The sequence below is a fragment of the Cupriavidus sp. CPT47-8839-RL05A genome (genome assembly GCF_058792255.1).
Window position 1 is genome coordinate 1 of the sequence record NZ_JBYTEG010000003.1, and the last position, 112,536, is coordinate 112,536.

Consider the following 112,536-nt stretch of genomic DNA (forward strand, 5'->3'; position numbering starts at 1 on the left):
GGCCTGGCTGTTTCACCAGTCTGCGAATGCCTGGAGCCAGCAGGATGCGCCCAGCTATGTGTTCAAAGGACTGAATCTGCTGGCCATGGACGGGACGATCCTTCGTACCGCCGACAGCCCCGCCAATCGCGGGCACTTCGGGGCCCAGGTCTATCCGAGCGGCAAGCTGGCGAGCTATCCGCAGGTGCGTGCTGTCACGCTGACCGCCATTCCGACCCATCTGATCCGCGATGTCGAGTTTGGCCGCTACGACACCAATGAGATGGTGTATGCCAAGCAACTTGTACCGCGCATCCCTGACGATTCGATTACTGTCTTCGACAAGGGCTTTCTGGCCGCCGAGATCCTGTGTGGACTCACCATCGGCGGCCACAATCGGCACTTCGTGATTCCAGCCAAGACGAACACCCGCTGGGATGTCGTCGAGGGCAAGCCTGACGATGCTACGGTGCGCATGCGCGTGTCACCCCAAGCGCGGGCGAAGTGTCCGGAACTGCCCGAGTTCTGGGAGGCGCGCGCCATCCGAACGATCGACTCGCGCGGGCGCGAGCGCGTTTTGCTGACTTCCCTACGGGATCGCCGACGTTTCAAGCCAGCCGATATTGTCGCGTGCTACACGCGCCGCTGGCAGATCGAGACGAGCTACCGAGAGCTCAAGCAATCCATGCTGGGGATGGAGTTGACCTTGCGCAGCCAGACGGTAGATGGGGTCTATCAGGAAATCTGGGGCGCACTGATTGCCTACAACACGATTCGGCTGGAAATGGCCAAAGCGGCGCTCGAAGCGAAGATCGCCCCGACCGACATCAGCTTCGTGCGTGCCTTCCATACCATTCAGTACGAACTAATGTGGGCTGCCGCAACGCGATCACACGGCAAACTGCCTGCACTGCTACAGCGCTTGCGCGAGCGCCTGAAGGCGCTCCCAAACGAAAAACGACCCGCACGCTCATGCGCACGGATCGTTAAGTCGCGACCTTCTCGCTACACCGTTCGGTACCTGAAGAAGGACCTTAACTGAACGGCATTACCCCGAAGGGGGGCGCTTTTTTCAACCACACAAGCAGCAGGCAAAACCCGGCAATCAGGAAGAGCGGACAAAATTCAGCCCACCCTCGTGCAATCCCGCCGCTGCAGCGGGAGCGCTGCCCTGGCCTACCTTGCCCGGCACGGCCTGGGCCGTGCCGGCGGCATGACCGTTGCCATTGGCGCCCGGAGGCGCCGGCTGGCTGCGGTCAACCCGTTCGCGCAATTCCTTGCCCGCCTTGAAGTGCGGCACCCGTTTCTCGGGAACCAGCACACGCTCGCCGGACTTGGGATTGCGCCCCACGCGAGGCGGACGCTTGTTCAGACCAAAACTGCCGAATCCGCGGATCTCGATGCGGTGGCCATCGGCCAACGCCTCGGACATCGCGTCGAGTATCGTTTTGACCGAGATGTCCGCGTCCCGCAGCAGCAGCTGGGGGAAGCGGGCAGCCAGTTTTTCGACGAGCTCCGACTTGGTCATGGGCATACGCGCAAGCGCGGGGGCCTGCGATTACTGGTTGTCCTGGCCGAGCTTGGCCTTCAGCAGGGCGCCGAGGTTGGTCGTGCCAGCCGTGCCGGTGTCAGCCTGGAACTTCTGCATCGCTTCTTGCTGCTCTGCGCTGTCCTTGGCCTTGATCGACAGGTTGATGTTGCGCGACTTGCGGTCGACGTTCACCACCAGGGCGGTGATCTGCTCGCCTTCCTTCAGCACGTTGCGGGCGTCTTCCACACGGTCAGCGGAGATTTCCGAAGCACGCAGGTAGCCTTCCACATCGTCAGCCAGCTGGACCACGGCGCCCTTGGCGTCAACCGCCTTGATGGTGCCCTGAACCAGCGAACCCTTGTCGTTGGCCGAGATGAAGTTGTTGAACGGATCGCCCGACAGCTGCTTGATGCCCAGCGAGATGCGTTCCTTGTCGACGTCGATGCCCAGGACCACGGCTTCGACTTCGTCGCCCTTCTTGTACTTGCGAACGGCTTCTTCGCCAGTCTCTTGCCACGACAGGTCCGACAGGTGCACCAGGCCGTCGATGCCGCCCGGCAGGCCGATGAACACGCCGAAGTCGGTGATCGACTTGATCTGGCCGGCCAGCTTGTCGCCCTTCTTGTGGTTACGCGAGAAATCGTCCCACGGATTGGCCTTGCACTGCTTCATGCCCAGGCTGATACGACGCTTGTCTTCATCGATATCCAGCACCATGACTTCGACTTCGTCGCCCAGCTGGACAACCTTGGACGGGGCAACGTTCTTGTTGGTCCAGTCCATTTCCGACACGTGCACCAGGCCTTCGATGCCGGCTTCGATCTCGACGAACGCGCCGTAGTCGGTCAGGTTGGTCACCTTGCCGAACAGGCGGGTGCCTTGCGGGTAGCGGCGCGAGATGCCGACCCACGGATCTTCGCCCAGCTGCTTCACGCCCAGCGAGACGCGGTTCTTTTCCTGGTCGAACTTGAGGATCTTGGCGGTGATTTCCTGGCCAACCGACAGCACTTCGCTCGGGTGGCGGACACGGCGCCAGGCCAGGTCGGTGATGTGCAGCAGGCCGTCAATGCCACCCAGATCCACGAATGCGCCGTAGTCGGTGATGTTCTTGACGATACCGTTGACGATGGCGCCTTCCTTCAGGGTTTCCATCAGCTTCTGGCGCTCTTCGCCCAGGGTCGCTTCGACCACGGCGCGGCGCGACAGCACCACGTTGTTGCGCTTGCGATCCAGCTTGATGACCTTGAATTCCAGGGTCTTGCCTTCGTACGGGGTGGTGTCCTTGATCGGGCGCACGTCAACCAGCGAACCCGGCAGGAACGCGCGGATGCCGTTGACCATCACCGTCAGGCCGCCCTTGACCTTGCCGGTCACGGTACCCGAGATGATCTCGCCGTCTTCCAGCGCCTTCTCGAGGTTCAGCCACGATGCCAGGCGCTTGGCCTTGTCGCGGGAGAGGATGGTGTCGCCATAGCCGTTCTCGAGCGCATCGATGGCCACGGAGACGTAGTCGCCGGCCTGCACTTCGAGTTCGCCCTGGTCGTTCAGGAACTCCTCCACCGGCACGAATGCCTCGGACTTGAGGCCGGCATTGACGACCACGAAATTGTGGTCGATGCGCACGACTTCAGCGGAGATCACTTCGCCAGCCTTCATATTGGAGCGGGCGACGGATTCCTCGAACAGTGCGGCAAAGGATTCGTTAGTTTGCAGGTCGGACATAAACGTAAGGTGAAATCCGCAATACGCTGGCCGGCGCGACTATCGCGCTCAGTCTGCCAGTGCAGCGGGGTCAGGTTTGACACAAGCCAGCCACAAGCCTTGCCCGGGCTGGCGCCATCTGGTGCCGTCGGGGTACGCCGCTTCTACTGATGCGCCCGCATGCATCTCATGCATCGGGCCGCACAGCGGCAAACCACTCCAGCACCTGCGCCACTGCCTGGTCCACCGTCATATCGGAGGTATCCAGCAGCTTTGCATCCTCGGCGGGACGAAGCGGCGCGGCGGTGCGGGTGCGATCCCGTACATCGCGCGCTTCAAGGTCACGCAAAAGGTCTTCGATATTAGCAGAAATTCCCTTATCAATCAATTGTTTATAGCGCCTGCGAGCGCGCGCCTCAACACTTGCGGTCAGGAACACCTTGAGCGGCGCATCCGGGAAGATCACAGTGCCCATGTCGCGGCCGTCGGCGACCAGCCCCGGCAGCTTGCGGAAGCTGCGCTGCAGCTGGGTCAGCGCGTCGCGCACCGGCTGGTGCACGGCGATGGCCGAGGCCCGGTTGCCGATCGCCTCGGCACGGATTGCCAGGCTGACTTCCTCGCCTTGCATCCAGACGCGGTCAGGGCCGAACTTCACATCGAGGCGGGAAGCGATCTTTGCAAGCGCGTCCACGTCCGCCAAGTCAATCCCGGCGCGGTCGCTGGCCAGCGCCACGAGCCGGTACAGGGCGCCGCTGTCGAGCAGGTGAAAGCCCACGGCGTCCGCGACCTTGTGCGCGACAGTGCCCTTGCCCGAGGCAGTCGGCCCGTCAATGGCGATGACGTTGACGATAGTCATTGTTTATAAAACCAAGAGAAACGATTGATTGTGAATTCAATTGAGAATAATTATCATTTGATTCATGGCACTTCGCCGCAGCCGCGGCACCGTGCCCTTTCCGTCCAGTCGCGAGGCAATCTACCATGGCAAAAACCCTGACTTTCGGCATCATGCACCTCGGCATCGCTTTCAGCGTGACGTATGCGCTGACCGGCAGCCTCGCCATCAGCGGTGCCATCACCTTCATCGAGCCGGCCGTCAATACCGTGGCCCACTACTTCTTCGACCGCTACTGGGAGAAGCGCGAGCGCCGCCAGGCCGGAACTGCCCGCGACCGCGCCCCGGCGCAGCGCGACCACGCCAACCTGGCCAGCGCTTAGACGGTCACGCCCGCAAACACGCTGAAGTAATCCGGGAACGTCTTCGCCACACAGCCCGGATCATTGATCCGCACCGGCAGCGGCCCAAAGGCTGCCAGCGAGAAGCACATCGCCATGCGATGGTCATCATAGGTGCCAATGCCGTCGGCCGGAGTCTGCCACGGTTGCGGCGGCGTCACACGCAGATAGTCGGCCCCTTCTTCCACGACTGCGCCGAGCTTGCGCAGTTCCGTCGCCATCGCCGCGATACGGTCCGTTTCCTTGACGCGCCAGCTGGCGATATTGGTCAGCGTGGTCGTGCCTTCGGCAAACAGTGCCGCCACCGCCAGTGTCATCGCCGCATCGGGGATATGGTTGCAGTCCAGCTCGATGCCGTGCAGGCGCCCGTCGTCGCGTTCCGTGCCGCGCACTTCGATCCAGTTGTCACCTGCCATCACATTGGCGCCCATGCGGTTGAGCGCCTCGGCGAAGCGCACATCGCCCTGCATGCTGGCCATGCCCACGCCTTCCACCCGGACCGGGCCACCGCCGATCGCACCGGCCGCCAGGAAGTAGGAAGCGGACGACGCATCGCCCTCAACAAAGATCTCGCCTGGCGAGCGGTAAGCCGCGCCGGCCGGCAGCACGAAGCGCTCCCAGCCCTGGCGCTCGACCTCGATGCCGAAGCGCGCCAGCAGGTTCAGCGTGATCTCGATATACGGCTTGGAGATCAGCTCGCCTACTACTTCGATCTCGATGCGGCCGCTGTCGGATTGCGCCATCGGCAGGCTCATCAGCAGCGCGGTCAGGAACTGGCTCGACACATCGCCGCGCACGCGGATCGGCGCGTCGATGCGAATGCCGGCCGGCTGGATATGCAGCGGCGGAAAGCCTTCATTGCCAAGGTAGTCGATCACGGCGCCCACCTGGCGCAGGCCGTCGACCAGGTCGCCGATCGGCCGCTCATGCATGCGCGGCACGCCCGACAGCTTGTAGCTGCCGCCCTGCAGCGCAAGCGCGGCAGTCAGCGGGCGGATCGCGGTGCCGGCATTGCCCATGAACAGTTCGGCCGACTTGTTCGGAAAATTGCCCCCGGCGCCGGTGACGATGTAGTCGTCGCCTTCCTGCCGCCACGCCACGCCGAGCGTGCGCAACGCTTGCAGCATCACGCGGGTGTCGTCGGAATCGAGCAGGTCGCGCACGCGGGTTTCGCCCGTGGCCAGTGCGGCCAGCAGCAGCACGCGGTTGGAGATGCTCTTCGAGCCCGGCAGCCGGACGGTGCCGTTGGCGCGGGTCAGGGGGCCTAGCGTCAGGTGTTCCATGGTTTTCGTGGGCGCCGGGGCGCCGCGGTCAGGCTATTGGTTCAGGGTTCGGTATGGTTGCCCGCGGCACGCTCTGCGCCCCAGGCCAGCCGGGTCTTGCTGGCGCGCGCGAAGATGCGTTCGAGCGCGTCGCCGTCGCCCTTCTCGATCTGCGCCTTCAGGTGCGCCAGCACCGACTGGTAGGTATTCAGCTCACGCAGCAGCGCGTCGCGGTTGGCCACGCAGATGTCGCGCCACATCTCAGGCGACGAGGCCGCGATGCGCGTGAAATCGCGGAAGCCGCCGCCGGCGAAGCCCAGCTTCAGCGCGGCATCTTCCGCATTGGCGACCTGCGCCACCAGCGCGTACGACAGCACGTGCGGCAGGTGGCTGACCGCGGCAAACACCGCGTCGTGCTGCACTGCCGACATCACATGGCATTCTGCGCCGGCGCTTTCCCACATGGCGCGCACCGCGGCGACATCGGCGCGCGAGTTTTCCTGCAGCGGGCACAGCACGGTCTTCTTGCCGAGGTACAGGTCCGGCAGCGCCGCCTCCACGCCGTTGAGCTCGCGCCCGGCGATCGGGTGTGCCGGCACGAACTGCGCGACCTTGTCGCCGAGCGCCGTCTTGGCCGCCATGATCACGTCTGACTTGGTGCTGCCGGCATCGGTGACGATGGTGCCCGGCTGCAGGTGCGGCTCCAGCGCGTGCAGCAGCGCAAAGTTCTGCGCCACCGGCGCGCACAGCACGATCACGCTGGCGCCGCGCGCGGCATCCGCCAGCGTCGCGGCCTCGTCGATCACGCCAAGATCCAGCGCCTTCTGCAGCGACGCCGGCGAGCGCCCCACCCCGACCACCGTGCCCACCACGCCGGCGCGCTTGAGCGCCAGCGCGAGCGAGCCGCCGATCAGGCCGACACCGACAATGACAACACGGGAAAAATGCAATGCACTCACAATCTCAGGCCGCTAGGGGCAGTGGCTCGGACCAGGCCGAGGTAAATCGATGATTGGCAACGAGGCAGGCAAGCAGCCTGCAGCGAAACGCCGCGATTGTAGCCGCGCTCACGCCAGCGCCCGCTCCAGCGCCGCGATGAAGGCCGCGTTCTCCTCGGCCAGGCCGATGGTCACGCGCAGCCAGCGCGGCAGGTTGTAGTTGCCCACCGGCCGCACGATCACGCCCTGCTTCAGCAAGGCCAGGTTGACGCGCGCGCCGGCGCCGTCGTCATCGCCCACGCGCACCATCACGAAGTTGCCGGACGACGGCACGTATTCCAGCCCGAGCCGGTCGAAGGCATCGGTCAGCTGGCGCTTGCCGGCACGGTTCAGCTCGGCGCTGCGGCGCAGGAACCCGGCATCGCCCAGCGCCGCGATGGCCGCGGCCTGCGCCACGCTGTTGACGTTGAACGGCTGGCGGATGCGGTTCAGCAGGTCCGACAGCTCCGGTTGCGCCACCGCGTAGCCGATGCGCAGGCCCGCCAGGCCATAGGCCTTGGAGAACGTGCGCGACACCATCAGGTTCGGGTAGCGGCGCACCCAGGCGAGCGAATCATATTGCTGGTCGGCATCCAGGTATTCGTTGTACGCCTCGTCCAGCACAACCACCACATTGGCCGGCACCCGCTGCAGGAAGGCTTCGATCTGCGCGGCCGGCACGAACGTGCCGGTCGGGTTGTTCGGGTTGGCGATAAAGACCAGGCGCGTATCCGGCGCGATCGCCGCGGCCATCGCCTCCAGGTCATGGCCGTAGTCGCGCGCGGGCACTTCGATGGCGCGTGCGCCGATCTCCTGCGTGGCCAGCGCGTAGACCGCGAACGAGTACTGGGCATAGACGATCGACTGACCCGGCTCCACCAGCGCATGCGCGGCCAGCTCCAGGATGTCGTTGCTGCCGTTGCCCAGCGTCAGCCAGTCGGCGGGCACGCCGAAGCGCGCCGACAGCGCGCCCTTCAGCGCAAAGCCGTTGGAATCCGGGTAGCGGCCGAGTTCAGCCACCGCATCGGCGACCGCGCGGCGGGCCGACTCGGGCATGCCGAGCGGATTTTCATTAGAGGCGAGCTTGACGATGCCGGCCTCGTCCAGGCCGAACTCGCGCGCGACTTCCGAAATCGGCTTGCCGGCAACGTACGGCGAAATCGCCCGCACATAGCCGGGTCCGAACACCGTGCCGCCTTGCTTACCCTGCTCTGCCATCTCGTCTCCTTGTTCTTGCCTGGCTGCCTTACTTGCTCGACGGATACGAGCCCAGCACCTTCAGGTAAGCCGCGTTGCGGCGCAGCTCTTCGATGGCGCGCGCCACTGCCGGCTCATGCTGGTGCCCTTCCACGTCGACGTAGAAGTAGTACTCCCACGCGCCGCTGCGCGCCGGGCGCGACTCGAAGCGGCACATTGAAACACCGTTCTCCGCCAGCGGCGCCAGCAGCTGGTACACCGCGCCGGCCTTGTTGGGCACCGACAGGATCATCGAGGTCTGGTCGCTGCCCGACGGTTCGGTCTCATAGCGGCCGATCACGGCAAAGCGCGTGCGGTTGTGGGGATCGTCCTGGATATGCGTGCGCACGATATGCAGGTGATAGCGGTTGGCGGCGGACTCGCCGGCAATCGCGGCCACGGTCGGGTCTTCGCTGGCCATGCGCGCGGCCTCGGCATTGCTCGACACCGCCTGGCGCTCCAGGTGCGGATAGTTGGCGGTCAGCCAGTGCTGGCACTGCGCCAGTGCCTGCGCATGCGCGCGCACCACCGTGACGCCCTGCATGTCGGGCGTAGATGCCATCAGGTTGTGGTGCACCTTGAGCGCGATCTCGCCGCTGATCTTCAGCGAGGTCTGCAGGAACAGGTCGAGCGTGCGCGACACCGCGCCCTCGGTGGAGTTCTCGACCGGCACCACGCCGTACTCGACCGTGCCCGCCTCGACGGCACGGAACACCTCGTCGATGCTCGGGCAAGGCACGCCCGACACCTCATGGCCGAAGTGCGCATACAGCGCCTGCTCGGAGAACGTGCCGGCCGGGCCGAGGAAAGCCACTTCCAGCGGCTTTTCCAGCCCGCGGCATGCGGACATCACCTCGCGCCAGATCGCCGCAACGCTTTCGCCCAGCAGCGGGCCGGGGTTGGCGCCCTGCACCTTGCGGATCACCTGCAGCTCGCGCTCCGGGCGGAACACCGGCGCGCCGTACTTCTTCTTGACCTCGCCGACCTCGAGTGCCAGCTTGGCGCGGCGGTTCAGCATCGCCAGCAGTTCGCGGTCAACGGTGTCGATCTGCTCGCGCAGCGGGCCCAGCTCGACCGACAGCTTGCGCTCGGCTTCGCTCAGGTGGCTATCGTTCTGCTGCTCGTTGGGCGGCGTCTCCTCGCGCGCGGGGGTGCGGTCTTGGCTTGTCATTTTGTATGAATCCGGTGGGCCGCCGGGGCGCGGCGGCCGGAGAAAAACTGACCTCTGCCTGCCGGCGCACTGTGCCTGACGTGCGCGGGCAGCCAGCGGGAATGCGCGTCAGGCGGATGTACGCTCGAACTCGCGCATGAAATCGACCAGCGCCATCACGCCTTCCAGCGGCATCGCGTTATAGATGCTGGCGCGCATGCCACCCACGGTCTTGTGTCCCTTGAGCTGCACCAGGCCGTTGGCCCGCGCCTGCTGCAGGAACGCTTCATTGCGCGATTCGTCGCCCAGGAAGAACGGCACGTTCATGCGCGAGCGGCAGCTCGGATGGATCTCGTTGCGATAGAAATCGCTCTGGTCCAGGTAGTTGTACAGCGCCGACGCCTTGGCGATATTGCGCTGCTCGATCGCGGGCACGCCGCCCTGGCGCTTGAGCCACTTGAAGACCAGGCCGGCGATATAGATCGCATAGGTCGGCGGCGTGTTGTACATCGAGTTGTGCTCGGCCACCAGGCGCCAGTTGAATGCCGACGGGCACAGCGGGTGGGCATGACCGAGCAGGTCGTCGCGCACGATCACGATGGTGACGCCGGCCGGGCCGATATTCTTCTGCGCGCCGCCGTAGACCACCTGCACGCGCGACCAGTCGATCGGGCGCGACAGGATATGGCTGGAAGCGTCCGCCACCACCACGCGGTCGCCCTTGACCTGGCCGATATCGGGAATGTCCTGGAACTCCACGCCGACGATGGTCTCGTTGGTGCACAGGTGCACGTAGCCGGCATCGTCCGACAGTTTCCAGTCCGCAACGTCGGGGATGCGGTGGAATTTCTGCGCCTCGCTGGTGGCAGCGATATTGACCGCGCCATAGCGGCGGGCTTCCTGCTCGGTCTTGACCGACCAGGTGCCGGTGACGACGAAATCGGCCTTGGGCTGCTCGGCGCTGCGCAGCCGCATCAGGTTCAGCGGCACGATGGCGTTTTCGCCGATGGCGCCGCCTTGCAGGAACAGCACCTTGAAATTGGCGGGGATGTGCAGCAACTCGCGCAGGTCAGCGATCGCTTCGTTATGGATGCTTTCGAATTCGCGGCTGCGGTGGCTCATCTCCATCACCGAAACCCCGGTCCCGTGCCAGGACAGCATCTCCTCGGCAGCCTGTTGCAGCACTTCGGCGGGCAGCGCCGCCGGGCCAGGGGAGAAGTTGTAGACACGTTCGGCCAATGCACGCTGCATCATGCCGGCAAGAGCGGGATTCTGGGGATCGTTCATGAGACGGGGAATGGAAAAATGGCTGCCGGTGTTACCCAAGCAGCCATTATCCCTCAAACCCGCGCCCCGTTGGGCACCCGGGGCCAGGCCCCGGGGCCGCACTTGCCTGCAAGGCTGCAGGCGGGCGGCGGTCTGATTCAGTCGCGGATCACGCCAGCATCACTTCGAAGCGGCGGTGATTTCCTTCTCTGCGGCGTCGCGCATCGACTTGCCGACCTGCGTGCCGTACTTCTGCATCATCGAACCCCAGATCTCCTGGGTCGCCTTGCCCTGGTTGGCCATGAACTTCTGGCCGGTCGGCGACTTCAGGAAGGTGGTCAGGTCCTTGAGTTCCGCCGTCGAGTAGTACTTGCCGAAGGCATCGTAGTGCGCCTGGATCGCGTCCTTGCGGAAGCCATCGGTGCTGAACGCCGAGCCGGCGCCGTCAACCATGCGCTGCACCGCGCCGTTCTTCTTCAGCTTTTCGACAGCGGCCTGCTTCTGCTTGTCGTTCAGGGTCTTGTTCTCGACCAGCACTTGTTCCAGCACCAGCGGAGCTTCCTGCTTGGCGCCTTGCTGCCAGTTTTCGGCCTGGCCCTTGACGGCCTGGTCAGCCTGCATGACGGAAAGCAGTTCCTTGATGGCTGCTGTCTTTTCCGCATCCTGCGCATGGGCGTGCTGCGCCATCATGAAGGTCGGAACGAAAGCGGCCAGAACTGCGATACGTCGATAGGTTTTGAGCATTGTGACTCCCTGGTAAATACGTCCGTTTTAGTCCGGACAGCCGCGAGGCGAGTTCCGGCTGGCGTCCTATTGTTGCAACAATTTACGATTTGTCTTACGGATTAGCGTCCAAGTCGGCCCCGGCAGCACCTTCTGCACCGTCGGCGTCTTCAGCCTCGTCGCCACCGGCACCGTTGTCGGCATCGCTTTCGACGATGCGCTGCAGCCCGGACAACTTGGTGCCTTCGTCAACGTTGATCAGCGTGACACCCTGCGTGGCGCGGCCCATTTCGCGGATTTCAGCCACGCGGGTACGGATCAGCACGCCGCCGGTGGTGATCAGCATGATCTCATCCTCGGGCGAAACCAGTGCTGCCGCCACCACACGGCCATTGCGCTCGCTCGTCTGGATCGCAATCATGCCCTTGGTGCCGCGGCCGTGTCGAGTGTACTCAGCAATGGGGGTGCGCTTGCCGTAGCCGTTCTCGGTCGCGGTCAGCACGCTGCCGCGCATGCCCGCCTCAGCCTCTTCGGCGGTCTCGGCCGGCGCCACCAGCATGGCGATTACGGTCTGGCCGTCTTCAAGGTTCATGCCGCGCACGCCGCGCGCCTGGCGGCCCATCGGACGCACGTCGTTCTCGTCGAAGCGCACGGCCTTGCCGGCATCGGAGAACAGCATCACATCGTGCTGGCCGTCGGTCACGGCCGCGCCGATCAGGTAGTCGCCCTCGTCCAGGTCGACCGCAATGATGCCGGCCTTGCGCGGATTGGAGAACTCGGTCAGGGCGGTCTTCTTGACCGTGCCGCGGGCGGTGGCCATGAAGATGAAGTGCTCGGCGTCAAACTGCTTGACCGGCAGGATCACATTGATCTTCTCGCCTTCGGACAGCGGGAACATGTTGACGATCGGGCGCCCGCGCGAGTTGCGGGAGCCCTGCGGCACCTCGTACACCTTCAGCCAGTAGAGCCGGCCGCGGTTGGAGAAGCACAGGATGTAGTCGTGGGTATTGGCCACGAACAGCGTGTCGATCCAGTCGTCTTCCTTGGTCGCTGCCGCCTGCTTGCCGCGTCCGCCACGCTTTTGCGCGCGGTACTCGGAAATCGGCTGGCTCTTCATATAGCCGCTGTGCGACAGCGTGACCACCATGTCCTGCGGCGTGATCAGGTCTTCGGTGTCCAGCTCGGTCGCGTTCAGCTCGATCTGCGAACGGCGCTCGTCGCCGAATTCGGCGCGGATAGCGGTGAGTTCGTCGATGATGATGGCAGTAATACGCTCCGGCCGCGCCAGGATATCCAGCAGGTCGGTGATTACCGCCATGATGTCGCGATATTCCTGGACGATCTTGTCCTGTTCGAGCCCGGTGAGGCGTTGCAGGCGCATTTGCAGGATTTCCTGCGCCTGGCCATCCGACAGGCGGTACAGGCCGTCTGCCTGCATGCCGAACACCGGCGGCAGCCCGTCCGGACGATAGGAGGCGCGGCCGCCCGGGGTCTCGCCTTCGGCGCGCGCAAGCATTTCGCGGACCAGGGCCGAATCCCATGCCTTCGCCATCAGTTCCTGCTTGGCGATCGGCGGCGTCGGTGCGGCCTTGATGATGGCGATGAATTCGTCGATATTGGCCAGCGCCACGGCCAGGCCTTCCAGCACGTGGCCGCGCTCGCGCGCCTTGCGCAGCTCGAACACCGTGCGGCGGGTGACGACTTCGCGCCGGTGCGCCAGGAAGTACTCCAGCATCTGGCGCAGGTTCAGCAGGCGCGGCTGGCGGTCGACCAGCGCCACCATGTTCATGCCGAAGGTGTCCTGCAGCTGGGTGTTCTTATATAGGTTGTTGAGAACAACCTCAGGCACCTCATTGCGCTTGAGCTCGATCACCACGCGCATGCCAGACTTGTCCGACTCGTCGCGGATGTCGGAAATGCCCTCGATCTTCTTTTCAGTGACCAGTTCGGCGATGCGCTCGAGCAAGGTGCGCTTGTTGACCTGGTAGGGCAGCTCATCGACGATGATCGCCTGGCGCTGGCCGCGGTCGATGTCCTCGAAGTGCGTCTTGGCCCGCATCACCACGCGGCCGCGGCCGGTGCGATAGCCTTCGCGAACGCCCTGGATGCCATAGATAATCCCGGCGGTCGGAAAATCAGGCGCCGGAATCAATTCAATCAGCTCATCCACCGTCGCCTGCGGGTTGCGCAGCAGGTGCAGACAGCCATCGACGATTTCATTCAGGTTATGTGGTGGGATATTGGTGGCCATGCCCACCGCAATACCGGACGAACCGTTGATTAGCAGATTGGGAATACGCGCCGGCAGAATCGAAGGCTCTTTTTCAGAGCCGTCGTAGTTGCTGTCGAAATCGACGGTTTCCTTGTCGATGTCGAACAGCATCTCGTGGGCGATTTTCGCCAGGCGGATTTCGGTATAACGCATGGCCGCGGCGTTATCGCCGTCGACCGAACCGAAATTACCCTGGCCGTCGACCAGCATGTAGCGCAGCGAGAAGTCCTGCGCCATGCGGACGATGGTGTCGTAGACTGCGGTATCGCCGTGCGGGTGATACTTACCGATCACATCACCGACGATACGGGCCGACTTCTTGTAGGGTCGGTTCCAGTCGTTGTTGAGCTCGTGCATCGCAAACAGCACGCGCCGGTGCACCGGTTTCAGGCCGTCCCGCACATCAGGAAGCGCCCGGCCCACGATCACGCTCATGGCGTAATCGAGATAGGAGCGGCGCATTTCCTCTTCGAGGGAGACCGGAAGGGTTTCTTTTGCGAATGGATCCATTGCGGCGTGGTTTATGCGGCAGGTTTAAGCGAATGACAGGCCCTTTAGCGCGCGGCACGGTGGGCGCCTGACGGCTGGGCAACGTGCCATTCTAACATGCCGCCACCCCCCGCCTGCCGCTCTCCGGACAGCCCTTGCGCACACCTCCCGAGGCCCTGACTGAAACCCGGAATCCCTGATGCCACAAGGCTTTGCGGGCGATACAAGACCCATGTTGCACAAACACCACAGGCCCAAAACCCATGCGGCGAATCGAATATATTTACTTCTTAGGAAACGACCCTTGTGGCACAATTCCCCAGCGAAGAGCCAGACATTGTTCGAAGTGGAGCATCCACCACATCGAGAATGTTATACTCCGAAGAATGTATGACTTGTTTTCGTCCATTTGCTCGCAGTAACCCTGCGGTGATCTCATCCTGAGAGGAGAAATATGAAAAAATTTGCCAAGCTCGCGCTCGTTGCAGCTACCGCAGTAATGGCTGCATCCGCTCAAGCTCAGTCCGTCCCTTATGAAAAGAAGGCAGTGAACGACAACTGGGGCAACGGTACGAGCGAGTACGTGTGGAAGAATGGCACGAACGAGCTCTGCTGGCGCGACAGCTCCTGGACCCCGGCCACCGCCAACGCGCTGTGCGACGGCGCCCTGGCCCCGGCCGCACCGGCACCGGCACCGGCTCCGGTGGCTCCTCCGGTCGTCTCGAGCGAGAAGGTCACTTTCGCTGCTGACACCCTGTTCGACTTCGACAAGGCTGTCCTGAAGCCGGAAGGCAAGGCCAAGCTGGACGACCTGGTCTCGAAGCTGCAAGGCATCACCCTGGAAGTCATCATCGCCGTTGGCCACACCGACTCGTTCGGTTCGGACAAGTACAACGATCGCCTGTCGATCCGTCGTGCTGAATCGGTCAAGGCTTACCTGGTGAGCAAGGGCGTTGAAGCCAACCGCGTCTACACCGAAGGCAAGGGCAAGCGCCAGCTGAAGGTCGATCCGAAGTCGTGCAAGGGCAACCGCAAGTCCCAGATCGCCTGCCAGCAGCCGAACCGCCGCGTGGAAGTCGAAGTGGTCGGCACCCGCAGCGCACGTTAATCGGATTCTTTCCGACGACGAAAAGCCCAGCGCAAGCTGGGCTTTTTTTTTGGTACAGTTGCCCGGACTGTCCCTCTCTTCCCTTCACACCGCCGGCGCGGCTAGTGCCGCCGGCCCCGCATACGATGACGTTGCAATCGCAAACCCTTTCCGCAGCCGGTGCCGCCAATCAGGACCTGCCGCGCCGCAATGCCGATCCGAAGGAAATCGACAAGTTCAGCGAACTGGCCCACCGCTGGTGGGACCCGGAAAGCGAGTTCAAGCCGCTGCATGAGCTGAACCCGCTGCGCCTGGGCTGGATCGACGGCATCGCCGGCCTGGCCGGCAAGCGCGTGGTCGACGTGGGTTGCGGCGGCGGCATCCTGTCCGAAAGCATGGCACGCCTGGGTGCCACGGTGCGCGGTATCGATCTCTCGACCAAGGCATTGAAGGTAGCGGACCTGCACAGCCTGGAGACCGGCGTTGCCGTCACCTACGAAGAGATCGCCGCAGAAGCGCTGGCCGCACGTGAACCGGCGAGCGTCGATGTGGTGACTTGCATGGAGATGCTGGAGCATGTGCCCGATCCGGCGTCGATCGTGCAAGCCTGTGCCACGCTGGTCAAGCCCGGCGGCTATGTGTTCTTCTCGACCATCAACCGCAACCTGAAGGCCTACCTGCTGGCCATCGTCGGCGCGGAATACGTGCTCAATATGCTGCCGCGCGGCACGCACGACTACGACAAGTTCATCACGCCGTCCGAGCTCGCGCGCTTTGCCCGCCAGGCCAGGCTGGACCTGTTGGAAATGCGCGGCATGACCTACAACCCGCTGTCGCAGGTGTATGCGCTGGGCCGCGACACCGATGTGAACTACATGATGGCGTTCCGCCGGGTGGCAGCATGAGGGCCGGCATTGCAGGGGTCTTCTTCGACCTGGACGGCACGCTGGCAGATACCGCGCCGGACCTGGCGGCGGCCGCCAACCGGCTGGTCGTCGAACGCGGCCAGGCGCCGGTGGCCTATGAAAAACTGCGTCCCGTCGCCTCGCACGGCGCGCGCGGACTGCTGGGTGCAGCCTTCGGCCTGCGTCCGGAGGATGCAGAGTTCCCGGCGCTGCGCGATGTCTTCCTGGACTACTACGAGGCCGACATCGCGGTGCACACGCGCCTGTTCGACGGCATGCCGCAAGTGCTGGCCGCGCTCGAGGCAGCGGGCATCCCGTGGGGCATCGTCACCAACAAGATCGCCCGCTTCACCGTGCCGCTGGTCGCCGCGATCGGCCTGGCCCCGCGCGCCAGCGCGGTCGTCAGCGGCGACACCACGGCCCACGCCAAGCCGCACCCCGCCCCGCTGCTGCATGCCGCGGCAAGCGCCGGCGTCGACCCGCGCCAGTGCGTCTACGTGGGCGATGACCTGCGCGACATCCAGGCCGGCAAGGCCGCCGGCATGATCACCGTCACCGCCGCCTATGGCTATTGCGGCGACGCCGAACCGCCCGAGACCTGGGGCGCCGACCACCTGATCCGCCACCCGGCCGAGCTGATCCCGCTGCTGTTGCCCGCCGCGGTCGCCTGATTGTGTCGCAGGGTTATCCTGGCCGAGCCAGGAACTCCCCGCGACAGCTTGCGTCCAACCGGGTACAATCCAGCTTCCTCACTGGGGCCGACCTGGTTTCGACGTGGGTTACAAAGCAGTGGAGGGCATACCGAGGACCCGTCACCTCGTTAATCAATGGGAATGCAATAACTGCTAACGACGAACGTTACGCACTGGCCGCTTAATTGCGGCCGTCCTCGCACTGGCTCGCTGACGGGCTAGGGTCGCAAGACCACGCGAGGTCATTTACGTCAGATAAGCTCCGGAAGGGTCACGAAGCCGGGGACGAAAATCTAGTGACTCGCCGTTGCAGAGCGTGTTCGTCCGCGATGCACCGGTTAAATCAAATGACAGAACTAAGTATGTAGAACTCTCTGTGGAGGGCTTACGGACGCGGGTTCGATTCCCGCCGGCTCCACCAGTATTCAGTCCGATGCAATACCAGCAGGTCTAGAAACCCGCGCAAGCCCAAGGCTTCGCGGGTTTTTTCTTTGGCGGCCGGATCCCCCGCCATCTGCCTTCCAGGACGGCATCCGTATCGCACCGCCGCGTTTGCAGTTGTTTGCAGTCATTACCCCAGCGCTGGCCTACGCTGGAATTGCTGCAGGCCGGGCAACGCACGGCATCAGCAACACAGTGCTCCACAGGCGGGCTGGCCTGGCACCGGCTCCCGTTGCCAGGCCCTTTCTCCACGCCCGCGCGAACGCACATCGTCCACATGAAACGGAGTTGGCGATGCCAATCAAGTCCATCGAGGTCATGCTCACGCGAGACGCGCAGTGGGCCCTGGAATACGACCGCGATAACCCCGGACCGGTCTACCCGTCCCGCGATGCCGCGATTGCCGCAGGCCTGCAGCTGGCGATGACCCACGATGCTGTCCTGACGATTCATGGCATCAATGACAAATCGGACGCGTTCGATTTCAGGGAATTGCACGCTCCTTTGCTCCATTGATGGTTGGTGCTATCAGCGCGCAATTGAAAGCAACATCCCCAGAATTGGGGATGCCCGGATCGCGTAGCGGCACCATCATGGCATGCGGGCGTACTGCGACTCGCCCGCTACCACTTGTGGCCCTCGTCCTCCCTGGCCGAGGGCTTTTTCTTGGGTGACGCACCAGCACCGCGCAGCGTCAGCGGGAAGCGCGGCAGGCGCTGGTGCGCCGGTTTATACCCCCAGCGCCCGGCCATCGCTGCGCGGGTCGTGCGCGCCGGCAAGCTGGCCGCCGGCATCGATCCGGATCGCACCCGGATGGCCGGCCAGCTGGCTTTGCGCAGGGATCGGGCTCAGTTGATGGCCGCGCGCGGCAAGCTCGCTGAACACCGGCAGGCCGGCATCCTGTTCCAGCTTGAGGCTGTCGCGGCTGTCCGAGAAGGTCTTGCCCAGCAGGAAGCGCGGGCGGCGCAGAGCCGTCAGCGGATCCATGCCGTAGTCGATCATCCGTGTCAGCACCGCGGCCAGTGTCTGCGGCTGGCCGTCGGCGCCTTGCGTGCCGTACAGCAGGTGCGGCCGGCCCTGCTTCAGGTAGATGCCGGGATTGAGGGTATGGAATGGCCGCTTGCCGCCGCGCAGCACGTTGGGGCTGGCGGGATCGAGGCTGAACGATGCGCCGCGGTTGTGCCAGAGCACCCCCGTGTCGCCGACGACCAGGCCGCTGCCCCAGTCGAAATAGACGGTCTGCAGCATGCTCACGCAGCGGCCCTCGCGGTCGGCGGCGCCGATGTAGACCGTGTCGCCGGGCTTGAACACATGCGGCCACGCCATGGCGCGGTCCATGCGGATGCGGCGCGCGTGGGCATCGAGATTGGACCTGGACAACAGCCGGTCCAGCGGCACGTCGACAAAATCGGGATCGGCGACATAGCGGTTGCGGTCCAGGAACGCCAGCTTCACCGCCTCGACCAGCAGGTGGTAATAGTCTGCGCTGCCTTCCGGGATACCGGACAGATCGAACCGGTCGAGGATGCCCATGATCTCCAGCGTGGTCACGCCTTGCGTGGGCGGACGCAGGCCGAGCAGTTCGCCGTCGCGGTAAGCCACGCGCAGCGGCACTTCTTCGCGCGCCTGGCAGCGCGCCAGGTCCTGTTCGCGCAACGGCGAGCCGGCCTTGGCCAGCCCGGCGGCAAGGCGACCGGCGAGGTCGCCCTCGTAGAATTCGCGCCCGCCTTGTGTCGCCACCCGGTCCAGGGTGCGGGCCAGCTCGGGCTGGCGGAACATTTGGCCCGGCCTGGGCATGCGCCCGTCTGGCATGAAGACCTGTCCGAAGCCATCCCAGCCTGACAGATCCGCCGAGCGGAACTCCTGCCAGAAGCACTGTGACGGCGTGACCGGGAATCCGTTGGCGGCGTACTCGGTGGCCCGCGCCAGCAGCGCCGACCACGACTGCGTGCCGCCCCACTGGTCCCGGCTGAAGGCAAAGGCGCGGTCCCAGATCGCAACGGTGGCGGCGGCAGTGAGGGCCGCTGCCGGGCCCCTCAGCGGAATGGTGCCGGCATAACCCGAGGTCTCGGACGCGGCCTGGCCGATGCCGGAGAACGTGCGCACATTGCCGCCGCGGTCGCTGACCACCAGGAAGGCGTCGCCCCCCAGGCCGGTAAAGTGAGGATATGTCACGCTCAGCACTGCACCGATGGCAATCGCCGCCTCGATGGCGTTGCCCCCGGCCTTCAGTACCTCAAGCCCCGCCTGGCTGGCCAGTCCATGCGGGCTCGTGACCATGCCCGTGGACGAATGCGCCAGCCCCGCGCGCCCGGATTGCGCCGGCTCCTGCGCCAGTTCCTGCCCGACAGCAGGCAATACTGTGCTGCCCGCCAGCGCGGCCGAGCCGGCCAGGAATGCCCGACGCGACGTGCCGGTGCCGCAAGGATCCACTTCACCCAGAAATTCCATACTCACTTCCCCCGGATACGCGGCGACCGTCCGACGCTGACATTCCCTACGCGCCGGCCGCCGCGATAACGATTCGATGATGGCGCCGGGTCAAGCCGCGCCTTGCACGCAGACCCGGCAGGACACGTCGGCTCAGGTCTCGGTCTTCCAGCCCTGCCATGGGCGTTCGGCAACGGATTCCGGCGCGGCATAGTGATGCTTGATCCAGGCATAGGCCGGCCCGAGCGCATTCATGGCGATCACCGCCCCGAGCGCGACAACGGGATCGCCCGGCACCGGGCCGAAGCCGCCGAACAGCGTTGCAAAATACGAGGCAAAGCCAAAGAACATGCCGGGGATGAAGCGCAGCCTGACGAACACGCGTGCGAGGTACATCATCGAAGCGTTGAGCGTGAACAGGATCACCATCTCCGCCACGATCAGCGCAGGGCCGGAGAACTGCTCGGCTGCCTGGCGGAAGCAAAGCACGATGACAAAGGCAAAGAGCGAGCCCACCGGCAGCGTCGGCCAGATCTTCTTCAGGTTCTCCGGCGTGGGACCGCCCATGGCAAAGGTCGCGGCCCAGCTGATGAAGATGGCCCATGGCGGCAGGTGCGAGGCATGCGCGGCGATGGGAACAGTGGTGATGGCAAGCAGTGAGGCCACGACTTCGGCAGGCAGCTTTCTCATGATCGACTCCTTGATGGGCGGGGAACGGGCATTGCTGTCAGTGCGGGCAGCACCGGTGCCGATGGATCTCGCAGCGATGCTGCGTGACCACGGTGATCTTGCCGCGCTTCACCACCCAGAGCCGCGGCGGGATGTCGATCAGCGCATCGGCCACCTGGAAGGTATCGAGCACGACCAGGTCCGCCTGGCGCCCGACCTTGAGGCCATAGGTGTCGTGCAGGCCGATCGCGCGCGCGGCGTTGTGCGTGCCCATGTCGAGCACCGCGAGCTGGTGCTCGGGCACGCCGAACTGGGCCACGTGCGCCAGCATGTTGCCGATCTGCAGCATGTCGGCCTTGCCGAACGGGGTGAAGGCATTGCGGATATTGTTCGAGGAATACGCCACGTTGACCCCGCCGCTGTGCAGGGCCTTCACCGGCGTCAGCCCGCGGCGCTGGTTCTGGACGTCCTTGCGGCCGCCGAGATAGAGATCGGTGGCGGGCAGCGTGACGATGCTGATGCCGGCCTCGCGGATCTGCTCGATCAGCGGCTGCAGCTGCGCCGCGTCAAGCGCGCCCAGGCTCGTGACATGGCCCAGCGACACGCGCCCCTGGTAGCCGGCTTCGATGGTCTTCTGCGCGATATATGACACTGCGGCAAAGCGCTGGTCGCCGGTGTCGTCGGCAAAATCGGCATGCATATCCACCGGCGCGTCATAGCGTTGTGCCAGTTCGAAGACCATGTCGATATGGCGCATGGTGTCGGCCCAGCTCAGCTCGTTGTACGGACAGCCGCCGACCACATCGGCGCCCATGTCCATGGCCTCTGTCAGCAGCTCGCGGGTGCCCTGCGATTTCAGGATGCCCTCTTGCGGGAAGGCCACGATCTGCAGGTCGAGCAGATCGTGGTACTCCGATTTCAGCTCAAGCAGCGTCTCCACCCCGATCAGCCCCTGGATCAGGTCGACATCGGGATGCGCGCGGATCGCCACCGTGCCGTTCCTGACCGCCATGTCCAGCACCTGGCGCGAGCGGTCCAGCACATCCTGGCGCTGCTGCTTGCTTTTCAGGATACCGGTGACGCGGATGGCTTCGTCCAGCGTGCCGAAGCGCGCCGGCAGGCGGCGGTGCAGCAGAGCCTTGTCCAGGTGCAGGTGCGCTTCGACCAGCCCCGGGATGACGGCGCGGCCGCCGGCCTCGATCACTTCATGCGCCGGCACGTCGATGCCGGGCTCGATGGCGGCGATGCGGCCGTCGCGGATGGCGATATCGGTCAGGGGCGCGTCGTCGCGAACGCAGGCGTCCCGGATCAGCAGATCCAGCTGCATGGCTTGTCTCCTCAGGTCTTGTTATGCAGGCGAAGTCAGGGCTTCGCTACCTGAAGCGTAGGTGCCGGGCCGGCATCGCTACATCAGGATTGGCTGAATTCGACCTAAGGATTTTCCTAGACGCACCGCAGCAGACTAGGCCGCGTCCCCGGCTTCGGCGAGCAGGCCGTGGCGGATGGCGTAGTGCACCAGCCCGGCCGTCGATGCGATGTCCATCTTGCCGAGGATGTTGGCCTTGTGGGTGCTTACCGTCTTGGCGCTGAGCAACAGCGCCGCGGCGACCTCGTTGATGCCCAGCCCCTCGGCCAGCATCTGGAACACCTGCAGTTCACGCGCCGTCAGCCGTGCATGCGGCAGCATGGCATCGGGCTGCCGGGCCTGGCTGAGGAGCTTGTCGGCAATCGCCGGCGAGACCGCGGTACCGCCGCGCGCCACCTTGCGGATGGCACCGAGCAGCTGGTCGGACTCGACATTCTTGGTCAGGTAGCCAGCCGCGCCCGCGCGGATAGCCTGCACCGCGTATTGCGACTCGCGGTACATGCTCAGCACCAGGACCGGCAGCGCCGGATAGCCGGCCCGTATCTGCTGGATCAGCAGGATGCCGCTGCGCCCCGGCATCGACATGTCCAGCAACAGCACGTCCGGCGCCTGCGCGCGCAGCAGCGCCAACACTTCGCAGCCGTCGGCGGCTTCGGCCACCACCTGCATGTCGGGCACGGTGGAGAAGATCTTCTTGAGCCCGTCGCGGATGATAGTGTGGTCGTCGGCAAGCATCAGGCGGATCATCTTGCCCCTCCGTTGCCGGCAGCGCCGGCATTGGGAATCTGCGCCTCGACCCGGGTGCCGCCGCCCTTCTCGCCGGTTACCGCCAGCTTGCCGCCCAGCATCAGCGCACGCTCGCGCATCCCCAGCAAACCCAGGCTGCGGCGATGCCCGGCCCTGGACGCATCGATGCCGCGGCCGTTGTCGGCAACCACCAGCCGCAAGGTTCCGCCGGCCTCGCTCAGTTCCACCCGCACGCGATCGGCGCGGCCATGACGGCAGGCATTGGTCAGCGCTTCCTGCGCGATGCGAAAGACCGCGGTGCTGAGTTCGGCGCCGAGCTCGCCAACGGGCTGCAGCGCCAGCTCGCAGGCGATGCCGCCGCGCTCGGAAAAGGACTCGGCCAGCCACTCGATCGCAGCGGTCAGCCCCAGCTCATCCAGCAGCGGCGGGCGCAGGTCTGCCGCGATGCGCTGCACCGCGTCCACCGTCGAATCCGCGATCTGCTTGAGCATCTGCAAATGCTTGCGGCACGCGTCGCCAGCATCGGGGCCCTGCTGCGCTTCGATAAAGCTCAGACCCAGGCGCAATGCCGTCAGGGACTGGCCAAGCTCATCGTGCAGCTCGCGTGAGATCCGGGTGCGCTCCGCCTCGCGCACGGACTGCAGGTAGGCGGACAACTCACGCAGCTGCGCGCGCGAGTCCAGCAGTTCCTGCTCGGAGCGCTTGCGGTCGGTAATGTCGCGCGAGATGCCGACCGTGCCGACGACCGCGCCGTCCTGGCCCCGAATCGGCATCTTGATCGTATCGAACCAGTGCAGGCTGCCGTCCTGGCCGTGACGGCATTCCTCATAGCGCCGGCGGATGCCGCTGGCCACCACGGCCTTGTCGGTGCCCAGGTAGACCTGTCCCCATTCCTCCGACCACACCTTGTCCGGCGTGCTGCCCAGGATCTCGGCCTCGGACCGCCCGCATGCGGCCATGAAGGCGTCATTGACCAGGACGTAGCGGGAGCCGACGTCCTTCAGCCAGGCCTGGTCGGGTATGTTGTTCAGGATGGCCCGCTGCAGGTCGACATACGTATCCATGACTTCTCCTTGCCGGGCCCTTGCCTTGCCGGCAGGCGCCCGATTCATGACAGACAAGTATCGATTCATGCATTGCATTCATCAAACTGCATGGCCTGTCTGCATCCCCTCGCAGACTATAGCCAGCAACCGGCGGCCATGCGCTTGTCGTTTTCCTCAATGGCTGGACGAAAGCGAACGTCCGGATCACAGAGCCTTGCGGCATGGTGTGGATCAAGGAGCTGTTTGGCAGTTCTTCCGTTCCGGTGGCGTGAAATCTCTGACCCGGGTTTAAGGCAAGCCTTATTGCCGCCGGACTGCGCCAAACCTATCGTAGTAGCGCAACTTCAACCGGCATGCCGGAAAGCCGGAGGGCCGGCCCGCAACCTGGCCGTTTGTGCACGCCGCGCATGCCATCACGGCGAGCCCTGCTATGAACGGAAAACAACTAATCAGCACCCTGCGCCACTGGCTGGTGGTACTTGCATGCTTTGCGGTCCCGCATTTCGCTCATGCGACCTGCAGTGCCACGCCGGCAATGCCATATCTGCAGGCACTAAGCAACATTGCCGTCGCCGCCAACCTTGCCGTTGGCAGCACCATTCCCGGAACGGTGCACTACTATTCATTCAGCGGCACCTGTGCCTACGTGCCGCCGTACGTGGTGGCCGGCGCTCCCATCATCTCCTGCTACTACGGCAGCGGCACTGAAGTCATGCCCGGCGTCTACTCCACCGGCGTCGCCGGCATCGGCATCCGGCTGCGCAATGCCTCTGGCCAGCCCATGACGAATGCCGCTGGTGTCTGGTGCGATACCCGCGGCGCTAACCTGGGAAACCTGGACGCAAACCTGAACTATGCCGTGTCGGTATCGGTGGAATTTGTCAAGACCGGCCCGATCACCTCAGGCAATCTCGATCCAAGCCAGACCGAGTTCGGCTTCGGTGTCTACAACGGCAGCTTGGCCGGCGCGCTAGGCGGCTCTGGCAACAACTACATCGGCTTCTCCGGCAATGTGACCCCCCGGGAAATTGCCTGCAATCTCAACTACCCAACGGTGGTCAACTTGCCGACGATCAGCGCCAGCACGCTCGCGAGCGGGCGCGCGGGTGGCAGCACACCATTCGCCATCCAGTTGACCTGCAGCGGCGCGGCCATAGTCGGCATGACACTCGACGGCGCCGCAGGCACACCCGTGGTCTCGGCCGCAACCGGCATACTCGGCATCAGCGGTGGCGGGACGGGCGGCATGGCCAGTGGCGCTGGCGTGCAGATCGTCAATGCGAGCGGCACCGCGCCCGTTCCGCTGCAGGTGCGCAATGCGATGGGCAACATCACGGCCAACGTTCCCGCCACATACCGCTTCGGCGCGCGCTACATCGGACTGGGCGGCACGCCCTCCCCGGGGACGGTGTCGAGCGCGATGGTCTTTACCATGGATTATCAATAGCCGGCATGGAAGCGGCGCGCCGAAGGACTACAATAGCCGGCTGCAGTCCTTGAAGGCTTTCGCCATGTCTGACCATCCCCGCTTCACCATCAACCGTTCCATGGTCGCCCTGGTCCCGGAACAGCCGTTCCTGGACTGGATCCAGGCGGTCGATCCCCAGCCGGTGGCCGGCCTCACGCTAGAGCAGGTGCGCGAGGATCAGAGCGTGTTCCTGCTGCCGGAAGAACTGGCCGATACGCACGACAACGCCGTGCGCTGGGTCGAGAAGCGCTGGCAGGAATTCTTCGAATTCATGCTGGGCGAGTGGTTCGACGACTCGATGTGGCCCGAGGAACTGTCGCTGCAGATGTTCCGCGAGTGGTTCAGCGTGCGCTACCACTCGATGGTGTTCGACATGGCGCCTGACGTGCCGGTCATGCACGATGACTGGGACGACGCGGACGACGCGTCCGAGATGCTGCACTAGGGCCCGGATCGGGAACCCGGCCGGCAGAACTCCGGCTCGGGGTCAGCGTCGCCAGGGACGCCTCAGAGGAAGCGGTCGAGGATCTTGCGGCTGTGCTTGTCCAGCGCCATCAGGTCGCGGATCAGGTAGTGGATGCCGTGCGTGTCCGATATCAGCAGCGTGCTGCCGGCCAGGCGCCGGATCGCCTCTTCGCCGCGCAGCACCAGTTCGGTCTGGCCGCGATCGGTCTGCACCGTCCACACGCTGGGCGTGGCATAGGTCGACACGCTGACGATACGCTGGATCTCCGGCATGAACTCGCGCGAGGCGAGTTCCGCTTCGATCATGCTGCGCTCTGCCAGCGGCAAATCCTCCAGCCGCGGAATCCACACCACTTCATGCCCGTCGGTGCTCATCAGGCCGATGCCGCCCTGCGGTGCGGAAATCGGGAAGGCGCGCACCGGCACCACGCCTTCGTGGACGGTGCCGTCCTCGGCGATCAGGACCAGGCGGCCAAAACGATTGCGATCTAGCGTAAACATGGGCGTCGGCATGGTGGCGGGGATGTCATTGGGCATTGGCGGCCTCCGGCGTTTCGATCGCTTCGTCTTCGCCGTCCTCGGTGTCGACATTGCGCGCCTGCGCCTGGTACAGCTTGTAGTACGCACCTTCGCGCAACAGCAGCTCATCATGGCTGCCGACCTCGACGATCTGGCCGCGGTCCATCACCACCAGCCGGTCGGCCTTGCGCAGCGTCGACAGGCGGTGCGCGATGGCGATGGTGGTGCGGCCCTGCACCAGGTTGTCGAGCGCCTTCTGGATTTCCTTCTCGGTGGCGGTGTCGACCGACGAGGTGGCCTCGTCCATGATCAGGATGCGCGGGTTGATCAGCAGTGCGCGCGCGATCGAGATGCGCTGGCGCTCGCCGCCTGACAGCGCCTGGCCACGCTCACCGACCAGCGAGTCATAGCCGTGCGGCAGACGCAGGATGAACTCGTGCGCATGCGCGGCGCGCGCGGCGGCGATGATCTCTTCGCGCGTGGCGTCGGGCTTGCCGTAGGCAATGTTGTCGGCAATCGTGCCGAAGAACAGGAACGGCTCCTGCAGCACCAGGCCGATATGGCGGCGGTACTCCGACACCGGCAGCGAGCGGATATCGACGCCGTCGACGCGGATCGCGCCCTCGGAAACATCGTAGAAACGGCAGATCAGGTTGACCAGCGTGCTCTTGCCCGAGCCGCTGTGCCCCACCAGGCCAATCATCTCGCCCGGCTCGATCGACAGGTTCAGCCCGCGGATCACCGCGCGGTTACCGTAGCGGAAGCCCAGGTCGCTCATGTCGATGGCGCCTTCGACCTTGTCCAGCTTCGCCGGGCGCACCGGCTCCGGCACGCTCGACACATGGTCGAGGATGTCGAAGATGCGCTTGGCGCCGGCAGCGGCCTTCTGCGTCACCGAGACAATCCGGCTCATCGAATCCAGCCGGGTATAGAAGCGGCTGATATAGGTCAGGAACGCCACCAGCACACCCACCGTGATGGCGCTGTGCGACACCTGCCAGATGCCGAACACCCACACGATCAGCAGGCCGATCTCGGTCAGCAGGGTCACCGTCGGCGTGAACAGCGACCATACCGCGTTGACGCGGTCATTGATCGCCAGGTTGTGCTTGTTGGCCTCGCGGAAGCGCGACACCTCACGCTTTTCCTGGGCAAAGGCCTTGACCACGCGGATGCCGGGGATGGTATCGGCCAGCACATTGGTGATCTCGGACCAGATCCGGTCGATCTTCTCGAAGCCGTGGCGCAGGCGGTCCCGCACCAGGTGGATCATCCAGGCAATGAACGGCAGCGGCACCAGCGTGACCAATGCCAGCCACGGGTTGATCGATACCAGGATCACCGCCGTCATGAGGATCATCAGCACGTCGGTGGCAAAGTCCAGCAGGTGCAGCGACAGGAAGACGCAGATGCGGTCGCTTTCCGAGCCGATGCGCGCCATCAGGTCGCCGGTGCGCTTGCCCCCGAAGTATTCCAGCGACAGCTTTAGCAGATGTTCGTACGTGGTAGTGCGCAGATCGGCGCCGATACGCTCCGATACGCGCGCGAGCAGGTAAGTGCGCGCCCACCCCAGCGACCAGGCCACCAGCGCCGCCCCCAGCAATCCCGCCAGGTACAGACGCACCAGCCCGTAGTCGATTGGCACCCCGTTCTGGAACGGGATCAGCACCTTGTCCATCAGCGGCATGGTCAGGTACGGCGGCACCAGCGTGGCCGCGGTGGACAGCAGCGTCAGCAGGAAGCCCGCCAGCAGCTGCCACTGGTACGGCCGGGCAAAGCGCCACAGGCGCAGCAGCGCCCAGGTCGACGGCGGGGTTTCCAGCTCCCGGCTGCATTGGGGGCACTGTTCCTCGTCCGGCGGCAGCGGCGCCTTGCAGGTCGGGCACAGCACTTCGCCCGCCTCGCCGGCCGGGCGCGCGCCGGCGGCATCGCGCTGGAATTCGAACTGGTCGGCCAGCCGCAGCGCGGCCGGATTGTAACCAAGCGTGTATCGCCAGCTGGCCAGCCGGCCCTCTGGACCGCTCAGTTCCAGCGCGCCCACGCCCGCGTGGTCGGTGTGCGAGAGGCGCAGGGAGGTCCCGATGTTCCATTCCCGCACATTTTTTTCACCGGGAGCCCGGGCAACGATGCGCTGGTCGGTCACAACCAGCCACCCTTGGGTAAAATGCAGCTTCGCGTCGAGGTCCAGAACCAGTCCGGCCAGGACGGTCTCGCCGGGTCGGAGCCACGATCCGGATTCGGTCCGCCAGGGCTCGTCGGCAGCAGGGGCGGTAGGGACAGGCAGGGAGGACTGGGTCATGGATGGCGCGGCGTGCGTCCAGGGGGTACGGACATAACTTGAAACAAATTTAGGCCGGGCACGCTCTGGCGGCCCGCGAATTCGCCCGCAGTATACATAACGACGAACGCGCGGGTACTCCTGATGCACTGCACAATCACTTTTACACGAAGAAAGTCAACCCGCTCTGTGCTGTAACGTTACTGAAAGGTTAGGCTTCCATTTCTCGGGCGGTTCCGCCCACTGCCTCAAGCTAATTCAATGAAAAAGAAGGACATTGAGATTTTCGATGTCATGTCGCTGCGCGGCCCGAATATGTGGACATATCGGCCCGTACTGGAGGCATGGGTCGATATCGGGGAACTGGAGGACTTTCCCTCCAACACGATTCCGGGGTTCTACGAGCGCCTGTCGGCCTGGCTGCCGTCGCTGATCGAGCATCGCTGCAGTATCGGCGAGCGCGGCGGCTTCCTGCAGCGCGTGAAGGACGGCACCTGGCCCGGCCATATCCTGGAACACGTGACGCTTGAGCTGCAGAACCTGGCAGGCATGCCCGGCGGCTTCGGCAAGGCGCGCGAGACCCCGGTGCGCGGCGTCTACAAGGTGATCGTGCGCGCCTGGCACGAGCAAGTCACCCGCGTCGCCCTGTTCACCGCCCGCGACCTGGTCATGGCCGCGATCGAGGACCGTCCCTTCGACGTCCCCGCCGCCGTGGACAACCTGCGCCGCCTGGTGGACGAGCATTGCCTGGGCCCCAGCACCGCCTGCATCGTCGATGCCGCGGACGACCGCGACATCCCGGCGATCCGCCTGTCGGACGGCAACCTGGTGCAGCTGGGCTACGGCGCGCGCCAGCGCCGCATCTGGACCGCCGAGACCGACCGTACCAGCGCCATCGGCGAAAGCATCTCGCGCGACAAGGACCTGACCAAGAGCCTGCTTGAGTCCTGCGGCGTGCCGGTCCCCGAGGGCCGCATGGTCGATTCCCCGGCAGACGCCTGGGACGCCGCCGAGGACATCGGCGTGCCGGTGGTGGTCAAGCCCTATGACGGCAACCACGGCCGCGGCGTGTTCACCAACCTGATGACCCGCGAGGAAGTCGAGACCGCCTACGGCGTGGCCATCGACGAAGGCAACGGCGTCATCGTCGAACGCTTCATCCCCGGCAACGAGCACCGCCTGCTGGTGGTGGGCGGCCGCCTGGTGGCCGCCGCCATGGGCGAGACCGCGAGCGTGGTCGGCGACGGCAAGTCCACCATCGACGAGCTGATCGAGCTGCAGATCAATTCCGATCCGCGCCGCGGCACCACCGAGGATCATCCGCTGAACCGTGTGCGGCTGGACTCGGCCGCGCGCCTGGAACTGAAGCGCCAGGGCATGGACGCCAGCTCGGTACCGCCCGAAGGCCGCACCGTGCTGATCCAGCGCAACGGCAATGTCGCCTTCGACGTCACCGACCGCGTGCACCCGAGCGTCGCAGCGCATGCGGCGCTGGCCGCGCGCGTGGTCGGGCTGGACATCGCCGGCGTGGACCTGGTGGCCGAGGACATCTCGCGCCCGCTGGCCGAGCAGCGCGGCGCCATCGTCGAGGTCAACGCCGGCCCCGGCCTGCTGATGCATATCAAGCCGGCCGAAGGCACGCCGCGTCCGGTCGGCCGCGCCATCGTCAACCACCTGTTCCCTGAGTCCGATGACGACCAGGGCCGCATCCCGGTGGTGGGCGTGACCGGCACCAACGGCAAGACCGTGGTCGCGCGCCTGGTGGCGCGCCTGCTGCAGCTGTCGGGCAAGCATACCGGCCTGGCCTGCAGCGACGGGCTGTTCCTGGACCGCCGCCAGGTGGAAAGCGGCGACCGCGCCAACTGGGAATCGGGCCATCGCATCCTGATGAACCGCGCGGTCGAGGCCGCCGTGTTCGAGAACGACAGCGGCAGCATCCTCTCCGAAGGCCTGGCCTACGACCGCTGCCAGGTCGGCGTGGTCACCAATTTCGACCAGCCCGACCACCTCGGCGACTACTACGTCGAGGACGAGGACCGCATGTACAACGTGCTGCGCACGCAGGTCGACGTGGTGCTTGAGACCGGCGCGGCCGTGCTCAACGCGCGCGACGAACGCCTGGTGGAGATGGCCGGGCTGTGCGACGGCGACGTGATCTTCTTCGGCCTGACGCCGGAGCTGCCCGCGATCGTGTCGCACCGTGCCGCCGGCAAGCGCGCGGTGTACCTGCGCGAAGGCAAGATCGTGCTGGCCACCGGCAGCAGCGAAACCGCGCTGGTGGACGTGGCCGCGGTGCCGCTGACCTATGCCGGGCGCGTCGCGTTCCAGGTCGAGAACGTGCTGGCGGCCGTGGCCGCGGGCTGGGCGCTGGGCATTTCCAACGACCTGATCCGCGCCGGCGTGGTGACCTTCGATGTCGGCCAGGTCGACGTGCCGGGCCGCTTCACGCTGTTCGAGCGCAACGGCGCCACCGTGGTGGTCGACGACGCCCACAACGCGCCCGCGCTGGAAGCCCTGGCGACCGCGCTGGAGCGCTTCCCGGCCGAGCGCCGCATGGTGGTCTACGGCGCCGGCATGCAACGCCGCGACGAAGACCTGGTGCGCCAGGGCATGGCGCTGGGCCAGCATTTCGACCGCGTCTTCCTGTGCGAGGACCGCAGCGTCAAGCGCGCCCTGCCCGATGCCGAGGCGCGCGCGCTGCTCAAGCAGGGCCTGTACGAAGGCCGGCGCGTCACCAAGATCATCGACGAAGGCACGCGTGCCAGCGCCATTGAAACCGCCCTGAACCAGCTGGTGCCGGGCGATCTGCTGGTACTGCAGTGCGACGAGGCCGCCACCGGCGCCACCGTCGACCTGGTGCACCACTGGATGGGCCAGCCTGCGCGCCGCGCCTGACGCGGCCCCAAGCTCAACCGCGCTTAGAAGACACGGAAACCGTTCTATGGAAGTCTCACGTATCCGGGCCCTGCGGGGCCCGAACCTGTGGTGCCGCCACACCGCCATCGAGGCGATCGTGGCCTGCCAGGATGCCACCAACATGCTGTCGGCGCTGCCCGGTTTTGAAGACCGGCTGCGCGCCCGTTTCCCCGAGATCGGGCCGCTGCGCCCGGACGAGGAGTCGGGCGAGCTGTCGCTGGCCCACGTGCTGGAAGTGACCGCGCTGCGCCTGCAGGCCGCTGCCGGCTGCCCGGTCACCTTCAGCCGCACCGCGCAGACGGTCGAGCCCGGCACCTACCAGGTGATCGTGCAATACAGCGAGGAAGAAGTCGGCCGGCTTGCGTTCGAGCTGGCCGAGGCCCTGTGCCGCGCCGCGCGCAACGACACCCCGTTCGACCTGGCCGACGCGCTGCACCGCCTGCGCGAGCTGGACGAGGACGTGCGCCTGGGGCCCAGCACCGGCTCCATCGTCTACGCCGCCGTGGCGCGCGGCATCCCCTACCGGCGCCTGACGCAGGGCTCGATGGTGCAGTTCGGCTGGGGCAGCAAGCAGCGCCGCATCCAGGCCGCCGAGACCGACCGCACCAGCGCCGTGGCCGAATCGATCGCGCAGGACAAGGACCTGACCAAGACCCTGCTGCACGCCGCCGGCGTGCCGGTGCCGCTGGGCCGCTCGGTGCGCAGCGCCGAAGAGGCCTGGGCCGCAGCGCAGGAAATCGACGCCCCGGTGGTGGTCAAGCCGCGCGACGGCAACCAGGGCAAGGGCGTGGCGGTGCGCATCCGCACCCGCGAGGAAGTGATGACGGCCTACGAGGTCGCCTCGGACATCAGCTCGGATGTGATCGTCGAGCGCTATATCCCGGGCCATGACTTCCGCCTGCTGGTGGTCGGCAAGCAGCTGGTGGCGGCCGCGCGCCGCGATCCGCCGCAGGTCATCGGCGACGGCGTGCATACGGTGCGCCAGCTGGTCGAGGAAGTGAACCGCGACCCGCGCCGCGGCGAAGGCCATGCGACCTCGCTGACCAAGATCCGCTTTGACGACATCGCGCTGGCCACGCTGGCCAAGCAGAACCTGACCGCCGATTCCGTGCCGGCCAACGGCACGCGCGTGGTATTGCGCAACAACGCCAACCTGTCCACCGGCGGCAGCGCCACCGACGTGACCGACGACGTCCACCCGGACATCGCCGCGCGTGCCGTGGCGGCGGCGCAGATGGTGGGCCTGGACATCGCCGGCGTCGACGCCGTGTGCGAGACCATGCTCAAGCCGTTCGAGGAACAGGCCGGCGGCATCGTCGAGGTAAACGCCGCGCCGGGCCTGCGCATGCACCTGCAGCCGTCTTACGGCAAGGGCCGCGCGGTCGGCGAAGCCATTGTCTCGACCATGTTCTCCGATGGCGACGATGGCCGCATCCCGGTGGTGGCCGTGTCCGGCACCAACGGCAAGACCACCACGGTCCGGCTGATCACCCACATCATGGCCACCAGCGGCCTGCGCATGGGCATGACCGGCACCGATGGCGTGTATATCCAGGGCGAGCGCATCGACACCGGCGACTGCAGCGGCCCGCGCAGCGCGCGCAACGTGCTGCTGCACCCGGACGTGGACGCCGCCGTGTTTGAAACCGCGCGCGGCGGCCTGCTGCGCGAAGGCCTGGCATTCGACCGCTGCGACGTGGCGGTGGTGACCAACGTGGGCGAAGGCGACCACCTGGGCCTGTCCTACATCAACTCGGTGGAAGACCTGGCGGTGCTCAAGAGCGTGATCGTGCAGAACGTCGCGCCGCACGGCATGGCGGTCCTGAACGCAGCCGACCCGATGGTGGTGCGCATGGCCGACGCCTGCCCCGGCAGCGTCACCTTCTTCGCCCACGATCCCAACCAGCCGGCCATGGCCACGCACCGCGCGCAGGGCAAGCGCGTGGTGTTCGTGGACGGCGCCGACATCGTCGCGTCCGAAGTCGATACCGAAGTGCGCATCGCTCTGGCCGAGATCCCGCTGACGCGCAACGGCACCATCGGCTTCCAGGTCGATAACGCGATGTCGTCGATCGCGGCCGCGTGGGCGCTGGGCATCGACTGGTCGATCATCCGCCGTGGCCTGGCCACCTTCGTCAACGACGCGCAGACCGCCCCGGGACGCTTCAACGTGTTCGACTACCGCGGCGCCACGCTGATCGCCGACTACGGCCACAACCCGGATGCCATCCTGGCGCTGTGCAACGCTGTCGAGACCATCCCGGCCAAGCGGCGCATGGTGGTGATCAGCGGCGCGGGCGACCGCCGCGACGACGACATCCGCCGCCAGACCCAGATCCTGGGCGGCGTGTTCGATGAAGTCATCCTGTACCAGGACCAGTGCCAGCGCGGCCGCGCCGACGGCGAGGTGCTGGCGCTGCTGCGCGAAGGCCTGCAGGGCGCGCAACGCGCCGGCCAGGTCGAGGAGATCCGTGGCGAGTTCCTCGCCATCGATACCGCGCTGTCGCACCTGCAGCCGGGCGACCTGTGCCTGGTCCTGGTGGACCAGGTGGAAGAGGCGCTGGGGCATATCGCCAGCCGCATCGCGCAGGGCTGACCGGCCCGGCGATAAAAAAAAGGCCAGCTCCGCGGAGCTGGCCTTTTTCTTTGCGCGCCGATCAGTGGCGCCCGGGCAGCGACAAGCGCCGCTCCAGCATATGCTGCACGCCCGACAGCCCGGTGCTCAGCACCCAGTAGATCGCCGCTACCGCCAGGTACAGAGGCAGCGGCTGGTAGGTGGCCGCGATCACCTCCTGCGCAGTGCGCAGCAGCTCGGTCACGGTGATGACCGATACCAGCGAGGTGTCCTTGATCAGGCTGATCAGGCTGTTGGACAGGCTTGGCACCGCCAGCCGCAGCGCCTGCGGGCCGATCACGTAGCGCAGTGCCTGCACCGGCGTCAGGCCCAGGCTGTAGGCTGCCAGCCATTGGCCGCGCGACACGCCCAGGATGGCCCCGCGCATGCTCTCGGACAGGTAGGCGCCGACGTTCAGGCTCAGCGTCAGCACGCCCGCGGGGGTGGGCTCCAGCGCGATGCCGATGCCCGGCAGCCCGTAGTAGACGACAAAGATCTGCACCAGCAGCGGCGTGCCGCGCATGATGCTGACGTAGGTGCGCGCCACCGCCTTGAGCACGCGGCTATGGCTGATGCCCATCAGCGCCACCACCGTGCCCAGCATCAGCCCGAACACCATCGACCACAACGCGAACTTGATGGTCAGCAGCGCGCCCTGCAGCAGCACGGGCATGGAGTCGATGACGAGTTGGAGAGCTGGCATAAGGAAGGCTGAGGCGTGAACAATGAACGCGTGGCGCAAATGGCAAACGGCGCGGCAGCCCTCTGGCCGCCGCGCCGCGACATGATACCGCCCGGCTTACTTCACAGGCTTACTTCACCGGCTTGGTCACATCGGTGCCGAACCACTTCACCGACAGCTTGTTGAGTGTGCCGTCCTTGCGCAGGTCATCCAGCGCATGGTTGATGGCCTGCGCAAACTTGGGATTGTCCTTGCGGAACGGGATGGCGACTTCCGAACCCGCACCCAGCACCACCGCGCCCGGGCGCAGCGGCAGGTTGGCCGTCTTGATCAGGTAGCCCACCATCAGCCGGTCATTGAGCGCGGCATCCACGCGCTGCGCCGCCAGGTCGCGCAGGTATTCGGGCGCGCCGGGGTAGGTCTTGACGTCGATGCCCGCCACGGACTTGGCCAGGTCGTTGTAGTTGCTGCCCAGGCTGACGCCGAGCTTGTGGCCCTTGAGCGCTTCCAGCGACTTGAACTCGCGCTTGTCATCCTTGCGCTGGATCAGCTGCGCTTCGGAGTAGACATAGGGCGTGGAGAAATCCAGCACCTGCTTGCGCTGCGCCGTGGCGGCAACCTGGTTGACGATGACATCGAACTTGCCGGCCTGCAGGCCGGCAATGATGCCGCTCCACTCGGTGGTGACGAACTCCGGCTTCACGCCCAGCTTGCCCGCCACCGCACGCGCCACGTCCACGTCAAAGCCTTCCAGCTCGTTCTTCGCGCCGCGGAAGCCGAACGGCGGATAGGTGCCCTCCAGGCCGATCCTGAGCACGCCGGCCTGCCTGACGGTATCGAGCAGGTCGGCGGCCTGCGCCGCGGTGGACGCCAGCCCGGCGCCGGCAAGCAGCGAGGCAGCCAGCAGGGATTTGAGCCAGCCAGTACGAATCGATCGCATATGTTCTCCAGTGGATGCGGATAAGCAGTGTGGGGGGCAGACAGCGCCGGAGGCCGCTTGTGAGGGCCGCCGGCCAGTTGTGCTGCTATGAGCCTATATCGGCCTCAACACTACCGCAAACACTATCGAGCGCTAAATATTGATTCATTATGGCTAAATAACCGCCGGACCTGATACGCCCCGGCGGTGGCGCCCTGCCCTTACTGGTAGGCCTTGTCGTTGGGCGCCGCGAACAGCGCCTTCATGTCGGCCGAGAGCGGGTAGTTCATGTTGATGCCGCGCGGCGGGATCGGCGACATGAACCACTTGTTGTACAGCTTCTCGGCACGGCCGCTGGTCTGCAGGTCTGCGATCACGCCATCGGCCAGCTTCTTGAACGAGGGATCGTCCTTGCGGAACATGCAGGCGTAGTTCTCGGTCTGCAGCGGCGCGCCGACCACCACCCAGTCGGCTGCGCTCTTGGCCTTGGTGCGCTCGCCGTACAGCAGCGGCTCGTCCATGACGAAGGCAGCGGCACGGCCGGTCTCCAGGATCAGGAAGGACTGGCCGTGGTCCTTGGTGCTGATCAGGTTCATGTTCATGGCCTTCTCGCCGTTCATCTTGACCAGCAGGCGCTCGCCGGTGGTGCCGGCGGTGGTGACCACATTGCGGTCCTTCAGGTCAGTGAACTCCTTCACGCCCGAATCCTTCCTGGTCAGCATCTTGATGCCGTAGACAAACATGCTGTTGGAGAACGCCACCTGCTTCTGGCGCTCCAGGTTGTTGGTGGTGCTGCCGCATTCGATGTCGATGGTGCCGTTCAGCACCAGCGGGATGCGGTTCTGCGAGGTGATCGGGGTCAGGCGCACCTGCAGGCCGGGCATCTTCAGTTCGCCCTTCACCTTGTCGACAATCTGCAGCAGGATCTCGTGCGAATAGCCCATGACCTCCTTGCCATCGGTGTATGAGAACGGGATCGACGATTCGCGATAGCCAAGCGAGATCACGCCGCTGTCCTTGATCTTCTTCAGCGTGTCGCCATCGGCGGCATGGGCGGCGCCGGCGGCCAGCAGCAGCGTGGCGGCCGCAAGCGCGCGGCGGGTCGCGGATCGGTGGGTGTGCAGTGATTGCATGTGGCGCTCCTTGTAGTGGGGCTTGGTCATTGAGGCATGTTTCGCGGACGGCGTCGTGGCTTGCGGACGCACGGGTACGGCATGAACCAACACTTGCCTGCGGCGCTAGCGGGACAGGACACTAGGCGCACACAGCATCAAAATCCTCTGCTTCGATGGCCGGACGGCGCCCTGCCAGCCGGTCGGCCAGCAGGCCGGCGCTGCCCATCGCCAGCGTAAAACCGAGTGCGCCGTGGCCCAGGTTCAGCCATAGCCCGGACACGCGCGACGGCCCCACCAGCGGCAGGCCGTCCGGCGTGGCCGGGCGCAGCCCGGCCCACGGCTGCAGCTGCGCCAGCGGCAGCTCGGGCACGATGCCCTCGAACAACGCGCGTGTCTGTGCCACCAGCGTGCCGACCCGCTCCGGATCGATGCGGGTGCCGCCGCGCACCAGGTCGGCCATGCCCGCCACCCGCAGTGTATTGCCGATGCGCGCGTAGACGATCTTGTTGGCAAAGTCCGTCACGCTGATATGCGGCGCGCGCGTGCCGCTGGCCAGCGGCACCGTGATGCTGTAGCCCTTGAGCGGCCACAGCATCGGCCGCACGCCCAGCGGGCGCAGCAGCGGCACGCTGCCGATGCCGCTGGCCACGATCACCACGTCGGCCGGCACCACGCCGCTGGCGGTCCGCACGCCGGTCACGCGCCCGCCCTGCTGCACCAGCTCTTGCACCACGGTGCCGAAGCGCATCGACACCCCGGCGTGTGCCCCGTCTTGCAGCAACCGTGCCAGCGACAGGCAGAAGCGGTGGCAGTCGCCCACTTCCTCGCTCGGCGTGTAGATGGCGCCGGCAATCTCGTTGCGGATGCCGGCCAGCGCGGGCTCCAGCGCCACGCAGGCATCGCGGTCCAGCGCCTGCTGCTCGCAACCCAGGCTGGCCTGGTAGTCCAGCAGCCGGCAGGCCGCGTCGAACGCCGCCGCATCGCGGTGCACAACCAGTTTGCCGCGCCGCGCAAAATCGAAACCGGCGCCAACATCGTCATGCTGGTGCCGGGCCACGAAGGCCTGCATCAGGTCGCGTGAATAGAACCCCAGCCGCAGCAGCTTGCGCGTGGTGGCTTCACTGGTGGCGGCATTGCAGGCGCCCATGAAGGCTGCCAGCCAGCGCCACTGCGCCGGGTCGGCCGCGGGCCGGAAGCGCATCGGCGAATCGCGCCGCAGCAGCCAGCCCGGCACCTTGGCCATCACGCCCGGCCCGGCCAGCGGCGCCACATAGCTGTAACTGAGCTGCCCGCCATTGGCAAAGCTGGTCTCCTCGGCCGGCCCGTCGTGGCGCTCCAGCACCGTCACCTGGTGGCCGTCCTCGGCCAGGCGCCACGCCGTCGTCATGCCGACCACGCCGGCGCCCACGATCACTACCTGCATTGCCATCCCTTGATTGCTTTTTCCCGATCCGGCAAAGCGTAGTGCAGGCGGCGCGGATTGCCCAATGCGAATACGTGCCAGAATATGTCATCAGGCTATGGATGCCTGCCCGCTTCCCGGATTGCCATGCGCTTGCGCCAGATCGAAGTCTTCCGCGCCGTGATGCTGACCGGCACCGTCAGCGAGGCCGCGCGCCTGTTGCACGTGTCCCAGCCGGTGGTCACGCGCGTGCTGCAGCACGCCGAGGCCTCGCTCGGCTTTCGCCTGTTCGAGCGGGTGCGCGGCCGGCTGCAGGCCACGCCCGAGGCCAATGCGCTCTATGGCGATGTCGAAAGGCTATATGGCGAGATCGAGCGCGTGCGCCGGGTCTCGGAAAGCCTGCGCCACAAGGGCGCCGGGCGGCTGCGCGTGGCCGCCACCCCCAGCCTGGCCAACCCGCTGCTGGTGCCGGCGGTGCGGCGCTTCTGCGCGCGCCACCCGGACACGCAGGTGCAGGTGCTGACCCACCATACCGACGAGATCGTCGGGGCGCTGCTGGCCAACCAGATCGACCTGGGCTTTGCCTTTGCGCCGCCGGGCCACGAGGCCATTTCCAGCGAGCCGGTGGCCAGCGGCCGCATGCTGCTGGCGGTGCCGCGCGGCCAGCCGCTGCCCGCCGGCGGGCGCCGCCAGGTTGTGCCGATGCAGCGGCTGATGGAGCGCGCCTTCATCGGCTATGACGACAACAGCTCGCTCGGGCTGCTGGTGCGCCAGACCCTGGCCCGGCACGCGCTGGAGCCGCGCTCGACGCTGGAGGTGCAGACCTATTCGCTGGCGCTGGCCCTGGTCGATGCCGGGCTGGGCGTGACCCTGCTGGACCAGTACACCGCGCTCAGCGCCAGCCCGGAGCGCGTCGCGCTGCACGACGTGGCGCCGGCGCTGCCGTTCGAGATCCAGATGCTGCGCGCCAGCCACCGCGCCGGCTCCAGCCTCGCCGACGACCTGCGCGCGCAGTTTGCGCTGGCCGCCGCGGAACTGGCCGCAACGCTGCCGCAGCGGCTGGAAGCGCCAGCCGCCAGCTTTGACGCCACGCCCCGGAGCCGCGATCGGGGTCCGCCTGATGTCTGATTGATGTCCGATTGACAGCCGCGCGCGGCGTGCACCATCATCAAGCCGCCTGCAGGCACAACCTGCGTGCGCCAAACCGCCTATGTTCGTCCTGACCCTGATCGCCCTTGTCCTTGTCAGCGCCTTTTTCTCGGTCTCCGAGATCGCGCTGACCGCCGCGCGCCGCACCAAGCTGCAAGTCTTGTCGGAGCGCGGCGATGGCCGCGCCACGCGCGTGCTGCGGCTCAAGGAAGAGCCCGGGAATTTCTTCACGATCGTGCAGATCGGCGTCAACAGCGTGGCCATCCTGGCCGGTATCCTCGGCGAGAAGCATGTGTCGGACCTGCTGCTGGAAACGCTGTCGCCCTATATGCAGGTGATCCACGCCCAGCGCGTGGCCAATATCGGCTCGTTCCTGATCGTGACGCTGCTGTTTATCCAGTTCGCCGACCTGATCCCCAAGCGCATCGCCATGACCTTCCCCGAGCGCTGCGCGGTGGCGGTGATCGACCCGATGCTGACGCTGCTGCGCGTGCTCAAGCCGCTGGTCTGGATCTTCAACGCCGCCGCCGATGCCACGCTGCGGCTGCTGCGCCTGCCGACCAAGCCGGTCGACCAAATCACCACCGAGGACATCGCCGCGATGGTCGATGCCGGCGCCGAAGCCGGCGTGCTGCACAAGCATGAACTCCACCTGATCGAGAACGTGTTCGAGCTCGAGTTCAAGAGCATTACCGCGATCATGACGCCGCGCGACGACGTGGTCTACCTGAGTCTCGACGAACCCGCCGACAGCGTGCGCCGCAAGCTGGTCAACCAGCCGCACGCGCAATACCCGGTGTGCGGGCACGACCTCGACGACGTGCAGGGCTATATCGATTCCAAGGACATCCTGCAGCTGCTGCTGGCCGACGAGAGCGCCACCGTGATCAACAATATCGGCCGCCACCACGACAAGAACGTGCTGGTGATCCCCGACACGCTGACCCTGTCCGAGGCGCTCACGCGCTTCCGCGAGATGCACCAGAACTTTGCCGTGGTGATGAACGAATACGGGCTGGTGGTGGGCGTCGTCACGCTGGACGATATCGTCGGCGCGCTGATGGGAGACATCCTGTATTCCAGCGAGGACGAGCAGATCGTGCGGCGCGACGACAGCTCCTGGCTGGTCGACGGCCTCACCCCGCTGGTGGACCTGAAGAAGGCGCTGGATCTGGACACCCTGCCCGGCGAGGACTATGTCGACACCGCGGCCGGGCTGGTGATCTATTCGCTCAAGCGCATCCCGAAGAAATCCGAGTCGATCACCGTGGCGGGCTATCGCTTCGAAGTGCTGGACATCGACCATCACAAGATCGACCAGCTGCTGGTGTCGCGCCTGCCGCAGGCGCCGGAAGCCGAAGCGCCAGCACGGCTGGCGTAGGCGCGACGGCCTGCCGGTAGCGCTCCAGCGTATCCGGCAGCCGGAACCACGCCACATAGCTGAACGCCACCACCACCGCTGCCGCCGCCACCGCGCCCAGCCGCCATGGCGCCACCGATTCCTTCGGCGCCGGCACGTGCAGCGTGCGGTAAGCCGTGCCGAGCAGCGCGATCCATGCCAGCCCCAGCGCATAACCTGCAGCGACGTCCGACAGCCAGTGCATGCCCAGGTACAGCCGCGATACCCCGATCGCCGCCACCGCCACCACGGTCAGTGCCAGCACCGGGATGCGCACGCGCCACGGCTGGCGCAGGCACATCAGGAAGGCCAGGAAGCCATAGGTGACCATGCTGCTGGTGGCGTGTCCGCTGGGGAAGGAATACGATTCCAGGCCGCTGTAGATGCTGGCCGGGCGCACGCGCGCCATGCCCAGCTTGAGCGCCATCACGCAGGCGCGCGCACCCAGCAACGCGGCGGCCCAGTACAGCGCCACGGTCCAGGCGCGCCGCCAGCACAGCCACGCGAACACCGCCACGCCCACCGCCAGGGAAATGCGCGCGCCGCCCAGTTCGGTCACGGCAACCATCGCGATGTCGAGCCAGTCGGTGCGCAGGGCACGCAGCCATGCAAACACGATCTGGTCGATGCGCACCACGCCCCCCCTTTCGGCGACCTCGCCGGCCAGCCAGAACAGGGCGCTGCCGCAGGCCAGCAGCACGGCACCGGCCAGCAGCACCACCAGCAGCTCGGCCATGTCGCGTTCGAGCACGCGCAGCGTGAGCGTGCTCAGCCGGCGCGGCTGTGCGGCCACGCGCGCGGACAGCGCGCCGGCCCCCCACACGCGCCACCGGTCCAGCCAGCGCACCACCGGCCGCAAGAGCGCCACCAGCAGCGGCACCAGGCTCAGCAGCAGCACCGTCACCAGCGTGAACAGCGCCAGCAGCCCGAGCGCCGTGCCCGGCGTGAGCCAGGCCTCGGCGAAGGCGCTCGCGCGTGCCGGCACGTCAATCACGGGACGCGCCCGCGGCGCCGACGATGCGGGCGATATTGGCGCGAGCCGGCGCCTCGCAGCCGGCAAAGGCGTCGGTCAGGAAGAGTCGCGGGCGCTGCGCCAGCTTGCCCAGGAACGCCGCGCGGCGGCGCATGAATTCAGTCTCCAGCGCCTCCCCCTTGAGACCGGTGCGCGCGGCCAGCAAGGCGCGGTTCTCGGCGAACACGTCCTGGCTATGGGCATCGAACATTTCCGGCGCCGCGGCCAGCCTGAGCAGGTCGAGATCGAGCACGGTGTCGGCGCCGGCAATGCTCGGGCCATGGCCGCGCGTATCGAGCACGATCTGCGCGGCACGGTCCAGCACCGCGCGGTCCTCGCCGGGCGCCACCGTTTCGATCAGCGCGGCTGAGGCGGCTTCGTTGTGCTCGCATCCCGCCACATAGACCGCGTCGTGGCACAGCACCGCCAGCGCCTGCGCGCGGTCCAGCGCAATGCCGCGCACGTGGGCGGTCTCGAACATCTCCAGGATATGGCGGCGGTCGTGGTAGTGCCGGTACGGCGTGTCGTGCAGCGCCAGCACATCGAGCACCGCCTGGCGCGGCAGGAAGTCCAGGCAGGCCAGCGCCGCGGGCCAGGCGGGCGCAAAGCGCGGCACCTCGCCCTGCGGCGTGGCCACCGGTTCGCTGAACACATCGGAGCGGCGCACCCACAGCAATGAGGGATCGCGCATCGCGCGATAGACCACCACCGGCGCGAGATCGGCCTCGAAGCGGCCGATGCCGACTGCCGTGTAGGCGCCGCCCTTGTAGTGCCGGTACGGCATGCCGGCGACCAGGTTGGGGTCGGCCGGCAGTTCGGCCGGATCGCCGTGGAAGACCGGTGCTGGGGGTTGGCTGGCGGGTGGCTGTGTCATGGTGCGGCATCCTGCGTTGCGGATCGCCATGATAGTGCACCTGGCAGTGCGTCCGGTATGGAGGCCAGTGCGGCGGCCCATGCCCGCCGCATGAAAACCGGCCGCGGAAAAAACAAAACCGACGCGCACTGTCGTGGGCGTCGGCCTGAGTTTTACTACACTGTTGTTGCCTGCCGGTGGTCGATTCCGACAGCTTCTTGTTTTGGCGGAGAGGGTCGTTTTTGAACCCCTCTTGAGACTGCTTAACGCAGCATCAGCGAGCCAAGCTGACACCTCCGTTCATGGCGCTAAGCAGCCTGCGGAAACCCTTGAGCAGCGCCTCCCGGGCCGGATCGTAGGCAAGCTCAATCATCCGAATTGCTTCAAAGGGGTGCACGCCTGCGGCGCTGCCGAGGGCGATTTCTTCGCTGGCAGTTAGTTGCGAACCGCGCTGGATGGCGTGTTCAAGGCGGCGAGGGCTGATACCCGCGGCCTTCGCCAATAGTGGATCGCTGTTGAATCCACCTTTCTGTTTAAGAAAATCAATGACCTCTCTCATACCCATTTTGTGTATCTCCGGCTATGCTTCCGATGTACCCAATCTGGGTATGTACTCAGATTGGGTGCTGCACGAAGTGTAGGCGGTAAACAACACCGCGTAAACCAAACCTAGCCCGCCAGCGGCGGCTAAACGTAACGAGGGGTTACATCATGAAATTCAAGACCCAGCTGTTCGCTATCAACTCCCGCGAATGGGAAATGGAAGGCCGCAAGGGCATTTCCTACAACGCGCAAATGCTGATCGTGTCGGCGCGCGAAGAGGACGGAAAGATGGTCGAAGAGACCTTCGTGGCTCGTTGCAAGCTGCCCGCTCACCTCAAGGACACGGCTCCTGGTGAATACCTGACTGAACTGCGCCCGTTCGCCGATAGCAAGGGCAATCTCGACTTCCAAGTGGCCGGCCTCGTTCCGCTAAATCGTCCGGCGGCAAACGGTAAGACCTCAGCGGCGGCGGCCTAAGAAAACCCCTCGTTTCTCGCAGCGATGACTTGCGAGTGACAGGCCGGAAAGACGGCCAATTTTTCGTAAACGAGGGGTCGTTATGGACAAGGCACTGAATGCACGGTTCTTGGTGCAGATCTTGGCGGAGCGTCAAGCCTGTAATGAGCAAAAGTTGTATTGGATGGTGGTCCTCTGCGAGGAATCGATTCGGTTGCGGCTGGATCGCTTGGGCGGCTTGATGGGGGAATGGTGATGGACTACCCCTCGTTGTTGTCGGCGCTGCATCCGTATTTCGAATTGATCGTCATGAAGGGGGTAGTTTGGCTGCTGGTTGGGCTAGGAACCTTTGCTGACGTGGTGCTGATCGTGTGGGGTGTTGCGTTGCTGCTGATCGTCGTCGGTGGCGTGGTGTGGGGCTGCGGTGTGGTCTGGCGCTGGGTTCGGGCGGCGTTTCGGGAGGTTCAGATATGGATGCTGGAGCGGTGGCCAGTCTCACGGCGCTAATGGTCGGGGGCATTGTGGGCGGGTTCGTGTTGGGCTTCTGGTTTGCGGCGCAGATCGCATCCGGGATCGTGGATGGGAAAAGGGGTCAATGATGTACGGGCTGACAAACGCTGAGCTGGCTTTCTACTGCGTGCTGTGCTTGATGTTCGCGTTGGGGCATGTCTGTGGACGCCTTCGCTAGCCTCTGGCAAATCGCGTGGCCGATCTTGCTGGTAGCGGCGGCATATCGGATCGGGCTGGCGCTGGCGGTGAAGCTCTGGAACGACATACGGGGGTCGTTGTGAGTAGCGTGATTCTGTACTGCATGTGTGCCTGGGGGATTGGGTATGCCTCGGGCTTCTGGATCAAGCTGGCAACTCGGGCATTCGAAGTGCTGGATTGACGCTGTAGCGCTGGTGGACGCTCTCCACCGTTTCTTTGTACGGGAGTGCATATGCACAAGGTGAAGCATCTGGCCATCGCGGCCAAACAGAAGTCGGCGCAAATCGGTGCCGGTGTGGCTGCTCTGGCGCTGTCGAGCGCTGCCATGGCGCAGGCCACTGGTGACGCTGGTCTGGACGCCATCAACGGCCTGAGCGCCAAGGTGACGTCCTACACCGGCGCCGCGCTGACCGTTGCGGTTCTGGCGGCCGGCGCATGGTGGGGTATCGCCATGATGAAAAAGGCGTTCGGCAAGGCCAAGTAAGCCATGCGCCGCGCCTACCGTGTCGCACTGCTCGCGGGCCTCCTGCTCTGCCTGTCGGCGTGCGGCGCGTTTCTTGACCTCTCGGGCGGCAATTCCTGTCGTGACGGCTACTGGTGCGTCGATGGCGGGAAACGGCTCCCGGACCTCTCTGTAGGCGGGGGTTGGGGTTGAGGTTTCGGGGTCTATCTCTCCTAGCTCGTCGGGGCTTGTGGATCTGTGGGCAGGCCGCGTGCCTGTGGGCAACCGGGGGATAACGGCAGTATCGTTATCCCCCGGTTGTCCATAGGCCGAAGAGCGGCGAACCCGTAGGGCTGTCCACATATCCATAAGCTCAGGGCGCGTGCAGTACCTACGGGGTGCGCCTACCAGTGGGCAGTCAATTGGGACAATTGACTGTTCACTGGCAGGCGGGGGTTAGCGGTTCTCCTGCTGTGGTGCCCGCCAGCGTATGAAAGGGGGAATCGTTTGGTACAAACGATTTCCTCTTTCATATGCGACCACTCCCCTCCTCTCTCTTGCTCGCCATGCTCCGGCGAGTTTCTTTTTCCGGTGCGCTCGCCTGCGTGCTGTCCCTCCCCCGCATCCTGTTTGACATGCTGCTGGCGCCGGTCGTGGTCGCGCTGTCGGTGCTGGCGTCTCTGCTGCTGCCGTTGCAAGCCAATGCGCAAACGGCGCCGCCGCCTGTGGACTATCAATTTCAGAAGGCGCTATCCAAGATCGTGGCGGGTTCCGGCTCCGGCCTTGTCGTCAAACAGCCAGGCACAATGAATATCGTCAACGCGGGCAAGGTTGTCGGCTCGTTCGCGCTCAACGAAAAGCGGCTGATTGATCTGGCTACGCTTGCCAAGTACGCGCGGGCATCTACGGTGCCTGCAGTGCTGGCGCTGGGGGCAACTGAATTGATCAACTATGGTCTGCAGAAGTGCGCGGATGGCACATGGTGCAAGCCGCAGGTGGAGCAAGGTGATCCGTCGAACGGCACGAGGTACTGGTACAACAATTATCAAGGGGCGTGCTGGGGTTCGCAGGCGACGCTGTGTGGCTGGCAGCAGAATCTAGACACGTTGTGGACGGCGTTTGCTGCGAACAATCCGAATTCGACGTTTATCAGTTGGGCGGTGATGTCTGGCGCGACGTCCACTAGTGCAGTCGTCACGTTGACATTCAGGCAGTCAGGCACTACGTACACGCAGAATTTTTCCATGACGGGCTACGGTACGCGTCCGGCTTCTGGTGCCACGGTGCCTGCCACCGATGCGGACGTGGAAACGGCGTGGAAAGGCGCTTTCCAGGCGAATCCGTTCATCCAAGAGAAATACTGGGGCTTCGAAGATCAGACACAGAACCTCAAGGCGTGGGAAGCGGCGCTGGCGCAAACGGCTGAAGTGATCAATGGCACGGTGACGGAAGTGCGTCCAGCGGAAAGTACGACAAAGCCTAAGGTCGGCGGCGGCACGGAAACCACTACCAAGCAAACGACATGCACCTACACGGCTACTGGCAACACCGATGCGGCCACGATGAAAGAGAACCCGCTCAAGGTCACTGAGCGTTGCACGACTACGACCACGGCACCGGATGGTACGCAAACGCAGGAAGTCACGGAAAAGGCGGCCGCGCCGCAAGGCTCGCCCAAGATCGGGGAAAAGGTGGAGTTGGAAACGTGCGGCCTGCCCGGCAAGCCTGCGTGCAAGATCGATGAAACCGGCACTAAGGCGCAAACCGATGTGGACGCGGCGCTGACCCAGCAGTCGGCGGAACTGGATTCCCGGCTCTCAGTGGTTGAGCAGGCGGCAAACGATTCGCTGTCCAGCGTCGAGCAAAAGCACGGCTCGGTGCACATCCTAGACTTCTTCAACATCTTCCCGACGTTTGCCACTGAGCAATGCGAAAACCCCAGGGTGCCGGGTGTCGGCGGCGGTGATTTGCCGGTGGACGTCTGCACCTACTACTACATGCTCAAGGACGTGGTGTCGTTCGGCGTCTCGATTCTGGTCATCATCGATTCCATTCAACTGGTTCGTGAAGCTGTGAAGGTGTAACCATGCCGCTCCTGTCTGGTCTGCTCTTGATGCTCTTTGACTTCCTCGTCAAAGTGTTCCTGAAGTTCTTCGACATCAAAAAGGCGTGGGTGCTGGCGCTGGTGGTGATCACGGTGGGGCTGTTGTATTCCACCTATGCGCTTGTGGTGACATGCATCCAGTCATGCGTGCCGCATATCCCGCTGGCATCGGGGCTGCAACAGTACTTCCAAATGGGCCTCGGGCTGATTTTCAACGGCGTGACCACGGTGGCCATCTCTTGCTGGATCGCTGTGGCGACAGGCGCGTCGCTGTACGTCTGGAAAAAGAAGATTCTTGACCAGTTGATCAAAATGGTCTGAGGGGCATGTCATGCACAAGACGGCGATTCACCTTGCGATAGGCGCTCTGCTCTGCGTGTGGCTGGCTGACATGCTGCTCAAGGCTGCGCGTGCGTGCTCCACCATGGGCGGGCTGTACATGATCGATCAGGCGTCCGGGGCGTCTTGGTGCGTGCCGTATCAAGTGCTCGGTGGCGGGCTGTTGCTGTTGGCGCTGCTGCTCGTGGCGGTGGGCGTGGCGCTGACGTTTTCCAAGGGGGAATGACGATGGATTTCCTTGTGGGGCTTCTGCTCGGGTTGGCCGTGGGTGATGCGAAACCTTCCCCTCCCCTTGCTCCGGGTGAGCAATTGTTTTTGGCGGGGCTGGTTGTTGCGGTGGCGGCAATGGGCGCGGTTGTGATGTTTCGTGCGATGCGGAGGGCAATGCTGTGAGTGACTACGCGCTGACCGTCTGCCGGAATTTCCGTGATGTGTAACGCAAATTGCGAGGGGTGATGATGCGTGATGCTGCTGACAACAAGGCTGGTGAGTTGGATGTAGGCGGAGTGCGCCGCCGTGGTCGTCCTTCAACGGGTAAGGCCATGACTGGCGCCGAACGGCAAGCTGCCTTCCGTGCCCGTCATGGGCTGGTGCCGATGACAGTGCTGCTACCTGCTGAGTTGGTCGCGGCGGTCATTGAGTACATGCGGTTCAAGGACACGACAAAGACGCAGGTCTTTGAAAAGCTGATTCGCTCGCAGTTGCTGCGCAAGCGCTGAGGGCAAACTTTTGCAGGACCTGAGCGCTGGATCTCGACGAGCTGGGCCGAATTTCCGCAGGACCTGCGCACTGGATCTCGACGAGCTGGCGCGAATTTCCGCAGGACCTGTGCGCTGGATCTCGACGAGCTGAGCCAAGGATTGATTGGAGTAGGTATGAGTGACTACGCGCTGACAGGCAAGAAAGGCACCGGCAAAAGTTCAGGCGCGGTGCGACAGATACAGGCGCGCTTGCGTGCAGGTATGCGTGTCGGAACCAACCTGAATATCCACATCGAACACTTGATGCCCGCTCACTCGCGGGCATCGGTCATTCGGCTGCGGGACAAGCCAAGCGCGCATGATCTGTTCTCGCTCGGCTCGGGCAACCCGAAAATCAAGTTCGAGCCGATCATTGACCGCGACCCCAAGAGCAAGACTTATGGCCTATGCATCGGCACGACCGATCCGGTGCTGCTCGATGGCTTTGACGAAAACGAAAACGGGTTGCTGGCGCTGGACGAGATGGGGACGTGGCTGAATTCGCGCTCGTTTCAAGATCCCACGCGGCAGCCGGTGCTGGACTGGCTCGCACATGCGCGTAAGTTCGGCTGGGACGTGTTCTATCTTATGCAACACATCAACCAGGTGGACAAGCAACTGCGCGAGTCCTTCATTGAATACTGCGTGCGCTTCCATCGCCTGGACAAGATCAAGATTCCGGGCGTGTCTGCGGCCACGCGCCTGATTACCGCGGGTCAGTTCAAGGGGCAATTCCCGCGCTTCCATATTGGCGTGATGCGCCTTGGCTGCGATCCCTCCGGCATGGTCGCGGATCGTTGGGTGTTCCGGGGTGGCAACATCCACAAGGCGTATGACACCACGCAGGTTTTCCAAGAGTCCTACCCGCATGGCACGTTCTGCTATCTCTCGCATTGGCACCTTGAGGGTTACAAACATCCTGAGGTGGTGCCGATCGGCTGGCGCGTGGTGCGGTGGGCGCAAAAGTTCGTGCGTCCCTCGGTTGGGTCTTGGTCGATCAAGGATCGGCGGTTAGTTGCACTGGTCTACGCGCGCGAAGGCAACGCTCAGAAGCGTCAAATGCTGTTTGAGGCGCTGGCACGTCAGCAGGGCAAGAAAGACGGCGTGGCGGGCCGTTTGGTGCGTTCTCCGGGCATTCCTAGTGCCTCCACCCTTCCCTCTCTCTCCGATCAAATCTCAATCGTGCGGCGGAGCCTCAAGCGTGGGGCGGCGTGACCGGTGCCGGCCGCAGGCCGGCACCGGGCGCGGCGGCGCGCGCTTACTTGTTTTTAAGAACACATAACGGAACACACACTAGCGCGGCTCTGGCTAGGCAAAGAAAAACCCGGCAACAGCGGCAACTGTCCCGGGCGCGGTCCACAACTCAACTTTGATAGGCAAAGACTATGGACAAAGACATTGTAGGCGATGGCGCCAGATATTGTGCGTATGAAGAGGGCATCACCGTTCGTACGCGTACCTTTGCGGATGGGCAAATTGAGGTTTCAGGGTTCAACACTACCCATTGGAAGACCCAAGACCCGGCGCGCAAGTTCTATGGCATCGATGACCCGCGCGCGCATGCGATGCCTCGGGCAAAGGCCAAGCGGGGCGAGTCGGAAAACCGGGAGGCTTCGGAAGAGGCTTCCGTGCGCCGCGCTCGCCAGAACATCCGTATGAAGTGCAAGCAGATCAGTGCTGACCGGATGCTGACTTTCACCACGCGTAAGAACATCCTGGACAAGAGCGAATTCGCGGCCATCTGGGACACGTTCAGGCGTCTGATGCGCAAGCACAAGGCGTTTTCTTACGTGGCGGTGCCGGAGCCACATCCGGGTCGTGGCGGCTGGCATCTGCATGTGGCGGTGCATGGCCGCGTTGCACAGTGGTTCGCAATTCGTTGCTGGCACAAGGCTGTCGGCGGCAAGATGAATGGCTATGTCCATTTTCCTCGCACGAAAGGCGGTCACTTCGGCAAGGCATGGGATGCGCACTCGCTTGCGGCTTACATTAGCAAGTATCTCGGCAAGGATGTGGAGCGGCGCGAGCTAAACGAAAAGCGGTACTGGGCGTCCAAGGGGATCGCGTTGCCAGAAAAGCAGTACTGGGGTACGTCTATGGCCTACAGTTCGATGTATGACGCGCTCAAGCCTGTGCTGGCGTGGCTGCAAGAGGTTGCTGGCATCGATGATCTGACAGCCCGCATAAATGCGCGTACGGGCTGTTTTTGGCTCGCTACTGGACCTAGATTCTGTGGTCCAGTAATGCCCTTGCCACTGTCAGAATGACAGCGAAGATAAAAAGCCATATCAGGATGGTGGCAACGGGGGAAGGCTTTAGCTGGTAGCCGGTTGGCCGTGGTGGTGGAGTCGGCTTGCCAACTGGCGGCTCGTGTGGAGTTGTTGGTTGGCGCCAGTCAGCATCTCTATGTTCGTTCCATGCTGTGCGCTTGTTATATCGTTCGCGCCACCAGTCTCGATCATAGATTCCCACGGTAACCCCTCCCTCGCTCTTATGCCGCTTCTAGTAGGTCTGGCTGTAAGTGTTCATGGTAACGCTTAATGGCTCGCTTGATGCTGCTGATGTGCGTCCCGTATCGGTAGGCCAGCGCCGTCTTGGTGTAGTTTCCTGTCAGCCAGAAATCGATGCATTCCCGCTCTTGCTTCGGTGTCATCGCTCGATGCCTGCCTAGTTTGACGCCGCGGCTAATGGCTGCCTTCATGCCTGCTCGGGTGCGTTCGCGGATCAGCTCTCGCTCAAACTCTGCGAAGGCGCCGATGATCTGGAAGATCATCTTTCCTGCAGGGGATCGGGTGTCTAGGTGTTCCGTCAGGCTACGGAATTCTGCACCTGCTGCCTCGATGCGCTCGATGATGATAAGCAGGTCCTTGAGGGACCGCGCGATGCGGTCGAGCTTATACACCACTACGGTGTCGCCTGGACGAAGGCGTGACAGCATGAGCTCGAGCTCGGGGCGCTTGTTGGTACTACCCCCTGATTTCTTTTCGGAAAATAAAAAATCGACGCCCGCTGTTCGCAGTGCGTCGATCTGAGAGTGAAACTCTTGTTCTTGGGTGCTAACCCGTGCGTACCCTACCAGCATGACCCTGCGCTTTGTTGTTATGGCGCATCAGTGTAGCTCGCGAGGTACTGAGTTAAGCAGTCTCTTATAAATGGCGGAGAGGGTGGGATTCGAACCCACGGTACCGTCGCCGGTACGCCTGATTTCGAGTCAGGTACATTCGACCACTCTGCCACCTCTCCGGTAACTTGTTGCCGTGTGGCGAAACCAAGATTATAGCCATGTCCGGCCAGCCGATGCAATAGGCTGGCAGCGGATTTTTTCGGTTCGCTTTACAGCTCCGGTTCCAGGCGGGTGATGCCGCCCATGTACGGCTGCAGCGCGGCCGGCACCGTGACCGAGCCGTCTGCGTTCTGGTAGTTCTCAAGGATCGCCACCAGCGTGCGGCCCACGGCCAGCCCGGAGCCGTTGAGGGTGTGCACCAGCTCCGGCTTGCCCTGCCCCGCGCGCATGCGCGCCTGCATGCGGCGCGCCTGGAAGTCGCCCATGTTCGAGCACGAGCTGATCTCGCGGTAGGTGTTCTGCGCGGGGATCCACACTTCGAGGTCGTAGGTCTTGGTGCTGCCGAAGCCCATGTCGCCGGTGCACAGCACGATGGTGCGGAACGGCAGCCCCAGCTTCTTCAGGATTGCCTCGGCGTGGCCGGTCAGTTGTTCCAGCGCCTCGAACGACTGCGCGGCCGGCACCACCTGCACCAGCTCGACCTTGTCGAACTGGTGCTGGCGGATCATGCCGCGCGTGTCCTTGCCGTACGAGCCGGCCTCCGAGCGGAAGCACGGCGTATGCGCGACAAAGCGCAGCGGCAGCTTCTCGCCGGCGACGATGGCGTCGCGCACGATATTGGTCAGCGGCACCTCGGCGGTCGGGATCAGGTAGAAGTTCTCGATGCGCTCGCCGTCTTCGCTGCCGACCTTGCGCGGCACCTTGAACAGGTCTTCCTCGAACTTGGGCAGCTGGCCGGTGCCGCGCATCGAGGCGGCGTTGACCATGTACGGCACGTACATCTCGGTGTAGCCGTGTTCCTGCGTATGAATGTCGAGCATCAGCTGGACCAGCGCGCGGTTCATGCGCGCCAGGCCGCCACGCAGCATCGAGAAGCGCGAACCGGTGACCTTGACCGCGGTGTCGAAGTCCAGGCCCAGCTTCTCGCCCACGTCGACGTGGTCGCGCACGGCGAAATCGAACTGGCGCGGCTCGCCCACGCGGCGCACTTCGACGTTCTGGGTTTCGTCATTGCCCACCGGCACGCTTTCATGCGGCAGGTTGGGGATGGCCAGCATCAGCTCGGCCAGGTGCGCCTGGATCTCGTCCAGCCGCGCGGCCGAGGCCTTGAGCGTGTCGCCGATGCCGCCCACTTCCGCCATCACGGCCGAGGCGTCCTCGCCCTTGCCCTTGAGCATGCCGATCTGCTTGGACAGGCTGTTGCGGCGGGCCTGCAGTTCCTCGGTCTGGGTCTGCAGTTGCTTGCGTTCGGCCTCAAGTGCCTGGAACGCCGCAACGTCGAGTTGGTAGCCGCGCGTGGCAAGGCGTTGCGCCACGGCGTCGATGTCTTTGCGGAACAGCTGGATGTCGAGCATGTTGCTTTGGTGAAGTGCAGGGCCAGCGACATGCCGGCGGACCCGCCATTTTACTGCACCGGCCCCGTCCGGCGCGAACCGGGCGATGCCAGGCCAGAGGGCCGTGTCGCCGGCTCACGCCACCGCTCACTCCCCGCCCTTGCCGCCGTCCTTTGCCTTGGCCACGCGCTGCTCGCGATGCCAGGCGGCATCCAGCTCGCGCAGGTGGCGCAGCTTCTCGGCAATCTTGCCCTCCAGCCCGCGCGGCACCGGCTGGTACCAGTCCTGGGCCTTGAGGTCGTCCGGGAAGTAGTGCTCGCCGGCGGCGTAGGCCTCGGGCTCGTCGTGCGCGTAGCGGTAGGCGTGGCCGTGGCCAAGCTCCTTCATCAGCTTGGTCGGCGCGTTGCGCAGGTGCACCGGCACCGCGCGCGACTTGTCCTTGCCGACGAAGGCGCGAGCCGCGTTGTAGGCGTTGTAGCCGGCGTTGGACTTGGGCGCCACGGCCAGGTAGATCAGGGCCTGGCCCAGCGCCAGCTCGCCCTCGGGCGAGCCAAGGCGCTCATAGGTCTCGGCCGCGTCCAGCGTGATGCGGGCGGCACGGGGATCGGCCAGGCCGATATCCTCCCACGCCATGCGCACGATGCGCCGCGCCAGGTAGCGCGGGTCGGCGCCGCCGTCGATCATGCGGCAGAACCAGTACAGCGCCGCGTCCGGGTCCGAGCCGCGCACGGACTTGTGCAGCGCGCTGATCTGGTCGTAGAAGGCGTCGCCGCCCTTGTCGAAGCGGCGCAGGTTTTCCGACAGCGCGCTGCCCAGCAGCGCGGTATCGATCTGCGCGGCGCGGGCGGTGCGCGCGGCGCGCGCCACGATCTCGATATTGTTCAGCAGCTTGCGCCCGTCGCCATCGGCCGAGGCCACGATCAGCTGCAGCGCTTCATCCTGCCAGCTCAGGTCGCCCGCCTGTGCGCCAAGTTCTTCGCTGGCGCGCAGCGCCAGCTGGGTCAGCTCGGCATCGTCCAGGCTCTTGAGCACATAGACCGCCGCGCGCGACAGCAAGGCGCCGTTGACTTCGAACGAGGGGTTCTCGGTGGTGGCGCCGATAAAGGTGAAGAGCCCGCTTTCCACATGCGGCAGGAAGGCATCCTGCTGGCTCTTGTTGAAGCGATGGACCTCGTCGACGAATACCAGCGTGCGCCGCCCGTGCGCGCGGAACTGCTCGGCGCGCTCGACCGCCTCGCGGATGTCCTTGACCCCCGACAGCACCGCCGACAGCGCGATGAACTCGGCGTCGAAGGCACTGGCCATCAGCCGCGCCAGCGTGGTCTTGCCCACGCCCGGGGGGCCCCACAGGATCATCGAATGCGGCTCGCCGGACTCGAACGCCACGCGCAGCGGCTTGCCCGCACCGAGCAGGTGCTGTTGCCCGATCACCTCGTCGATGGTGCGCGGGCGCAGGCGCTCGGCCAGCGGTTGCCGGGAACGGTCGGGAGTATCGGAAAACAGCGTGTCCGCCACGGTATTCAAGCCTTGTGAATGCAGAACGCCACAGTGTAGACCATCGGCGCCCTGCCCCTGCGTGGCAGGCTAGGCGGCAAATGCCACCACGTCCTCGATCTCGACACGGATGCCGATGCGCTCGCCCACGGCATGGTTGTGGTGGGACGGCACCAGCGCCAGCACGCGGCCGCCGCTGGCCAGGCGCAGCGTGTACAGGATCTCGGCGCCGCGGAAGGCCTTGTGGACCACCTCGGCGCGCATCGGGCTGGCGTCGTCGTGGACGATGTCATCGGGGCGCACCAGCACGTCGACGGCGGCGCCGGCGGGCAGCGCCAGCGGCGCCGCGGGGCGCAGCAGGCCCAGTTCCAGTTCAATCTCCGCGGTCCCGCGCAACCGCCCCGCCATCAGCACGCCCTGCCCGATAAAGCCCGCGACAAAGCGCGATGTCGGCCGGTGGTAGAGGTCGTGCGCGCTGCCCCACTGCTCGATCACCCCGTCGTGCATGACGCCGATCTCGTCGGCCATGGCAAAGGCCTCGTGCTGGTCGTGGGTGACCAGGATCGCGGTGGTGCCCTGCGCCTTCAGGATCGCGCGCACCTCCAGGCTCAGGCGTTCGCGCAGGTCGACGTCGAGGTTGGAGAACGGCTCGTCGAGCAGCAGCAGCTCCGGGCGCGGTGCCAGCGCGCGCGCCAGCGCCACGCGCTGCTGCTGGCCGCCGGACAGCTCATGCGGATACTTGCGGCCCGCGCCGGCCAGTCCGACCAGCTGCAGCACCTCGTCCACGCGCGCCGCGCGCCCGGCGCGGCTGGCCCGCACCAGGCCGAAACCCACGTTGGCCGCCACGTCCAGGTGCGGGAACAGCGCATAGTCCTGGAACACCATGCCGATGCGGCGCTGCTCCGGCGCCAGCATCGCCCCGGACGACGACACGACCTGCCCGTCCAGCACGATGCGGCCATCCTGCAGCGGCTCGAAACCGGCGATGGCGCGCAGCACCGTGGTCTTGCCGCAGCCGCTGGGCCCCAGCAGGCAGGCGATATTGCCGCGCGCCACCGAGAACGACAGCCCCTTGACCACCACATGGCGGCCAAAAGCGTGACGGATCTGGTCGACCTCGATGACAGCGGCGCCAGCGCCAGTGACGTCAGCAACGCCTGCGCGGGTCGCCGGCCGGCTGCGGGCCTGGGCGCCGGGCAAGCGTGAATAGGAATCGGTTCGCATGTGCGCATTATAGGGACGCGGCCGGGGCCGGGAGCGCCTTTCGGGGCAAATGCGTGCCCCACATTGCTAGAATGCGGCAGCCCGCACGCTGTGCGCGGCACTTCCGCCCACTTTCCGACGCATGCTCCTGTCCAGCCGCCGCCGCTTCCATCCCCTGACCCTGGCCACCCTGGTGATGGCGCTGCTGATCGCCGTGCCGGTGCTGGTGATCGCCTCGGCAGTGCTGCTGCCTGCCGGCGACACCTGGCGCCACCTGATCGACACGGTGCTGGCGGAATACGTGCTCAACACCGTCTGGCTGCTGTGCGGCGTCGCCGTGGGCGTATTGCTGCTGGGGGTGACCACCGCCTGGCTGGTATCGACCTACCGTTTCCCGGGCCACGCCGTGATGGAATGGGCGCTGGTCTTGCCGATGGCGATGCCCGCCTACGTGATCGCCTATGCCTACACCGACGCGCTGCAGTTTGCCGGGCCGGTGCAGGGCTGGCTGCGCGAGCTGACCGGCTGGAAGGCGCGCGAGTACTGGTTCCCGGATATCCGCTCGCTGGGCGGCGCCATCGCCCTGTTCTCGCTGGTGCTGTACCCCTACGTCTACCTGACCGCGCGCGCCGCCTTCCTGCAGCAGACCCAGAACACGCTGGAAGCCGCGCGCCTGCTCGGCCACGGCACCTGGAGCCGGCTCTGGCGCGTGGTGCTGCCGCTGGCGCGTCCCGGCATCGTTGCCGGCACCGCGCTGGCGATGATGGAAACGCTGGCCGACTTCGGCACCGTCGCCTACTTTGCCATCCCGACTTTCTCCACCGGCATCTACCGCGCCTGGTTTTCGCTTGGCGACAAGAACGCCGCGGCGCAGCTGTCGGCATGCATGCTGCTGTTCGTCGCCGCCATCCTGCTGATGGAGCGCGCCAGCCGCGGCCGCGCGCAGGTCTACGGCAACCAGCGCCGCGCCGTGGCCTGGACGCTGGACGGCGCGCGCGGCTGGCTGGCGCTGGCTGTATGCATGGTGCCGGTGCTGCTGGGCTTCCTGATTCCCGCGCTGATGCTGTGCCGCATGGCCTTCACCGACGGCGATGCGCAGTTCGGCGCGCGCTTTGTCGGGCTGGTGCGCAACAGCTTCCTGCTGGCCAGCGCCACCGCGCTGGCCGCGGTGACGGTCGCGCTGGCAGTGGGCTACGCCGCGCGCGCGGCCAACGGCAAGCGCAGCTGGCTGATGCGCGGCCTGACGCGGCTGTGCGGCATGGGTTATGCGCTGCCGGGCTCGGTCATTGCCGTGGGCGTGCTGGTGCCGGTGGCGCGGCTAGACAACGCGCTGTCGGCCTGGCTGCAGCAGCAGTTCGGGCTCTCGGTGGGGCTGCTGCTGACCGGCGGCATCGCCGCGCTGGTCTATGCGCTGCTGGTGCGCTTCCTGGGCGTGGCGCTGCAGACCGTCAATGCCGGGCTGGGCAAGATCACGCCCAGCATGGATGCGGCCGCGCGCAGCCTCGGCCACGGCCCCGGCGCCACGCTGCGGCGCGTGCATTTCCCGATGCTGCGCGGCAGCCTGCTGACCGCGGCACTGATCGTCTTTGTCGACGTGATGAAGGAGTTGCCGGCCACCTTCGTGATGCGCCCGTTCAACTTCGACACGCTGGCCGTGCAGGCCTACAACCTCGCTGCCGACGAGCGCCTGACCGAGGCCGCCACCGCCTCGCTGGTGATCGTAGCCGTGGGCCTGCTGCCGGTGATCGTGCTCTCGCGCACGATCCGGCGCGAAGCGCAGCGCTGAGCCTCCCGCGCTTCTTGCCCTAAAGTCGCGCCGCAACGCGCCGATAGCCTTTTATGGCCCGGCGTCCGCCCGGGAGCGAACAGCGGCATGCCTGCCGCGCAAGAACCTATGCTGCGATATCACATCCTGCTGTTCAAGTTGAACCGGCTCAGCCGCAACAAGCTGAGCGGCGTGGAAGAAGTCTCGCTGGCCGGCCAGTTGGCGGAGATGGTCAATTCGGCCGACACGGCCGCGCGCGTCATCGCCGACCTGTTCGATCACGCCAACCCGCAGGTGCGCCGCATCGCGCTCAACGCGATCCGCCGCGCGCGGCAGTTCTCGTCGCCCGAACTGCAGCCCGCGCTGATGCGCCGCATGGCCGATGCCGAAGCGGTGCTGCGCCATGACGCCGTCTGGATCGTGCAGGAAACCCGGATGGATGGCGCCGAACTGCGCGCCGCGCTGCGCCGCCTTGCCGGCAAGGTGCAGCTGCCTTGGGACGCCGAGCGTGCCCGCGCCAATCCCGGCGACATCGCGCTGGCGGCGCAGGTGCGCGCACGCATGGCATTGGACAAGCTGCTGGAAAAGAGTGCGGCGCAGCGCAACCAGGCGCTGGCCGCGATGGCGCTGGGCGGGACGCCAGACCAGCCTTATGCGGAAGGCACGGTCGGACACAAGGGCCTGCTGCACCGGGCGCTGGTACGGCGCCAGGCGGGGCGGCGGCTCAACAGCAGCGTGAAGCTGACGTTCCGCAAGGTCGAGCCGACCGAGGTGACGGGGAACAAGCGGTTCCTGCTGTAGCAAGAACCGCTACTGCAAAGGCCGTGGCGGCTTACTTGAAGCCGGCGCGGTCCACCAGCTTCTGTGCCTGCGGCTGGTACTTGCCCAGTTCGGCCACGTTGATGGTGTCGGACTTGAACGTGCCCAGCGCTTCCAGCGCCGGGTTGCTGACCTTCACGCCCTGCACCACCGGCCACTCGTTGTTGCCGTCGGCAAAGTAGCGCTGAGCCTCGTCGCTGGCCAGGTACTCCAGGAACTTGACCGCCGCTTCCTTGTTGGGCGCATGCTTGAGCATGCCGCCGCCCGAGACGTTCATGTGCACGCCCTGGCTCGACTGGTTCGGCCACAGCACGCCCAGCTTGTCGGCCACGGCTTTGTCTTCCGGCTTGGTCGACTTCAGCAGGCGCGCGATGTAGTAGGTGTTGGCGATGGCCACGTCGCACTCGCCGGCGGCAACCGCCTTGAGCTGGTCGGTGTCGCCGCCCTTGGGCACGCGCGCCAGGTTGGCGGCCACGCCGCGCGCCCACTGCTCGGTGCGTGCCTCGCCATCATGGGCGATCAGGCTGGAGACCAGCGACAGGTTGTAGACATGGCCGCTGGAACGCGTGCAGACCTTGCCCTTCCACTTGGGATCGGCCAAGTCTTCATAGCTGGCGATATCGCCGGCCTTGACCGCGGTCTTGTTGTAGGCGATCACGCGGCCGCGCGCCGAGAAGCCGAACCATTCGCCATTGGGGTCGCGATAGTTGGCCGGGATGCGCGATTCCAGCGCCTTCGACTTTACCGGCGCAAACACGCCAGCCTGCTGGGCGCGCCACAGGCGGCCGATATCCACCGTGATGAACACGTCCGCCGGGCTGTTGGCACCTTCATTGCGGATGCGCTCCAGCAGCGGGTCTTCCTGGCCTTCGATGCGGTTGATCTTGATGCCGGTCTGCTTGGTGAAGTTGGCGTACAGCGCTTCGTCCGTCTGGTAGTGACGCGCGGTGTAGAGGTTGAGCACCTTTTCCTGCGCCGCCGCGGCGAGCGGCAGGGTCAGCAGGGCCAGCGCCGCAGCGCGCGGCAGCAAGGTTCGGATAGTGGTCTTCACGCGGTTGGCTCCCCAGCATGGTTTGGGCAGCCGCCGGGGACCCGAGGCCGCCCGGTTATTGGATTCCGGTCAGCGGGGAACAATATTGATTCTTGTTCAGGCGGTCAAATTACATTTCTGTCATGTTGACGCCCGTTGACCGCTCAATATCAGGGAGATGCCCGCACTAACCTAATCGCCCCTTGTGCGAAGGCGAACCGGCAAGGCGGGCGCCGGATCTCAGCCGCGGCGTACCCAGACCACCTTGCCAGCCTTGACGCCGAGCGCGCGGCGTTGCGGGTTGTAGTCCATGGTGCCGGGGAACTGCTGGCCGTCGCGCTCGCCCAGGCGCCACGCGCAGGCCTGCAGCAGGCCAATGGCCTCGGCCTCGGGCTTGCCGACCAGGGCATCGTCGGCCAGCTTGTCGGCGGCACAGCCCTGCGGCGTGCCACGCGCGCCTTGCGGGCCGGTCGGCGCGGGCGCCGCGCAAGCCGCCAGCAGGGCCCCGCCCGCCGCCAGCATGGCGGACTGGCGCAGCCAACGGCGGATGGTTCGCTTCGCAATCATGTCGTTCTCCTGATGGGTATGGCGAGTATGTGGATGCTGGGACACGCGGCACACCGCGGCGTTCAGCTTCTTTGCACACCGATGTGAAACCTTTGCCAGATTGCCATGTATTGTGCACATTTTCTGTATGGCCTCGGCTTGATCTGGATAAACCGACCTATAACCCAGGCGTGCTATCAGTGAGGAAGCGGGCCGGCAACGTCCCGCACCACTCCACCCACCGCGCGTCCCCCTGCGCCTTCCCTGGGAGCAACGCATGACCGCAATGATGAAAGCCGCCGTTTTTGTCGAGCCTGGCCGGATCGAACTGGCAGACAAGCCAATCCCGGATATCGGCCCCAACGATGCCCTGGTGCGTATCACCACCACCACCATCTGCGGCACCGACGTGCACATCCTCAAGGGTGAGTACCCGGTGGCGAAGGGCCTGACCGTGGGCCATGAGCCCGTCGGCATCATCGAAAAGCTCGGCAGCGCGGTGACGGGATACCGAGAAGGCCAGCGCGTGATCGCCGGCGCAATCTGCCCCAACTTCAACTCCTACGCGGCGCAGGACGGCGTGGCCTCGCAGGATGGCAGCTACCTGATGGCCAGCGGCCAGTGCGGCTGCCACGGCTACAAGGCGACCGCGGGCTGGCGCTTCGGCAACATGATCGACGGTACCCAGGCGGAATACGTGCTGGTGCCCGACGCCCAGGCCAACCTGGCGCCAATCCCCGATGGCCTCACCGACGAGCAGGTGCTGATGTGCCCCGACATCATGTCCACCGGCTTCAAGGGCGCGGAAAACGCCAATATCCGCATCGGCGACACCGTGGCCGTGTTCGCGCAGGGTCCGATCGGGCTATGCGCGACCGCCGGCGCGCGGCTGTGCGGCGCCACCACCATCATCGCCGTCGACGGCAACGACCACCGGCTGGAGATCGCGCGCAAGATGGGCGCGGACGTGGTCCTGAACTTCCGCAACTGCGACGTGGTGGACGAGGTCATGAAGCTGACCGGCGGGCGCGGCGTGGATGCCTCGATCGAGGCACTGGGCACGCAGGCAACCTTCGAGCAGTCGCTGCGCGTGCTCAAGCCCGGCGGCACGCTGTCCAGCCTGGGGGTCTATTCAAGCGACCTGACCATTCCGCTGTCGGCCTTAGCCGCGGGGTTGGGCGACCACAAGATCAATACCGCGCTGTGCCCCGGCGGCAAGGAACGCATGCGGCGGCTGATCAATGTGATCGAGTCGGGGCGGGTCGACCTGGGCGCGCTGGTGACGCACCAGTACAAGCTGGACGACATCGTCGCGGCCTACGACCTGTTCGCCAACCAGCGCGACGGCGTGCTGAAGATCGCCATCAAGCCGCACTGACGGCGGCGCCTCGGGTTCAGCCCTTGGCCCGGGCGGCCAGCGCCTGCATGGCGTCGGCCGGCAGCGGCCCATGGCAGGTGCGCTCGCCGCCGGACTCGCCGACCACCAGCCATACCTGGTCCGGCTGGCCCTTCGGATGCAACAGCCAGGCCGGGCCGCGCGCATTGCTGCTGGGCGGCAGGTCTTCCAGCACGCCGGTGCTGGCCGACTGCAGCATCACCGCGCACTCGGTGGCGGGCACGCGCGTGGCCTTGAGGAAGCCCGGATTGCCCAGCACTTCGGGCAATCCCGAGTCCGGTGCGCGCAGGAAGGAATCGACATCGAACTTGCTGGCGCCGCCGCCGCTGCTGGCACATGCCGCCGTCAGCAGCGCGCCGGCACTGGCCAGCAACACGGCGCGCTGGCCGCGCCGGGAACGGATGGTGACTGCGGGACCTTCCTGCGGATCGTTCATGGCGGGCCTCACTGCTTCATCACATCGGCGCCCTTGGGCACCGTGAACCGGAATGCATCGGCCGCCAGCGGCGGGTTCTTCTGCATGCCCGTGAAGGTCAGCAGGGTGGTGTTGCCGAACGCGTCGCGCAGTTCCATGGCTTCAAGATTGCCGGCCTTGAAGCCGATGCCGATGCGCTCGAACTGCGTGTCCTTGGCCTTGGGCGTCAGCTCCAGCCACTCTACGCCGTCGCGGGTCGGGCCGTTCTTGACCATGAAGTTCTTTTCCAGGTCGTTGCTGCCGAACAGGATCGCCGCCGGGCTGGAGCCGAGTGCACCGTCGAGCTTGCGCTCGGTGACCTGGTTCAGGTCCTTGTCGTAGATGTACAGGGTCTGGCCGTCGGCCTGCAGCAGCTGGTCGTAGGGCTTGGTATAGCGCCAGGTGAACTTGCCCGGGCGCGAGAACACAAAGGTGCCGCTGGAGGTGCCGGTCACCTTGCCGTTGGCGCCCTGCCCCTTGACCTGGCGCTGCGTGAACTCGCCGCGCGCGCTCTTCACGCCGGTGACAAAGCTCTGCAACTGGTCAGTGGCTGCGGCATGGGCCGGCGCCTGGATGGCAAACATCGCCAGCGCGGCGCAGGCCGACACGATGATGCGGTTGCGCATGGTTCGGGTCCTGGTAGTTGTAGGGTGCGTTGCCTGCGCCGCGTCGGGCGCTGGCAACCTGTCCTTTTAGAGCCGCCGGCAGCCCGGGGATTCCGCGCGCCGCAAGCCGGCGGGTAACCGGATATTACGAAGGCTGCGCGAGCGGCGCTCAGTCATCTTCGCGGGCGGCACCGCCACCCTGCACCAGGATGTCGCGGTTGCCATTGCCCGACATGGCCGAGACCATGCCGGCCTTTTCCATGTCCTCCAGCAGCCGCGCGGCACGGTTGTAGCCGATGCGCAGGTGGCGCTGCACCAGCGAGATCGACGCGCGCCGGTTCTTCAGCACCACCTCGACCGCCTGGTCGTACAGCGGATCGGCCTCGCCGCCGCCACCGCCAATGCCGGCACCGCCGCCAAACCCGTCGCCACCGCCGGCGTCATCGGTCAGGCCGCCCTCGAGGATGCCCTCGATGTAGTTGGCTTCGCCGGATTCCTTGAGCTTTTCCACCACGCGGTGGACTTCCTCGTCCGAGACAAAGGCGCCGTGCACGCGCACCGGCAGGCCGGTGCCCGGCGCCAGGTAGAGCATGTCGCCCATGCCCAGCAGCGCTTCGGCGCCCTGCTGGTCGAGGATGGTGCGCGAGTCGATCTTGCTGCTGACCTGGAACGCGATCCGGGTCGGCACGTTGGCCTTGATCAGGCCGGTGATCACGTCCACCGACGGGCGCTGCGTGGCCAGCACCAGGTGCAGGCCGGCCGCGCGCGCCTTCTGCGCGATGCGGGCGATCAGCTCTTCCACCTTCTTGCCGACCACCATCATCAGGTCGGCCAGCTCGTCGATGACGATGACGATGGTGGGCAGCCGGTCCAGCGGCTCCGGGGCGTCCGGGGTCAGGCTGAACGGGTTGGGGATCTTTTCTTCGCGGGCCGCGGCCTCGTCGATCTTCTTGTTGTAGCCGGCCAGGTTGCGCACGCCCAGCTTGCTCATCAGCTTGTAGCGGCGCTCCATCTCGCCGACCGCCCAGTTCAGGGCATTGCCGGCCTGGCGCATGTCGGTCACCACCGGGCACAGCAGGTGCGGGATGCCCTCGTAGACGCTCATTTCGAGCATCTTCGGGTCGATCAGGATCAGGCGTACGCTTTCCGCCTTGGCCTTGTACAGCAGCGACAGGATCATCGCGTTGATGCCGACCGACTTGCCCGAGCCGGTGGTGCCGGCCACCATGCAGTGCGGCATGCGGGCCAGGTCGGCCACCATCGGCTTGCCGGCGATGTCCTTGCCCAGCGCCATGGTCAGGCTGGACGAACTCTCGTTGTAGACCTGCGAGCCGAGGATTTCCGACAGGCGCACGGTCTGGCGCTTCGGGTTGGGCAGCTCCAGCCCCATGTAGTTCTTGCCCGGGATGGTCTCGACCACGCGGATCGACACCAGCGACAGCGAGCGCGCCAGGTCGCGCGCCAGGTTCACCACCTGGCTGCCCTTGACGCCGGTGGCCGGCTCGATCTCATACCGCGTGATAACCGGGCCCGGGTAGGCCGCCACCACCTTGACCTCGACGCCGAAGTCCTTGAGCTTTTTCTCGATCAGGCGCGAGGTGAACTCCAGGGTCTCGGCGCTGACAGTTTCCTGGTGCGGCGGGATCGGGTCCAGCAGCGACAGCGGCGGCAGGTCCGAGTCCTGGATATCGGCAAACAGCGGCTGCTGCTTCTCGCGCTCGACGCGCTCATGCTTGGGCACCGCCTGCGGGCGCACGATCTGCACCGGCGCCGCCTCTTCGATGCGCACGCGCTGCACCTCGACGGTTTCCTTGCGCTCGGTCTTGGCGGCCTCGCCGATGATGCGGTCCTGCTTGCTCTCGCGGCGGGCCTTGAAGCCCAGGAACAGGGTCTCGACAAAGCCGCCGACGTGCTCGGCCACGGTCAGCCAGGAGAAATGGAAGAACAGCGACAGCCCGATCGCCAGCAGCAGCAACAGCAGCAGGGTCGCGCCGGTGAAGCCCAGCGCCACCTGCAGCCAGCCGCCCAGCAGGTCGCCCAGCACCCCGCCCGGCGCGCGCGGCAGCGCGGCGCGCAGCGGGTACATGCGGATCGCCTCCAGGCCCATGCTGGAGAACAGGGTCAGCCCGAAGCCGATCCAGCTGACGGTCACGCCCTGGCGGTGCAGGCCGGGATCCGCGCGCTCGGGCAGCTCGGCAGTCAGCGTGCGCCAGCCGCGCCAGCAGCGGCGCACCAGCAGCACCGCCAGCCAGTAGGCGGAAAAGCCGAAGATGAAGAACAGCACGTCGGCCACCCAGGCGCCGACGCGCCCGCCCAGGTTGTGGATATCGGCCACCTGGTTGGCATGCGACCAGCCGGGATCGGTCTTGCTGTAGCTGGCCAGCACGCACAGGAAACCCAGCGTGACGGCAAGCAGCAGGAACCAGCGGACCTCTCCCAGCAGTTTGCCGATGCGGGATGGCAAGGCTGAGGGATCGGTGCGGGTGGTCGTGGTAGCTCGGGCCATGCCTGGTTAAGACTCGCGTGTAAGGTGATTCCGGACGTGTTTCGGGCCGATGCCGGCAGCGGTCAGTGGTCGCTCACCAGGTGACTGACGGTCATCGTGGCGGCCATTTTAACGTGGCCCGAGACTATCGCACTCATTGGAATTTGCAACAGTGAGCAAATGCGGCTCCTCTTATAATGTCGCTTTCGAGCAATGCCGGTGGGCAGCATGCCGCACCGGCCACAGGAACGCATCATGGCAAAACACGCAAAAGTGCTGATTCTCGGTTCTGGTCCCGCCGGCTATACCGCCGCGGTCTACGCGGCCCGCGCCAACCTGGAACCGGTGCTGATCACCGGCCTGGCACAGGGCGGTCAGCTGATGACCACCACGGACGTCGAGAACTGGCCGGGCGATGCCAAGGGCGTCCAGGGTCCTGAACTGATGCAGCGCCTGCTGGCGCACGCCGAGGAATTCAAGACCGAAATCATCTTCGATCACATCCACACCGCCAAGCTGGTGGACGACAACGGCCAGCCGGCCCGCCCCTTCCGCCTGATCGGCGACGCCGGTGAATATACGTGCGACGCGCTGATCATCGCCACCGGCGCCTCGGCGCAGTACCTGGGCCTGCCGTCCGAAGAGTCCTTCATGGGCCGCGGCGTGTCGGCCTGCGCCACCTGCGACGGCTTCTTCTACAAGAACCAGGAAGTGGCCGTGGTCGGCGGCGGCAACACCGCCGTGGAAGAGGCGCTGTACCTGTCGCATATCGCCAGCAAGGTCACCGTGATCCACCGCCGCGACAGCTTCCGCGCCGAGCCGATCCTGGTCGACCGCCTGCTGCAGCGTGAAAAGGAAGGCCGCGTGGTGATCCGCTACGACAGCGTGCTGGACGAGGTGCTGGGCGACGAATCCGGCGTGACCGGCATCCGCGTGCGCGGCACCAAGACCGGCCAGGCCGAGGACCTGAAGCTGGCGGGCGTGTTCATCGCCATCGGCCACAAGCCCAACACCGACCTGTTCGAAGGCCAGCTGGCCATGGAAAACGGCTACCTGGTGACCAAGTCGGGCCTGCAGGGCGACGCCACCGCCACCAGCGTGCCGGGCGTGTTTGCCGCCGGCGACGTGCAGGACCATGTCTACCGCCAGGCTATCACCAGCGCCGGCACCGGCTGCATGGCCGCGCTGGATGCCCAGCGCTTTGTCGAAGCCCTGAAGTAAGCACCGCCCCCTCCGCCGGCCGGGCCGCCACGGCCCGCCGGCGCGTCCCCCTGCGGCATCTCCTGCCGCCCCGCCAGTCGATATAATCTGCGCCGAGCCCCCGGAGATTTTTCAATGACGCACGGCGCCCGCAAACCCGACCGACCGCCCCAACGTTTCGGCCTGAACGACCTTGCCAGGCTGCGCGACACCCTCAAGGCCGATACCGAGCGCCGCGAAGCCGAGCGCGTGGCCGCCGAGCAGGCCGCCCGGCGCGCCCGTGAAGAGGCCGACGTCTTCCGCACCAGCGTGGGCCAGGTCAGCCAGCTGCGCGACCGCAACCGCGCCCCCGTGCCCGCCAGCAAGCCCGCCCCGGTGCCGGTGCAGTCGCGCCGCAACGACGAAGCCGTGCTGGCGGCCTCGCTGTCCGATGATTTCGACGTGGAAAGCCTGCTGGAAACCGACGAGACCCTGTCGTTCCGACGGCCCGGCATCGGCATGGACGTGATCCGCAAGCTGCGCCGCGGCGAATGGGTGCCGCAGGACAAGGTCGACCTGCACGGCCTGCGCAGCGACGAGGCGCGCGAGGCGCTGGCCGAGTTCCTGCGCCGCTCGGTGCGCAACGGCGTGCGCTGCGTGCGCGTGATCCACGGCAAGGGCCTGGGCTCGCCCGACAAGCTGCCGGTGCTCAAGGGCAAGGTGCGCAGCTGGCTGGTGCAGAAGGAGGAAGTGCTCGCCTTCGTGCAGGCGCGCGAGGCCGAAGGCGGCGCCGGCGCGCTGATGGTGCTGCTGCGCCAGCCGCGCACCTGACGCATCGCCACGGATGCACGTTCCGCTTGAATTGCTGATGGGGCGGCTGCCCCTGATCCTCCACATCATGGAGGTGATCGGCGTGCTCGCCTTCGCGGTCTCGGGCGTGGTCGACGCACGCAAGCAGCGCCTGGACGTGGTCGGCACCTTCGTGGTGGCCTTTGCCACCGCCTTTGGCGGCGGCACCGTGCGCGACGTGCTGCTGGACCGGCGCCCGTTCTACTGGGTCGACCACGAAGGCTACGTGCTGCTGATCTTCGTGATGTCGTTCGGCGCCTCGTTCGTGCTGCGCGTGGTCAGCCGCGTGGCCTCGGACCGGGCCATGATCGTGGCCGACGCGATCGGGCTGGGGCTGTTCTCGGTGACCGGCGCTTCGCTGGCGCTGGTGGCGCAGATGACGCCCACCGTGGCGGTGATGATGGGCATCATCTCGGCCGTGTTCGGCGGCGTGGTGCGCGACGTGCTGTGCAATGAGGTGCCGATGATCCTGCGCGACCGCTCGCCCTACGCCACCTGCTCCTTTGTCGGCTGCTGGATCTATGTCGGCATGACCTGGCTGGCGGTGCAGCAGGAAGCGGCGCTGCTGACCGGGGCGGTGGCGATCATCGCCATGCGGCTGGTGTCGGTGCGCTACGGGTGGAAGCTGCCCAGCTGAACCGCACGCACCAATGAAAACGCCGCCCTGCAAGGCGGCGTTTCGCTATCCTGGCCCGAGGCTCAGACCGCGGCTTCGTCCTGCTCGCCGGTGCGGATGCGGATCACGCGCTCGATCTCGGTGACGAAGATCTTGCCGTCGCCGATCTTGCCGGTGTGGGCGGCCTTGACGATGGCGTCCAGCACGGTGTCCAGCTGATTCTCGGCCACCACCACTTCGATCTTGATCTTGGGCAGGAAGTCGACTACGTACTCCGCGCCACGGTAGAGCTCGGTATGCCCTTTCTGGCGGCCAAATCCCTTCACTTCGGTCACCGTCAGCCCGGTCACGCCGACGTCGGCCAGGGCTTCACGCACCTCGTCGAGCTTGAACGGTTTGATGATGGCGGTAATCTGCTTCATGACTGGCCCCTGTTTATCGTTTGTTCACGCGCCTGGCGGCGCATCGCCGCGGTCGCGGCGCTCTCCGGGTGGCATTTTACCAGCCCTTGGCCGCTTGCAATTCCGCCTGCCCCACAGCCGGCGCGGCCGCAGCGTTGGCTAGCGCGCATCCGGGCACGCCCCGGCCCTGTGGATAAACCTGTGGACAGCCACTGGAGAAGCTGTGCACAAGCCGCCACCCAAGAGGCGGGGCTACCGGCGCTGCGCTCAATCCGGCACCTTCTCCAGGTCCGCCAGCCACACCACCGACTCTGAATCGCTCGGCGCGCGCCAGTCACCGCGCGGCGACAGCGATCCGCCCGAGCCCACCTTGGGCGCGTTCGGGATGCATGAGCGCTTGAACTGGCTGGTGCGGAAGAAGCGGTCCAGGAAGATCGCCAGGTTGCGCTTGATCTCCGGCAGCCCGTACTGGTTGCGCACCACATGCGGGCCATTGGGCCAGACGCCGCGCTCGCGGTCACCCCAGGCATGCAGCGCCAGGAAGGCGATCTTGGACGGCGTGAAGCCGAAGCGCAGCGTGTGGTAGAGGTTGAAGTCCTGCAGCTCATACGGGCCGATGGTGCTCTCGGTCTTCTGCTCGGGGCCGTGGTTGCTGTCGCCCGGGACCAGCTCGGGGCTGATGTCGGTGTCGAGCACGTCCAGCAGCACGTCGGAACCGCCCTCGCCCACCTGCCCGCTCTCGGCCACCCAGCGCACCAGGTGCGAGATCAGCGTCTTGGGCACGCTGGCGTTGACGTTGTAGTGCGACATATGGTCGCCCACGCCATAGGTGCACCAGCCCAGCGCCAGTTCGCTCAGGTCGCCGGTGCCGATCACGATGGCGTGGTGGAAATTGGCCAGACGGAACAGGTGGTTGGTGCGCTCGCCTGCTTGCACGTTCTCGAAGGTCACGTCGTAGACCTTCTCGCCGGCGGCGTACGGGTGGCCCAGGTCCTTCAGCATGGCCAGGCACGACGGGCGGATATCGATCTCGGTCGCGGTGCAGCCCACCACCTGCATCAGCTGGCGCGCCTGCAGCAGGGTGCGGTCGCTGGTGGCAAAACCCGGCATGGTGTAGGCCAGGATATTGGCGCGCGGCAGGCCCAGGCGGTCCATCGCCTTGGCGCAGACCAGCAGCGCATGGGTGGAATCCAGCCCGCCGGACACGCCGATCACCACCTTGCTGATCTTGCTGGCCGACAGGCGCTGCACCAGCGCCTGCACCTGGATGTTGTAGACCTCCATGCAGCGTTCGTCGCGCTGGCGCGGATCGGCCGGCACGTACGGGAAGCGCGCCACGCTGCGCGCCAGCGGCAGCGACTTCTCCAGCGTCAGGTCGAGCGGGAAGCGCACCACGCGGAACTTGTCCACTTCTGCCTTGTGCCGGCGCACCGAGTGGCCGAAGGTGACCTGGTGCATGCGCTCGCGCGACAGCCGTTCGACGTCGATATCGGCGCAGAGCAGGTGCGAGGTATCGGCAAAGCGCTCGGATTCGGCCAGCAGCTCGCCGTTCTCGCAGATCAGCGCCTGGCCGTCCCAGGCCAGGTCGGTGGAGGACTCGCCCTTGCCGGCCGAGGTGTACAGGTAGGCCGCCAGGCATCGCGCCGACTGCTGCGAGACCAGCTGGTGCCGGTAGCCGGCCTTGCCGACCACGATATTCGAGGCCGACAGGTTGACCAGCACCGTGGCCCCGGCCAGCGCCGCGAACGACGACGGCGGGATCGGCACCCAGACGTCTTCGCAGATTTCTGCGTGGAAGCGGAAGTCGGGGATGTCTTCGACATCGAACAGCAGCCCGGCGCCGAACGGCACGTCCTGGCCCAGCAGCCGGATCGTCTCGACCGCGGCGTTGTCGGCGGCGCTGAACTGGCGCGCCTCGTAGAACTCCCAGTAGTTCGGCAGGTAGGACTTGGGCACCACGCCCTGGACATGCCCACGCGCCACCACCACGGCGCAGTTGAACAACTGGTGCTCGACCCGCAGCGGCATGCCGACGATCAGCGCCGCCGGCAGCTTGCGCGAGGCCTCGACGATGGTGGCCAGCGCCGCCTCGCAGGCGTCCAGCAGCGCGCGCTGGTGGAACAGGTCGTCGCAGGTGTAGGCGGAGATGCCCAGCTCCGGGAACGCCACCAGCACGGCGCCCTGCTGCGCCGCCTGCGCCGCCAGGGCAATGGTCTCGGCGGCGTTGAAGGCCGGGTCGGCCACCCGGCAGACGGGCACGCCCACCGCGACACGCGCAAAGCCGTGGGAATACAGGTTGAAAAACGGGTTCTTCATATCGGGCCTTGGTTATCGAACCATGCGGACCATGCCGCCGCCTGAGGCATCCCGGGATGCCTCGGCAAGCACTGGTGACGAGGATGCTCCATTTTACGACGCCCGCCCCGCGCCTGCCGTGCGGCGCAGCAACGGCGCATCGTTTCCGGTAGACTCGATCGATCCACAGACGGGAACTGGTGCAATGCAGTCTGAATCATGCGTGCCCGGCGAGGGCAAGGACCAGCGCCAGCCGGCACAGCACAAGCGCAAGTCGGCAGGCGACCCTGCGCAGGAATACCGTACCGAAATCATCTCCGACCTGGGCGAGATCGATGCCGCCGCCTGGGACGCCCTGGTGGCGCACCACGCCGACGCCACGCCGTTCCTGAAGCATGCCTTCCTGCACGCCCTGCACACCAGCGGCAGCGCCTGCGCCGAGACCGGGTGGAACCCGCGCTACCTGACGTTGTGGGCGCCGGCCAAGGACGGCCGCCCGGAACGGCTGGCCGCGGCCATGCCGCTCTACGCCAAGGGGCATTCCTATGGCGAATATGTCTTCGACTGGGCCTGGGCCGACGCCTATGCCCGCAACGGGCTCGAGTACTACCCCAAATGGCTGGCGGCAATTCCCTTCACGCCGGTGCGCGGCGCGCGGCTGCTGGCCGAAGACGCCCATGCGCGCCGCCTGCTGCTGCGGATGGCGCTGGCGCTGGCCGCCGAAAGCCAGATGTCGTCGCTGCACATCCTGTTCCCCGACGAGGCGGAAGCCGCCCTGATGCAGCAGGCCGGCATGCTGATGCGGCACGGCGTGCAGTTCCACTGGACCAATGACGGCTACGGCAGCTTCGACGACTTCCTGGCCACGCTGTCGCAGAAAAAGCGCAAGAACATCCGCGCCGAGCGCCGGCAGGTGGCGCAGGCCGGCATCAGCTTTCGGCGCCTGCGTGGCGCGCAGATCGACGACGACGCGTGGAAGTTCTTCAACCGGTGCTATCGCCAGACTTACCGCGAGCACCATTCCACGCCCTACCTGAACCTGGATTTCTTCCGGCGCATCGGCGCCGCCATGCCGCAGCACCTGCTGCTGGTGATCGCCGAGCGCGACGGCCAGCCCATCGCCAGTTCGCTGCTGGTCTATGACGATACGCCGGAAGTCAGCACGCTCTACGGGCGCTACTGGGGCGCGCTGGAGCACTACGCCTGCCTGCACTTCGAAACCGCGTACTACCAGCCGCTGGAATTCTGCATCGAGCAAGGCATACGCACCTTCGAAGGCGGCGCCCAGGGCGAGCACAAGATGGCGCGCGGCTTCCTGCCGGTGGCCACGCGCTCGGCCCACTGGCTGGCGCATCCCGCCTTTGCCGATGCCGTCGAGCGCTTCCTTGAGCGCGAGCGCCAGGGCATCGACGCCTACCTGGACGAACTGGGCGAACGCAACCCGTTCGCCCGCGCCTGAACACGCAAGCCGGCGCTCAGCGCCACATCCGCCGCAGCGTGTTGTCGCCCAGCATGTAGTGGTGGAACAGCGACGCCATCGCGTGCAGGCCGATCACCAGGTAGAAGGCGGTGCCCAGGGTCTCGTGGACCTCCTTGACGGTGTCCTTCAGTGCCGGGTCGGCCGCCACCAGCGCCGGCACTTCCAGCCCCAGCGAAGGCAACGCCAGCAGGTGGCCGCCAGCGTTCATCGCCAGCAGCCCCAGCAGCGGCTGGGCCAGGATATACAGGTAAAGCACCCAGTGCATGGCCTCGCCGGCCAACTGCATCCAGCGCGCGCCCGGCTCCGGCGCGGGCGCGCCGCGCACCAGGCGCCACAGCAGGCGCGGCACCGCCAGCAGCAGCACCAGCGCCCCCGCCCATTCATGGACTGTCATGGCCAGCGCGCGCGGCGGCGTGCCCTTGGCAAAACTGCCCTTCAGCTCGATCGCGGCATAGGCCAGCGCCACCAGCAGGAATACCGCCCAGTGGAAGCACACCGCCAGCCGGTCATAGCGACGCAGCGGCGACAAGGCCTGCGGCAATGCCTGGATTTCGGTGATGGGATTCATGAGGACTCCTCTTGTCAGCACCCGCATAGCGTAGCGCAAGGCGCTTGCCCGGATGCTGCCGTGCATCAAGCGCGCGGCAACAAAAAACCCCGCCGGAGCGGGGCTTCTTCAGCGGCGGTTCAGCTTACTTCTTGTAGTTGGCCACGCCGTCGGTGATTTCCTTGTGGGCTTCCTCGATGCCAGCCCAGCCTTCGACCTTGACCCACTTGCCGGCTTCCAGTGCCTTGTAGTGCTCAAAGAAGTGCTTGATCTGGTCCAGCTGGTTCTGCGGCACGTCCGACAGGCCCTTCATGTAGGCCGTGGCCGGCGACAGCTTGTCCACCGGAACAGCCACCAGCTTGGCATCCACGCCTGCCTCATCGGTCATCTTCAGCATGCCGAGTGCACGGCAGCGCACCACGGCACCGGCCAGGATCGGGAACGGCGACAGCACCAGCACGTCCACCGGGTCGCCGTCGCCCGACAGCGTCTGCGGGATGTAGCCATAGTTGGCCGGATAGCGCATGCCGGTGCCGATAAAGCGGTCGACGAACAGCAGGCCGGTTTCCTTGTCTGCCTCGTACTTCACCGGATCGCTCTGGGCCGAGATCTCGATGATGACGTTGAAATCGTTGGGGATGTCCTTGCCCGGGGACACGAGATTGAAGCTCATGCGGTTCTCCAGATGCCTGCGGTGTGTTGTTGGATGGCGGGCATTATAGCGGCTCATGCCTGACCGCAGGCTGACACGCGGGCCAGGCATGGCGCATTGCACGCTGGCCGCTGTCGGCGATAATGGCACATTCTTCAGCCGTCACTGAATAGCGCAGCCCCCGTGCTGCCCCCATGCCGCCCCGGAGCCACCCATGCACGCCCAGCACTTCGTCGCCAACCGCCTGATCGCGCCCGACAACGGCCTGCGCATCAAGGTCTTCGATCCGTCCAACGGCGAGCCGTTCGCCGAGATCGCACGCGGCAACGCCACCGATATCAACGTCGCCGTCCATGCGGCGCGCCAGGCCGCCGAAGGCGCCTGGGGCCAGATGGCGCCGGCCGAGCGGGTGCGCCTGCTCAACCGCGTCGCCGTGGCGCTGATCGCGCACGAGGACGAACTGGCCGCGCTCGAGGCCCGCGACACCGGCAAGCCGCTGCGCCAGGCGCGCGCCGATGCCCGCGCCGTGGCCCGCTATTTCGAGTTCTACGCCGGCGCGGTCGATAAGCTGCACGGCCAGACCATCCCCTACAACCCCGGCTACACCGTGCTGACCGTGCGCGAGCCGCATGGCGTGACCGGCCACATCATCCCGTGGAACTACCCGCTGCAGATCTTCGGGCGCAGCGTGGGCGCGGCGCTGGCCACCGGCAACGCCTGCGTGGTCAAGCCGGCCGAGGACGCCTGCCTGTCGCTGCTGCGCGTGGCCGAGATCGCCGCCGAGGCCGGCCTGCCCGAAGGCGCGCTCAATATCATCACCGGCTACGGCCATGAAGCCGGCGCCGCGCTGGCGCGCCACCCGGGCATCAACCATATCTCGTTCACCGGCTCGCCCCAGACCGGCAAGCAGGTGGCCCAGCTGGCCGCCGAGAACCACGTGCCGGTCACGCTGGAACTGGGCGGCAAGTCGCCGCAGATCGTCTTTGCCGATGCCGACCTGGATACGCTGGTGCCGGTGGTGGTCAACGGCATCGTGCAGAATGCCGGCCAGACCTGCTCGGCCGGCAGCCGCCTGCTGGTGGAGCGGCCGGTCTATGACGCGCTGCTCGACCGGCTGGCGTCGGTGTTCGAGTCGCTGCGCGTGGGCCCGTCCGAGCTCGACCTGGAATGCGGGCCGCTGATCAGCCGCAAGCAGCAGCAGCGCGTGTGGGACTTTGTCTCGGATGCGCAGCACGCCGGCGTGGCCGTGATGGCGCAAGGCCAGATCGTGGCCGAGGCGCCCGAGGCCGGCTACTACCAGGTGCCGATGCTGTTCCGCGACGTGCCACCCGCACACCGGCTGGCGCAGGAAGAAGTGTTCGGCCCGCTGCTGGCGGCGATGCCGTTCGACACCGAGGCCGAGGCCATCGCACTGGCCAACGGCACGCCCTACGGGCTCGTGGCCGGCGTCTGGACCCGCGACGGCGGGCGCCAGCTGCGCCTGGCGCACAAGCTGCGCGCGGGCCAGGTCTTTATCAACAACTACGGTGCCGGCGGCGGCGTTGAACTGCCATTCGGCGGCACCGGCCAGTCCGGCTACGGCCGCGAGAAGGGCTTCGAGGCCCTGTACGGATTCACCACCCTGAAAACCATCGCCATCCAACATGGGTAACATCAATTTCCTGTCCGTCGCCTTTGCCATCTTCTTTTTCTGGATGGCATGGCATGTCCGGAACAAGCGCGCCACCAATCCTTCCGGCATGCCGCGGCTGCAGGTCTTCAAGCGCAAGTGGGGCGACGTCGTCGGCGACCGCGTGCACTGGTGCCTGTATGTGGCACTGCCCTTCCTGCTGGCACTGATGATGGTTGCCAATGCCCTGCGCGGGCGGGGGCCGTTCTCGCACTAGGCATTGAGTACCCCGCAGCACGGATCACCAGAACATAACCACAACACCAGGAGACAAGCCATGAGACTGGCCAACAAGGTAGCGATCGTCACCGGCGGCGGTTCCGGGTTCGGCGAAGGCATTGCCCACACCTTTGCGCGCGAAGGCGCCAACGTGGTGGTCGCCGACCTGCGCGAGGAAGCCGCCGAACGCGTCGCCGCCGCGATCCGCGACGCCGGCGGCCGGGCCCGCGCGGTGCGCGCCGACGTTTCGCGCGAAGCCGGCACCGAGGCCATGCGCGAAGCCGCGCTGGCCACCTTCGGCGACGTCCATATCGTGGTCAACAACGCCGGCACGACCCATCGCAACAAGCCCATCCTCGAAGTCACCGAGGAGGAGTTCGACCGCGTCTACGCCGTCAACGTCAAGAGCATCTACTGGTCGGCGCGCACCTTTATCCCGCATTTCCGCCAGCGCGGCGGCGGCGTGTTCGTCAATATCGCCTCCACCGCCGGCATCCGGCCGCGCCCGGGCCTGGTCTGGTACAACGGCAGCAAGGGCGCGGTGATCACCGCCAGCAAGGCCATGGCCGCGGAACTCGGCAAGGACAACATTCGCGTCAACTGCGTCAACCCGGTGATCGGCGCCACCGCCCTGCTCGAAGAATTCATGGGCATGCCCGATACGCCCGAGAACCGCGCCAGATTCCTTGCCACCATCCCGATGGGCCGCATGTCGACCCCGCAGGACGTGGCCAACGCCTGCCTGTACCTGGCCTCGGACGAGGCTGCCTTTATCACCGGCACCTGCATCGAAGTGGACGGCGGCCGCTGCGTCTGAGCCGGTGCCGGCCACCTGCCTTCCCCTTTAGTCGTAGCTGTAAACGCGTCACACAGAAGCGCCATATCCTCAGGAGACAGCATGACAACAACCGCAGTAAACCCCGGCATCAGCGACGCCGCCTTTGAAGACGCCACCTACCGCAAGGTCAGCTGGCGCCTGGTGCCCTTCCTCTTGCTGTGCTACGTGGTGGCCTACCTGGACCGCGTCAACGTGGGCTTTGCCAAGCTGCAGATGCTCAACGACCTCCAGTTCAGCGAGACCATCTATGGCTTGGGCGCCGGCATCTTCTTTATCGGCTACTTCCTGTTCGAAGTGCCCAGCAACGTGATCCTGCACAAGGTGGGCGCGCGCATCTGGATCGCGCGCATCATGATCACCTGGGGCGCGATCTCGGCGGCGATGATGTTCGTCACCACGCCGACCATGTTCTACGTGCTGCGCTTCCTGCTGGGCATTGCCGAGGCCGGCTTCTTCCCCGGCATCATCCTGTACCTGACCTACTGGTACCCGGCCAACCGGCGCGGGCGCACCACCACCTACTTCATGACTGCGGTCGCGCTGGCAGGCGTGATCGGCGGGCCGCTGTCGGGCTGGATCATGCAGTCCTTCCACGGCCACAACGGCTGGTCCGGCTGGCAGTGGATGTTCCTGCTCGAGGGCATTCCGTCGATCCTGGTGGGGCTGTGGGTGCTGGCCTACCTGGACGACCGCATCGCCCACGCCAAGTGGCTGTCGCCGGAAGAGAAGGCGCTGCTGGAGCGCAATATCGCCAGCGAGGATGCGCACAAGGAAGACCCGCCGATCCGCACCGTGATGTCCAGCCCGCGCGTCTGGCTGATGAGCGCGATCTACTTCTGCTTCGTGATGGGCCTGTACGGCGTCAGCTTCTGGCTGCCGACCATCATCAAGCAGACCGGCGTCAAGGGCGCGCTCGATATCGGCCTGCTGACCGCCATTCCCTATGGCTGCGCAGTGGTCGGCATGGTGCTGGTGGCCTACAGCGCAGACCGCAGCGGCGAGCGCCGCTGGCATATCGCGCTGCCCGCGCTGGCCGGTTCGCTGGGCCTGCTGCTGTCGGTGCAATGGCATAGCGACACCACGCTGGCAATGGTGGCGCTGACGCTGGCCACCATCGGCATCCTGACCACGCTGCCGCTGTTCTGGAGCCTGCCGACTTCCTTCCTGGCCGGCACTGGCGCGGCCGCGGGCATCGCGCTGATCAACTCGCTGGGCAACCTTGCGGGCTTCCTCAGCCCCTATGCGGTGGGCTGGCTCAAGGACCTGACCCACAGCACCGATTCGGGCATGTACCTGCTGGCCGCCTGCCTGGTGGTGGGCGCGGCGCTGACGCTGTCGGTTCCCAAGCGGCTGGTGAGCCGGAAGTAGCCAACTGCCAGCACCACAAGCGAGCGCCGGCCCTTTTTCACGCGGAAAAGGGCCGGTTTTGCTTGCGGCACATGCAAAGTCCCTCGCACGCCGCTTGCGGGCCACAATGCGCCGTCGGCTGACGCGGATGTAGGACCAAGCCCGGCAGTGTTGCCCATCCGTGGGCCCTAGGATGGAAAGGAGACACCCGGAGTGATCCCACGGGGTCCTCCGGGGCATCTGATTCCGAAGCTCGCCCAAGGAGGCCACGATGCCGCAACTGCCCCCGTTTGCCCCTACCCGTTCGCTGGAACTTGTCGAAGCGCGCCTGGCACGGCGCTCGCGCGTCAAGCGCCTGGTGATCGCGCTCAGCGCCGGCGTGGTCGCGCTGCTGGCCCTGGTGCCGGCGGCCAGCCATGCGCAGGCGCCGGTGGTGGACGCCAACCCTGCGCCTGCCACACCGGCACCCGCTGCCCCGGCGCCCGCTGCCCCGGGCAGCACCATGGCGCCGACCCCGGGTGTCACGATGCCGGCCGCGCCGCCGGCAGAAACCATGCCCCCTGCCACACAGCCCGCACCGGGCATAGCGGCGCCTGCCACGGCAGCACCGCCGCCGACGGCGTCCCCGGCACCCGCGCCCACCGTCCCGCCGCCGGCCGCACCGGCGCCACCGCCGATGGCAGCGCCCGCGCAGCCACGTCCGCCGCTGACCACGCCGCCCCCGCCGCCGCCGCGTGATGCGATGGTGCAGCGTACGGCCGGCTCGGTCGCCTATATCTGCGGCGGTGTCGCCGAAGACGAGCAGGTCGCGCTGCAATCGGAAGCGCGCAAGTACAACATGAGCCTGCTGTTCACGCAGGGCGCGCGCGGCGAGTACCTGTCCGACGTTGACGTCAAGCTGATGCGCGGCGGCAAGGAAGTCGCCAGCTTTGTCGCCGACGGTCCGCGCTGCCTGCTGAAGGCGCCGTCTGGCACGTACAGCGTGCGGGCGACTTACCAGGGCCGGACCAAGAGCGCGACGGTAAGCACCGGCGGCAAGAACGCGCAGATGCGCTGGTAGTCAGTTGGGAGGGCGCGCCGGGTGGCGCGCCCGTGGAGGAGGGAGGAAAAAAGGCCCTTGAGTAAGCCGCTGTCCGTTGCATGCCAACCGCAGGCTCCCCTCTCCCGCTTGCGGGAGAGGGGAGCAAACCGTCAGCCCGCCTAGCCGTCCCCCAGCATCTGCCCCACCGACCCCGCCGTACCGGCCGCCCGCTCACCCAGCAACCGATGCAGCGTGCCCAGCAGCTCATCCTCGTTGTAAGGCTTGCCCAGGTACACGTTGACGCCGATCTCCTCGGCATAGCGGCGGTGCTTGTCGGCCGTGCGCGAGGTGATCATCACCAGCGGCATATGCGCGGTGCGCGCGTCGGAGCGCACGTTGCGGGTCAGGTCGAAGCCGTCCATGTGCGGCATCTCGATGTCGACCAGCATCGCGTCCGGCATGACATCCTGCAGTTGCTTGAGCGCATCCACACCGTCGCGCGCCAGCACCACCTGGTAGCCGGCGCGGCCCAGCAGGCGCTGGGTGGCCTTGCGCACGGTCAGCGAGTCATCCACCACCATCACGGTCGGCTGCACCGCCAGGCCGCGCACCGGCTCGGTGGTGCCGTCGCCCGCCAGTTCCGCGACCGCGCCCATCCGCGCCTGCACGGCAGGCGTCTGCGGCAAGGCCTGCGGCACCGGCTGGCCGCGTTCGCGCACCAAGCGCTGCGCCAGCACCACCGGGTTGTAGATCAGCACGATCTCGCCATCGCCCAGCGTGGTCGCGCCGGCAATGCCTTCCAGGCGTGCCAGGTGCGGGCCGATATGCTTGACCACCACTTCGCGGTTGCCGACCACATCGTCCACATGCACCGCCACGCGCTCGGCGCCGCTGCGCACCAGCACCACCGGCGAATACTTGCGCCCGGCCGCGACCGCGTTGCCTTCCTCCAGCAGCGCGCCGAAGTAGAAGAACGGCACCTCGGCGCCGGCCACAGTGAGGCGGCCCTGGTTGTAAGCGTCCAGCAGTGCCGGGGCGCGCAGCTGCTGGACCTGGTCGATCATGCCGCTGGGCACGGCATAGCGCCGCGCGCCCAGCGAGATCACCAGCACCTGCGTGATCGCCGTGGTCAGCGGCAGGTGCACGGTGAAGGTGGTGCCCTGCCCGGGCTTAGACTCCAGCGTGATGCGTCCGCCCAGCGCCACGGTCTCGGCGCGCACCACGTCCATGCCCACGCCGCGGCCGGCCAGCTCCGACACCGCGTCGGCGGTGGAGAAGCCCGGCGCAAAGATCAGCTCGGTCAGGCGCGCTTCGCTGGCGTCGTCGTCCGGCGCCAGCAGGCGGCGCTCGACCGCGCGCGCGCGGATGCGCGCCAGGTCCAGCCCGCCGCCGTCATCGACGAAATGCAGCACCACCTCGTTGCCTTCCTGCTGCACCTCCAGCGTCAGCGCGCCGGTGGCGGCCTTGCCCGCGGCGCGGCGCTGCGCGGTTGCCTCGATGCCATGCACCACCGCGTTGCGGATCAGGTGCTCGATCGGGCCGGCCATGCGGTCCAGCACCGAGCGGTCGATTTCCACGGTGCCGCCCTTGATCAGCAGGCGCACTTCCTTGCCGGTCTCGGCCGCGGCCTGGCGCGCCACGCGATAGAGGCGCTCGGCCAGCGCGTCGAACTGCACCATGCGCGCCTGCATCAGCCCGCGCTGCAAGCCGCGCGTCAGGCGCGCCTGCGCCGCCAGGTCGCCCGCGGCGCGGTCAAAGCCGCGCTGCAGGTTCTGCTCGACGGTGGCCACGTCGTTGACCGACTCGGCCATCATCCGCGTCAGCTCCTGGAAGCGCGTGAAGCGGTCGAACTCGAGCGGGTCGAATTCCTGCTTGTGCTGCGCGTCGGCAATGCGCGACGCCATCTGCGATTCGGCCTGGATCTCGATTTCACGCAACTGCCCGCGCAGGCGCGCGACGTTGTCGTTCAGTTCGCCCAGGTAGGCGCGCATCGCCTCCAGTTCGCTGTCCAGGCGCGCGCGCGTGGCGCCGACTTCGCCGGCTTCGTTGATCAGCGTGTCGAGCGCGCGCGCCTGCACGCGCACCAGCGCGCGTTGCGGCTCGGCGGGCACGGCCGGCGGCATCGCCACCATCACGTCTGCCGGCCCCGGCATGGCGGGCAGGCTGGCGGCGGGCACCGCCTCGACGACGGTATCCGCCTGCGGCAGCGGCGCATCGGCCTGCGCTTGCTCGGGCACCTCGGCCAGGCCGTTGACCACGTCCGGATCGTCCGCGGGCAGCAGGCGGCCAGTCGGCAGCGCCTCGACATGCGCCAGGATGCGGTCGTACCAGGCATAGAGCCGCTCGAACAGCTTTGGCCCGACGGCCTGCTGCCCCTGCCCGCGCAGGCTGGCGTCGAGCAGCGTCTCCATTTCATGCGCGGCCTGGCCCAGCGCCATGGCACCCGCCATGCGCGCACTGCCCTTGAGCGTATGCAGCGCGCGCAGCACCAGGCCGCCGTGGCGCGAGTCTTCCGGGGCGGCTTCCCAGCCGCGCAGCAGCTTGCCCAGCTCGGGCAGCGTGCCTTGTGCCTCTTCCAGGAAGATCTGGACCAGCGCGGGATCCGGCGCGGCGCCCTCGTCCGCTACCGGCGCAGCGGGCGCCCGGTGCGGGGTCGGCAGCGCGATAACCACCGCGTCATGCGGCACGACCGGCGGCTGTGCGGCCTCCGGCCCGGGCAATGCCGGCGGCTCCGGCTGGTCTTCCTGCGCGGGCGGCAACTGGCCCAGCAGCTGCGCCACCGAACCATCCGGCTCGGCCGGCGCCTGCGGCGCGGGCACCGCCACGCGCGGACGCAGCAGCGCGCGCTCGCCAAACTCAACCAGGCTGCGGCGCAGGCCGGCATCGGCATCCGGCCAGACGCCCGCGGCAAACTGGTGCAGCATGCCGCGCAGGCGCTCGACCGCCTGCTCCAGCAGGCGGAAGTCGCCCGGGTGCATCGCCACCGGGTGCGAGCCCAGCTGCAGCAGCAGGGCCTCGAGCGCCTCGGCGATCTCACGCACGGGTTCCAGGCCGACGGTGGATGCACTGCCCTGCAGCGTGTGGGCAACGCGCAGCCCCAGCTCGCTCGGGCACGGATGGCCTTCATGCCGCCATTCCGAGATGTCGGTGGCGAACTGGCGCAGCAGGTCGTCGGCCTCCTGCAGGTAGACGTTGTAGAGCGCCAGGCCGATGCGCACCGGCCCGATCACCTTGTAGTGGTCGTCCTCGTCCGACAGCCCCCCGGACAGGCGGAACGGGATCACATTGTCTTCGCCGTGCCCGACGGCATCGACGCCGGTGTGACCGGCGGCCTGGGCGGCCGGCCCGGGTGGCGCTTCCGCAGCCGCGCCGGGCAGTACTGGCAGTTCATCCGCGGCCTGCGCGGCGCCCGGGTCGCGCACCGCGCAGGCGGCTGCCACCAGCGGCGCGATGTCGTGCCAGGTCGCCGCGTCGCGATGCAGCTGTGCCACCCACGCCGACAGTTCGGCATGCGCGCGGCGCAGCAGCGACAGCAGCGCGGGCACCGGCTCGCGCGCTTCGGCAATCCACAGGTTCATGACCTGCTCGACCGCCCAGGCCGCTTCGCCATAGCGATGCAGGCCGACCATGCGGCTGGAGCCCTTGAGCGTATGGAAGGCGCGCCGCACGCGGCTGAGGGTATCGGCATCGTGCAGCGCCTCAACGCCCGAGCCGAGGTCGCCGGCGATACCGCCCAGCACCTCGTCGGCTTCGTTCAGGAAGATGCCGAGCAGTTCGGCGTCCAGCGCCGCCTTGTCGCCGTCAGCCGGCAGGCCTTGCGCCGCGGGCGGCGCGGCTGCGGGTGCGGCAGCCCGTGCCGGCTCGGCCAGTGCCAGTGCCAGCCTGTCGGCCGCATCATCGCTGCCGGCCAACCAGGCATTGCATTGCATGGTGGCTTCGGCGGCCTGGCGGCGCAGCGCGGCATCGTCGTCGATGGTGGCCTGGTCGGCCAGCGCCTGCAGCGCGGCACGCAGGCGCTGCACTGGCGGCGCATCGGGAACGGGGCCAGCCTGGATCGCCTCGGCCGCGGCGGCGCGCGCGGCGGCCAGCGGATGCTGCGCAGCGCGCGGCGCATCGGGCTCGCCGGCCTCGGCAAGCGTATCGGCCCGCCGCACGCGGCCGAATTCCAGCGCATCGGCAAAGGCATGGACCGCGCCCAGCTCGGCTGCGACCTCGCCCAGCAGCGCGGCGCGCGCACTGGCATCGGCGAGTTCGCCCGAAACGGCCAGCCGCGCATTGACGGACTGCACCGCGGCGGCGGCCTGCGCGGCATCGTCCACCAGCGCTGCAGGCAGCGCGGCGGACGACTGCAATTGCGCCAGCGTGGCGCCAAGCGCGGCGAAGGCCTGGCACGCATCGCGCAGGTGGCCGGCGCCTTCGGCGCGGGCCGCGTTGCGGTCGAAGCTGTCCAGCCACGATTCGCCGCTGTCCAGCTGCGCCCGCAGCTGCGTCACGGCCTCGCTGCGCAGCGCCTGGGCGCGCGCCTCGTCGACCATGCCCGCAAGCCACGCGGGCGCGCTCGCGGCGGGATCGGCCAGGCATGTCGCCAGCGCCTCGCACTGCGCGGCAAAACGCGCCGCCGCCGGATGGGCGGATTGCCCGTGCACGCGCCACGGCAGCGCCAGCGCGCGCGCCAGGAACAACGCGATGCCGGCGGCGCCCAGCGCGTCGCCGCGGTGATGCTGCCCGCCGTGCATGGCCACCTGCGCCAGGCAGCGCTGCAGCGCCGGCTGCCCGAGCGGCTGCGCGGCTTCGGCCAGCGCGGCCAGCGCGGTTTCCCAGCCGGCCGGTTCGCCCGCGGCGGCGTGCTCGAGCCCGGCGGCGGCCTGCTGCAGGTTGCGCGTGTCGATCGGGTCAAGCCAGCCGTAATAGCGCTGGCGGAAGTCCGCATTGGCAAGCGCGTGCGCGGGATCGAGGCGGAACGCCGCGAGCGTGCGCGCAATATCGGCACGCAATGCGGCACGCGGCTCAGCCACGCCATCGTCGTCCTGGTCGCCGCCCAGGCCGGTGCAGACCAGCAGGAACACTGCATCGTTGAGCAGCGCCTGCGGCACGCGCACATGGCCCTGCAGATACTGGCGCAGCAGCAGGTTGGCGCGGCCCGCAAAGCGCTTGGCCAGCAGGTCCGAAGGCAACAGGCCAAGGCCCAGCGCGCGGAACACCAGCGCCAGCACATGCCAGACCCCGCGGTCCGGATGATCCGCCGCGCGGCGCGCCTCCTGCTCGTTGGCGCGCACCTCGTCCAGCGCCGCGCACAGCGGCAGCCAGGCTTCGCGCAGCAGCGCCGCGTCGGTGCACGACGCAGGCAGGCGCAATGCCTTGAGCAAGGCCGATTCAAACTGCTGGCGCGCACGCATGACCGGCGCCGGGCCCTTTGCCGGCAGCAGCATGCCGGGCAGCATCTGCAGCTCATCGAGCCACAGGTCGGCCGGATGCACGCGCTCTTCGCCCAGGTGCGCCAGCACGCCCGCATAGGGCTGGAACAGGCGCAGCGGCGTCTCATCGTCGCCGGCCATCAGGTCGTCGACATACTCGGCCAATGCCTGCACGCCGGCGCGGAATACCGCCAGCGCCTCCGGGCCGGCGGCAACGGTGCCGGCGTCGATGGCTTCGAGCAAGCGGCGCAGGGCCTGGCAATACGGATCGGTGCCGCGCAGCCCGACGATATGCACCGCGCCGGCGGCCTGGTGCAGGTGCTGGCCGGCCAGCCGCAGCGAGGTGGTGTCGCGCGCGCCCAGCGCTTCGGGCGCCTGGCGGACCTCGTCGACATAGTGGCCAAGCTCGGCGGCGGCGTCTTCGAGCGCGCTGCGCAGGCTCGGCGCAAGCCACGCCAGGCCGGACAGGTCGCGCGCGGGGGCGCCTGGATCGGAAACAGCTGGCGCGCTGGCGGACGGCGGCGCCGGAGCCGGCTCGGGCACGGCGCTGGCTTCAGCCGGTGCGCCGGCTGCGGCGCCATCGCGCGGGACAGGGAAATTCAGGGACATGACGGCTTCCAGTGCGGCGCCCGGAGGGCGGCCGCGGGCAACCTGCCGCAACAGGCGGCAGGCGCGGAGTTGGCATGGAGCGCGTGGCCGCTAAGCCCGGTAAGGCCGCGGTGCGCGGAAGCGGTCGCAGGCGTCATCCGGCCACTCAGGCGATCTTGAATCGCGACACGGAGTTGCGCAGCTCTTCGGTCAGCAGCGTCAGCTGGCGCACCGACTGCGCGGTCTGCCGCGTGCCGGTGGTGGTCTGCTCGGTGACCTGCAGGATGCGCTCGATATGGCGGGCCACGGTGGTGGCCAGGTCGGCCTCGTGCGAGGTGGACTGCGAGATCTGCTCGATCAGCTCGGCCAGCTGGCGCGACACGCGCCCGATCTCGACCAGCGCGGCGCCGGCATTGTCGGACAGCCGCGCCCCTTCCACCACGCCCTGGGTGCTGCGCTCCATGGCGTGCACCGCGTCCTGGGTATCGGTCTGGATGGTGCGGATCAGCGCGCCGATCTGCTTGGTGGCCTCGCCGGAACGCTCGGCCAGCCGCTGCACTTCTTCGGCCACCACCGAGAAGCCGCGCCCGGCCTCGCCCGCGGACGCGGCCTGGATGGCGGCGTTCAGTGCCAGCACGTTGGTCTGCTCGGTAATGTCCGAGATCAGCTCGACGATTTCACCGATCTCCTGCGACGACTCGCCCAGGCGCTTGATGCGCTTGGAGGTTTCCTGGATCTGCTCGCGGATGTCGTTCATGCCGGTGATGGCGTTCTGCACCGCCTGCTGGCCCTGCTCCGCGGCAGACAGCGAGGCACGCGCCACGTTGGCGGACTCGGCCGCGCCGCGCGACACCTGCGTGATGCGGTCGGCCATCTCCACCACCGATTCGCCGGTCTGGCGGATCTGGCGCGACTGCTCTTCGGTGGTCGACACCAGCTGGGTCGAGGTGGACTGCACCTGCCCCGAGGCCTGCGTCACCTCGCCGGCGGTCTGCTGCACCCGGCCGACCAGCTCGCGCAGTTCTTCCACGGTGTAGTTGACCGAGTCGGCGATGGCGCCGGTGATGTCCTCGGTCACCGTGGCCTGGCGCGTCAGGTCGCCGTCGGCGATGTCCTGCAGCTCGTTCATCAGCTGCAGAATCGCCTTCTGGGTGTTGTCGTTGTTGCGCTTTTCGTCCAGGCGGCGGGACTCGGCCTCGCGCTCGCGCGCCTCGGCTTCCAGCGCGCGCATGCGTGAATCGCGCAGGTACAGCGCCGCCAGGCCTACCAGGCACAGCAGCGTCATGGCCGCGGACACCACGGTCGCGCCCAGCGTCACCGGGCGCACGCGCGCCGACTGCGCGTAGGCGCGCTGCAGCGCCGAGAGCTCGCCGCGCAGCGCCTCGTTGTCGTTGAAGATCTGCTGCTGCGCGCGCTTGGCGGCAATCAGGCCGGGCAGGTTCTGCAGGATGGTCTGCGTGGTTTTCTGCACCGCCTCAAAACGCTGCGACAACTGCTGCAGGTAGCCGCGCGTCTCTTCATCGGCGGCCGCCGACAGGCGCAGCGCCTCGCTGCCGTTGAGCAGGCCGTCCAGCGATTCGCGGAAGGTGTTGGTGTCCTTGCCCAGCAGGAATGCGGTTTCAGGGTTGACGCCTTCGCCGGCCAGGAACTCGTTCAGGTTCTTGCCCAGGCGCTGCGTCAGCATCACCAGCTGCGCGGACGCCGCCACCTCGCGCGCGTTGGCGCCGGACTGCAGCTTGATTGCCGCGACCTGTTCGGCGGATTCCAGCAGCTCGGGGTTGGAAGCGTTGAAGATCTGCAGCGTCTGGCCGATGGTGGTCAGCACGGGCTGCTGCGCCAGCACGTCGGCGGCGCTTTTCTCGGAGCGCTTCCACGATTGCATCGCGGTCTCGAGCAGCGGTTCGGCCGCGCCGGTGGTGGCGCGCACGCGCTTCTCGTCGCTGCCTTGCTGCAGCGCCTTCAGGTCGCCCGCCAGCGCGTCTTTCGACTGGCGCAGCTGGGTGAAGGCCTGCGCATTGCCCAGCAGCGCCACCGGCACCGCCTTGCCCAGGCGCTGCGAGTGCATCAGCATGTCGCCGGCGATCTCGATCTGCGCGGCGGCGTTGTTGGCGATGCGGTTGTCCAGGTACACCGAGCCAAGCAGCGCCACCAGCGACACCACCACGCCCACCGTCAGCAGCCGCTGCTGCGACGAGAACGGCATGCGTCCAAGCCAGCGCGTGACATGCTCCATTGGCGTGGCGCCCAGGCCGTCGGCGGATGGGGGGGCCGGTGCGGGTTCCGGGCCGCCGGCATAGGCCATGCCGGCGGCTGCTTCGGCTGCCGGCGTGCGCCGGCCCAGGCTGAATTTCTTGAAACCCATGGCACCCTCTTCCATTTAATCGTTGTCATGCCCGGCGGCTCGTGCCGGGTGCGGCAGGCCCTGGCCTGCGCGTCATTCTTGTTTCTTGTTATTGGCGCGGCGGCCGGCCCCAGGCCTCAGGCCGCAACCCGTCCCACCTGCAGGAAGGCCGGCGCGTCCAGCAGCGCGCGCACGTCCAGCACCTGCCAGTCACGCCCGTCGCGGTCGGCAAAGCGTTGCCCTTCCCATGCCGGCGTGCCGGCCGGTGGCGGCGCCGCATCGCCGTGCGGCAGGCTCAGGTCGGCGGCATGGCGCAAACCCGCCACGCGCGTGGCCAGGATCGCGCAGGCGCGCTCCACCTGGCGCGACAGCACCACGATCTTGCTGCCGGGCTGCAGCGGCGTTGGCGCGCCACCGCAGAACAGGCTGAAATCGATCACGCCCAGCAGGCTGCCGCGCGCATTGACCAGGCCGCTGTACCACGGCTGCGTCAGCGGCACCGGGCTGGGCGGGCGCATGTCGAGCACTTCGCCGGTATCGGCCAGCGGCAGCAGCCAGTTGCGCGCGCCCACCTGCAGCGCCAGGTAGCTGTCGGCCGCGGGCAGGCTGCGCGCCTCGCGCAGGCGCCGGGCCAGCATGGCCTGGTAGTCCTGCAGGCGGGTCTGGCGGGCACGGAGGTCTTGGCGTGGCGCGTTCATCTGGCGGTCCCCGGAACAGGTGGCAGTGGCTTCCCGTACGGCCTGCGCTGGCAGCTCAGTGCGCCAGCGCGGCGATCTTGCCCAGCAGCTCTTCGCCGTCGACGGGCTTGACGATGTAGTCCGACGCGCCCTGGCGCATGCCCCAGATGCGGTCGGTGTCCAGGCCCTTGCTGGTGCACATGATCACCGGGATGTCCTTGAAGCGGTCGTCACGCTTGATCGCGCGGGTGGCCTGGTAGCCGTTCTGGCCGGGCATCACCACGTCCATCAGGATCAGGTCGAAGCTCTCGGCCTGCAGGCGCGCGAAGGCCTGGTCGCTGTTGCTGGCAACCGAGACCTTGAAGCCGCGCTTGCCGAGCAGGTCGGACATGAACAGGGCTTCGGTGGGGGAGTCGTCGACGATCAGGATCTTGTTGATGGCAGTCATGAGGTATTCCTTCGATTCGTACATGGCGTCGCGTGCATGCGCTTCAGGCAGGCAGCACGTGGCCCGCGGCCTGGCATGGCAGGCAGGCCTGCACGGCGTGCAGCAGCGCTTCGCGGGTAAAAGGCTTGGCAAGATGGTCGTGCGCGCCGACCAGGCGGCCGCGCGAGCGGTCGAACACGCCGTCGCGCGAGGACAGCATGATCACGGGGATGGCGTGAAAGCGCGGACTCTTCTTGATCAGGGAGCAGGTCTGGTACCCGTCCAGGCGGGGCATCAGGATGTCGCAGAAGACCAGGTCCGGGTGCAGCTCGCCCACCTTGGCGAGCGCCTCGAAGCCGTCTTCGGCCAGCACCACCTGGTATCCCGCCTGCGACAGGAAGATCTCCGCGGTGCGGCGGATGGTGCTGGAATCATCGATGACCAGCACCTTGCGGCGCGGCTGCGCCGTGGTGTCCGGAATGGAAACGCCAGGCGCCAGACCCTGGGCGCCGGCGGTATTGACCCGCTGGTATTCTTCTGTTTGAGCGACCCGCATTGTTGTTCCCGCGACCAGCTGCCCCTTGCGGAGCGCCGGCAAGCACTAGAGAACACCCGTGCGGAGCAGCGCGACCCATGCGCACTCCGACGGACCCCCGACAATTCTTGTTTCCCTTCCAAGGCCGGGCTGTGCCCGGCAGTGGCGGTGCGTGGAACCCGCACCTGCCTACCGTCCTCCCCACCAGCGGCAGAGGGACGGGCAGTCATTTTGCAACAGAGTGTGACAAGACGCCGGGGGGCCGTCAATCGGGGCCGGCCGCGGCCGGCCGGCGTTCTGTCGCATCGGCGCGACGCGCGCCCGGTTATTGTTCTTCTGGGGACGGCGCCTCAGATGGCGACCATCTCGAAATCTTCCTTGCGCGCACCGCATTCCGGGCAGGTCCAGTTGATCGGCACGTCTTCCCACCGGGTTCCGGGGGCGATGCCGTCTTCCGGCGCGCCTGCGGCTTCATCGTAGATCCAGCCGCAGATCAGGCACATCCAAGTCTTGTATTCCATAACAGGCTCTGGCCACTCTCCATTAAAATCCAGCGCAGATGGTACCGAAACCGTGCCGCCGGCGCCAGCCGGCGGCCGCCAGAATCGTGCCAGATCCGCCGTGTTCGCGCATGTTAGCGCCCTGTTAGCGCCTGATTGGCCGGCAATTGCAGCGAATTTCCGCTGTTTTTGCCGCATGTCAACGATAAGTCCCGGGGCCGCCGCACACGATCCCTGCAGTCCTTGTCCTCACCTCAACGCCATGTCCCGTAATCAGCAGCTCTTCGACCGCGCCCAGCAGACCATTCCCGGGGGCGTCAATTCGCCCGTGCGCGCCTTCCGCTCGGTGGGCGGCACGCCGCGCTTCATCACGCGTGCCGAAGGCGCCTATATGTGGGACGCCGACGGGCAGCGCTATATCGACTACATCGGATCCTGGGGCCCGATGATCGTGGGCCACGCCCACCCCGAAGTGGTGCGTGCGGTACAGGAAACCGCCGCGCACAGCTTCTCGTTCGGCGCCCCGACCGAGGCCGAGATCACCATGGCCGAGGAAATCTGCAAGCTGGTGCCGTCGATCGAGCAGGTGCGGCTGGTCTCCTCCGGCACCGAAGCCACCATGAGCGCACTGCGGCTGGCGCGCGGCTTCACCGGGCGCGACCTGATCATCAAGTTCGAAGGCTGCTACCACGGCCACGCCGACAGCCTGCTGGTCAAGGCCGGCTCCGGCCTGCTGACCTTTGCCGACACCACCCAGAACGCGCCGTCGTCTGCGGGCGTACCGGCCGACGTGACGCGCCACACCATGGTGCTGGAGTACAACAACGTCGAGCAGCTGGAACAGGCCTTCGCCAGGCACGCCGGCGAGATCGCCGCGGTGATCGTCGAGCCGGTGGCCGGCAACATGAACCTGGTGCGCGCCAGCGATGCCTTCCTGAAGGCCATGCGCGAGCTTTGCACCCGCGACGGCGCAGTGCTGATCCTGGACGAGGTCATGACCGGCTTCCGCGTGGCGCTGGGCGGCGCGCAGGCGCACTACGGCATCCGGCCCGACCTGACCTGCCTGGGCAAGGTGATCGGCGGCGGCATGCCGGCGGCGGCCTTCGGCGGGCGCCGCGACATCATGGCCAAGCTGGCGCCGCTGGGCGGCGTCTACCAGGCCGGCACGCTGTCGGGCAACCCGCTGGCGGTGGCCGCGGGCCTGGCCACGCTCAAGCTGATCCAGGCACCCGGCTTCTATGACCGCCTGGCCAGCCAGACCCGCAAGCTGGCCGACGGCCTGGCCGAGGCCGCCAAGGCCGCGGGCGTGCCGTTCGCGGCGGACGCTATCGGCGGCATGTTCGGGATCTACTTCCGCGAGGGCGTGCCGGGCAGCTTCGCCGAAGTGACCAGGAGCGACACCGCGCGCTTCAACCGCTTCTTCCACGCCATGCTGGATCACGGCGTCTACCTGGCGCCGTCGGCCTTCGAGGCCGGCTTTGTCTCGGCGCAGCACGACGACGCCATCCTGGCGGCCACGCTCGAGGCCGCGCGCAAGGCGTTCGCGGCGGGCTGAGGCCTTGCCAGGCAGGCGGCGCACCAGTGCGCAGCCTGCACCTCTGGCGACAAGGGCGGTGCGCTACACTTGGGTTTTCGTCCAACCCGCGGAGTCTCCGATGCGCGCTTCTTCGTCCCCCTCCTTGCCCGGCAGCTCGCCGATGCCGGTCTTGCGCTGGCTGCTGCTGGCGCTCATGGCCAGCCTGCTGTCCGCCTGCGGCTACAACGACTTCCAGGCCAAGGACGAGGCGGTCAAGGCCGCCTGGGGCGAAGTCATCAACCAGTACCAGCGCCGCGCCGACCTGATCCCCAACCTGGTCAACACGGTCAAGGGCTATGCCTCGCACGAGCGTGAAACCCTCGAGGCCGTGACCAAGGCGCGCGCCGCCGCCACCAGCATCCAGGTCTCGCCCGAGACCCTGAACGACCCCGAAGCCTTCAAGCGCTTCCAGCAGGCCCAGGGCGAGCTGTCCGGCGCGCTGTCGCGCCTGCTGGCGGTTTCCGAGAACTACCCGCAACTGAAGGCCGACGCCTCGTTCCGCGACCTGCAGTCGCAGCTCGAGGGCACCGAGAACCGCATCACCGTGGCCCGCCAGCGCTATATCGCCGCCGTGCAGCAGTACAACGTGCTGGCGCGCAGCTTCCCGACCAACCTGACGGCGATGATCTTCAAGTACCCGGTCAAGCCGTCGTTCACGGTGGACAACGAGAAAGCCATCTCCACGCCGCCCGCAGTCAAGTTCTGAGGCGCGCCACACCATGGGCCAAACCCCGCGCTCGCCCTGGCGGCACGCCTGGCTGGCGGCCGCCCTGCTCTGGCTGGCGGCCTTGCTGGCCGGCCCGGCGCTGGCGGCAGACGGCTTCGTCGCGGTGCCGCCGCTGACCCAGCGCGTCACCGACCTGACCGGCACGCTGACGCCACAGCAGCGCGGCGCGCTCGAGAACGTACTGGCGGAATACGAGCAGCAACGCGGCAGCCAGATCTTCGTGCTGATGGTGCCCACCACCGATCCCGAGCCGATCGACGCCTACAGCATCCGCGTGGCCGACGCCTGGCGCGCCGGGCGCAAGGGCATCGACGACGGCGTGATCGTGCTGATCGCCAAGGACAACCCGCCCGGGCTGCGCAAGATGCGGCTGGAGGTCGGGCGCGGCGTGCAAGGGTCTCTGACCGATGCCATGTCCAAGCGCATCCTGCAGGACGTGATGGCCCCGCACTTCCGCCAGAACGACTTCTACGGCGGGCTGGCGGCGGGGATCTCGGCGATCCAGGCCACCATCGACAAGGAAGGCCTGGCGGCACCGCAGCGCAAGGCGCAGCAATCGTCCGCGCTGGCCGAGTGGCTGCCGGCACTGCTGCCGCTGGCGATCATCGTGTTCTTCTTCCTGAGTGCCATCCTGCGCCGGCGCGGCCCGCAGATCGTCACCTCCCGGCGCGGGCGCGACGTGATCGCCGGCGGCCTCGGCGGACTGGGCGGCTACACCATGGGGCAGGACTGGGGCCGCCGCGGCGGCTGGGGTGGTGGCGGAGGATTTGGCGGGGGCGGTGACAGCGGCGGCGGTTTTGGTGGCGGGGGCGGCGGCGGCTTCGACGGCGGCGGCGCCTCGGGCAACTGGTGACAGCACAAGGAACGAAGACAATGCCGAATCTCCGACGTGCCCTGCACCATATCGCCACCACGGCCAGCGCAGCCCGCAAGCACTTTCCGGCCGAAGCCCAGCAGCAGCTGCATGCAGCCGTGCATGCCGGCGAAGCCAGCCACCGCGGCGAGATCCGCGTGGTGATCGAAGCCAGCCTGCCGGTGGGCGATGCCTGGGCCGGCGTGACGCCGCGCGAGCGCGCCCGCTTCCTGTTTGGCGCGCTCGAGGTCTGGAACACCGCGGACCATACCGGCGTGCTGCTCTATATCAACCTGGCCGACCATGCGGTCGAGCTGCTCGCCGACCGCGGCATCGACGCCTGCGTGGGGCCCGCCACCTGGCGCGAGCTGTGCGACGAACTGGTGCTGGGGCTCAGGCAGGACCTGTCGGTACGGCCGGTGCTGGCCACGGTGGCGAGCATCCATGCACTGCTGGCCACGCACTTCCCCTCCGACGGCGGGCACAACCCGAACGAGCTGGACGACCGTCCGGTTTTTCTCTAGGGGCTGTTCATATCGCCAGGTTTGGCCCAATCGCAATGGCGAACGATGTGACGGCCAGATAGCGATCCGCAAGCTCGTTGTCGATTTCCATCTGGCCTTCCCCTTGGCCTGCGCCATCGACCAGGCAATGAGCGGTTTTCATTGGCGAAACATACTTTTGCCCGATATGACGTCTGGCGTTCACAGGCTACGCTTGGCCAACAGCTGCACGACAGCCAGTGAGGCGGAGCGCCAAGACTCCACCAAAACAAGGGGAAGCCATGCCAGAATGCCCAGCGGACAAGGCCCAAGGGGGCCTTGCGCCCAGAACAGAACTTCGAGAATTCCTCTTGGAGGCTAGTCTCAGAAGTACCACCGCCATCATGTTTGCAGCGTTCGCGTACGCGGCAATCCGGCACTGGCTCGCGGACCCGACGCGAATCACCTTGCTGCTGCTCGTGTTGGCAAACTGCCTGACCCTTGGCCTGTCCCTGTTTGTCCGGATTCCGAAGCGACGAGACTGGAATCCGGTCACCGTCATCTGCTCGCTAGGCGCCACATACTATTTCCTCGCAATTCAGCTGGCGCCAGGGCAGCACCTGGTACCGGAATTACTTGGCGCTGGCCTCCAGGCCATAGGAATCACCTGGCAAATCTACGCAAAGATCTCGCTCCGGTTCTCGTTCGGAATACTGCCTGCCAATCGCGGAATCGTGTCGAGCGGGGCTTATCGATTCGTGCGACATCCGATCTACCTTGGCTACCTCATCGCCGACGTCGGCTTCTTGCTCACAAACTTCGGGCTGCAGAACTTGCTTGTCTATGCCGGGCTGTACGCGCTGCAGGCTGTACGGATAAATCGCGAGGAAAAGCTACTGTCCGACGACCCCGAATACTGTCGGTATCGCGAAAAAGTACGATTCCGCGCGTTGCCAGGCGTTTACTGAGCGTGCCGAACCCTTCCATGGGATTGGGATAAGCCGCCAACCGGGGGACGATCACGCGAAGGGGATTAAGGTCGGGAGCGGGGGCGGCGCGCACCCATCAGGTACCACACGGCCGCAAATATTTGCAGCGCCACCAGTCCGCCCCACGCCGTCAGGTGTGCAGCCTTAGGATAGTGCCCGGCCGTGGAGGGCCACAGATCCAACACCAGCCCCACACCCATCTGGCAGGCAAAGGTGGACAGGAACACAGTCAGCGTCAGCGCCGTGGTAGCCCTTCCGATCAGCGCATCCGGAAAGCTGCGCGCCAGCACCGCATAGGTCAGGATGCCGCTGGAGCCGAACACGCCATAAGCCACCCACAGCAGCACCGGCGGCAGCGGGACCTGCGCCATCAGCAGCAGCTGGACCACGATAAAGGCCGTCATGCCAGTGCCGCCAAAGGCATACAGGCTCACGCCGATACGCTCCAGGTGGCGCGCGGCCCAGCCCGCGCCGACGCAGCCGGCCATCATCGCGAAGCCGATCACCGAGACCAGTTGTGCGCTGCTGGCCGGATCGAAGCCGGGCACGTCGCGCAGGAACGCACCCACCCATAGCGTCTGCACCGCCATGAACACGCCCTGGTTGAGCAGTGTCAGCGGCACCACGCGCCAGAAACGTTCGCTGGACAGGATCTGGCGCGTGCCGCGCAGTTGTTCGCGCAGGCTTTCCTTGCCGGCGCGCGGTTTGTCGGGCACGCCGAACCACAGCAGCACCGCCATCGCCAGCGATATGCAGGTCAGCCCCATGCTGACCGTGCGCCAGTCAGTCAGTGACAGCAGCCACGACAGCGGCGCGCCGACCAGCACCGCGCCCAGGCCGCCGATGGCCATCACCACGCCGTTGAGCAAGGGCATGCGTGACAGCGGGAACCACATCGACAGCGCCTGGATGGTGGCGCCCAGGCACACCGACACGCCCACCCCGATCAGCAGCCGGCCGGCGGCCAGCCCGGCCATGCCGGGCGCCAGCGCGAACACCATCGAACCGGCCACCGCCACCAGCAGCATCACGGCCTCGGTGCGGCGCGGGCCGTAGCGGTCCAGCAGGATGCCCGCCGGCAACTGGGCGCAGGCAAAGCCAAGGAAGTAGAAGCTGGTGAGCAGGCCCAGGTCGCCGGCATTGAGCCCGAGCTCGCGCGTCAGGTGCGGCGCAAAGCCCAGGTTGACGCCGCGGAACAGATAGGACACCAGGAAGCCCAGCGAGAATACCGCCAGCACGCGCCAGCGGGCGCCGGCAGCAGCACCAGGGGCAAATCGCGCTTGCGAGGGCGCGGAGGACAAGTTTGAAGTCGTAGTCGTCATGATGGCCCGAATTGTCGTTCCTCCGGCAAACCAAAGCCAACGAAAGATACCCGCGGCAATTGTGAGTAGAATTTGACGGCCATGGCCAAATCCCCCGCCAAACCCGCCCAACGCCCCGTCCACCTGCCGCCGCTGCAAGCGCTGCGTGCGCTCGAGGCTGCCACGCGCCACCGCAGCTTCTCGCGCGCGGCCGAGGAACTGGCCCTGACGCACAGCGCCATCAGCCACCATATCCGCGCGCTCGAGACCAGCCTGGGCACCAAGCTGTTCCAGCGCACCGGCAGCCAGATGACCCCCACCAGCGTGGGCGCGCGGCTGGCGGAACAGGTGCGCGGCGCGCTCGACAGCATCGAAAGCGCGCTGCGCGAGGCCGGCAACAGCGCCGCGCCGCCGGTAACACGGCTGCAGGTCAGCGTGATGGCCGACCTGGCCAATGCCTGGCTGATCCGGCGCCTGCCCAGCCTGCACGCCCAGGTGCCGTCGCTGGACCTGCACCTGCGGCTGCATGCGGAGATCACGCCGCCCGACCCGTACAGCGTCGATGTCGGCATCTGGCACCAGCGCATCGACCTGCCCGGTTTTGAATGCCACAACCTGATCGAGGACCATGTGATCGCGGTGGCCAGCCCGGCGCTGCTGGCGCGCTACCCCGGCTTCACGCTGGCCGACGTGCCGCGCATGCCGATGCTGCGCTTTGCGCTGCGCCCCTGGCGCGACTGGCTCGAAGCCGCCGGCCTGCCAGGCGACGAGCCCGAACGCGGCCCGATCTTCCAGGATGCCGGCCTGATGCTGCAATCCGCCGTCGCCGGGCTCGGCGTAGCCACTGCGCGCGCCCAGCTGGCGCACGATTACCTGGCCAGCGGCGAACTGGTGCAGATCGGGCCCACCCGCATCCCGTCCAGCCTCCATTACTGGGTCACCTGGCGCGAAGGCAATCCGCGCGAGAAGGCCATCCAGCAGTTCCATGCCTGGCTGGAGGAACAGGTCCGGCAGGAAGCCGGCCACGTCCACCCTGGCGCCGACGGCAACACGCCCGCCAAGCGGTTTCATGCATGAAATTGTTTGAGGCGCAGATGTTGGCAATACGAATCATTTTCGTCTAGACCAGTGAAATCAAGGGCTTGGCGGATGCCGCAAGCCTTCCGATGGCCTGCCGTACGCGCGTGCCGCGCCCTTGCCAGAGCCGTCCGGGTTTCACGAATGCAACCAGTTGGCACACCGTGCCAGCGTCCGTGAAAAATCTACCCGCCCCATCCAAAGAGATGAGATACGGCCGGGCCAGCCCGGCGCCGCATCGTGCAAACGCTTGTCAACGCGTCGATTCCGTCCACCCAACCGCGCCCGCAACCGCGTGCGCGGCGCCAAAAGGCTGAAGACAACCGCGGCACGCCGGGGTGGCTACCGAGGTACAGAGTTCAAAACGTTGTAACGGAAATGAAACTACCTGGCAGCTTCATTCGCGTGCTGCATGCGAGCCCTGACGCCTGTCCGTTTGAAATTTTGCTCTCCCTCCTTCGGATGGGCATTGCCGGTGAAAAGTAGGTTTTCCGGCACCCATTTGCCCGGCACTGTGATCCCTGTGTCTCATCGCCCGCCCACCAAATGCTGCGCCGCAATATAAAAATCCCGCCGGATGTATCAAAAGCGGAACGTTATTGATCGCCAGCAGCGGCTCAAAGCCAGCCGAAAATTTCTTTTTCCTTTTGTTATCAAAGAATTAGCCATATCTGGCACGTTCGTCGCACATATGTCCGCGCGAACAGAAGCCCGGAACAGGGGGATGTCTGAAACCGAAGCGGCAACACACTGGCACGCGTTCGCCGAAGATCAGTTTCAGGACGACCCCGCATCCCAGGGCGGATTCGGACTGGCGCTGTAAGCGTGGGCCACGCGGCAGGAACTGGCCCGCATCGGCTGGCCAGGTTGCAGGGGTCGTCGACAAGATTAGCGGAGGTCGTTCAGGAACACGGGCCGCAAGCGGACGAAAAGCGGCCCGTGGTACCTGGACTATGCGGCATGCCACGGATAAACGGGGCAGCACGCAGACAACAAGCGGACGCATCGGCCGAGCCGGCGTATCCGGACAAGAAACGGGGTGAAGCAACAGCCTGCCATGCAGGCGATGCGAAGCGGCAGCCGCCGCGACCGATACCAGGGAGGTGAGGTCGCGGCGGCGGCGAAAACGGGCCCACCGGCCCGCGCAGCGCAGCGCCGCCGGCAGCAACTTTTAGGGAGAGCGCCAGGCCGCGGCATTGACATGTTGTGGCAGGCGCGAGCCTTAGAGCCAACGAAGCCAGTGACCCGCGACAGCAGGCCGCCGGCTTTGTAAAAACAAAGATCCGGGGAAATTCTATGAGCGCGTACACCAACCGCCCGCTGCTGTACCTGTCGCAGCACCACGACGCCATGCTCTGCAGGATGCTCGCACAGCGTGGCTGGAAGATCAGTTTCGCCTCCAACCTGCAAGATCTCCACGCGCTGCCCCCGGGCAACCAGCCGCTTGCGGCGATGCTCGACCTGCAAGGCGGCTTCAGCGATGCCGACCTGGAATCGTTCGAGCCCTGGCTCTCGCTGCCGCATATCGGCTGGATCGGCATCATCGCCGGCCAAGAGTCCCTGACCGAATCCGCGCGCCGGCTGCTGGGCCTGTACTTCGTCGACTATTACACCGCACCGGTCGAGCACTCCCGCCTGGCGGAATCGCTCGGCCACGCGCTCGGCATGGCGCAACTGCGCCCGGGCGCCCAGCATGCCCGCCCCGGCACCGCACGCCCGGACGGCATGATCGGCAGCTGCCCGGCCATGCAATCGCTCTTCCGCGGTATCGAGAAGGTGTCGCGCTGGGACACGCCCGTGCTGATCTCCGGCGAGTCCGGCACCGGCAAGGAACTGGCCGCTCATGCCATCCACCGCGCCTCGGAGCGGGCCTCGCGCCCCTTCGTCGCGGTCAACTGCGCGGCGATCCCGCCCACGCTGCTGATGTCAGAGCTGTTCGGCTATGAGCGCGGCGCCTTCACCGGCGCGACCAAGCGCAAGCCCGGCCGCATCGAGATGGCACAGGGCGGCACCCTGTTCCTGGATGAAATCGGCGACATGCCGATCGAAAGCCAGACCAGCCTGCTGCGCTTCCTGGAAACCGGCCGCATCGAGCGGCTGGGCGGCACCGAATCGGTGGAGGTCGATGTGCGCATCATCTCGGCCACCCACGTCGACCTGGAAGCCGCGATCGCCGCCGAACGCTTCCGCGGCGACCTCTACCACCGGCTGTGCGTGCTGCGCGTGCGCCAGCCACCGCTGCGCGAACGCGGCAGCGACATCCTGCTGATTGCCGAACACGTGCTGGACAACGTGCGCAAGCAGTCGCCGGCACGCATCCGCGGCTTCTCGCCGCTGGCGCTGCGCGCGATCCAGCAGCACAACTGGCCCGGCAACGTGCGCGAGCTGATCAACCGCATCCGCCACGCCGCCGCCATGTGCGAAGACGGCGTGATCCAGCCCGACGACCTGGAGCTGGCCACCCCAGCCGACGACCGCCCGCTCACGCTCGCGGCCATCCGCGAAGCGGCCGAGCAGACCGCGATCGTCGAGGCGCTGCAGCGGCATCATGAACGGCTGATCGACGTGGCGGCAGAGCTGGGGATTTCGCGGGTGACGCTGTTCAGGTTGATGCGGGATTACAAGCTGCAGGTGAAGAAGGGGGATCTGGGGTTGATCTGCGTGCAGGGCTAGCCGATCCATCGCGGAGAAACCGACCGATGTCACCTGATGCCTACCTTGAAATGGCCGAGACCGAAGCCTGCCACTGGTGGTTCCGGGGGCGGCGCGAAATCGTCGGCACGATCCTTTCCAGCCTGGCGTTGCCGCGCGACGCGTCGATCCTGGAGATCGGCGCGGGCACCGGCGGAAACCTTGAGATGCTGTCACGGTTCGGCAACGTCAGCGCCGTGGAAATGGATGGCACCGCCCTGCGGCTGGCGCGGGAGAAGACCCTGGGCGCCTACGACATCCGCAGTGGCAGGTGCCCCGACGCCATGCCGTTCCCGGAACACAGCTTCGACCTGGTCTGCCTGCTCGATTGCCTGGAACACATCGCCGACGATGCCGGCGCACTGGACTGCACCGCAAGGATGCTGAAAGCCGGCGGCGCAGCACTCATCACCGTGCCCGCCTACCAATGGCTATGGAGTTCCCACGACGTCTTCTTGCATCACCAGCGCCGCTATGGCAAGCGGTCGCTGCATGCCCTTGCTACGCGATGCGGCATGCGCGTGGAACGGATGTCCTATTTCAACACGCTGCTGTTCCCGCTTGCGGTGGCGGCCCGCATCGGCGACCGGCTGAGCGGCAGCCGGAAGGCAACGGGAGCGGGGCTCCCGCCCCCATCCGTCAACCAGGCATTGCACCGCCTGTTCAGAGCGGAACGCCATTGGCTGGCACGCGGATCGCTGCCGTTTGGCATTTCGCTGATGGCTGTCGTGCGCGCATCGTGAGCGCCAGCAACACCGCGCCCGAACTTCGCCGGGTCACGCGCTTCCTGGTATCGGGCGCCACCTCGACGGGCGTGCATGTCGCCATCACCGCGACGCTGGTCACCACGCTGGCGGCCTCACCGGTCGCGGCGAACTGCGTGGCCTTCGTGTGCGCGACCGCCTGCTCCTATCTTCTCAACACCTTGTGGAGCTTCTCGTCGCGGCTGCGCAACCGGACCCTGGGCCGCTTTGCCGGCGTATCGCTGCTTGGGCTGGGCCTGACCATGGCCATTTCCTGGACGGCGCAATATCTGGGGGCCAGCTATTGGGCTGGTTTGGCCGGCGTGGTCCTGACGGTGCCGGCCTTCACCTACCTTGCGCACCGGGCCTGGACTTATCGGGACTAGGCATCGTCCCGCGGCCAGGCCGGGCACGCATCAGCGGCCACTGCTCACATGCCCGCGGTCGATCCGGATCACACGCCTTCCCGAGGCGATGAGCCTGTCCTGGCCGGCTTCCTGATAACGGCGCCGCACCAGATAGATCGGCCGTCCCTTGGCTTCATCATAGATGCGGCCGACGTATTCGCCGACCACGCCCAACCCGATCAGCTGGATACCTCCCAGGAACAGCAGTACCGAAAGCAGCGACGCATAGCCAGGGACATCAATACCGAGGATCAGGGTACGTGCCACGATGAAGGTGCCATAGCAGAACGCGCCAAGCGCAATCAGGACTCCGATGTATGTCCAGCTGCGCAGCGGGATGGTGCTGAAGCTGGTAATGCCTTCAAGCGCGAGGTTCCACAGACGCCAGCCCGAAAACTTGGAACGCCCGGCGCTGCGCGACTCGCGCTCATAGGGCACGATCACGGTCCGGTAGCCCACCCAGGCAAACAGTCCCTTCATGAAGCGCCGCCGTTCCGGCATCTGCTTGAGCGCGTTGATCACGACCCGGTCCATCAGGCGGAAGTCCCCGACGTTCACGGGCAGCTTCTGCTCGGACAGCTTGTTATGGATGCGGTAGTAGGCGCCCGCGGTCACGCGCTTGAGCCAGGAGTCGCACACGCGGCGGCTGCGCTGGGCAAGCACCACCTCTGCCCCTTCCCGCCAGCGCATGACCAGCTCAGGGATCAGTGAGGGCGGGTCCTGCAAATCAGCGTCCATGGGAATCACCGCGTCGCCAAGGGCTTCGTCGAGTCCCGCAGTCAAGGCAGCTTCCTTGCCAAAATTCCGCGTCAGGTCCACGACTCGCACCCGTGCATCCCGGCGCGAATATGCAATGAGCTTGTCCAGCGTGTCGTCCGAGCTGCCGTCGTTCACCAGCACGATCTCGAAGCGGATCGCTTCGATGGATTCGAGCACTGGAATGACGCTGGCGAAGAATTTGCTGATGCTCTCTGACTCGTTGTAGCAAGGTACAACCAGAGACAGCAGCCTGGCACCGTACGGACCCGACATGATCCCCTCCCGAGACGGGGTGGCTTGTGCACACACCGTCGTGATTGCGCATTCATGCGCCTTGTTATTCGCCTGGTGCGAACCGCTCCCCGGTCCGGGCCCTGCGCAGGATTGCCATCAGCATCAGCAGTGTCACCAGCGGCCCGGCAGGTGGCAGATGACCCGCCTGATTCATGCTCAGGGCAAATGGCAGCAGCCATGCCACCACCAGCAGTTCCCGCTCCCCTTTCATCCAGCCGTGCTTCACACCCTCGACTGCCAGGCCTGCGATCGCCAATCCCAACCAGGTTAGTTCGTAGTACCAGAGGTAGGGGCTTACCATCACGGTGGACGTCGCCAGCGCGGCAATACGCAGTGCAGTCGAACTCCGGCCGCGCCAGACTCTGACCAGCACCCAGATCGCAAACACCGCGCCCAGCCCCTGGGCCAGGTACGCGACCATCACCGACGCCCCGGCCCGGCGCATCATGGCGAAGACGGTCGGACAATGGCGCCATCCAATCTCGCCCTGCTCAAGCACGATCTGCCTGAAGAGCGTGCCGCTTTCCAGGAACGCGGGTACGGTTTCCCATCCCCAAAGGGCAATGCTGCAGGCAGCAATCGCAGCTGCGGTTGCCGCAGCGGTAAAGAATGCCTTCCATGCGCGGTCCACCACCAATGCCACGGGGAGCAACGCCGCCAGCTGCGGCTTCACGCTCAGCAAGCCAATCAGCACGCCCGCCAGCACCGGCCGGGTTCTCAACTGGATCAGCGCCCATGCCGCCATGCCGGCCGTCAGTAACGAGTTCTGCCCGATCAAGGCGGCCTCATGGATTCCGGGAAAAGCCAGCACGGGCAGCCACACCACGTGGCGCGGCACACCGGGAAAGGCCAGGATCCTGAGTACCGCGGTGATGTACACAACCGCCGTGCTGCCGATGAAAAGCAGATAGCTCGCTGCAAACGGCAACAAGGACAGCGGTATCACGAACAGCAGGAAGGTCGGCGGGTAGACCCATGGCAGAAAAAACTTCCCCTCGCCCCGGACTGCACCGAACGCCGCTATGACGTGCCGCAGCGTCTCGTAGTCATAGACCTTGGCAGCCTGACCCTTCATGACCAGATACGACGCACTCCAGAAGGCCGAGAAATCCACGCCAGGGCGACCCAGCGAATCCGTGGTGAAGCCCCTCGTTTTGAATGCCCATGCCACGATCAAGGCACCATAGATGATCAGCACGGCAACGCTGTAGGCCCTGAGACGCTCCAGGTCCAGCCAATGCCGCGGCATCACTGACCCCGGCGTTGCTGCCGGGCTATGATCCAGGCTCATCGCTCCCCATCCCCCTGATGTTCTGTGGCAGCGCCGGCCTGATTTCTTCTTGGCAATGCAGCGGCGATGCATCGATGTACTGGCTCCATTCTGGTCAGGCGCCCACCGATGTACAAGCAGTACCAAGGCCCTCGGCGGGGGCGCTGAAATCCGGCTGGTGCGAGCGTATCCAAACTGAATCACGACCCGATTCGACCGCAATCCCGCGTGCCATTCCGGTTCTCCCGGCATTGACCGGGGCGCAGCCAGTCCGCGGCGACAGCGCGCGTTTCCCCGCTGAAACGTTGTCCATCGGGCTGCTTACTCCCTGCGACTCCTCCCGCGCGGAGGACTCAGCGGCGGCATTGCGCATCGGCCTCCACCAAATGCACTGTGTCCCGCGCGCTCCGACTCATACTTTTGGCGCAGGGGATGGCCGCACGTGCGCGCTGCCTCGCAGGCAACCGCGAGCTTCAAAGAATTAAGCACGATTCGTAGTGGAAACGGGAGCACGGGCATGTTGTCTCCAGCTCGGCAAGGCGCGCACCCAGGCTGCGCCCTCTCCCCCGGGAAACAAGGGCACCTTCGTCAATGGCGCGGTTATTGCGACAGTCCGGCAACTGCGCCCCTGCGGCGCCGGGCCAGCCGCGTGCCTTTCCTACCAGATCCGGATGGGTAACCACTACAGCCACCGCGAGACGCCATGAAAATCAACCCGACCTGGGTGGAGACGACCAGCAGGGAAAGCCTGCTCCAGCAGTTCGCCACGAAGCAGTGGTTCTGGGTCGCCCTCTTCGGACTCAGCCTGTTCTCGATCCTCTCATTTATCGGTGGCCGCTTGCTGGTGGATGCCGACACGCTCTGGCACATCGCCACCGGCAAATGGATCCTTGCCAACCATGCAGTGCCGGCGACCGATCCGTTCTCGTTCTCTTTTCACGGCGCAAAATGGGTTCCGCATGAATGGCTGGCGGAAGTCATCCTTGGCGCATCCCATGCCTGGCTCGGCTGGGCCGGGCCGGTGCTGGTCACCGCGCTGGCGACCGCCGTCACGCTGACCGTACTGTTGCGGTTCCTGCTGCGCCATATCGAACCACTACATGCGTTCGCCGGGACACTCCTGGCCTTCCTCACGCTGGCCCAGCATCTGCTCGCCCGCCCCCATGCGCTGGCCTGGCCGCTGATGGTGATCTGGGCCGCCCACCTTGTGCTGGCGCGCGAGCAAGGCAAGCGACCCAGCCTGTGGCTGCCGGTCGTCATGTTGGCCTGGGCCAACATGCATGGCAGCTTCCTTCTCGGTATCGGGCTGGCCGGCGCGCTGGCCGTGGAGGCCATCCTGACTGAAGGACACCCATGCCGGAGCGCGCAGGCATGGGCACCGTTCCTGGCACTGACCGTCATGGCGGGCCTGTTGACGCCAAACGGCGTGGACGGCCTGCTCTTCCCCTTCCACGTATCCGGCATGAGTTATTCGCTCAGCATCATCAGCGAATGGAAGGCACCGGATTTCCGCTTGATCCAGCCAATCGAGCTGTGGCTTGCCTTTGTGCTGTTCGGTGCGCTCTACTTCGGGTTCCGTTTGCCTGCGACCCGGATCCTGATGTGCTTCGGGCTGATTCATCTTGCCCTGACCTTCGCGCGCTATGCCGAGCTGCTGGGACTGCTGGCCCCGCTGTTGCTGATGCCCAGCGTCGGCCCCCAGCTACGCGCAGCCATCCGTCCGGAAATCAAGCCGCGCCTGTCACTACGGAGTATTCGAACCATTACCGCATTGTGCATGGCACTGTTCATGGGCAGCATCGCCTTCCTTGCCAATGGCATCCAGCACAACCAGGGCCGGATACAGCCCCGTGAAGCCGTCAACGCGGCCATGGCGGCAGGTGGCACCGGGCCGGTCTTCAATAGCTACAACTTCGGCGGCTACCTCATATTCTCAGGAATTGCGCCGCTCATCGACGGCCGCGCCGACCTCTACGGCGACGACTTCGTGCGAAGGTATATGGCAGCCTATTCTGGGGATGCCAAGATCCTGCAGGCCCTGATCCAGGAATACAAGATCCGGTGGGCCGTTCTGGAACCCTCAAGTCCTGCATCAAAGCTGATCCATGGCTTGCCGGGCTGGCGAAAAGTGCACGAGGATAAGAATGCCGTCGCCTATGTCCGCGAACAATAGGGCCGTCACCCGCCCGCCCGTACCCATTTCCGCCTAGCCAGCAGCTCGCGCCGCACATTGCGCCATGGCGGGCGTCCCGGTGCCCTGCGTGGCAGCGGCGGACCACGCCATGGCGCTGCATGGCTGCAGGCAGGGTTGGGCTGAGCTTCCGCGCTCATGCGATGCCCCGGTCCGCAGGACGCTTCGCATCACACCTATAGCGCAGCCCCTGCGGCCATCGGCAATGCGAGGTAGCTGCTGCCTTGCCCCCCGCAGCGCCCCCCGCAGGCCGTCGACAAGATGCGAAGCCTGCGTGAACCGCATGCCTTGTCGCGCGGCTCCCGCTTCGCAAGTCGATTGCACCGCCCCCCGTGCACGCCTGCGATTGCAGCGAAGAACAGCCATCTCACATGCCATGTTTCCAAGGTGAATCACGCGGCCGCGCGAGCCCGCAGCCCCCTGCACACAAGGGTTTGCAGGGACTGCCTGTGGAACCTGCCGGCACTCCCGCGGCCCTGGCGCACTTCGCAATGTTTCGATCCGGAAACGGTGCCTCGGCAGAAGCCGTTCTCATCCGTCAGTCTGGCCGTCGCCAGAAAAAGGGGATTGAAGCAGCCAGGAGGACTACCGACTGCAACGAATGCCGACCTTCGGCGCGAACGGTGCCTCATGCTTTTGGATGAAGTTGCCGCCCTCTTTCGTCTGCGCGGCCCACTTGAGCACTTCCCGCGATCTAGGACATCCGTAGCGGGGTCCGGAATGGCTTGCAAGACCCGCGTTTCCACCCAGCAACGAAGCGTGGCCGAAAGGCCGCCTGCAGCCCCGCCGAGCCTGCGGCTACCGCGCATCGCTACCCGCAAACCCTTGTGGCACAACGGTTTCCACTGACCTGGCCTGGCGTTTGCCTATGTCAGGCACGCGGCACCGCAGTCCTGGCTGCCGCGATGCCAGCGCAACGTTCGCCGGCATCAGGTTCAAAAATATACGGGGAGCTTCACCATGCCAGTCGCACGCCAACCTGCGATGCCACACCGGAATATCGGCCACGCTGCTGCTGCCAGGGGCACCAGCAGCGCACCGTTCCGTTGCCTGGCTCGCGCAGGCCATGTGCAGCACGCCGCGCGGTGCATGCATGCGTCGGCACAGCGCCGGCTGCAGTCACGCAACCCACGCGGTGTGCATGGCGGTCCCGGCCAGTGGCCATTTCACGCCTGCGCAATCTGCGCGCCGCCCTGCTGCCGGATTTCCAGGCATTGCTATCCGATGCCGTTGTTGCCTCATCCGCAGTTCCAAAGTACTGCACAGCTTGTTCCCAACCAAAGGAGTTTGTCATGCAAAACCTGACCACCATGATCAAGCAATTCATCCGTGATGAAGACGGTGTGACCGCCATTGAATATGGTCTGATTGCCGCACTCATCGCAGTTGTCATCATCGTTTCGGTGACGCTGATTGGCACGAACCTGAACCTCATCTTCAAGTACATCGGCGATACCCTCACCAACGCCGTACCTGCGTCCTGATCACCGAGCCGCACGCATGGCCGCCCTGTTCCGGACGGCCATGCGGCACGGACTCCCACCCGACACACCAACACCAACACCAGCACCGGAGACGCCAAATGTTGAAGCTCATCGCCAGGTCAAAAGATTTTCTGCGCGACGACCGGGGTGTCTCCTCTATCGAATACGCATTGCTCGGCAGTCTGATCGCAATGGCAATTGTCGTTTCCGTCGCCACGCTCAGCAATGCCGTGAAAGCCATGTACGAGTTGATCGCCTCCAGCATGCCCTGATCTATCCGACCAGCGCACGCCCCGGACACAACCCAAGCTACCCGCCACTATCGCCATGCAAGCCGCCACTGCCCTCGCCCCCCTCGTTGGCCCCGCCACGATCGGCATCGTGCTCACAGCCGCGGCCATCGACCTGGACCGCCGCCGCATTCCCAACTGGCTGACCTTCGGCGCCTGGATCGCTGCGCTGCCCGTGATGGCAGCAATTCATGGCCCTGCCGCCGGCTCGCTGGCGTGGCTCTATGGCTGGACGGTGGGCCTGGTGCTGTTTCTGCCGTTCTACCTGATGCGCGGCATGGCGGCCGGCGACGTCAAGCTGATGGCAGCCGTGGGCGCCTGGCTCGGCGGCAGCATGGCGCTGAAGATCGCACTGGCAACCTGCGTGATTGGCGGGGCCTGGGCGTTGCTACAGGTGCTTGCCACAGGACAGGGACGCTCGACCCTCGCCCGCGTGGGCCACATGCTAATTGCCGCCCTGGTACCCGGTTCCCGGCCGATGCAACCGCAAGCCGAGGCGTCAGCCGGCTCCATGCCTTACGGCGTAGCGATTGCCGCCGGGACGCTGACGATGCTCTTTGCCGGCACATGACACAAGCCACAAGCGACACCACGCGCCGACCAGTCACGGGCGCCTGCGGGAACGAGAACACACTGACCAGCGAACAGGGGATGGCAATGAACGAGCATCACGACTCAGGTCACGCACCACGGCTCCTTGAGCCCGTCGCGATCGGCAGGAATGTCCATGCCGAGCATGGCACGCTGCCGGTGCCGCCCTGGCACGTGCTGCCGCGCACGATTGTCGATACCGGCCTGGAGATCGCACAGTTGCTCGGGCTGCTGATGAAGGCCGCCTACCAGCACCGCACCGTCACGCTGGCAGTACTGACCGACACGCTCAAGCTGCCGGCATTGGTGGTCAATGAAATCGCGGCCGTCGCCGTGCGCGAGCGCCTGCTGGAGATCGCGCACCGCGGCGCCAGCGACCTGGATGTGCGCTTCCGGCTCACCGACGCCGGCTATACCCGCGCGGCGGAAGCCTCGGCGCGCTGCAGCTATGTCGGCACTGCGCCGGTCACGCTGGACGCATACCTCGATGCCGTCAAGCGCCACTCGGTCAACCAAGCTTCCGTGACCAAGGCGGACGTTACTGCCGCCTTCCATGACCTGGTGATCCCGGTCCACCTGCTCGACGCAATCGGCATGGCGCTGAACACCTGCCGCGCGCTGATGATCTACGGCCCGGCCGGCAGCGGCAAGACCTACCTAGCGCAACGACTGGGCACATTATTGCCCGGTGCCGTGCCGGTGCCGCATGCCATCACCGTCGCCGGCGAAATCATCCAGGTGTTCGATCCGCTGGTTCATGTGCCGTTCGACGACAGCGAAGCCTCGCTGGCGCGCCGCTCGCTGGACCGCCGCTGGGTCCTGTGCCATCGCCCGGTAGTGCTGTCCGGCGGCGAGCTGACGCTGTCCATGCTGGACCTGCGCTATGACCGTGTCTCCGGCTTCTACCAGGCGCCTCCTCACATGAAGGCCAACAACGGCATCTACATCATCGATGACCTGGGCCGCCAGCTGGTTGGCGTCAGCGACCTGCTGAACCGCTGGATCGTGCCGCTGGATCGCGGCATTGACATGTTCACGCTGCAAACCGGCGTGCGCTTCTCGGTGCCGTTCGATGTCTGGCCAGTGTTCTCGACCAACCTCGAACCGTCGGAGCTGGGCGACGACGCCTTCCTGCGCCGGCTCGGCAGCAAGCTCTACGTGGGCCCGCTGTCGGTCGACGACTACCGCGAAGTCTATCAACGCACCGCCGCTGGCTTCGGACTGGCCAGCACAGATGCGATGTTCGATTTCCTGGTCGACAGCCTGCACTACGCCAGCGATACGCCGCTGCTGGCCTGCATCCCGCGCGACCTTCTCCGCCTGGTGGACTCGGGCGTGCGCTACCACGGTCAGCCCGCGCAGGTCACCGAGGCAGGCCTGCTGTCTGCATGGCAAGGCTATTACGGGCTGCGCGCCTCGGCCGACGCCATGCCATCGCTGGGCGCTGGCCATCGATGGCCAGATGACCAGCGCGCCGCAAGCTGAACTGCACCACCGAATCATCGGACAACTGTAGGGGGAGAATCATCATGAAAAACACACGCGCAATCCTGATGCTGCTGATTGCCCTTGTCGCCGGCGTGGCGGCAGTGGTCTCCGCGTCGCGATGGCTGGTCCAGCAGTCGTCCAGTTCGGTCAGGCAGGTGGTCGTCGCCGCAAATGACCTCAACCTCGGCCAGCCGCTCAACGGCAGCCAGCTGCGCATGGTCAGCTGGCCGACAGGCAGCGTGCCGCCCGGCGCGTTTGAAGACATGAAGGCGCTGGAGGGCCGCGTGGTCCGCACCAGCCTGCAGCGCGGCGAGCCCGTCCTCGACGCCAAGCTGGCGCCGGTGGGCACCAAGGGTGGCTTGTCCGCCGTGATCAATGACGGCAAGCGTGCCATCACGGTCCGCGTCAACGACGTGGTGGGCGTGGCCGGCTTCGCGCTGCCGGGCAACTACGTCGACGTGATCGTCAATACCAACGAAGAAGCCAAGACCGCGCAGAGCGGCAGCATCTCGAAGATCGTGCTCGAGAAGATCCTGGTGCTGGCGGTGGCACAGCAGGTCAGCCGCGACGACACCCAGCCCAAGGTGGTCAATGCGGTGACGCTGGAAGTCACCCCCGAACAGGCCGAGAAGCTCGACGTGGCGCGCAGCGTCGGCACGCTGTCGCTGGTGCTGCGCAACCAGATGGATGTGGCCGACATCAACACCGGCGGCGCCACCAAGGGAACGCTGCTTGGCAAGACACCGGAGGCACCGGCCAAGGTGGTGACCAAGACCGAGACGCGCACCGTAGTCAAGACTCGCACGGTGGCGGCGGCGCCCGCACGCTCGGGCAACTGCATCGGCGTGCTGGCAGGCATGCAGGGCGGCGTCGAGTGCTTCTGAGCACCTGCGCCAGGCATCCAACGAATTCTGAGCTGCAACACAGCCTCTCCGGGGGGAGATTCAAAATGAACCAGAAACGATCCGAAGCTGCTGGCGGCACCCGCATCCTGGTGCTTGCCGCCATCCTCTGCACGCCGCTGGCCGCCGCGGCACAGGCCGCCATCGAGGCCGGCAGCCTGACCAAGGCAACCGCACCGGCTGCCGCCAAGGCCCCCCAGGGCCCGATGCAGATGACCATCAGCATGACGCCCGGAGCCGCCGCGCCGGCCGCGTCGGCTCCGCCCGTGACTTCCGGGGATGCGCGCGGGCCCAACTGCACTGGCGCGATCCGCAGCGAATCAAGCGTGATGGTGCCGGTCGGCAAGTCACAGCTGATCACGCTGCAGGAGCCGGTGCGCAACCGCACGCTGGGCAATCCCAATGTGGTGCAGGCCACCATGGTGTCGCCGCAGACGCTCTACGTGCTGGGCCGCGCGGTGGGCACCACCAACATGATCGTGCAGGGCCGCAGCGGCTCTTGCAGCATCATCAACGTGGTGGTGAATGCCGACGCCGGCGGGCTGCAGACTTCGCTGGGTCAGCTGTTGCCCGGCGAGCCCGGCATCCGCGTCATGACCGCCGCCGATAACCTGGTGCTGACCGGCAGCGTCACCAATGCACAGACCGCGCAGCAAGCCATGGAAATCGCCCAGGCCTATGCCAATGCCGCGCAGGGCGGCGAAGGCAACAAGAAGGGCGGCGTGCTGAACATGCTGTCGGTGGATACCCCGCAGCAGGTCATGCTGGAAGTGAAGGTGGCAGAGGTGTCCAAGACGCTGCTGAACCAGCTCGGCTCGACGGTGAACCTGCAGGGCGGCTTCGGTTCCTGGAGCGGCGGGCTGGTGACTTCGCTGCTGACCGGCGCCTCGAGCGCGATCTTCGCCAGCAAGGCCAACAACCGGCCATTCGATATCGCCATCGACGCGCAAAAGAATGACAGCCTGGTCAAGATCCTGGCCGAGCCGAACCTGGTCACCATCAGCGGGCAGGAAGCCAGCTTCCTCGCAGGCGGCAAGATCTATATCCCGGTGGCGCAGGCCAATGTGCTGAACGGGGCCGGCACGGTCACGCTGCAGGAAGAAGAGTTCGGCGTCGGCCTGAAGTTCACGCCTACGGTGCTGGCCAACGGCCGCATTCACCTGAAGGTATCGCCGGAGGTGTCCGAGTTGTCGCCCACTGGCGCCACCATACGCGGCGGCACCCTGGCCGGCCAGTCGATCTTGCCGGTGATCACCACCCGCCGCGCCTCCACCACCGTGCAGATGCGCGACGGCGAGAGTTTTGCCATCGGCGGCTTGCTGACAGACAGCGCGCGCGGCTCGCTCAAGGCGCTGCCGGGTGCGGGCGAAGTGCCGGTGCTGGGCACGCTGTTCCGCAGCACGCAGTACCAGCAGGACCTGACCGAACTGGTGTTCGTCATCACGCCGCGGCTGGTCAAGCCGATGCAGACCAGCAACTACCCGCTGCCCACCGACAGCTTCTCCACACCCAACCCGCTGTCGCTGTACTTCATGGGCAATATGGAAGGCAGCGGCAAGCGTGCCCCGCAACCCGTGCCGGCACCGTCGCAGCCCGCCGCACCGGCCGCAGCACCCGCCACGCCGCCCACGGCACCGCGCAGCGAAGGCGCGCCCGGCACTTCGGTCTCGGCCGTGCCGAACGGCAAACCGCTGGATGAGCCCGCGCCGGCCGCACCGGAACCAGCCGCCGCCGCAAGCACGCGTCCGGCCCTGCCGGCCCCGGCGCCCGCCCGCAACACGGCGACGGCGGCCGCGCCCCCGGCCGAGGACACCACCGCGCGCATCGCCCGCATCGAGGCCACCGCCGCCCGCCTGGCCCAGGCCAGGGCCGCGGCTACTGCCGGCCGCACCGCATCGGGCGGCAACTGATCCGCCGCGCCACCTGCAGAACCGGAGAACGACCATGAACAAGACACTTAAGCTTTCGCGCGGCGCCGCCGCCCTGGTGCTCGGCAGCCTGGCCTGCCTGGGACTGTCGGCCTGCATGACCTCGACGCCGGTGTGGGACGGCCAGCGCGGCGTAGCGCTGGCCACCGTCACGCAGATGCAGATCATCAATCCCGACGCGCCTGCCGGGCTGCCCACTGTCACCGGTACCGATGGCAAGACGGCGGTGGCAGCGATGAAGAACTTCGACCGTTCGCTGTCAGGGAGCCAGCAAGGCGGCGCACCCTCCATGACTATCGACTTCGGCGCCGGCGGCTATGGCGGCGTGGGCCTGGGTGGCAACGGCCGCTGAGCACCGGAACCGCGGGAGACCATCATGTCTACATCGGGCTTCACACGATCCAGGCCGACGCGGCGCGCGCACCAGCGTGGCGCGGTTGCCATCATCGTGGGACTGTCGCTGGCGGTGCTGATCGGCTTTGTCGGGCTGGCGCTCGATCTGGGCAAGCTCTATGTAACCAAGAGCGAGCTGCAGAACAGCGTCGATGCCTGCGCGCTGGCTGCTGCGCGCGATGTAACGGGCGCCACGCCGCTGCTCGTTTCCGAGGCGGCCGGCCTGGCCACCGGCACGAGCAACGCTGCCATGTTCCAGGGCAAGGCAGTGGAAATGTTCGAGAATCTCAACGTCTCATATAGCGATACACCTGACAGCACCTTCTACACCAAGAACGACGTTCCGTACCCGCTGGACAAGGTGAAGTACGTGAAATGCACCGCCGAGCGCACGGGCATTGCCCACTGGTTCATCCATATGCTCAACCTGCTGCCGGGGATCGATATCAAGGCCAGTACCGTCAATGCCATGGCTGTCGCCACCACCACCAGCGCGCAAGCCGCCTGTGCCATCCCGGTTTATGTCTGCTCGCCGCCAACGGCGAATCCGGCGAAGACCGCGTACAACCGGGGCGACTGGATCAAGTCCAGGGTCGATCCGAGCGACCCATACGGTCCTGGCAGCTTTGGCTGGGCTGACCTTTCGCCTCCGGCAGGCGGCGCTTCTGAACTGGCCGATCTGCTTGCCGGCAGCGGACAGTGCGACCTGCCGGTGGTGGGCTCCAAGGTGGGCGAGCCAGGCAGCATCGCATCGCTGATCGCGGCGTGGAATACCCGCTTCGGGATCTATACCGGCTCATACAAGGGACCGAAGGACGGGGCACCCGACTTTACCGGCTATGCCTACACCACGACCACGTGGAATGCGCCGAACGGTGGCAACGCCTACCCTGACTTTATCCAGAAGCGGGCAATCAACGAGCCATTCCAGACTGATAGTGGGTTGGACATCAAGGGCACTCCATCACCCAGGCCGGTGCATCAGGCCGGCGCCGATCGCAGGTTGGTACAGGTGCCGATGGTGAACTGCAATGACCTTGCCGAGGACAAGCAAGCTACGGTGATCGCCTGGACCTGCATGCTGATGGTAGAGCCAATGCAGGAACAGAGCGCAAAGGCTGTGACCACCCTCGAATATCTGGGCGACTCGAAGGACCCCACCAGCCCGTGCGCGACCCAGGGCGTGCCCGGGTCCAGTACGGGCCCAGGCCCCCGTGTGCCGGTGCTGGTGCAATAGGAGCGAATCATGGCGCAATGCAGGCAGCACAGGAGCAAGCTGCGCGGGGTGGTCGCGGTGGAGTTCGCACTGGTCCTGGTGCCCTTGCTGATCCTGGTGACCGGGGTGGCGGAGTACGGGCGCGCGATCTACCAGTACAACGCCCTGACCAAGGCCACGCGCGATGCGGCACGCTTCCTTTCGCAATATGCGCCCAGCGAGCCGAACTACCCGGTTGACCAGGCGAAATGCATCGCCGTCTATGGCAAGACCACCTGCGGTGGCGCGGCACTTGTGAAAGGCCTCAGTACGTCGATGGTGGTCGTCTGTGACCGCGTTGACTCGACCGGCTGCGGCAGCAAGCAGTTTGCCAACGTCGCCATCTACGAGGGGGGCGACAGTTCACGCCCGCCGGCGGGCACCATCAATCTGGTTGAAGTGAAGATCTCGGGCTTTACCTACTCGCCAATCCAGTCCTACCTCAAGGTGGGAGCCCTGGCGTTCTCCGATATCGCAACGGTAATGAGGCAGGTGCTATGACTCCAATCCGTGCCATGCACCCGCGTTCACGCCAGGCCGGCGCAACCTCCATCGAATTCGCCCTGGTTGCCAGCATCTTCTTCATGCTGCTGATCGGCATTGCCGAGTTCTCCCGTGTGCTTTTTTACTGGAACACCGCCGGTGAGGTGACCCGGCTGGGTGCACGCATCGCGGTGGTTTGCGACGCCAAAGACACCGCCATCAAGGCCAAGATGACCCAGCTGATGCCCCTGCTGAAGGCCACCAATATTCAGGTCGCCTACGAACCAAGCGGCTGCGACGCTGACGCCAATGCCGCGCGCAGTTCCTGCCGCTCGGTCACCGTCAGCGTGGCCGACGTCTCGGTCAAGACCTTTATTCCGGTCGTTCCGATTACGGTGTCGATGCCGTCGTTCTCAACCACGTTGCCGCGGGAGAGCCTGGACTCTTCCACCAGCGGCCCGATCTGCAACTAGCGCGCATGAACCAGGAGCACACCATGCTCAGAATTCTGATCGTTTCCGAAGACGCCGACCGGCTTGCCGAGATCAACCGGCTCAGCGCCGTAATTGGCAACTTCCAGGCCATGACGCTGCAGGAGGGCCTGTCGCGTATCCCGTTCCATGCCAGCCGGCTGCGCATGGCCGACCTGCTCATCCTGGAACTGCCGGCCATCAATGCCTCGCAGATGCAGGCCATCGAGACGCTGCGCCAGCAACACCCTGAACTGCCCTGCATCCTGATCACGCAGGCGCCCAGCTCCGAGGTGCTGATCAAGGCCATGCGCGCCGGCATCCGCGATGTGCTGTCGTGGCCGCTGGACAAGGGACAGCTGGCCGAGGCGCTCAAGCGCGTGGAAGCCGGCCATGTGCCGCGTGCGCAAGAGACCGGACAGGTGATTTCGGTAATCTCGTGCAAGGGCGGCGCGGGTACCAGCTTCGTTGCGGCCAACCTGGGCGATGCGCTGGCCCGGCACCTTGACAAGCGCGTGCTGGTGGTGGACCTGAACCGGCACTTCGGCGACCTGA

102 protein-coding genes, 1 tRNA gene and 1 other RNA gene (1 of these 104 only partly in view) are annotated in these 112,536 nt (G+C 66.3%); 56 read left to right on the top strand and 48 right to left on the bottom strand.

The features are described 5' to 3' along the window. Positions 1-1,021: IS4 family transposase (locus AC3WVS_RS03685; RefSeq protein WP_492317443.1), on the top strand; the 1,021-nt coding region annotated here is incomplete at its 5' end. A gap of 63 nt (positions 1,022-1,084) precedes the next feature. Here the strand turns inward: AC3WVS_RS03685 and AC3WVS_RS03690 are convergent. The 3 genes from AC3WVS_RS03690 to cmk form a co-directional block, all read right to left on the bottom strand. Further along, positions 1,085-1,507 carry an integration host factor subunit beta gene (locus AC3WVS_RS03690; RefSeq protein WP_010812953.1) on the bottom strand — a complete coding sequence of 141 codons (423 nt, stop codon included), beginning with the start codon at positions 1,505-1,507 and terminating at the stop codon, positions 1,085-1,087. Between the two features lie 30 nt (positions 1,508-1,537). Further along, positions 1,538-3,232 carry a 30S ribosomal protein S1 gene (rpsA, locus tag AC3WVS_RS03695; protein WP_010812954.1) on the bottom strand — a complete coding sequence of 565 codons (1,695 nt, stop codon included), beginning with the start codon at positions 3,230-3,232 and terminating at the stop codon, positions 1,538-1,540. A 166-nt stretch (positions 3,233-3,398) separates the two neighbouring features. Beyond that, positions 3,399-4,067 carry a (d)CMP kinase gene (gene cmk / locus AC3WVS_RS03700; protein WP_492317444.1) on the bottom strand — a complete coding sequence of 223 codons (669 nt, stop codon included), beginning with the start codon at positions 4,065-4,067 and terminating at the stop codon, positions 3,399-3,401. Positions 4,068-4,192: 125 nt separating this feature from the next. On the opposite strand from cmk, the gene AC3WVS_RS03705 reads away from it, so the two are divergent. Beyond that, positions 4,193-4,429, top strand: a complete 237-nt coding sequence (locus AC3WVS_RS03705) for a DUF2061 domain-containing protein (protein WP_492317445.1) — start codon at positions 4,193-4,195, stop codon at positions 4,427-4,429. Here the strand turns inward: AC3WVS_RS03705 and aroA are convergent. The 7 genes from aroA to gyrA all read right to left on the bottom strand — a co-directional run bounded on the left by aroA (position 4,426) and on the right by gyrA (position 13,843). Continuing rightward, complete coding sequence (gene aroA, locus AC3WVS_RS03710; protein ID WP_492317446.1) at positions 4,426-5,730, bottom strand: 3-phosphoshikimate 1-carboxyvinyltransferase; 1,305 nt, start codon at positions 5,728-5,730, stop codon at positions 4,426-4,428. The genes AC3WVS_RS03705 and aroA overlap by 4 nt on opposite strands. 41 nt (positions 5,731-5,771) lie before the next feature. Further along, the gene (locus AC3WVS_RS03715) at positions 5,772-6,668 is read right to left on the bottom strand and encodes a prephenate dehydrogenase (protein WP_454750222.1); all 897 of its coding nucleotides are present in this window, start codon (positions 6,666-6,668) and stop codon (positions 5,772-5,774) included. A gap of 108 nt (positions 6,669-6,776) precedes the next feature. Continuing rightward, positions 6,777-7,904, bottom strand: a complete 1,128-nt coding sequence (gene hisC / locus AC3WVS_RS03720; protein ID WP_492317447.1) for a histidinol-phosphate transaminase — start codon at positions 7,902-7,904, stop codon at positions 6,777-6,779. A 28-nt stretch (positions 7,905-7,932) separates the two neighbouring features. Then, positions 7,933-9,093, bottom strand: a complete 1,161-nt coding sequence (gene pheA, locus AC3WVS_RS03725; RefSeq protein WP_492317448.1) for a prephenate dehydratase — start codon at positions 9,091-9,093, stop codon at positions 7,933-7,935. A gap of 108 nt (positions 9,094-9,201) precedes the next feature. Further along, positions 9,202-10,359 carry a 3-phosphoserine/phosphohydroxythreonine transaminase gene (serC, locus tag AC3WVS_RS03730; RefSeq protein WP_492317449.1) on the bottom strand — a complete coding sequence of 386 codons (1,158 nt, stop codon included), beginning with the start codon at positions 10,357-10,359 and terminating at the stop codon, positions 9,202-9,204. Positions 10,360-10,518: 159 nt separating this feature from the next. Continuing rightward, positions 10,519-11,082: a DUF2059 domain-containing protein gene (locus AC3WVS_RS03735; protein WP_492317450.1), complete on the bottom strand. Its 564-nt coding sequence runs from the start codon at positions 11,080-11,082 to the stop codon at positions 10,519-10,521. 94 nt (positions 11,083-11,176) lie between these two features. After that, positions 11,177-13,843: a DNA gyrase subunit A gene (gyrA, locus tag AC3WVS_RS03740; protein ID WP_492317451.1), complete on the bottom strand. Its 2,667-nt coding sequence runs from the start codon at positions 13,841-13,843 to the stop codon at positions 11,177-11,179. Positions 13,844-14,276: 433 nt separating this feature from the next. Between gyrA and ompA the strand changes: the two genes are divergently transcribed. The 5 genes from ompA (at position 14,277) to AC3WVS_RS03765 (ending at position 17,463) form a co-directional block, all read left to right on the top strand. Further along, on the top strand, positions 14,277-14,930 hold the full coding sequence (gene ompA, locus AC3WVS_RS03745) for an outer membrane protein OmpA (RefSeq protein ID WP_010812964.1): 654 nt from the start codon (positions 14,277-14,279) through the stop codon (positions 14,928-14,930). Positions 14,931-15,055: 125 nt separating this feature from the next. Further along, entirely contained in the window at positions 15,056-15,814 is a 759-nt protein-coding gene (gene ubiG / locus AC3WVS_RS03750) for a bifunctional 2-polyprenyl-6-hydroxyphenol methylase/3-demethylubiquinol 3-O-methyltransferase UbiG (RefSeq protein WP_492317452.1), read from the top strand. Further along, the gene (gene gph / locus AC3WVS_RS03755) at positions 15,811-16,485 is read left to right on the top strand and encodes a phosphoglycolate phosphatase (protein ID WP_492317453.1); all 675 of its coding nucleotides are present in this window, start codon (positions 15,811-15,813) and stop codon (positions 16,483-16,485) included. The genes ubiG and gph overlap by 4 nt, the downstream gene beginning before the upstream one ends. 83 nt (positions 16,486-16,568) lie before the next feature. Beyond that, positions 16,569-16,927, top strand: a transfer-messenger RNA (tmRNA) gene (ssrA, locus tag AC3WVS_RS03760). Between the two features lie 314 nt (positions 16,928-17,241). Beyond that, the gene (locus AC3WVS_RS03765; RefSeq protein ID WP_492317454.1) at positions 17,242-17,463 is read left to right on the top strand and encodes a DUF2188 domain-containing protein; all 222 of its coding nucleotides are present in this window, start codon (positions 17,242-17,244) and stop codon (positions 17,461-17,463) included. 213 nt (positions 17,464-17,676) lie between these two features. On the opposite strand, the gene AC3WVS_RS03770 is transcribed toward AC3WVS_RS03765, so the two are convergent. The 5 genes from AC3WVS_RS03770 to AC3WVS_RS03790 form a co-directional block, all read right to left on the bottom strand. Continuing rightward, the gene (locus tag AC3WVS_RS03770; RefSeq protein ID WP_492317455.1) at positions 17,677-19,398 is read right to left on the bottom strand and encodes a gamma-glutamyltransferase family protein; all 1,722 of its coding nucleotides are present in this window, start codon (positions 19,396-19,398) and stop codon (positions 17,677-17,679) included. Between the two features lie 132 nt (positions 19,399-19,530). Next, a complete protein-coding gene (locus AC3WVS_RS03775) occupies positions 19,531-20,067 on the bottom strand; it encodes a DUF1097 domain-containing protein (protein ID WP_492317456.1) in 537 nt (178 codons plus the stop codon). Positions 20,068-20,104: 37 nt separating this feature from the next. Continuing rightward, positions 20,105-21,373: an amidohydrolase family protein gene (locus tag AC3WVS_RS03780; RefSeq protein WP_492317457.1), complete on the bottom strand. Its 1,269-nt coding sequence runs from the start codon at positions 21,371-21,373 to the stop codon at positions 20,105-20,107. Between the two features lie 135 nt (positions 21,374-21,508). Then, entirely contained in the window at positions 21,509-22,159 is a 651-nt protein-coding gene (locus AC3WVS_RS03785) for a response regulator (RefSeq protein ID WP_492317458.1), read from the bottom strand. Beyond that, positions 22,156-23,223 (bottom strand): sensor histidine kinase, encoded by a 1,068-nt coding sequence (locus AC3WVS_RS03790; RefSeq protein ID WP_492317459.1) that lies wholly within the window; start codon positions 23,221-23,223, stop codon positions 22,156-22,158. The genes AC3WVS_RS03785 and AC3WVS_RS03790 overlap by 4 nt, the downstream gene beginning before the upstream one ends. Positions 23,224-23,635: 412 nt before the next feature. Here AC3WVS_RS03790 and AC3WVS_RS03795 point away from each other — a divergent pair, with 412 nt between their 5' ends. Both AC3WVS_RS03795 and AC3WVS_RS03800 read left to right on the top strand, forming a co-directional pair. Further along, the gene (locus AC3WVS_RS03795) at positions 23,636-24,652 is read left to right on the top strand and encodes a fimbrial protein (protein ID WP_492317460.1); all 1,017 of its coding nucleotides are present in this window, start codon (positions 23,636-23,638) and stop codon (positions 24,650-24,652) included. A 64-nt stretch (positions 24,653-24,716) separates the two neighbouring features. Further along, complete coding sequence (locus tag AC3WVS_RS03800) at positions 24,717-25,118, top strand: hypothetical protein (RefSeq protein ID WP_492317461.1); 402 nt, start codon at positions 24,717-24,719, stop codon at positions 25,116-25,118. Between the two features lie 62 nt (positions 25,119-25,180). Here AC3WVS_RS03800 and AC3WVS_RS03805 read toward each other — a convergent pair whose 3' ends face one another. Both AC3WVS_RS03805 and AC3WVS_RS03810 read right to left on the bottom strand, forming a co-directional pair. Continuing rightward, positions 25,181-25,675, bottom strand: a complete 495-nt coding sequence (locus tag AC3WVS_RS03805; protein WP_492317462.1) for a cyanophycin metabolism-associated DUF1854 family protein — start codon at positions 25,673-25,675, stop codon at positions 25,181-25,183. Then, entirely contained in the window at positions 25,665-27,956 is a 2,292-nt protein-coding gene (locus AC3WVS_RS03810) for a cyanophycin metabolism-associated ABC transporter (protein ID WP_492317463.1), read from the bottom strand. Before AC3WVS_RS03810 ends, AC3WVS_RS03805 begins: the two co-directional genes overlap by 11 nt. A gap of 240 nt (positions 27,957-28,196) precedes the next feature. Here AC3WVS_RS03810 and cphA (AC3WVS_RS03815) point away from each other — a divergent pair, with 240 nt between their 5' ends. Both cphA (AC3WVS_RS03815) and cphA (AC3WVS_RS03820) read left to right on the top strand, forming a co-directional pair. Continuing rightward, positions 28,197-30,830, top strand: coding sequence for a cyanophycin synthetase (gene cphA, locus AC3WVS_RS03815; RefSeq protein WP_492317464.1), 2,634 nt, complete (start codon positions 28,197-28,199; stop codon positions 30,828-30,830). A gap of 46 nt (positions 30,831-30,876) precedes the next feature. Next, positions 30,877-33,447 carry a cyanophycin synthetase gene (gene cphA, locus AC3WVS_RS03820; protein WP_492317465.1) on the top strand — a complete coding sequence of 857 codons (2,571 nt, stop codon included), beginning with the start codon at positions 30,877-30,879 and terminating at the stop codon, positions 33,445-33,447. A 61-nt stretch (positions 33,448-33,508) separates the two neighbouring features. On the opposite strand, the gene AC3WVS_RS03825 is transcribed toward cphA (AC3WVS_RS03820), so the two are convergent. The 4 genes from AC3WVS_RS03825 to AC3WVS_RS03840 form a co-directional block, all read right to left on the bottom strand. Continuing rightward, positions 33,509-34,168 carry an amino acid ABC transporter permease gene (locus AC3WVS_RS03825; protein WP_492317466.1) on the bottom strand — a complete coding sequence of 220 codons (660 nt, stop codon included), beginning with the start codon at positions 34,166-34,168 and terminating at the stop codon, positions 33,509-33,511. A gap of 109 nt (positions 34,169-34,277) precedes the next feature. Further along, entirely contained in the window at positions 34,278-35,087 is an 810-nt protein-coding gene (locus AC3WVS_RS03830) for a transporter substrate-binding domain-containing protein (protein WP_492317467.1), read from the bottom strand. Positions 35,088-35,287: 200 nt separating this feature from the next. Then, positions 35,288-36,199, bottom strand: a complete 912-nt coding sequence (locus tag AC3WVS_RS03835) for a glutamate/aspartate ABC transporter substrate-binding protein (protein WP_492317468.1) — start codon at positions 36,197-36,199, stop codon at positions 35,288-35,290. Between the two features lie 121 nt (positions 36,200-36,320). Then, entirely contained in the window at positions 36,321-37,604 is a 1,284-nt protein-coding gene (locus AC3WVS_RS03840; RefSeq protein ID WP_492317683.1) for a D-amino acid dehydrogenase, read from the bottom strand. Between the two features lie 126 nt (positions 37,605-37,730). On the opposite strand from AC3WVS_RS03840, the gene AC3WVS_RS03845 reads away from it, so the two are divergent. Both AC3WVS_RS03845 and paeA read left to right on the top strand, forming a co-directional pair. Continuing rightward, positions 37,731-38,711, top strand: a complete 981-nt coding sequence (locus AC3WVS_RS03845; RefSeq protein WP_492317469.1) for a LysR substrate-binding domain-containing protein — start codon at positions 37,731-37,733, stop codon at positions 38,709-38,711. 82 nt (positions 38,712-38,793) lie between these two features. Next, positions 38,794-40,113: a polyamine export protein PaeA gene (gene paeA / locus AC3WVS_RS03850; protein ID WP_492317470.1), complete on the top strand. Its 1,320-nt coding sequence runs from the start codon at positions 38,794-38,796 to the stop codon at positions 40,111-40,113. Here paeA and AC3WVS_RS03855 read toward each other — a convergent pair. The 3 genes from AC3WVS_RS03855 to AC3WVS_RS03865 form a co-directional block, all read right to left on the bottom strand. Then, the gene (locus AC3WVS_RS03855) at positions 39,995-41,125 is read right to left on the bottom strand and encodes a phosphatase PAP2 family protein (RefSeq protein WP_492317471.1); all 1,131 of its coding nucleotides are present in this window, start codon (positions 41,123-41,125) and stop codon (positions 39,995-39,997) included. The two genes, paeA and AC3WVS_RS03855, sit on opposite strands and share 119 nt — an antisense overlap. Next, entirely contained in the window at positions 41,118-42,047 is a 930-nt protein-coding gene (locus AC3WVS_RS03860; protein ID WP_492317472.1) for a DUF1653 domain-containing protein, read from the bottom strand. Before AC3WVS_RS03860 ends, AC3WVS_RS03855 begins: the two co-directional genes overlap by 8 nt. 223 nt (positions 42,048-42,270) lie before the next feature. After that, positions 42,271-42,555 carry a hypothetical protein gene (locus tag AC3WVS_RS03865; RefSeq protein WP_492317473.1) on the bottom strand — a complete coding sequence of 95 codons (285 nt, stop codon included), beginning with the start codon at positions 42,553-42,555 and terminating at the stop codon, positions 42,271-42,273. A gap of 152 nt (positions 42,556-42,707) precedes the next feature. Between AC3WVS_RS03865 and AC3WVS_RS03870 the strand changes: the two genes are divergently transcribed. The 10 genes from AC3WVS_RS03870 (at position 42,708) to AC3WVS_RS03915 (ending at position 49,595) form a co-directional block, all read left to right on the top strand. After that, complete coding sequence (locus tag AC3WVS_RS03870) at positions 42,708-43,016, top strand: hypothetical protein (protein WP_492317474.1); 309 nt, start codon at positions 42,708-42,710, stop codon at positions 43,014-43,016. Between the two features lie 234 nt (positions 43,017-43,250). Beyond that, positions 43,251-43,502 (top strand): hypothetical protein, encoded by a 252-nt coding sequence (locus AC3WVS_RS03875; protein WP_492317475.1) that lies wholly within the window; start codon positions 43,251-43,253, stop codon positions 43,500-43,502. A 433-nt stretch (positions 43,503-43,935) separates the two neighbouring features. Then, positions 43,936-44,187 carry a major coat protein gene (locus tag AC3WVS_RS03880; protein WP_492317476.1) on the top strand — a complete coding sequence of 84 codons (252 nt, stop codon included), beginning with the start codon at positions 43,936-43,938 and terminating at the stop codon, positions 44,185-44,187. A 524-nt stretch (positions 44,188-44,711) separates the two neighbouring features. Further along, positions 44,712-46,229 (top strand): hypothetical protein, encoded by a 1,518-nt coding sequence (locus AC3WVS_RS03885; RefSeq protein ID WP_492317684.1) that lies wholly within the window; start codon positions 44,712-44,714, stop codon positions 46,227-46,229. Between the two features lie 2 nt (positions 46,230-46,231). After that, the gene (locus AC3WVS_RS03890) at positions 46,232-46,570 is read left to right on the top strand and encodes a hypothetical protein (RefSeq protein ID WP_492317477.1); all 339 of its coding nucleotides are present in this window, start codon (positions 46,232-46,234) and stop codon (positions 46,568-46,570) included. Positions 46,571-46,580: 10 nt separating this feature from the next. Next, a complete protein-coding gene (locus AC3WVS_RS03895) occupies positions 46,581-46,814 on the top strand; it encodes a hypothetical protein (RefSeq protein WP_492317478.1) in 234 nt (77 codons plus the stop codon). Between the two features lie 2 nt (positions 46,815-46,816). Continuing rightward, complete coding sequence (locus AC3WVS_RS03900; RefSeq protein WP_492317479.1) at positions 46,817-46,981, top strand: hypothetical protein; 165 nt, start codon at positions 46,817-46,819, stop codon at positions 46,979-46,981. A gap of 62 nt (positions 46,982-47,043) precedes the next feature. Beyond that, positions 47,044-47,307 carry a hypothetical protein gene (locus AC3WVS_RS03905; RefSeq protein ID WP_492317480.1) on the top strand — a complete coding sequence of 88 codons (264 nt, stop codon included), beginning with the start codon at positions 47,044-47,046 and terminating at the stop codon, positions 47,305-47,307. Between the two features lie 156 nt (positions 47,308-47,463). Next, positions 47,464-48,543, top strand: a complete 1,080-nt coding sequence (locus tag AC3WVS_RS03910; protein ID WP_492317481.1) for a zonular occludens toxin domain-containing protein — start codon at positions 47,464-47,466, stop codon at positions 48,541-48,543. A gap of 170 nt (positions 48,544-48,713) precedes the next feature. Beyond that, complete coding sequence (locus tag AC3WVS_RS03915) at positions 48,714-49,595, top strand: rolling circle replication-associated protein (RefSeq protein WP_492317482.1); 882 nt, start codon at positions 48,714-48,716, stop codon at positions 49,593-49,595. A gap of 224 nt (positions 49,596-49,819) precedes the next feature. Here the strand turns inward: AC3WVS_RS03915 and AC3WVS_RS03920 are convergent, their stop codons facing one another. From AC3WVS_RS03920 to AC3WVS_RS03940, 5 genes are all read right to left on the bottom strand, one after another. Next, positions 49,820-50,410 carry a recombinase family protein gene (locus tag AC3WVS_RS03920; RefSeq protein WP_492317483.1) on the bottom strand — a complete coding sequence of 197 codons (591 nt, stop codon included), beginning with the start codon at positions 50,408-50,410 and terminating at the stop codon, positions 49,820-49,822. A gap of 71 nt (positions 50,411-50,481) precedes the next feature. Next, positions 50,482-50,571: transfer RNA gene (locus AC3WVS_RS03925), tRNA-Ser, on the bottom strand. Positions 50,572-50,661: 90 nt separating this feature from the next. Next, positions 50,662-51,966, bottom strand: coding sequence for a serine--tRNA ligase (serS, locus tag AC3WVS_RS03930; protein ID WP_492317484.1), 1,305 nt, complete (start codon positions 51,964-51,966; stop codon positions 50,662-50,664). A gap of 126 nt (positions 51,967-52,092) precedes the next feature. After that, positions 52,093-53,460, bottom strand: a complete 1,368-nt coding sequence (locus AC3WVS_RS03935) for a replication-associated recombination protein A (RefSeq protein ID WP_492317685.1) — start codon at positions 53,458-53,460, stop codon at positions 52,093-52,095. A gap of 69 nt (positions 53,461-53,529) precedes the next feature. After that, on the bottom strand, positions 53,530-54,663 hold the full coding sequence (locus AC3WVS_RS03940) for an ABC transporter ATP-binding protein (protein ID WP_492317485.1): 1,134 nt from the start codon (positions 54,661-54,663) through the stop codon (positions 53,530-53,532). A 121-nt stretch (positions 54,664-54,784) separates the two neighbouring features. On the opposite strand from AC3WVS_RS03940, the gene AC3WVS_RS03945 reads away from it, so the two are divergent. Beyond that, the gene (locus AC3WVS_RS03945) at positions 54,785-56,428 is read left to right on the top strand and encodes an ABC transporter permease (RefSeq protein ID WP_010812991.1); all 1,644 of its coding nucleotides are present in this window, start codon (positions 54,785-54,787) and stop codon (positions 56,426-56,428) included. 108 nt (positions 56,429-56,536) lie between these two features. Next, positions 56,537-57,208 (top strand): hypothetical protein, encoded by a 672-nt coding sequence (locus tag AC3WVS_RS03950; RefSeq protein ID WP_492317486.1) that lies wholly within the window; start codon positions 56,537-56,539, stop codon positions 57,206-57,208. A gap of 31 nt (positions 57,209-57,239) precedes the next feature. Here AC3WVS_RS03950 and AC3WVS_RS03955 read toward each other — a convergent pair whose 3' ends face one another. Further along, a complete protein-coding gene (locus AC3WVS_RS03955; RefSeq protein ID WP_340523034.1) occupies positions 57,240-58,277 on the bottom strand; it encodes a Fe(3+) ABC transporter substrate-binding protein in 1,038 nt (345 codons plus the stop codon). A 219-nt stretch (positions 58,278-58,496) separates the two neighbouring features. Continuing rightward, entirely contained in the window at positions 58,497-58,823 is a 327-nt protein-coding gene (locus AC3WVS_RS03960; RefSeq protein ID WP_492317487.1) for a hypothetical protein, read from the bottom strand. Between the two features lie 256 nt (positions 58,824-59,079). Here AC3WVS_RS03960 and AC3WVS_RS03965 point away from each other — a divergent pair, with 256 nt between their 5' ends. Further along, on the top strand, positions 59,080-60,180 hold the full coding sequence (locus tag AC3WVS_RS03965) for an NAD(P)-dependent alcohol dehydrogenase (RefSeq protein ID WP_492317488.1): 1,101 nt from the start codon (positions 59,080-59,082) through the stop codon (positions 60,178-60,180). A gap of 16 nt (positions 60,181-60,196) precedes the next feature. Here the strand turns inward: AC3WVS_RS03965 and AC3WVS_RS03970 are convergent, their stop codons facing one another. The 3 genes from AC3WVS_RS03970 to AC3WVS_RS03980 all read right to left on the bottom strand — a co-directional run bounded on the left by AC3WVS_RS03970 (position 60,197) and on the right by AC3WVS_RS03980 (position 63,763). Then, complete coding sequence (locus AC3WVS_RS03970) at positions 60,197-60,634, bottom strand: hypothetical protein (RefSeq protein ID WP_492317489.1); 438 nt, start codon at positions 60,632-60,634, stop codon at positions 60,197-60,199. A gap of 8 nt (positions 60,635-60,642) precedes the next feature. Beyond that, entirely contained in the window at positions 60,643-61,278 is a 636-nt protein-coding gene (gene lolA / locus AC3WVS_RS03975; RefSeq protein WP_492317490.1) for an outer membrane lipoprotein chaperone LolA, read from the bottom strand. Between the two features lie 148 nt (positions 61,279-61,426). Next, entirely contained in the window at positions 61,427-63,763 is a 2,337-nt protein-coding gene (locus AC3WVS_RS03980) for a DNA translocase FtsK (protein ID WP_492317491.1), read from the bottom strand. A gap of 234 nt (positions 63,764-63,997) precedes the next feature. Here AC3WVS_RS03980 and trxB point away from each other — a divergent pair, with 234 nt between their 5' ends. The 3 genes from trxB (at position 63,998) to AC3WVS_RS03995 (ending at position 66,407) form a co-directional block, all read left to right on the top strand. Beyond that, positions 63,998-64,963: a thioredoxin-disulfide reductase gene (trxB, locus tag AC3WVS_RS03985; protein ID WP_010813000.1), complete on the top strand. Its 966-nt coding sequence runs from the start codon at positions 63,998-64,000 to the stop codon at positions 64,961-64,963. 114 nt (positions 64,964-65,077) lie between these two features. Continuing rightward, positions 65,078-65,752, top strand: a complete 675-nt coding sequence (locus tag AC3WVS_RS03990; RefSeq protein ID WP_492317492.1) for a Smr/MutS family protein — start codon at positions 65,078-65,080, stop codon at positions 65,750-65,752. A gap of 13 nt (positions 65,753-65,765) precedes the next feature. Continuing rightward, positions 65,766-66,407 carry a trimeric intracellular cation channel family protein gene (locus AC3WVS_RS03995; RefSeq protein ID WP_011614676.1) on the top strand — a complete coding sequence of 214 codons (642 nt, stop codon included), beginning with the start codon at positions 65,766-65,768 and terminating at the stop codon, positions 66,405-66,407. 62 nt (positions 66,408-66,469) lie between these two features. Here the strand turns inward: AC3WVS_RS03995 and glnK are convergent, their stop codons facing one another. After that, on the bottom strand, positions 66,470-66,808 hold the full coding sequence (glnK, locus tag AC3WVS_RS04000) for a P-II family nitrogen regulator (RefSeq protein WP_006162803.1): 339 nt from the start codon (positions 66,806-66,808) through the stop codon (positions 66,470-66,472). Positions 66,809-67,054: 246 nt separating this feature from the next. Beyond that, positions 67,055-69,103: an NAD(+) synthase gene (locus AC3WVS_RS04005; protein ID WP_492317493.1), complete on the bottom strand. Its 2,049-nt coding sequence runs from the start codon at positions 69,101-69,103 to the stop codon at positions 67,055-67,057. Positions 69,104-69,287: 184 nt separating this feature from the next. Here AC3WVS_RS04005 and AC3WVS_RS04010 point away from each other — a divergent pair, with 184 nt between their 5' ends. Continuing rightward, positions 69,288-70,541: a GNAT family N-acetyltransferase gene (locus tag AC3WVS_RS04010; protein WP_492317494.1), complete on the top strand. Its 1,254-nt coding sequence runs from the start codon at positions 69,288-69,290 to the stop codon at positions 70,539-70,541. 16 nt (positions 70,542-70,557) lie between these two features. On the opposite strand, the gene AC3WVS_RS04015 is transcribed toward AC3WVS_RS04010, so the two are convergent. Both AC3WVS_RS04015 and ppa read right to left on the bottom strand, forming a co-directional pair. Further along, the gene (locus AC3WVS_RS04015) at positions 70,558-71,130 is read right to left on the bottom strand and encodes a cytochrome b (RefSeq protein WP_492317495.1); all 573 of its coding nucleotides are present in this window, start codon (positions 71,128-71,130) and stop codon (positions 70,558-70,560) included. 124 nt (positions 71,131-71,254) lie between these two features. Continuing rightward, on the bottom strand, positions 71,255-71,782 hold the full coding sequence (ppa, locus tag AC3WVS_RS04020) for an inorganic diphosphatase (RefSeq protein ID WP_035822416.1): 528 nt from the start codon (positions 71,780-71,782) through the stop codon (positions 71,255-71,257). Between the two features lie 193 nt (positions 71,783-71,975). Between ppa and AC3WVS_RS04025 the strand changes: the two genes are divergently transcribed. The 5 genes from AC3WVS_RS04025 (at position 71,976) to AC3WVS_RS04045 (ending at position 76,894) form a co-directional block, all read left to right on the top strand. Continuing rightward, positions 71,976-73,412: an aldehyde dehydrogenase family protein gene (locus AC3WVS_RS04025; RefSeq protein WP_492317496.1), complete on the top strand. Its 1,437-nt coding sequence runs from the start codon at positions 71,976-71,978 to the stop codon at positions 73,410-73,412. Beyond that, positions 73,405-73,647, top strand: coding sequence for a hypothetical protein (locus tag AC3WVS_RS04030; protein WP_010813008.1), 243 nt, complete (start codon positions 73,405-73,407; stop codon positions 73,645-73,647). The genes AC3WVS_RS04025 and AC3WVS_RS04030 overlap by 8 nt, the downstream gene beginning before the upstream one ends. A 60-nt stretch (positions 73,648-73,707) precedes the next feature. Continuing rightward, positions 73,708-74,466, top strand: coding sequence for an SDR family oxidoreductase (locus tag AC3WVS_RS04035; protein ID WP_492317497.1), 759 nt, complete (start codon positions 73,708-73,710; stop codon positions 74,464-74,466). 81 nt (positions 74,467-74,547) lie between these two features. Then, on the top strand, positions 74,548-75,855 hold the full coding sequence (locus AC3WVS_RS04040) for an MFS transporter (RefSeq protein WP_492317498.1): 1,308 nt from the start codon (positions 74,548-74,550) through the stop codon (positions 75,853-75,855). Positions 75,856-76,510: 655 nt separating this feature from the next. Beyond that, positions 76,511-76,894 (top strand): hypothetical protein, encoded by a 384-nt coding sequence (locus tag AC3WVS_RS04045; RefSeq protein ID WP_492317686.1) that lies wholly within the window; start codon positions 76,511-76,513, stop codon positions 76,892-76,894. A 140-nt stretch (positions 76,895-77,034) separates the two neighbouring features. Here the strand turns inward: AC3WVS_RS04045 and AC3WVS_RS04050 are convergent, their stop codons facing one another. The 6 genes from AC3WVS_RS04050 to AC3WVS_RS04075 form a co-directional block, all read right to left on the bottom strand. Next, entirely contained in the window at positions 77,035-82,878 is a 5,844-nt protein-coding gene (locus AC3WVS_RS04050) for a hybrid sensor histidine kinase/response regulator (RefSeq protein ID WP_492317499.1), read from the bottom strand. Positions 82,879-83,023: 145 nt separating this feature from the next. Continuing rightward, entirely contained in the window at positions 83,024-85,219 is a 2,196-nt protein-coding gene (locus AC3WVS_RS04055) for a methyl-accepting chemotaxis protein (RefSeq protein WP_492317500.1), read from the bottom strand. Between the two features lie 116 nt (positions 85,220-85,335). Beyond that, the gene (locus AC3WVS_RS04060) at positions 85,336-85,896 is read right to left on the bottom strand and encodes a chemotaxis protein CheW (protein WP_492317501.1); all 561 of its coding nucleotides are present in this window, start codon (positions 85,894-85,896) and stop codon (positions 85,336-85,338) included. A gap of 55 nt (positions 85,897-85,951) precedes the next feature. Then, positions 85,952-86,323, bottom strand: a complete 372-nt coding sequence (locus tag AC3WVS_RS04065) for a response regulator (protein ID WP_010813015.1) — start codon at positions 86,321-86,323, stop codon at positions 85,952-85,954. Positions 86,324-86,366: 43 nt separating this feature from the next. Continuing rightward, entirely contained in the window at positions 86,367-86,858 is a 492-nt protein-coding gene (locus AC3WVS_RS04070; protein WP_492317502.1) for a response regulator, read from the bottom strand. A 329-nt stretch (positions 86,859-87,187) separates the two neighbouring features. Then, positions 87,188-87,358, bottom strand: a complete 171-nt coding sequence (locus AC3WVS_RS04075; protein ID WP_010813017.1) for a rubredoxin — start codon at positions 87,356-87,358, stop codon at positions 87,188-87,190. 241 nt (positions 87,359-87,599) lie between these two features. On the opposite strand from AC3WVS_RS04075, the gene hemL reads away from it, so the two are divergent. From hemL to AC3WVS_RS04095, 4 genes are all read left to right on the top strand, one after another. After that, positions 87,600-88,892, top strand: a complete 1,293-nt coding sequence (gene hemL / locus AC3WVS_RS04080) for a glutamate-1-semialdehyde 2,1-aminomutase (protein ID WP_492317503.1) — start codon at positions 87,600-87,602, stop codon at positions 88,890-88,892. Between the two features lie 100 nt (positions 88,893-88,992). After that, the gene (locus tag AC3WVS_RS04085) at positions 88,993-89,619 is read left to right on the top strand and encodes a LemA family protein (RefSeq protein WP_492317504.1); all 627 of its coding nucleotides are present in this window, start codon (positions 88,993-88,995) and stop codon (positions 89,617-89,619) included. A gap of 13 nt (positions 89,620-89,632) precedes the next feature. Further along, positions 89,633-90,493: a TPM domain-containing protein gene (locus AC3WVS_RS04090; RefSeq protein ID WP_492317505.1), complete on the top strand. Its 861-nt coding sequence runs from the start codon at positions 89,633-89,635 to the stop codon at positions 90,491-90,493. Positions 90,494-90,513: 20 nt separating this feature from the next. Then, the gene (locus AC3WVS_RS04095; RefSeq protein WP_492317506.1) at positions 90,514-91,017 is read left to right on the top strand and encodes a TPM domain-containing protein; all 504 of its coding nucleotides are present in this window, start codon (positions 90,514-90,516) and stop codon (positions 91,015-91,017) included. 7 nt (positions 91,018-91,024) lie between these two features. On the opposite strand, the gene AC3WVS_RS04100 is transcribed toward AC3WVS_RS04095, so the two are convergent. Beyond that, complete coding sequence (locus AC3WVS_RS04100) at positions 91,025-91,201, bottom strand: hypothetical protein (RefSeq protein ID WP_492317507.1); 177 nt, start codon at positions 91,199-91,201, stop codon at positions 91,025-91,027. A 76-nt stretch (positions 91,202-91,277) separates the two neighbouring features. Here AC3WVS_RS04100 and AC3WVS_RS04105 point away from each other — a divergent pair, with 76 nt between their 5' ends. Beyond that, positions 91,278-91,943 (top strand): methyltransferase family protein, encoded by a 666-nt coding sequence (locus AC3WVS_RS04105; protein WP_492317508.1) that lies wholly within the window; start codon positions 91,278-91,280, stop codon positions 91,941-91,943. A 65-nt stretch (positions 91,944-92,008) separates the two neighbouring features. On the opposite strand, the gene AC3WVS_RS04110 is transcribed toward AC3WVS_RS04105, so the two are convergent. Beyond that, on the bottom strand, positions 92,009-93,286 hold the full coding sequence (locus tag AC3WVS_RS04110) for an MFS transporter (RefSeq protein ID WP_492317509.1): 1,278 nt from the start codon (positions 93,284-93,286) through the stop codon (positions 92,009-92,011). 81 nt (positions 93,287-93,367) lie between these two features. Between AC3WVS_RS04110 and AC3WVS_RS04115 the strand changes: the two genes are divergently transcribed. The 4 genes from AC3WVS_RS04115 (at position 93,368) to AC3WVS_RS04130 (ending at position 98,162) form a co-directional block, all read left to right on the top strand. Next, a complete protein-coding gene (locus AC3WVS_RS04115; RefSeq protein WP_439671370.1) occupies positions 93,368-94,342 on the top strand; it encodes a LysR substrate-binding domain-containing protein in 975 nt (324 codons plus the stop codon). Positions 94,343-95,638: 1,296 nt separating this feature from the next. Then, positions 95,639-97,015: a sigma-54 dependent transcriptional regulator gene (locus AC3WVS_RS04120; protein ID WP_492317510.1), complete on the top strand. Its 1,377-nt coding sequence runs from the start codon at positions 95,639-95,641 to the stop codon at positions 97,013-97,015. Between the two features lie 26 nt (positions 97,016-97,041). Continuing rightward, a complete protein-coding gene (locus tag AC3WVS_RS04125; RefSeq protein ID WP_492317511.1) occupies positions 97,042-97,776 on the top strand; it encodes a class I SAM-dependent methyltransferase in 735 nt (244 codons plus the stop codon). Continuing rightward, positions 97,773-98,162 carry a GtrA family protein gene (locus AC3WVS_RS04130; RefSeq protein ID WP_492317512.1) on the top strand — a complete coding sequence of 130 codons (390 nt, stop codon included), beginning with the start codon at positions 97,773-97,775 and terminating at the stop codon, positions 98,160-98,162. Before AC3WVS_RS04125 ends, AC3WVS_RS04130 begins: the two co-directional genes overlap by 4 nt. 30 nt (positions 98,163-98,192) lie before the next feature. Here AC3WVS_RS04130 and AC3WVS_RS04135 read toward each other — a convergent pair whose 3' ends face one another. Together AC3WVS_RS04135 and AC3WVS_RS04140 are read right to left on the bottom strand one after the other, a co-directional pair. Next, positions 98,193-99,215, bottom strand: a complete 1,023-nt coding sequence (locus AC3WVS_RS04135) for a glycosyltransferase family 2 protein (RefSeq protein ID WP_492317513.1) — start codon at positions 99,213-99,215, stop codon at positions 98,193-98,195. 64 nt (positions 99,216-99,279) lie between these two features. Continuing rightward, positions 99,280-100,527, bottom strand: a complete 1,248-nt coding sequence (locus AC3WVS_RS04140) for a glycosyltransferase family 87 protein (protein ID WP_492317514.1) — start codon at positions 100,525-100,527, stop codon at positions 99,280-99,282. A gap of 682 nt (positions 100,528-101,209) precedes the next feature. On the opposite strand from AC3WVS_RS04140, the gene AC3WVS_RS04145 reads away from it, so the two are divergent. The 12 genes from AC3WVS_RS04145 to AC3WVS_RS04200 form a co-directional block, all read left to right on the top strand. Continuing rightward, positions 101,210-102,679 (top strand): hypothetical protein, encoded by a 1,470-nt coding sequence (locus AC3WVS_RS04145; RefSeq protein ID WP_492317515.1) that lies wholly within the window; start codon positions 101,210-101,212, stop codon positions 102,677-102,679. Positions 102,680-103,989: 1,310 nt separating this feature from the next. Beyond that, positions 103,990-104,181 carry a Flp family type IVb pilin gene (locus tag AC3WVS_RS04150; RefSeq protein ID WP_492317516.1) on the top strand — a complete coding sequence of 64 codons (192 nt, stop codon included), beginning with the start codon at positions 103,990-103,992 and terminating at the stop codon, positions 104,179-104,181. Positions 104,182-104,279: 98 nt separating this feature from the next. After that, positions 104,280-104,453: a Flp family type IVb pilin gene (locus AC3WVS_RS04155; RefSeq protein WP_492317517.1), complete on the top strand. Its 174-nt coding sequence runs from the start codon at positions 104,280-104,282 to the stop codon at positions 104,451-104,453. A gap of 55 nt (positions 104,454-104,508) precedes the next feature. After that, a complete protein-coding gene (locus AC3WVS_RS04160; RefSeq protein WP_492317518.1) occupies positions 104,509-105,042 on the top strand; it encodes an A24 family peptidase in 534 nt (177 codons plus the stop codon). Positions 105,043-105,128: 86 nt separating this feature from the next. Then, positions 105,129-106,547 carry a DUF8689 domain-containing protein gene (locus tag AC3WVS_RS04165; protein ID WP_492317519.1) on the top strand — a complete coding sequence of 473 codons (1,419 nt, stop codon included), beginning with the start codon at positions 105,129-105,131 and terminating at the stop codon, positions 106,545-106,547. A 44-nt stretch (positions 106,548-106,591) separates the two neighbouring features. Further along, on the top strand, positions 106,592-107,434 hold the full coding sequence (cpaB, locus tag AC3WVS_RS04170) for a Flp pilus assembly protein CpaB (protein WP_492317520.1): 843 nt from the start codon (positions 106,592-106,594) through the stop codon (positions 107,432-107,434). A gap of 65 nt (positions 107,435-107,499) precedes the next feature. Next, positions 107,500-109,362: a type II and III secretion system protein family protein gene (locus AC3WVS_RS04175; RefSeq protein WP_492317521.1), complete on the top strand. Its 1,863-nt coding sequence runs from the start codon at positions 107,500-107,502 to the stop codon at positions 109,360-109,362. A gap of 34 nt (positions 109,363-109,396) precedes the next feature. Next, complete coding sequence (locus AC3WVS_RS04180) at positions 109,397-109,732, top strand: hypothetical protein (RefSeq protein WP_492317522.1); 336 nt, start codon at positions 109,397-109,399, stop codon at positions 109,730-109,732. A gap of 24 nt (positions 109,733-109,756) precedes the next feature. After that, complete coding sequence (locus tag AC3WVS_RS04185) at positions 109,757-111,010, top strand: pilus assembly protein TadG-related protein (RefSeq protein WP_492317523.1); 1,254 nt, start codon at positions 109,757-109,759, stop codon at positions 111,008-111,010. Between the two features lie 9 nt (positions 111,011-111,019). Next, complete coding sequence (locus tag AC3WVS_RS04190) at positions 111,020-111,529, top strand: TadE/TadG family type IV pilus assembly protein (protein ID WP_492317524.1); 510 nt, start codon at positions 111,020-111,022, stop codon at positions 111,527-111,529. Beyond that, positions 111,526-111,984, top strand: coding sequence for a TadE/TadG family type IV pilus assembly protein (locus AC3WVS_RS04195; RefSeq protein WP_492317525.1), 459 nt, complete (start codon positions 111,526-111,528; stop codon positions 111,982-111,984). The genes AC3WVS_RS04190 and AC3WVS_RS04195 overlap by 4 nt, the downstream gene beginning before the upstream one ends. Before the next feature lie 23 nt (positions 111,985-112,007). Continuing rightward, a protein-coding gene (locus AC3WVS_RS04200; RefSeq protein ID WP_492317526.1) for a CpaE/TadZ family protein crosses the window boundary here: on the top strand, positions 112,008-112,536 show its beginning. The gene runs 665 nt beyond the window's last position; the window shows 529 of its 1,194 coding nt (coding positions 1-529); its start codon is at positions 112,008-112,010; its stop codon lies off the right edge, out of view.

Bases quoted from the DNA above. Each gene is read 5' to 3' on its own strand.
- AC3WVS_RS03690 (WP_010812953.1), bottom strand. From the start codon at position 1,507: ATGACCAAGTCGGAGCTCGTCGAAAAACTGGCTGCCCGCTTCCCCCAG.
- rpsA (WP_010812954.1), bottom strand. From the start codon at position 3,232: ATGTCCGACCTGCAAACTAACGAATCCTTTGCCGCACTGTTCGAGGAA.
- cmk (WP_492317444.1), bottom strand. From the start codon at position 4,067: ATGACTATCGTCAACGTCATCGCCATTGACGGGCCGACTGCCTCGGGC.
- AC3WVS_RS03705 (WP_492317445.1), top strand. From the start codon at position 4,193: ATGGCAAAAACCCTGACTTTCGGCATCATGCACCTCGGCATCGCTTTC.
- aroA (WP_492317446.1), bottom strand. From the start codon at position 5,730: ATGGAACACCTGACGCTAGGCCCCCTGACCCGCGCCAACGGCACCGTC.
- hisC (WP_492317447.1), bottom strand. From the start codon at position 7,904: ATGGCAGAGCAGGGTAAGCAAGGCGGCACGGTGTTCGGACCCGGCTAT.
- pheA (WP_492317448.1), bottom strand. From the start codon at position 9,093: ATGACAAGCCAAGACCGCACCCCCGCGCGCGAGGAGACGCCGCCCAAC.
- serC (WP_492317449.1), bottom strand. From the start codon at position 10,359: ATGAACGATCCCCAGAATCCCGCTCTTGCCGGCATGATGCAGCGTGCA.
- AC3WVS_RS03735 (WP_492317450.1), bottom strand. From the start codon at position 11,082: ATGCTCAAAACCTATCGACGTATCGCAGTTCTGGCCGCTTTCGTTCCG.
- gyrA (WP_492317451.1), bottom strand. From the start codon at position 13,843: ATGGATCCATTCGCAAAAGAAACCCTTCCGGTCTCCCTCGAAGAGGAA.
- ompA (WP_010812964.1), top strand. From the start codon at position 14,277: ATGAAAAAATTTGCCAAGCTCGCGCTCGTTGCAGCTACCGCAGTAATG.
- ubiG (WP_492317452.1), top strand. From the start codon at position 15,056: ATGACGTTGCAATCGCAAACCCTTTCCGCAGCCGGTGCCGCCAATCAG.
- gph (WP_492317453.1), top strand. From the start codon at position 15,811: ATGAGGGCCGGCATTGCAGGGGTCTTCTTCGACCTGGACGGCACGCTG.
- AC3WVS_RS03765 (WP_492317454.1), top strand. From the start codon at position 17,242: ATGCCAATCAAGTCCATCGAGGTCATGCTCACGCGAGACGCGCAGTGG.
- AC3WVS_RS03770 (WP_492317455.1), bottom strand. From the start codon at position 19,398: ATGGAATTTCTGGGTGAAGTGGATCCTTGCGGCACCGGCACGTCGCGT.
- AC3WVS_RS03775 (WP_492317456.1), bottom strand. From the start codon at position 20,067: ATGAGAAAGCTGCCTGCCGAAGTCGTGGCCTCACTGCTTGCCATCACC.
- AC3WVS_RS03780 (WP_492317457.1), bottom strand. From the start codon at position 21,373: ATGCAGCTGGATCTGCTGATCCGGGACGCCTGCGTTCGCGACGACGCG.
- AC3WVS_RS03785 (WP_492317458.1), bottom strand. From the start codon at position 22,159: ATGATCCGCCTGATGCTTGCCGACGACCACACTATCATCCGCGACGGG.
- AC3WVS_RS03790 (WP_492317459.1), bottom strand. From the start codon at position 23,223: ATGGATACGTATGTCGACCTGCAGCGGGCCATCCTGAACAACATACCC.
- AC3WVS_RS03795 (WP_492317460.1), top strand. From the start codon at position 23,636: ATGAACGGAAAACAACTAATCAGCACCCTGCGCCACTGGCTGGTGGTA.
- AC3WVS_RS03800 (WP_492317461.1), top strand. From the start codon at position 24,717: ATGTCTGACCATCCCCGCTTCACCATCAACCGTTCCATGGTCGCCCTG.
- AC3WVS_RS03805 (WP_492317462.1), bottom strand. From the start codon at position 25,675: ATGCCCAATGACATCCCCGCCACCATGCCGACGCCCATGTTTACGCTA.
- AC3WVS_RS03810 (WP_492317463.1), bottom strand. From the start codon at position 27,956: ATGACCCAGTCCTCCCTGCCTGTCCCTACCGCCCCTGCTGCCGACGAG.
- cphA (WP_492317464.1), top strand. From the start codon at position 28,197: ATGAAAAAGAAGGACATTGAGATTTTCGATGTCATGTCGCTGCGCGGC.
- cphA (WP_492317465.1), top strand. From the start codon at position 30,877: ATGGAAGTCTCACGTATCCGGGCCCTGCGGGGCCCGAACCTGTGGTGC.
- AC3WVS_RS03825 (WP_492317466.1), bottom strand. From the start codon at position 34,168: ATGCCAGCTCTCCAACTCGTCATCGACTCCATGCCCGTGCTGCTGCAG.
- AC3WVS_RS03830 (WP_492317467.1), bottom strand. From the start codon at position 35,087: ATGCGATCGATTCGTACTGGCTGGCTCAAATCCCTGCTGGCTGCCTCG.
- AC3WVS_RS03835 (WP_492317468.1), bottom strand. From the start codon at position 36,199: ATGCAATCACTGCACACCCACCGATCCGCGACCCGCCGCGCGCTTGCG.
- AC3WVS_RS03840 (WP_492317683.1), bottom strand. From the start codon at position 37,604: ATGCAGGTAGTGATCGTGGGCGCCGGCGTGGTCGGCATGACGACGGCG.
- AC3WVS_RS03845 (WP_492317469.1), top strand. From the start codon at position 37,731: ATGCGCTTGCGCCAGATCGAAGTCTTCCGCGCCGTGATGCTGACCGGC.
- paeA (WP_492317470.1), top strand. From the start codon at position 38,794: ATGTTCGTCCTGACCCTGATCGCCCTTGTCCTTGTCAGCGCCTTTTTC.
- AC3WVS_RS03860 (WP_492317472.1), bottom strand. From the start codon at position 42,047: ATGGCGATCCGCAACGCAGGATGCCGCACCATGACACAGCCACCCGCC.
- AC3WVS_RS03865 (WP_492317473.1), bottom strand. From the start codon at position 42,555: ATGAGAGAGGTCATTGATTTTCTTAAACAGAAAGGTGGATTCAACAGC.
- AC3WVS_RS03870 (WP_492317474.1), top strand. From the start codon at position 42,708: ATGAAATTCAAGACCCAGCTGTTCGCTATCAACTCCCGCGAATGGGAA.
- AC3WVS_RS03875 (WP_492317475.1), top strand. From the start codon at position 43,251: ATGGACTACCCCTCGTTGTTGTCGGCGCTGCATCCGTATTTCGAATTG.
- AC3WVS_RS03880 (WP_492317476.1), top strand. From the start codon at position 43,936: ATGCACAAGGTGAAGCATCTGGCCATCGCGGCCAAACAGAAGTCGGCG.
- AC3WVS_RS03885 (WP_492317684.1), top strand. From the start codon at position 44,712: ATGCTCCGGCGAGTTTCTTTTTCCGGTGCGCTCGCCTGCGTGCTGTCC.
- AC3WVS_RS03890 (WP_492317477.1), top strand. From the start codon at position 46,232: ATGCCGCTCCTGTCTGGTCTGCTCTTGATGCTCTTTGACTTCCTCGTC.
- AC3WVS_RS03895 (WP_492317478.1), top strand. From the start codon at position 46,581: ATGCACAAGACGGCGATTCACCTTGCGATAGGCGCTCTGCTCTGCGTG.
- AC3WVS_RS03900 (WP_492317479.1), top strand. From the start codon at position 46,817: ATGGATTTCCTTGTGGGGCTTCTGCTCGGGTTGGCCGTGGGTGATGCG.
- AC3WVS_RS03905 (WP_492317480.1), top strand. From the start codon at position 47,044: ATGATGCGTGATGCTGCTGACAACAAGGCTGGTGAGTTGGATGTAGGC.
- AC3WVS_RS03910 (WP_492317481.1), top strand. From the start codon at position 47,464: ATGAGTGACTACGCGCTGACAGGCAAGAAAGGCACCGGCAAAAGTTCA.
- AC3WVS_RS03915 (WP_492317482.1), top strand. From the start codon at position 48,714: ATGGACAAAGACATTGTAGGCGATGGCGCCAGATATTGTGCGTATGAA.
- AC3WVS_RS03920 (WP_492317483.1), bottom strand. From the start codon at position 50,410: ATGCTGGTAGGGTACGCACGGGTTAGCACCCAAGAACAAGAGTTTCAC.
- serS (WP_492317484.1), bottom strand. From the start codon at position 51,966: ATGCTCGACATCCAGCTGTTCCGCAAAGACATCGACGCCGTGGCGCAA.
- AC3WVS_RS03940 (WP_492317485.1), bottom strand. From the start codon at position 54,663: ATGCGAACCGATTCCTATTCACGCTTGCCCGGCGCCCAGGCCCGCAGC.
- AC3WVS_RS03945 (WP_010812991.1), top strand. From the start codon at position 54,785: ATGCTCCTGTCCAGCCGCCGCCGCTTCCATCCCCTGACCCTGGCCACC.
- AC3WVS_RS03950 (WP_492317486.1), top strand. From the start codon at position 56,537: ATGCTGCGATATCACATCCTGCTGTTCAAGTTGAACCGGCTCAGCCGC.
- AC3WVS_RS03960 (WP_492317487.1), bottom strand. From the start codon at position 58,823: ATGATTGCGAAGCGAACCATCCGCCGTTGGCTGCGCCAGTCCGCCATG.
- AC3WVS_RS03965 (WP_492317488.1), top strand. From the start codon at position 59,080: ATGACCGCAATGATGAAAGCCGCCGTTTTTGTCGAGCCTGGCCGGATC.
- AC3WVS_RS03970 (WP_492317489.1), bottom strand. From the start codon at position 60,634: ATGAACGATCCGCAGGAAGGTCCCGCAGTCACCATCCGTTCCCGGCGC.
- lolA (WP_492317490.1), bottom strand. From the start codon at position 61,278: ATGCGCAACCGCATCATCGTGTCGGCCTGCGCCGCGCTGGCGATGTTT.
- AC3WVS_RS03980 (WP_492317491.1), bottom strand. From the start codon at position 63,763: ATGGCCCGAGCTACCACGACCACCCGCACCGATCCCTCAGCCTTGCCA.
- trxB (WP_010813000.1), top strand. From the start codon at position 63,998: ATGGCAAAACACGCAAAAGTGCTGATTCTCGGTTCTGGTCCCGCCGGC.
- AC3WVS_RS03990 (WP_492317492.1), top strand. From the start codon at position 65,078: ATGACGCACGGCGCCCGCAAACCCGACCGACCGCCCCAACGTTTCGGC.
- AC3WVS_RS03995 (WP_011614676.1), top strand. From the start codon at position 65,766: ATGCACGTTCCGCTTGAATTGCTGATGGGGCGGCTGCCCCTGATCCTC.
- glnK (WP_006162803.1), bottom strand. From the start codon at position 66,808: ATGAAGCAGATTACCGCCATCATCAAACCGTTCAAGCTCGACGAGGTG.
- AC3WVS_RS04005 (WP_492317493.1), bottom strand. From the start codon at position 69,103: ATGAAGAACCCGTTTTTCAACCTGTATTCCCACGGCTTTGCGCGTGTC.
- AC3WVS_RS04010 (WP_492317494.1), top strand. From the start codon at position 69,288: ATGCAGTCTGAATCATGCGTGCCCGGCGAGGGCAAGGACCAGCGCCAG.
- AC3WVS_RS04015 (WP_492317495.1), bottom strand. From the start codon at position 71,130: ATGAATCCCATCACCGAAATCCAGGCATTGCCGCAGGCCTTGTCGCCG.
- ppa (WP_035822416.1), bottom strand. From the start codon at position 71,782: ATGAGCTTCAATCTCGTGTCCCCGGGCAAGGACATCCCCAACGATTTC.
- AC3WVS_RS04025 (WP_492317496.1), top strand. From the start codon at position 71,976: ATGCACGCCCAGCACTTCGTCGCCAACCGCCTGATCGCGCCCGACAAC.
- AC3WVS_RS04030 (WP_010813008.1), top strand. From the start codon at position 73,405: ATGGGTAACATCAATTTCCTGTCCGTCGCCTTTGCCATCTTCTTTTTC.
- AC3WVS_RS04035 (WP_492317497.1), top strand. From the start codon at position 73,708: ATGAGACTGGCCAACAAGGTAGCGATCGTCACCGGCGGCGGTTCCGGG.
- AC3WVS_RS04040 (WP_492317498.1), top strand. From the start codon at position 74,548: ATGACAACAACCGCAGTAAACCCCGGCATCAGCGACGCCGCCTTTGAA.
- AC3WVS_RS04045 (WP_492317686.1), top strand. From the start codon at position 76,511: ATGGCAGCGCCCGCGCAGCCACGTCCGCCGCTGACCACGCCGCCCCCG.
- AC3WVS_RS04050 (WP_492317499.1), bottom strand. From the start codon at position 82,878: ATGTCCCTGAATTTCCCTGTCCCGCGCGATGGCGCCGCAGCCGGCGCA.
- AC3WVS_RS04055 (WP_492317500.1), bottom strand. From the start codon at position 85,219: ATGGGTTTCAAGAAATTCAGCCTGGGCCGGCGCACGCCGGCAGCCGAA.
- AC3WVS_RS04060 (WP_492317501.1), bottom strand. From the start codon at position 85,896: ATGAACGCGCCACGCCAAGACCTCCGTGCCCGCCAGACCCGCCTGCAG.
- AC3WVS_RS04065 (WP_010813015.1), bottom strand. From the start codon at position 86,323: ATGACTGCCATCAACAAGATCCTGATCGTCGACGACTCCCCCACCGAA.
- AC3WVS_RS04070 (WP_492317502.1), bottom strand. From the start codon at position 86,858: ATGCGGGTCGCTCAAACAGAAGAATACCAGCGGGTCAATACCGCCGGC.
- AC3WVS_RS04075 (WP_010813017.1), bottom strand. From the start codon at position 87,358: ATGGAATACAAGACTTGGATGTGCCTGATCTGCGGCTGGATCTACGAT.
- hemL (WP_492317503.1), top strand. From the start codon at position 87,600: ATGTCCCGTAATCAGCAGCTCTTCGACCGCGCCCAGCAGACCATTCCC.
- AC3WVS_RS04085 (WP_492317504.1), top strand. From the start codon at position 88,993: ATGCGCGCTTCTTCGTCCCCCTCCTTGCCCGGCAGCTCGCCGATGCCG.
- AC3WVS_RS04090 (WP_492317505.1), top strand. From the start codon at position 89,633: ATGGGCCAAACCCCGCGCTCGCCCTGGCGGCACGCCTGGCTGGCGGCC.
- AC3WVS_RS04095 (WP_492317506.1), top strand. From the start codon at position 90,514: ATGCCGAATCTCCGACGTGCCCTGCACCATATCGCCACCACGGCCAGC.
- AC3WVS_RS04105 (WP_492317508.1), top strand. From the start codon at position 91,278: ATGCCAGAATGCCCAGCGGACAAGGCCCAAGGGGGCCTTGCGCCCAGA.
- AC3WVS_RS04110 (WP_492317509.1), bottom strand. From the start codon at position 93,286: ATGACGACTACGACTTCAAACTTGTCCTCCGCGCCCTCGCAAGCGCGA.
- AC3WVS_RS04115 (WP_439671370.1), top strand. From the start codon at position 93,368: ATGGCCAAATCCCCCGCCAAACCCGCCCAACGCCCCGTCCACCTGCCG.
- AC3WVS_RS04120 (WP_492317510.1), top strand. From the start codon at position 95,639: ATGAGCGCGTACACCAACCGCCCGCTGCTGTACCTGTCGCAGCACCAC.
- AC3WVS_RS04125 (WP_492317511.1), top strand. From the start codon at position 97,042: ATGTCACCTGATGCCTACCTTGAAATGGCCGAGACCGAAGCCTGCCAC.
- AC3WVS_RS04135 (WP_492317513.1), bottom strand. From the start codon at position 99,215: ATGTCGGGTCCGTACGGTGCCAGGCTGCTGTCTCTGGTTGTACCTTGC.
- AC3WVS_RS04140 (WP_492317514.1), bottom strand. From the start codon at position 100,527: ATGAGCCTGGATCATAGCCCGGCAGCAACGCCGGGGTCAGTGATGCCG.
- AC3WVS_RS04145 (WP_492317515.1), top strand. From the start codon at position 101,210: ATGAAAATCAACCCGACCTGGGTGGAGACGACCAGCAGGGAAAGCCTG.
- AC3WVS_RS04150 (WP_492317516.1), top strand. From the start codon at position 103,990: ATGCAAAACCTGACCACCATGATCAAGCAATTCATCCGTGATGAAGAC.
- AC3WVS_RS04155 (WP_492317517.1), top strand. From the start codon at position 104,280: ATGTTGAAGCTCATCGCCAGGTCAAAAGATTTTCTGCGCGACGACCGG.
- AC3WVS_RS04160 (WP_492317518.1), top strand. From the start codon at position 104,509: ATGCAAGCCGCCACTGCCCTCGCCCCCCTCGTTGGCCCCGCCACGATC.
- AC3WVS_RS04165 (WP_492317519.1), top strand. From the start codon at position 105,129: ATGAACGAGCATCACGACTCAGGTCACGCACCACGGCTCCTTGAGCCC.
- cpaB (WP_492317520.1), top strand. From the start codon at position 106,592: ATGAAAAACACACGCGCAATCCTGATGCTGCTGATTGCCCTTGTCGCC.
- AC3WVS_RS04175 (WP_492317521.1), top strand. From the start codon at position 107,500: ATGAACCAGAAACGATCCGAAGCTGCTGGCGGCACCCGCATCCTGGTG.
- AC3WVS_RS04180 (WP_492317522.1), top strand. From the start codon at position 109,397: ATGAACAAGACACTTAAGCTTTCGCGCGGCGCCGCCGCCCTGGTGCTC.
- AC3WVS_RS04185 (WP_492317523.1), top strand. From the start codon at position 109,757: ATGTCTACATCGGGCTTCACACGATCCAGGCCGACGCGGCGCGCGCAC.
- AC3WVS_RS04190 (WP_492317524.1), top strand. From the start codon at position 111,020: ATGGCGCAATGCAGGCAGCACAGGAGCAAGCTGCGCGGGGTGGTCGCG.
- AC3WVS_RS04195 (WP_492317525.1), top strand. From the start codon at position 111,526: ATGACTCCAATCCGTGCCATGCACCCGCGTTCACGCCAGGCCGGCGCA.